This window comes from uncultured Psychrobacillus sp. (assembly GCF_938022135.1).
Taxonomy (GTDB): Bacteria; Bacillota; Bacilli; order Bacillales_A; family Planococcaceae; genus Psychrobacillus.
This window is the reverse complement of record NZ_CALIED010000007.1, coordinates 1-95,890: the sequence shown is the minus strand read 5'-3', so window position 1 is coordinate 95,890 and position 95,890 is coordinate 1. Positions and strand designations below refer to the sequence as shown.

81 protein-coding genes and 1 pseudogene are annotated in these 95,890 nt (G+C 36.8%); 22 read left to right on the top strand and 60 right to left on the bottom strand.

Translation table 11 applies throughout. From position 1 onward, the window contains the following. Positions 1–571 precede the first annotated feature (571 nt). Both Q0371_RS01000 and Q0371_RS00995 read right to left on the bottom strand, forming a co-directional pair. Positions 572–1,246 (bottom strand): response regulator transcription factor, encoded by a 675-nt coding sequence (locus Q0371_RS01000; protein ID WP_251552765.1) that lies wholly within the window; start codon positions 1,244–1,246, stop codon positions 572–574. A 37-nt stretch (positions 1,247–1,283) separates the two neighbouring features. Next, positions 1,284–2,429, bottom strand: a complete 1,146-nt coding sequence (locus tag Q0371_RS00995; RefSeq protein ID WP_169358809.1) for a sensor histidine kinase — start codon at positions 2,427–2,429, stop codon at positions 1,284–1,286. Between the two features lie 139 nt (positions 2,430–2,568). On the opposite strand from Q0371_RS00995, the gene Q0371_RS00990 reads away from it, so the two are divergent. The 3 genes from Q0371_RS00990 (at position 2,569) to Q0371_RS00980 (ending at position 4,897) form a co-directional block, all read left to right on the top strand. Further along, a complete protein-coding gene (locus Q0371_RS00990; protein WP_298467127.1) occupies positions 2,569–3,204 on the top strand; it encodes a YigZ family protein in 636 nt (211 codons plus the stop codon). Between the two features lie 32 nt (positions 3,205–3,236). Next, on the top strand, positions 3,237–4,406 hold the full coding sequence (locus Q0371_RS00985; protein WP_298467124.1) for a CAP domain-containing protein: 1,170 nt from the start codon (positions 3,237–3,239) through the stop codon (positions 4,404–4,406). 86 nt (positions 4,407–4,492) lie between these two features. Continuing rightward, the gene (locus Q0371_RS00980; protein ID WP_298467122.1) at positions 4,493–4,897 is read left to right on the top strand and encodes a histidine kinase; all 405 of its coding nucleotides are present in this window, start codon (positions 4,493–4,495) and stop codon (positions 4,895–4,897) included. Between the two features lie 483 nt (positions 4,898–5,380). Here the strand turns inward: Q0371_RS00980 and Q0371_RS00975 are convergent, their stop codons facing one another. The 20 genes from Q0371_RS00975 to Q0371_RS00880 all read right to left on the bottom strand — a co-directional run bounded on the left by Q0371_RS00975 (position 5,381) and on the right by Q0371_RS00880 (position 32,414). Beyond that, positions 5,381–6,919 (bottom strand): SpoIID/LytB domain-containing protein, encoded by a 1,539-nt coding sequence (locus tag Q0371_RS00975; protein ID WP_298467119.1) that lies wholly within the window; start codon positions 6,917–6,919, stop codon positions 5,381–5,383. Next, the gene (locus Q0371_RS00970) at positions 6,920–7,627 is read right to left on the bottom strand and encodes an SH3 domain-containing protein (protein ID WP_298467116.1); all 708 of its coding nucleotides are present in this window, start codon (positions 7,625–7,627) and stop codon (positions 6,920–6,922) included. 158 nt (positions 7,628–7,785) lie between these two features. Next, complete coding sequence (locus Q0371_RS00965) at positions 7,786–10,320, bottom strand: SH3 domain-containing protein (RefSeq protein ID WP_298467112.1); 2,535 nt, start codon at positions 10,318–10,320, stop codon at positions 7,786–7,788. 144 nt (positions 10,321–10,464) lie between these two features. Beyond that, entirely contained in the window at positions 10,465–11,508 is a 1,044-nt protein-coding gene (locus tag Q0371_RS00960) for an LCP family protein (RefSeq protein ID WP_169358803.1), read from the bottom strand. A gap of 79 nt (positions 11,509–11,587) precedes the next feature. Then, on the bottom strand, positions 11,588–12,808 hold the full coding sequence (locus Q0371_RS00955) for a glycosyltransferase family 4 protein (RefSeq protein ID WP_251552756.1): 1,221 nt from the start codon (positions 12,806–12,808) through the stop codon (positions 11,588–11,590). A gap of 12 nt (positions 12,809–12,820) precedes the next feature. Continuing rightward, positions 12,821–13,684 (bottom strand): UTP--glucose-1-phosphate uridylyltransferase GalU, encoded by an 864-nt coding sequence (galU, locus tag Q0371_RS00950; RefSeq protein WP_169358801.1) that lies wholly within the window; start codon positions 13,682–13,684, stop codon positions 12,821–12,823. Between the two features lie 39 nt (positions 13,685–13,723). Next, positions 13,724–14,794 carry a glycosyltransferase gene (locus Q0371_RS00945; RefSeq protein WP_169358800.1) on the bottom strand — a complete coding sequence of 357 codons (1,071 nt, stop codon included), beginning with the start codon at positions 14,792–14,794 and terminating at the stop codon, positions 13,724–13,726. Continuing rightward, on the bottom strand, positions 14,791–15,909 hold the full coding sequence (locus Q0371_RS00940) for a glycosyltransferase (RefSeq protein WP_298467103.1): 1,119 nt from the start codon (positions 15,907–15,909) through the stop codon (positions 14,791–14,793). The genes Q0371_RS00945 and Q0371_RS00940 overlap by 4 nt, the downstream gene beginning before the upstream one ends. After that, positions 15,906–17,294: an O-antigen polymerase gene (locus Q0371_RS00935; RefSeq protein ID WP_298467100.1), complete on the bottom strand. Its 1,389-nt coding sequence runs from the start codon at positions 17,292–17,294 to the stop codon at positions 15,906–15,908. The genes Q0371_RS00940 and Q0371_RS00935 overlap by 4 nt, the downstream gene beginning before the upstream one ends. Positions 17,295–17,308: 14 nt before the next feature. Next, on the bottom strand, positions 17,309–18,376 hold the full coding sequence (wecB, locus tag Q0371_RS00930) for a UDP-N-acetylglucosamine 2-epimerase (non-hydrolyzing) (protein ID WP_298467097.1): 1,068 nt from the start codon (positions 18,374–18,376) through the stop codon (positions 17,309–17,311). Continuing rightward, the gene (locus tag Q0371_RS00925) at positions 18,373–19,971 is read right to left on the bottom strand and encodes an asparagine synthase C-terminal domain-containing protein (protein WP_298467094.1); all 1,599 of its coding nucleotides are present in this window, start codon (positions 19,969–19,971) and stop codon (positions 18,373–18,375) included. Before Q0371_RS00925 ends, wecB begins: the two co-directional genes overlap by 4 nt. 12 nt (positions 19,972–19,983) lie before the next feature. Further along, positions 19,984–21,399, bottom strand: a complete 1,416-nt coding sequence (locus Q0371_RS00920; protein WP_298467091.1) for an oligosaccharide flippase family protein — start codon at positions 21,397–21,399, stop codon at positions 19,984–19,986. Next, positions 21,400–22,131, bottom strand: a complete 732-nt coding sequence (locus tag Q0371_RS00915; RefSeq protein WP_169358794.1) for an acyltransferase — start codon at positions 22,129–22,131, stop codon at positions 21,400–21,402. It lies immediately after the preceding gene. A gap of 14 nt (positions 22,132–22,145) precedes the next feature. Continuing rightward, positions 22,146–23,462: a nucleotide sugar dehydrogenase gene (locus Q0371_RS00910; protein ID WP_169358793.1), complete on the bottom strand. Its 1,317-nt coding sequence runs from the start codon at positions 23,460–23,462 to the stop codon at positions 22,146–22,148. Positions 23,463–23,761: 299 nt separating this feature from the next. Beyond that, positions 23,762–24,502 carry a hypothetical protein gene (locus Q0371_RS00905; protein WP_298467087.1) on the bottom strand — a complete coding sequence of 247 codons (741 nt, stop codon included), beginning with the start codon at positions 24,500–24,502 and terminating at the stop codon, positions 23,762–23,764. A gap of 76 nt (positions 24,503–24,578) precedes the next feature. Beyond that, on the bottom strand, positions 24,579–25,694 hold the full coding sequence (locus Q0371_RS00900; protein ID WP_298467084.1) for a DegT/DnrJ/EryC1/StrS family aminotransferase: 1,116 nt from the start codon (positions 25,692–25,694) through the stop codon (positions 24,579–24,581). 96 nt (positions 25,695–25,790) lie between these two features. Next, a complete protein-coding gene (locus Q0371_RS00895; RefSeq protein ID WP_169358790.1) occupies positions 25,791–26,855 on the bottom strand; it encodes an MraY family glycosyltransferase in 1,065 nt (354 codons plus the stop codon). A 220-nt stretch (positions 26,856–27,075) separates the two neighbouring features. Next, positions 27,076–27,471 carry a hypothetical protein gene (locus Q0371_RS00890; RefSeq protein WP_298467074.1) on the bottom strand — a complete coding sequence of 132 codons (396 nt, stop codon included), beginning with the start codon at positions 27,469–27,471 and terminating at the stop codon, positions 27,076–27,078. Positions 27,472–27,560: 89 nt separating this feature from the next. Beyond that, entirely contained in the window at positions 27,561–30,071 is a 2,511-nt protein-coding gene (locus Q0371_RS00885; protein ID WP_298467071.1) for a phosphodiester glycosidase family protein, read from the bottom strand. A gap of 15 nt (positions 30,072–30,086) precedes the next feature. Continuing rightward, a complete protein-coding gene (locus tag Q0371_RS00880; RefSeq protein WP_298467068.1) occupies positions 30,087–32,414 on the bottom strand; it encodes a hypothetical protein in 2,328 nt (775 codons plus the stop codon). Positions 32,415–32,576: 162 nt separating this feature from the next. Between Q0371_RS00880 and secA the strand changes: the two genes are divergently transcribed. Then, complete coding sequence (secA, locus tag Q0371_RS00875) at positions 32,577–34,937, top strand: preprotein translocase subunit SecA (protein WP_298467064.1); 2,361 nt, start codon at positions 32,577–32,579, stop codon at positions 34,935–34,937. A gap of 220 nt (positions 34,938–35,157) precedes the next feature. Here secA and Q0371_RS00870 read toward each other — a convergent pair whose 3' ends face one another. Next, the gene (locus tag Q0371_RS00870) at positions 35,158–36,891 is read right to left on the bottom strand and encodes a cache domain-containing protein (RefSeq protein ID WP_298467061.1); all 1,734 of its coding nucleotides are present in this window, start codon (positions 36,889–36,891) and stop codon (positions 35,158–35,160) included. Positions 36,892–37,035: 144 nt separating this feature from the next. On the opposite strand from Q0371_RS00870, the pseudogene Q0371_RS19180 reads away from it, so the two are divergent. Both Q0371_RS19180 and Q0371_RS00865 read left to right on the top strand, forming a co-directional pair. Continuing rightward, positions 37,036–37,278, top strand: a pseudogene (locus tag Q0371_RS19180) (LCP family protein); the annotation flags it as partial. A 34-nt stretch (positions 37,279–37,312) separates the two neighbouring features. Continuing rightward, a complete protein-coding gene (locus Q0371_RS00865; RefSeq protein WP_298467058.1) occupies positions 37,313–37,438 on the top strand; it encodes a hypothetical protein in 126 nt (41 codons plus the stop codon). Between the two features lie 127 nt (positions 37,439–37,565). Here Q0371_RS00865 and Q0371_RS00860 read toward each other — a convergent pair whose 3' ends face one another. The 10 genes from Q0371_RS00860 to Q0371_RS00815 form a co-directional block, all read right to left on the bottom strand. Next, entirely contained in the window at positions 37,566–38,426 is an 861-nt protein-coding gene (locus Q0371_RS00860) for a biotin-dependent carboxyltransferase family protein (protein WP_298467055.1), read from the bottom strand. Next, positions 38,423–39,187 carry a 5-oxoprolinase subunit PxpA gene (locus Q0371_RS00855; RefSeq protein ID WP_298467141.1) on the bottom strand — a complete coding sequence of 255 codons (765 nt, stop codon included), beginning with the start codon at positions 39,185–39,187 and terminating at the stop codon, positions 38,423–38,425. The genes Q0371_RS00860 and Q0371_RS00855 overlap by 4 nt, the downstream gene beginning before the upstream one ends. Further along, entirely contained in the window at positions 39,187–39,930 is a 744-nt protein-coding gene (pxpB, locus tag Q0371_RS00850; protein WP_298467052.1) for a 5-oxoprolinase subunit PxpB, read from the bottom strand. Before pxpB ends, Q0371_RS00855 begins: the two co-directional genes overlap by 1 nt. Then, complete coding sequence (locus Q0371_RS00845; protein WP_298467049.1) at positions 39,920–40,534, bottom strand: pyroglutamyl-peptidase I; 615 nt, start codon at positions 40,532–40,534, stop codon at positions 39,920–39,922. Before Q0371_RS00845 ends, pxpB begins: the two co-directional genes overlap by 11 nt. 120 nt (positions 40,535–40,654) lie before the next feature. Further along, entirely contained in the window at positions 40,655–41,722 is a 1,068-nt protein-coding gene (locus Q0371_RS00840; protein WP_298467046.1) for a hypothetical protein, read from the bottom strand. A 30-nt stretch (positions 41,723–41,752) separates the two neighbouring features. Further along, positions 41,753–42,916 carry an aminotransferase class I/II-fold pyridoxal phosphate-dependent enzyme gene (locus Q0371_RS00835; protein ID WP_298467044.1) on the bottom strand — a complete coding sequence of 388 codons (1,164 nt, stop codon included), beginning with the start codon at positions 42,914–42,916 and terminating at the stop codon, positions 41,753–41,755. Between the two features lie 21 nt (positions 42,917–42,937). Beyond that, the gene (locus Q0371_RS00830; protein ID WP_298467041.1) at positions 42,938–44,227 is read right to left on the bottom strand and encodes a TRAP transporter large permease; all 1,290 of its coding nucleotides are present in this window, start codon (positions 44,225–44,227) and stop codon (positions 42,938–42,940) included. Then, complete coding sequence (locus Q0371_RS00825; protein ID WP_251552732.1) at positions 44,224–44,718, bottom strand: TRAP transporter small permease; 495 nt, start codon at positions 44,716–44,718, stop codon at positions 44,224–44,226. Before Q0371_RS00825 ends, Q0371_RS00830 begins: the two co-directional genes overlap by 4 nt. Before the next feature lie 21 nt (positions 44,719–44,739). After that, positions 44,740–45,765 (bottom strand): DctP family TRAP transporter solute-binding subunit, encoded by a 1,026-nt coding sequence (locus Q0371_RS00820; protein WP_251552731.1) that lies wholly within the window; start codon positions 45,763–45,765, stop codon positions 44,740–44,742. Continuing rightward, positions 45,762–46,430 (bottom strand): GntR family transcriptional regulator, encoded by a 669-nt coding sequence (locus Q0371_RS00815; protein ID WP_251552730.1) that lies wholly within the window; start codon positions 46,428–46,430, stop codon positions 45,762–45,764. The genes Q0371_RS00820 and Q0371_RS00815 overlap by 4 nt, the downstream gene beginning before the upstream one ends. Positions 46,431–46,535: 105 nt before the next feature. On the opposite strand from Q0371_RS00815, the gene Q0371_RS00810 reads away from it, so the two are divergent. Next, entirely contained in the window at positions 46,536–47,900 is a 1,365-nt protein-coding gene (locus Q0371_RS00810; RefSeq protein WP_298467030.1) for an FAD-linked oxidase C-terminal domain-containing protein, read from the top strand. A gap of 118 nt (positions 47,901–48,018) precedes the next feature. On the opposite strand, the gene guaC is transcribed toward Q0371_RS00810, so the two are convergent. Further along, positions 48,019–49,002 (bottom strand): GMP reductase, encoded by a 984-nt coding sequence (gene guaC / locus Q0371_RS00805; RefSeq protein WP_298467027.1) that lies wholly within the window; start codon positions 49,000–49,002, stop codon positions 48,019–48,021. Between the two features lie 322 nt (positions 49,003–49,324). On the opposite strand from guaC, the gene Q0371_RS00800 reads away from it, so the two are divergent. Next, the gene (locus Q0371_RS00800; RefSeq protein WP_169358773.1) at positions 49,325–49,501 is read left to right on the top strand and encodes a hypothetical protein; all 177 of its coding nucleotides are present in this window, start codon (positions 49,325–49,327) and stop codon (positions 49,499–49,501) included. Between the two features lie 262 nt (positions 49,502–49,763). Beyond that, positions 49,764–51,755: a thioredoxin domain-containing protein gene (locus Q0371_RS00795; protein ID WP_298467024.1), complete on the top strand. Its 1,992-nt coding sequence runs from the start codon at positions 49,764–49,766 to the stop codon at positions 51,753–51,755. 21 nt (positions 51,756–51,776) lie between these two features. Here Q0371_RS00795 and Q0371_RS00790 read toward each other — a convergent pair whose 3' ends face one another. Further along, positions 51,777–51,974 carry a hypothetical protein gene (locus Q0371_RS00790; RefSeq protein WP_169358771.1) on the bottom strand — a complete coding sequence of 66 codons (198 nt, stop codon included), beginning with the start codon at positions 51,972–51,974 and terminating at the stop codon, positions 51,777–51,779. Between the two features lie 210 nt (positions 51,975–52,184). On the opposite strand from Q0371_RS00790, the gene Q0371_RS00785 reads away from it, so the two are divergent. The 4 genes from Q0371_RS00785 to menC all read left to right on the top strand — a co-directional run bounded on the left by Q0371_RS00785 (position 52,185) and on the right by menC (position 55,029). After that, positions 52,185–52,334, top strand: a complete 150-nt coding sequence (locus Q0371_RS00785; protein ID WP_169358770.1) for a hypothetical protein — start codon at positions 52,185–52,187, stop codon at positions 52,332–52,334. A gap of 336 nt (positions 52,335–52,670) precedes the next feature. Next, positions 52,671–53,531 carry a MurR/RpiR family transcriptional regulator gene (locus tag Q0371_RS00780; RefSeq protein ID WP_298467020.1) on the top strand — a complete coding sequence of 287 codons (861 nt, stop codon included), beginning with the start codon at positions 52,671–52,673 and terminating at the stop codon, positions 53,529–53,531. A 71-nt stretch (positions 53,532–53,602) separates the two neighbouring features. Then, the gene (locus tag Q0371_RS00775; protein WP_298467017.1) at positions 53,603–53,893 is read left to right on the top strand and encodes a hypothetical protein; all 291 of its coding nucleotides are present in this window, start codon (positions 53,603–53,605) and stop codon (positions 53,891–53,893) included. A gap of 26 nt (positions 53,894–53,919) precedes the next feature. After that, on the top strand, positions 53,920–55,029 hold the full coding sequence (menC, locus tag Q0371_RS00770) for an o-succinylbenzoate synthase (RefSeq protein ID WP_298467014.1): 1,110 nt from the start codon (positions 53,920–53,922) through the stop codon (positions 55,027–55,029). Positions 55,030–55,502: 473 nt separating this feature from the next. On the opposite strand, the gene Q0371_RS00765 is transcribed toward menC, so the two are convergent. Continuing rightward, entirely contained in the window at positions 55,503–57,818 is a 2,316-nt protein-coding gene (locus tag Q0371_RS00765; RefSeq protein ID WP_298467011.1) for a 5'-nucleotidase C-terminal domain-containing protein, read from the bottom strand. Positions 57,819–58,046: 228 nt separating this feature from the next. On the opposite strand from Q0371_RS00765, the gene Q0371_RS00760 reads away from it, so the two are divergent. After that, entirely contained in the window at positions 58,047–59,021 is a 975-nt protein-coding gene (locus tag Q0371_RS00760; protein ID WP_298467138.1) for a proline dehydrogenase family protein, read from the top strand. Positions 59,022–59,120: 99 nt separating this feature from the next. After that, positions 59,121–59,282, top strand: coding sequence for a hypothetical protein (locus Q0371_RS00755; RefSeq protein WP_298467009.1), 162 nt, complete (start codon positions 59,121–59,123; stop codon positions 59,280–59,282). Positions 59,283–59,459: 177 nt separating this feature from the next. On the opposite strand, the gene Q0371_RS00750 is transcribed toward Q0371_RS00755, so the two are convergent. The 4 genes from Q0371_RS00750 to Q0371_RS00735 all read right to left on the bottom strand — a co-directional run bounded on the left by Q0371_RS00750 (position 59,460) and on the right by Q0371_RS00735 (position 64,107). After that, a complete protein-coding gene (locus tag Q0371_RS00750) occupies positions 59,460–60,428 on the bottom strand; it encodes a carbohydrate kinase (protein ID WP_298467006.1) in 969 nt (322 codons plus the stop codon). A 373-nt stretch (positions 60,429–60,801) separates the two neighbouring features. Next, positions 60,802–62,001 (bottom strand): PepSY domain-containing protein, encoded by a 1,200-nt coding sequence (locus Q0371_RS00745; RefSeq protein ID WP_298467004.1) that lies wholly within the window; start codon positions 61,999–62,001, stop codon positions 60,802–60,804. Between the two features lie 41 nt (positions 62,002–62,042). Further along, the gene (locus Q0371_RS00740) at positions 62,043–63,404 is read right to left on the bottom strand and encodes a HAMP domain-containing sensor histidine kinase (RefSeq protein WP_298467002.1); all 1,362 of its coding nucleotides are present in this window, start codon (positions 63,402–63,404) and stop codon (positions 62,043–62,045) included. Continuing rightward, positions 63,394–64,107, bottom strand: a complete 714-nt coding sequence (locus Q0371_RS00735) for a response regulator transcription factor (protein ID WP_298467000.1) — start codon at positions 64,105–64,107, stop codon at positions 63,394–63,396. The genes Q0371_RS00740 and Q0371_RS00735 overlap by 11 nt, the downstream gene beginning before the upstream one ends. A 270-nt stretch (positions 64,108–64,377) precedes the next feature. On the opposite strand from Q0371_RS00735, the gene Q0371_RS00730 reads away from it, so the two are divergent. Next, entirely contained in the window at positions 64,378–64,977 is a 600-nt protein-coding gene (locus Q0371_RS00730; protein WP_298466998.1) for a transposase, read from the top strand. Positions 64,978–65,164: 187 nt separating this feature from the next. Here Q0371_RS00730 and Q0371_RS00725 read toward each other — a convergent pair whose 3' ends face one another. After that, the gene (locus Q0371_RS00725) at positions 65,165–66,238 is read right to left on the bottom strand and encodes a branched-chain amino acid aminotransferase (RefSeq protein WP_298466996.1); all 1,074 of its coding nucleotides are present in this window, start codon (positions 66,236–66,238) and stop codon (positions 65,165–65,167) included. A gap of 248 nt (positions 66,239–66,486) precedes the next feature. On the opposite strand from Q0371_RS00725, the gene Q0371_RS00720 reads away from it, so the two are divergent. After that, positions 66,487–68,124 (top strand): hypothetical protein, encoded by a 1,638-nt coding sequence (locus Q0371_RS00720; protein WP_298466993.1) that lies wholly within the window; start codon positions 66,487–66,489, stop codon positions 68,122–68,124. Between the two features lie 62 nt (positions 68,125–68,186). Next, positions 68,187–69,641 (top strand): S-layer homology domain-containing protein, encoded by a 1,455-nt coding sequence (locus tag Q0371_RS00715; protein ID WP_298466991.1) that lies wholly within the window; start codon positions 68,187–68,189, stop codon positions 69,639–69,641. A 126-nt stretch (positions 69,642–69,767) separates the two neighbouring features. Here the strand turns inward: Q0371_RS00715 and Q0371_RS00710 are convergent, their stop codons facing one another. Both Q0371_RS00710 and Q0371_RS00705 read right to left on the bottom strand, forming a co-directional pair. Then, complete coding sequence (locus Q0371_RS00710; protein ID WP_298466988.1) at positions 69,768–71,111, bottom strand: GntP family permease; 1,344 nt, start codon at positions 71,109–71,111, stop codon at positions 69,768–69,770. A gap of 4 nt (positions 71,112–71,115) precedes the next feature. Continuing rightward, on the bottom strand, positions 71,116–72,252 hold the full coding sequence (locus tag Q0371_RS00705; RefSeq protein ID WP_298466984.1) for a glycerate kinase: 1,137 nt from the start codon (positions 72,250–72,252) through the stop codon (positions 71,116–71,118). Positions 72,253–72,378: 126 nt separating this feature from the next. On the opposite strand from Q0371_RS00705, the gene Q0371_RS00700 reads away from it, so the two are divergent. After that, a complete protein-coding gene (locus Q0371_RS00700; RefSeq protein WP_298466981.1) occupies positions 72,379–73,455 on the top strand; it encodes a sugar diacid recognition domain-containing protein in 1,077 nt (358 codons plus the stop codon). Between the two features lie 67 nt (positions 73,456–73,522). Here Q0371_RS00700 and Q0371_RS00695 read toward each other — a convergent pair whose 3' ends face one another. After that, a complete protein-coding gene (locus Q0371_RS00695) occupies positions 73,523–74,008 on the bottom strand; it encodes a C40 family peptidase (RefSeq protein ID WP_298466978.1) in 486 nt (161 codons plus the stop codon). A gap of 308 nt (positions 74,009–74,316) precedes the next feature. Here Q0371_RS00695 and Q0371_RS00690 point away from each other — a divergent pair, with 308 nt between their 5' ends. Further along, a complete protein-coding gene (locus tag Q0371_RS00690) occupies positions 74,317–76,029 on the top strand; it encodes a HAMP domain-containing methyl-accepting chemotaxis protein (protein WP_298466975.1) in 1,713 nt (570 codons plus the stop codon). 94 nt (positions 76,030–76,123) lie between these two features. Here the strand turns inward: Q0371_RS00690 and Q0371_RS00685 are convergent, their stop codons facing one another. Then, entirely contained in the window at positions 76,124–77,725 is a 1,602-nt protein-coding gene (locus Q0371_RS00685) for a M20/M25/M40 family metallo-hydrolase (RefSeq protein ID WP_298466972.1), read from the bottom strand. A gap of 135 nt (positions 77,726–77,860) precedes the next feature. Beyond that, positions 77,861–78,286 (bottom strand): HEAT repeat domain-containing protein, encoded by a 426-nt coding sequence (locus tag Q0371_RS00680; protein ID WP_169358752.1) that lies wholly within the window; start codon positions 78,284–78,286, stop codon positions 77,861–77,863. Positions 78,287–78,473: 187 nt separating this feature from the next. Between Q0371_RS00680 and Q0371_RS00675 the strand changes: the two genes are divergently transcribed. Beyond that, complete coding sequence (locus Q0371_RS00675; protein ID WP_169358751.1) at positions 78,474–78,674, top strand: hypothetical protein; 201 nt, start codon at positions 78,474–78,476, stop codon at positions 78,672–78,674. Positions 78,675–78,837: 163 nt separating this feature from the next. Here Q0371_RS00675 and Q0371_RS00670 read toward each other — a convergent pair whose 3' ends face one another. The 14 genes from Q0371_RS00670 to Q0371_RS00605 all read right to left on the bottom strand — a co-directional run bounded on the left by Q0371_RS00670 (position 78,838) and on the right by Q0371_RS00605 (position 94,455). Further along, positions 78,838–79,266 (bottom strand): hypothetical protein, encoded by a 429-nt coding sequence (locus Q0371_RS00670; RefSeq protein WP_298466968.1) that lies wholly within the window; start codon positions 79,264–79,266, stop codon positions 78,838–78,840. 262 nt (positions 79,267–79,528) lie between these two features. Beyond that, complete coding sequence (locus Q0371_RS00665) at positions 79,529–80,326, bottom strand: hypothetical protein (RefSeq protein ID WP_298466965.1); 798 nt, start codon at positions 80,324–80,326, stop codon at positions 79,529–79,531. Positions 80,327–80,603: 277 nt separating this feature from the next. Further along, positions 80,604–81,053 (bottom strand): DUF5085 family protein, encoded by a 450-nt coding sequence (locus Q0371_RS00660; RefSeq protein WP_298466962.1) that lies wholly within the window; start codon positions 81,051–81,053, stop codon positions 80,604–80,606. Further along, positions 81,050–81,508: a DUF5085 family protein gene (locus tag Q0371_RS00655; protein ID WP_298466959.1), complete on the bottom strand. Its 459-nt coding sequence runs from the start codon at positions 81,506–81,508 to the stop codon at positions 81,050–81,052. Before Q0371_RS00655 ends, Q0371_RS00660 begins: the two co-directional genes overlap by 4 nt. A 14-nt stretch (positions 81,509–81,522) precedes the next feature. Continuing rightward, complete coding sequence (locus tag Q0371_RS00650) at positions 81,523–82,293, bottom strand: hypothetical protein (protein WP_298466956.1); 771 nt, start codon at positions 82,291–82,293, stop codon at positions 81,523–81,525. Between the two features lie 16 nt (positions 82,294–82,309). Continuing rightward, positions 82,310–83,794 (bottom strand): LXG domain-containing protein, encoded by a 1,485-nt coding sequence (locus Q0371_RS00645; RefSeq protein ID WP_298466953.1) that lies wholly within the window; start codon positions 83,792–83,794, stop codon positions 82,310–82,312. After that, positions 83,791–84,090: a YwqI/YxiC family protein gene (locus Q0371_RS00640; RefSeq protein ID WP_298466950.1), complete on the bottom strand. Its 300-nt coding sequence runs from the start codon at positions 84,088–84,090 to the stop codon at positions 83,791–83,793. The genes Q0371_RS00645 and Q0371_RS00640 overlap by 4 nt, the downstream gene beginning before the upstream one ends. An 18-nt stretch (positions 84,091–84,108) precedes the next feature. Beyond that, the gene (locus Q0371_RS00635) at positions 84,109–84,453 is read right to left on the bottom strand and encodes a DUF5082 family protein (RefSeq protein WP_298467135.1); all 345 of its coding nucleotides are present in this window, start codon (positions 84,451–84,453) and stop codon (positions 84,109–84,111) included. A 2-nt stretch (positions 84,454–84,455) separates the two neighbouring features. After that, on the bottom strand, positions 84,456–84,998 hold the full coding sequence (gene essA / locus Q0371_RS00630) for a type VII secretion protein EssA (RefSeq protein WP_298466947.1): 543 nt from the start codon (positions 84,996–84,998) through the stop codon (positions 84,456–84,458). Beyond that, the gene (gene esaA / locus Q0371_RS00625) at positions 84,988–87,834 is read right to left on the bottom strand and encodes a type VII secretion protein EsaA (RefSeq protein ID WP_298466945.1); all 2,847 of its coding nucleotides are present in this window, start codon (positions 87,832–87,834) and stop codon (positions 84,988–84,990) included. Before esaA ends, essA begins: the two co-directional genes overlap by 11 nt. After that, on the bottom strand, positions 87,831–92,309 hold the full coding sequence (essC, locus tag Q0371_RS00620; RefSeq protein ID WP_298466943.1) for a type VII secretion protein EssC: 4,479 nt from the start codon (positions 92,307–92,309) through the stop codon (positions 87,831–87,833). The genes esaA and essC overlap by 4 nt, the downstream gene beginning before the upstream one ends. A gap of 70 nt (positions 92,310–92,379) precedes the next feature. Further along, positions 92,380–93,792, bottom strand: a complete 1,413-nt coding sequence (essB, locus tag Q0371_RS00615) for a type VII secretion protein EssB (protein WP_298466940.1) — start codon at positions 93,790–93,792, stop codon at positions 92,380–92,382. Positions 93,793–93,805: 13 nt separating this feature from the next. Beyond that, the gene (locus Q0371_RS00610; RefSeq protein ID WP_169358738.1) at positions 93,806–94,045 is read right to left on the bottom strand and encodes an EsaB/YukD family protein; all 240 of its coding nucleotides are present in this window, start codon (positions 94,043–94,045) and stop codon (positions 93,806–93,808) included. A gap of 116 nt (positions 94,046–94,161) precedes the next feature. Further along, on the bottom strand, positions 94,162–94,455 hold the full coding sequence (locus Q0371_RS00605) for a WXG100 family type VII secretion target (protein WP_169358737.1): 294 nt from the start codon (positions 94,453–94,455) through the stop codon (positions 94,162–94,164). An 888-nt stretch (positions 94,456–95,343) separates the two neighbouring features. Here Q0371_RS00605 and Q0371_RS00600 point away from each other — a divergent pair. Further along, on the top strand, positions 95,344–95,817 hold the full coding sequence (locus Q0371_RS00600; RefSeq protein WP_298466933.1) for a DinB family protein: 474 nt from the start codon (positions 95,344–95,346) through the stop codon (positions 95,815–95,817). Positions 95,818–95,890 lie beyond the last annotated feature (73 nt).

Genomic DNA, 95,890 nt, shown 5'->3' with positions numbered 1-95,890 from the left:
TTCGTTTGTGCAAGGTTTGTGCTCGTCTCCGCAAGGGTTGACTCCATCTCTGCAAGGTTCTATCTCGTTTCTGCAAGGTTCTAACCCGTCTCCGCAAGATTTTTTCGTTTGTGCAAGGTTTGTGCTCGTCTCCGCAAGGGTTGACTCCATCTCTGCAAGGTTCTATCTCGTTTCTGCAAGGTTCTAACCCGTCTCCGCAAGATTTTTTCGTTTGTGCAAGGTTTGTGCTCGTCTCCGCAAGGGTTGACTCCATCTCTGCAAAGTTCTATCTCGTTTCTGCAAGGTTCTAACCCGTCTTCGCAAGGTTTTTTCGTTTGTGCAAGGTTTGTGCTCGTCTCCGCAAGGTTTGACTCCATCTCTGCAAAGTTCTATCTCGTTTCTGCAAGGTTCTAGCCGATTTCTGCAAGGTTTTTTCATTTGTGCAAGGTTTGTAATCGTCTCTGCAAGGTTCTCACTCATCTCCGCAGGGTTCTAGCCCGTTTCCGCAAGGTTCTCCCAAAACCAAAAACCCCTCCAGCAAAAAAATCTGGAGGGGCATACATATTGGGCACTATATTAATCTATTATAGTATTATCGAACTTCAACCCAACCGTTTTTAATGCCGGTTACTACGGCTTGGGTACGGTCGTTTACGTTCATTTTTTGAAGAATGCTGGATACATGGTTTTTAACTGTTTTTTCGGAGATGAATAGTGTTTCTCCAATTGTACGGTTGCTTTGTCCGTCAGTTAGTAATTGTAGTACTTCGCATTCGCGCTTCGTTAATAAGTGGAATGGGCGACGGATTTCCGTTTGGTGGAAGTTTCCTTTGTTTTCGCGTTCACTTAGACGACGGAATTCTGATACTAGATTACGAGTTACTTTTGGATGTAAGTAAGAGCCGCCTTTAGCTACTACTTTGATCGCTGAAACGATTGCCACAGCATCCATTTCTTTTAACATATAGCCTAATGCACCAGTTTTCAATGCGTGAGATACGTAAGATTCATCATCATGGATAGAAAGCATGATTACTTTTGCTTCAGGGAATTTTTCGATTAGTTCTTCTGTAGCGTCTACGCCGTTTTTGGTTGGCATGTTGATGTCCATTAACACTACGTCTGGTAAGTTTTGCTCATATAAGCGTAGAACGTCGTTGCCGTCGCTACCTTCTGCTACTACTTCAAATGAATCTTCAAAGTCTAGTATTCTCTTTACTCCCTCACGGAAAAGTTGGTGATCATCTATAATGATAATTTTTGTCATTGGTCATTTCCTCCTATTAAAAAAACAGCTATAGTTTCTATTCCTCATTTATTGGAATACTAAACAAAATAGTAGTTCCATTTCCTGGGGTCGATAAAATTTTCATCGAACCCTCTAGTAAATCGACTCTCTCTTGCATACCGATCAAGCCGAATGATTTTTCTTTTACTACTTTTGGATCAAAACCGATTCCATTATCCTTTACGATAATGTTCATCTTATGTTTCACCCATTCTACCTTCACCCATGCTTCGGAAAACTGACCGTGTTTTAGCCCGTTCGTCAGACATTCTTGGATTAAACGGAAAATGGCTACTTCAAATTTAGGCTGAATTCGTATTTCTTCTCCATATGTTTGAAAATGTATTTTCTTTGTGGGATTGTATTCTCCCGTAGTGGCAATGTATTTTCGGAGCGTCGGGATTAAACCTAGGTCATCTAGGGCCATTGGGCGTAAGTCATAAATAATGCGACGTACCTCCGAAAGTGCTTCGCGCACAGTGCTCTTCAATTCGATAATTTCCTTCATGGCCTCTTCTCCACCACGCTGCTGATACGTAAGATTGATTAAATCAGTTCTTAGTAACACGTTTGCTAGCATTTGGGCAGGACCATCATGGATTTCTCTTGAAAGGCGTTTTCTTTCTTCTTCTTGTGCTTCAATAATTTTCAGTGTAAAATCCTGTTTAATTTTTGCGTTTTCAAGTGCTTCTCCCACTTCCTTTAAATCTGAAGTAAGATAGTTGATGACAATGTTGACTTGATTGACAAGCTGGTCTGCACGTTCTATCATTTCTAATAGTCCTTGCAACCTTCTTTCTAGTTCATCTCTACGCTGTCTCAGTTGTTTTTCTTCATTACGTTTGATTAAAAGATTAATTTGAAGCTCATTTGCATTTTCGTAAGCGCTACGTACTTGCGGTTCATCGTATGAGTTAAAATTCTTCGAAACCTCTGCTAATCTATTACGAGCAAGTCTCGACTTTGCCTCAAGCGAGTCTCCTTCCAGAATGACAGCCTCAATGCTTCCGCGAATTATTTCTAACTCAACTTTCATTTCCTCGAAGCTTTGACGACTTTGTTCGCTTATAATAAATATATCCTTTTTCGAATGATCCATTACTTCGACCATTCGATCGAAAATAACATCTAACGATTGCAATTCAAGATTCTTGTTCGTCATCTGTTTTTTCTCCTTTAGACATTTAACATGAGTCTTCATTCATTTTTACTGACAAATTCTATTATAGCACTAATTAACTAAAATTAAATTAAAATTAGTTTACAAGTATGTTTCAAAGCATTTAGGAGGGAAATTTATTATGAGAAACAATTATCAAACAATTAAGGGATACGCACAAAGTGAAATTATTATTCAAAAGTCCCGATTTATAACTTATATACAACGAGCTGAGACAGAAGATGAAGCACAAGATTTTATTAATAGTATCAAACAAAAGCATAAAGATGCTAATCATAACTGTTCTGCATACATAATTGGCGAGCATGATCATATTCAAAAAGCGAATGATGATGGGGAACCAAGTGGTACTGCTGGGGTTCCGATGCTTGAAGTCCTTAAGAAAAGAGCACTTAAAGATACTGTCGTAGTAGTTACACGGTACTTTGGAGGCATTAAGCTTGGGGGTGGGGGCCTTATTCGGGCTTATAGTAAAGCGACTACGGAAGGCATCGAGGCAGCAGGAGAAGTAGAATGTCAGCTCCATCATTTAATGAAAATTTCCATAGATTATACATGGCTAGGAAAAGTTGAAAATGAAATTAGAAATTCAGTCTATCCTCTAAAGGATATCGCTTACGCAGATTTAGTGGAAATATATGTATACACCAAGGCCGAAGATGAGTTAAAATTTTTAGAGTGGGTAACAGAAATAACAAACGGTCAAGCAAAAATCGACATTGTCGAAAAAGTATTTTTGGAGTTTGATGTCGTTTGATTTATAATTAGGTAGAGGAGTGATGGAAAAAGATGAAAAAATTCTCAATTTTACTTATGTTACTATTCGGCTTAAGTATTGCTCCTGCAATTACTTTTGCAGCTGATTGTCCAGATAAAGTTACTTGGGATGGCGTTGAGCTGAAAAAAGGACAGATTGGTAGAGTGCTTATCCAACAGCCGACAACGATTTATAAAAACAATAATGGCAACTTTGAAACATTCCGAACAGTAAAGCCTGGAGATAATTATCGAGTCTATGCTAACAAGTCAACATATTATCACCTTGGTGGCGGATTAGTTATTAAGGACGATACATCGATTATTTATCAAACACCATCTAAATCTAAACTTAGCCAATTAAATTGCACACCTGCTCCGACAACTTCTTTTATGATTGGCGATTCCATTTCAACAGTCACTAATAAGCTCGGTGCTGCGAAGAAAACAGTCGCTAACGAGTTTGGAGCAATTACTGGGATTTACCATAACAATTACGACAAATTTTATGCGATCAGTACACTTAGCAATAAAATATCTTCTTTATATACAAAGGATAAAAGCTTTCAAGTTAACGGAATTTCCGTTTCCAATACAATCAGTCAGCTCGAGAACAAATTTGGTAAAAGCTATGAAACAAGTGGAAATACGTACCCAGTAGAGATTATTACTTACTCTACACCAAAATATGAAGCAAACTTCTTCATAGACGTCCATAACGACAATAAAATCTCAGCTATTTACTTAGTAGACTACCAACTAATAAACAATAATCCAAATTTATATCCCAAAAAGTCTACAACACTAGAAACAGGCTACGAGAATCTTTTATTTGATTTAATCAATGCAGAAAGAAAAGCTCATGGCGTTCAAGTTTTACAATCGGCTCCAAAGGCAGCGGATGTAGCGCGCAAGCATAGTGCGGATATGGGCAAGAACGATTATTTTAATCATAATAACCTTAAAGGTGAGTCACCTTTTGACCGTTTAGAAAAAGGCGGCGTACAATTTAGAAATGCCGGAGAAAATATTGCGATGGGATACACGGATCCATATTTTGCTCATGAAGCATTAATGAATTCACTAGGTCATCGAAAAAATGTAATAAACACTGCCTACACCCATGTAGGAGTGGGTGTCTACTTTGTGAAATGGACACATGGCTCCATTCCTTATTACACTCAAAATTTTATAAAACCTTAATAGCTAGTAGAGTGTAGACAAAGTCTCGTATTTTGGCTTTGTCTACACTCTTTTTAAATGACATCACGAATAACGAGGGAAATTATATGAAAAAAAATTTAGGAACTGCATTTGGTATATTAATAGTAATAGTTGGTATTCTTGGCACACTTATTGTCTCCATGGCAGCAGAAATTGGAGTCCTATTGCTAGTTGGCATTGAATATGATCATTGGTCGAATCTAATTTGGTTGATTATCATTTATGGAGTTATTGAGTTCGTCATAATTATGTTTGTGGATGCTTTGATTGAAGGTAAATCGGAAAATCATCAGAAGTTCCATAAATTTTTTAGTTATATGATTGTATCATTTATACTCATTATGGCCGTTTCGTTTTTCCTAGATTCCATCTACTTACCCGTAACGGGAGCTGTAATTTTCGCTATTGCTACAGCTGCAATATATTTATTGTTTAGCATGTGGGATAAAAAAGATATAAGCGAAGACTAGTAAAACTCTCTTCATATGTCTTTGCCGAAGTACTGAAAATGAATAATACCTCACGACGCTAAAAAATGCTTATACATTGGTATTACTCCCCCTGGCGGGAAGTTGTTGTCTCAACATCATGTTTTCAATGATTATCTTTAATTATGAGGCATAATGCTAATGATTGATTTTATAAGTTACTTATGAAAAAGCAACTTTTTACTTGCTTCTTTAACGCAAAAGGATCCCACTTTAAGGTCCTACTTTCCCTGTGATTGTAGCGGCAGGCGGCGACTCCAACGGGATGAGTGAGACAGATAAGACATCACAACCACGCGCGAAAGCGATGGGTGATGGCTTATCGCTCACCCCGTGGAAAGCGTCCGCCTAAAGCGTAAATCGGCGATTTTCTATTCATCTATATTCCATTAAGCGATAAGTAATTATTTATATATAAAAAAGCAAGAACGTTGATTCCTCAACGTTCTTGCTTTTTTCGTTTTATTAATATTTTTCAATCGTTACACCCTGATAGTAATGCTTGAGTATGCGATCGTATGTCCAGCCAGCTTCTGCTCGAGCTTTGGCACCATATTGACTCATACCGATACGATGTCCGTAGCCTTTCCCGTTTACTGTCACAGACTGTATACCAGTTTGAACAGTATCTGTGTTCACAACACCGGTACTAGTTTGGATGCTTACCGATCCTTCTGGAATCGTTACAATACCGTTAGCCGTTTGAACAGAAACACCAGTTAGCGAATCTACAGGAGTTGTTCCATTAGCCTGTTGCACAGTAATATCATTTACTCCTCCACCAGTTGGTTTTGTAAATGCAACGTCAAACCAGCTTGACTTCAAGGATTTGTTGCTTGCATCTAAGAAAACATTACGCATTACTGTTTCATTTCCTGTAATAGTTTTCTCTCCTGCAGTGGTTACAGCTGTTACGGCTGTTACTTCACCATTTGCTCCACCTTTTGTCAGCTTAATATCCAATAGCTGATCAGTCGGGCTAAAACCAAACTTCGTCAAAATATTAGATACCGGAATTTGTACAGACCAGTTCTTGTAAGGAGATTGTTCAATCGAATCATCGACTGATACAAATTGTGGTACCTGTGTAGAATTCCAGACATCACCAATATTCGCTGTTCTTCCACCACTAGTAGAATAATAGTAAGCCTGTACAAGTTTACCTTTATATTTAACTACTAAATCACTCGTAGCATCTACTGCTGCATTTGAGTTTTTGTGCTCGGATGAATAGCCTTTATACATTTGATCCTTAGTCGTGCTACTTAAGATACCAGCTTTGCTTAGCGTGTAGCTACGAGCTGCTACCGTTTGAGCTTTTAGCGCTTCTAAATGCCACGAGGCAGGAGACTCATTTGGGATAACTCCCTTTAAGTAGTTTTCTAAATCCAGTCTATTCACAATTTGTACATTGGATCCAGATTTCACTACATTGAAGCTTCCTCTATATTGCGTGCCGTTTGGTGTCTTACCAAGTGGCTGAGAGACGACAGATGATAAAGTTGCGTCTTTAGCAGGGACCCAAGAGGATACCCCTTGTTCGTCCGTAATGGAGTACCAAAGCTCTCCATTCCCATTAGTAAACTCCGTTACATATTTTGCCCCTTGGAACGGTTGATAGGATTTTACAACCGCATAATCAGCGGTTGCACCCTTCCTTCCTTCTACAGGAGCTCTAAACACAACTATTTTTTCACTTCCTGTCACAGCATGTAAGGCATAGCCTTGGGAGGAGTACATAGTTGCCCCCATTTGATAAATGGAAACCTCTCCATTGACTTGGGAAAATGTTATAGGTGTATTGGGCATTGCAAAGAACATTTCTTTAGTTGTAAGATTTTCTAACTTATAAACTCCATTTAAAGTCAAAGAAGTTGTAAAGGTATTATGTACCTCTACTTGTATTTGCTTCGAATAGGTCTCTTGCTTGTATGCAAGTGCTGTATTAGCTGACGCAAAGCTCAAAGAAACAGCCGCCAATACTGCTACAAATTTTTTATTCAATTATCTCACCTCAGTTAACGTACTTAGTACCCAACCTTTGTTTCCTTTTGGGGATTGAACATTGTACCATGTTTCACCTTTTGCATTTTTAAAAGAACTTATGTATTTTAAAGAAGTTCCTTTTACTACTAGTTCGATAGAAGCATAGCTAGTTGTAGCGCCTTTACGAATGTTTACTGCTTCTTTTGTAATGACAGAGCTTGGTGTTACATTACTTGGCTTTGTTGTTGTAACGTCTCCAGAATGTACCCACCCTTTTACAGTTGAAGAGACTTCTACTCGGTACCATAGGTTTGCTCCCGTACCGTGCTGATCAATTACATTTAATGATTTGTTAGCTGTTAATGTTGCAAGCACCTTGTAGTTACGTGTAGCTCCGCTATGAACCTTCACGCTGCCAGTATTTGTGTATACAACTGAAGGTAAAGTCCCAGGTGTAGGTGTGTCAGGTGTTGATGGAATAGGCGGAATTACTGTGCCACCCTCTGAAACTGCTTTTTGCAGTTGCTTAATCATAGCGTCCTGCTCAGCAACCTTCTTTTCTAAAGTTGTTACTTTTGAATTTAACGGATTCAATTGAGATTGTACCCAATCAACTGAAGCTAATAGTAGATTAGAATTTGCCTTTGTAGAGGCTGGTGTATTAATTGCAATTAGAAAGCTTAAGCCTAATACAACACCAATCGTTGTTAGTATTTTCTTTTTCATTTTTTTCTTCCTTCCTATCTTTTATTGTTTTGTCGCTAGAAATGACTAATGACTAATGACCCAATATTTCGACAAAGAATTTATTCAAAAAAATGGCCGATATGTCCTAGGAATCACTCCTAGGATATTTATCGGCATAATTTCCTATTACTTAACAATTATTGATTAAAGAAGTCTTGTAATCCTTTACGAATACCTACTGCTGCTTTTTTACGGAAAGCATCGGAAGCTAATAATGCCTCTTCCGAAGGGTTAGAGATAAAAGCTAGCTCCACTAACACGGAAGGAATCTCATTCATTCGGTTAACATAGAATGTTTGTTGTTTTACTCCTCGATTATATGTTCCAACTTCTTTCACTAGATTTGCTTGGACGCTCTTCGCTAGTGTAAAACTCTTTGGACCGTTAAAGTTAACTGACGTATTGTAATAAGTAGTAGTTCCTTTAGATGTAGATGAGAATGAATCCGAATGGATACTGATAAATGCATCATAATCTGAAGCATTAGCAATATCAGTTCTTTCTTTTAGCTCTAAAAATACATCCGTACTACGTGTTAAAGTTACTATTGCTCCAGCAGCCTCTAGCTCTGCCTTCAAGAATTTAGCTGTACCAAGGTTAACATCCTTCTCGCGAGTACCTTTAGGACCCACTGCTCCCGGGTCTTTCGCTCCGTGACCAGCATCAATAATTATTTTCTTCCCAGCTAAGCCCTTTGCAACTACCTTAATCGTTAACTCTTTATCGTAATCTCTTATTGTATAAGTATAGTTAGGATCAAAGGTAACAGTTAATACAGAGGTACCGCCAGATACTTGATCTACCTTCATACTTTTTACTCCCTTTAATCCGGAAGCAATTGTATTAATACTAGATAGATTACCGTTAATTTTTAATACATTTGCAGATGGCATTGTATAAGTTATCTTAAAATTAGTAGGTTTAGTCCATACTAAATAATTTTGTCCGTTACGTACTTCAGTTCTTCCATTAATAAGGGATACTGGTGATGCATCGGATACTAAAGATGCTTGAATCCAACCACGTTTACCACTTTGTGTTTCAACGTTCAACCAGCTATTTAAAGAACGTAAAATTCTTAAAGGCGAGCTTGCTGTGACAGACTCTACCTTTTTAGACGTTGCACTTGCACTGCTGAATACAGTAGACGCTTTTGTTGCGTATTTTGTAGGAATATTATCACTTACCTCAAAGTCAGGAATCCAACCCTCTACTGCTCCTGCTTTAATATGTAACCAATTAGTCCCATCTGTACCGTTCACTTTATTTAGCACAGTAAAAGCTGTATTTATAGGGAGCCCCTTTAATACCGCGGAATTGAACTTACTGTCTGCATAAACTAAAGCATTAAATCGTTTAATAGTTCCAGTTTCTCCATTGCCAGGAGTGACTACTGGGGGCTCTATCGTGCTATCTACAACGTTTACTACAGATTCATGAAGCCAAGCTTCCCCACTAGTTGTGCCAACCTTGTACCACTTTTCATTGTTTGTATCTAATGCATAATGGGTAGAGATAAAAGAGTCGTTTAATCTAGATTGAGTAACAACGTCATAAGACATATTAGGGCCTGAACGCATATTTGCTACAGAAACAGAAACTACTAGATTCGTGTTTTGTTCTATAACTTGTCCATTGCCCGGTGTTTCAGATGGCGGTGCTTCTGGTGAAGTAGAAACACTATCGAATGCTGCCCCAGATATCCAGCCTTTTTTGCCCGTTGCATAAGTTACTTGATACCATTTTTCTTTTGCAGCATTTGTAAATTCCTGATGGACTGCTAGCTTTGTTCCTACGTTAATAGTTGCCACAACTTTATAACTTTTAGTTGCCCCTGAATGTACAGTAGAAGCTTTCACAACTGTCTTAGAGTCACTTGTTGCTTCTTCAAAAGCAGTAGCTTGGATCCAACCTTTTTTCCCTGTTGCATAAGTTACTTGCATCCATTTTTCTTTGGCGGCATTTGTAAACTCTTGATGAACAGTTAATGTAGTGCCTGCTATGACAGTAGCAACTGTGGCATAGCTTTTAGTTGCCCCTTTATGGACTGTCGATTGATTTACTACCTTCATAGAGGTACCAGTTTCTCCGTTAGTGGCACTAAGTAAAAATAATTCCGAAAGAACCCAGCCCTTTTTCCCTTGATATTCTACGTTAAACCAAACCTCTTTTTGAGCATTTGTAAAGCTGCCCAAAATTTTCAAAGAAGTACCAGTTGGAATAGTAGATAATAGTTTATAGGAAGTAGTGGCTCCACTTCTCATATTAGCTGCGGATTTCCCTATTTTTTGTGTAGAACCGACATAAGAATTTCCATTAACAGTCGAATTCCCCCCTACTGCACTTGAAACCTCTTTTACATAATCACTAATAACCCAACCGGTCATAGAATCGGCTTTCACTTTATACCATAATTCACCGCTAGCATTTGTAAAGCGGTCAATTATAGTAACTAGCTGTCCATTTTGGACTTTTCCAATGCTATTGTAGCTAGTTGTAGCACCTTTTCTTATATTGACGTTGTTGTTTGTAATTAAAGCTTTCGTAGATTGTTGAGTAGACGCAATTGCTGTGTTCGAGGCAGCATACGTATGAACTGTATCACTTGTCAGAAGATTAATGGGCAAAAGGACAGAAGTTGCTAAAACAGATGATGCGATTACTTTTTTCATTTTTTCCTCCCTGAAAACGTGTATTTTCTACATTTTAATCCAGAAAATGATAGAAAACAATCCAACAAATGTATTAATAGATGTGAAATTTCCTCTGGGAATAGAAAAAAGAGTAAAATGAGGAGTCCATATGGACTCCTCATTTTACTCTCCAATTGTTAAATCAGTTACTTTAGTTGATTTTTTTGAATCAGTTTGGGCATTATTACCGAAATCTTTTAAGTTTAGTTTTAGTTGCTCACTAAGTTCCTCTAAACCTTCTTCATCTGGAATGAAATAATAGACGCCTCTACGTGTATCATCTACCCCTTTAAGCTGAAGCTGCTCGATTGGTGAAGACTTAATCTTTTGGTATGTCTTAATTAGACCGAGATATTCGGAAGAAGGAATATTAGTTTTCACGTTATTTCCTATATCTTCAATCATATCATCTATTTTAGTAATGTTTGATATGCTCGTGCCTCTATCAATTATTTCTTTAATTACTTGCTTTTGTCTATTATTACGACCAATGTCACCTTGCGGATCACTTTTTCTCATACGTACATAAGCAAGAGCTTCGTTACCGTTAAGTTCCATAGGACCTTCTGTGTATGTTTTCCACTTTAAGCTACCTGTTAACTGTGCTTTAAATGTAAACGGCACCTCTACGTCGATTCCGCCTACCGTATCAACGATATCTTCAAAGCCTTGGAAGTCTGTGGAAACATAGTAATCTATCGGAATATCTAACATTTCTTCAATTGTATTGATCGTATAGTTAATACCACCATTCGCGTAAGAATGGTTAATCTTATCGTTATACCCTAGGTCAGGAATATAAACTCTTGTATCACGTGGAATACTTACCATGGATATCTTATTTGTCTTAGGATTTACTGTTGCAACTAAAAGCACATCTGAACGGCCGTATTTAGCTTTTTCTTCATTCTCAATACCGGCCAATAAAATAGTAAACGCTGAATCTTCTGCCTTCGCATTGTCGAACTTCTCTATTGCCTCGTTTTGTTCTTCCTTTTCACGATCTAGTGGCTCATAGATTTTGTTAACAGCGTTCTTTGTCTGAAACGACAAATTAGTAGCAAATACGATAACTCCAGACAATAACACCATCGCAACGATCAGTACAGTATATAAAATTTTTCTTCTCGTCTTGTTTTTTCTCTTGTTTTGACGTGAAGTAGTCATAATAATTCCCTACTTTACTTTTAAATTTTATCTTACCAATTATACATAATTTAACGGATGGTGTATATCGTAAAGAATATTACTTTTGAGTAATATTTTGTAACAAGTCATTTACAATTGTAGTCCAGCTATATTCGTCTTCTGCTAATCGTCTACCGTTTTCTTCCATAGCTTTTCTATCATTTACCTTCATTTCTACAAATTCAAACATTTTTTCAGACATTGAGTCAACATTTTCTGGTTGAGCTACTAATCCTATATTATTTTCAGTAATGATTTTTGCACTTTCCCCTTTACCACAATATAGCACTGGTACTCCAGATGCTGCTGCAGGGAAAATTTTCGATGGACGTGCGCCCTCAAATAATTGTATGTCACGAAGTGGAACTATACTTACATCTGTTACTGAAAATAATTTTGGCATTTCCTTCAAAGGAAGATGTCCTAAAAATGTAGTGTTTTGTAAACCAAGCTCCTCTTTTAGCTTATGAAGCTTTTCTTCTTCTGGTCCTGCTCCTGCAATAAGAAAGTGAGCATGTGGAACAGTTTCCTGCATTTTTTTCGCTGCATACAATATAAACTCAAGCCCTTGAGCGTATCCAAGGTTTCCTCCGTAGGCAAAAACAAACTTACCCTGTAGGCCAAACTTTTCTACATACTCTTCATTCTTTTCCTGAGGATAGAAGAATTTTGTATTAACCCCATTAGGTAATACAAATACTTTTTCCTCTGGCTGAGAGTGGTTAATGATGTACGATTTAATACCATCCGTGGCAGTTGCGATTTTCCAGGAATGCTTATAAAGAAAGGATTCAAGAATTTCTGCAAGCTTAATAAACATTTTATTTTTTACAAGCCCAAGCTTAACAGCCGACTCTGGCCAAACATCCGCTACGTTGAAAACGAACTTGGCTCCTTTTAGTTTTGCCCCAATTAACCCAGTCAATCCTAGAAAGATCGGAGGAGAATTGACAATAATAACGTCCACTTTACCTGTTTTCATTAACCCAAAGAACGAACTAAAGGTAAATGAAAAATAGGAAATAAGGCGTTTCCAAAACGAGCCCTTTTTAGATGGATAAATCCAAGTTCGGTGAACCGGGATGTCATCCCACTTTTCAAATTCATATTTTTTCCCTTTGTATTCATCTGGAATAATTCCATGTGGATGATGAGGAAACGCGGTTACTACCTGAATATCATGTCCTTGAGCAAGTAATTCCTTACTTACTTCATACACACGAATTTGAGGTGCACCTGTTTCTGGTGGAAAATGTTGACATAAATATACAATACGCATCGCAATCACCGTTTAATCTTTCAATTTATTCTTCAAGTAAGCAAGTAATGGTTCTTTTAAATCGTCACGCTTTAATGCAAAGTCAAATGTTGCTTGCAAAAATCCAAACTTGTCTCCAACATCGTAACGCTTGCCTTCGAACATATAAGAATAGATGGATTCTTTTTTCAGTAAGGCATCAATAGCATCTGTAAGCTGAATTTCACCTTTTGCATCCGGCTGTACTTTTTCAAGTTCTTCAAATATGCCAGGAGTTAAGATATAGCGACCAACTATAGCCTGATTGGAAGGAGCATCTTCAACAGCAGGCTTCTCTACTAGTCGTTTAACTGAGTATAAGTTGTTTTCCGCTGCACTATAATCGACAATTCCATATTTGTTTACATCTTCACTTGGAACTTCATTTACGCCTAAAATACTGCTATGTACTTCCTCATACTTGGCAATCATTTGTTGAAGCGCTGGAACTTCTGAGTCGATGATGTCATCTGGAAGCAATACTGCGAATGGCTCGTTACCAATAAACTTTTTAGTACAAAGAATCGCATGTCCTAGTCCAAGTGGCTCTTTTTGTCTCATGTAATGAATATCCACTAAGTTAGAGATGTTTTCTACTTGTTCTAATAACTCAAGCTTGCCTGTATTTTTAAGCAATAGCTCCAACTCAATAGATTTATCAAAATGGTCTTCCATAGATTTTTTGTTTCGTCCAGTGACGATAATTATATCCTCAATACCAGAAGCAATAGCCTCTTCGATTATATATTGTAAATTTGGTTTGTCTACAATAGGAAGCATTTCTTTTGGCAATGCTTTTGTAGCTGGTAAAAACCGTGTACCAAAGCCCGCTGCAGGAATGACTGCTTTCTTAATCATATAATTCACCTTTTCTTCTATTAGAGGCAATTTAAACTTTTAAGCCTCTGTATATTTTTCGTACAATGATAGCATGTAGTTGGCGTTATCAACCCAGCTGTAATTCTCTTTCACATGAGCTACTCCTGCTTTTCCCATACCCATTCGCAAATCATTGTTTTGAGCTAGTTTGATAAACGCAGCTGCCAGCTGATCTGGACTTTCCTTATCAGTGACAATCCCAGTAACGTCCTTTACAACTACTTCCGGTAATCCTCCAACATTCGACACGACAACCGGCACGCCACAAGCCATAGCTTCTACTGCAGCTACTCCAAAGCTTTCGCTATCCTCCGTGGAAGGAACTGCAAAAATAGACATGCTACGAATAATAGCAGGAACCTCTGTATTTGGTACCTTTCCAGTAAATGTAGTGACATTAGAAATACCTAGCTGTACTGCTAACTCTTCATATTCTTTTCTTTGAGGGCCATCCCCAGTAATGAGTAGCTCTGAATTTGGATACTCTTTATGAAACATAGCGAAGCCTTTTACCAAATCAGCGATTCCATACTTGTCCTCTAATGCTTTTACCGTTCCAACAATGATTTTGTCATTACTTTCATTCGTTTCTATCGGATAGAATTTCTCCAAATCCACTCCAAACGGTGTCACATACACAGGACGATTCGTATAAAGATTCGTTTCCTTAGCCATGATATGACTTGTTGAACAGATAGCCGTTGCTTTACTTAACGTAAATCTCACAAGCTTCTCATTTAGCTTGTTCTTCTTTGGAAAATCAAAGATATCCTTGCCCCATACGGAAACAAAATGTACTTTATAATCCACAATCGCACCTAGCAATCCATAGCTGGAGATAAAATGAGAATGCAAAATGTCTGGATTCCACTCTTTTAGCATTTTCTTTAAAGCAGGCGCTGCTGCAATATAAGATGCTTTACCAGGTAACACTTTTGGTAATATTTCCGTAGGTACTTGATTTGCATTATCTTCAGAATAATGGTCCTTAAATGTAAAAACCTTCACATCTATACCTTTTGATTGGTAAAATAATGCCCATTTATGTGTATGAATAGACTTACTTGGAGCTAATACAGCTATTTTCATTTTTTATTACCTCCTATAAGTGCTTGTGCAGCCTGCTCGGCACGTGCATTCCAAGAATGTTGCTGTAAAAAGCTTTTATTAATATTTTGTTTGAACTGTAAATATTCAGGTTCAATAGCTAGCATACCTTTCACAAGTCCCTCAGCATCATCCTCGGCTATTACGCCGTATGGTCCCGACAATATAAAGTCTTCTTGTGCAGAGCAATTCGTTGCAACAATAGGCAAGCTCGCCGTTAAGTATTCTACTAATTTAATCGGAACTGCAAAGTCGTTGTAGGTGGATCTTTTACGAGGGATAAAAGCAAAGTCCACTTCCTCGTATAATGACTGAAGCTCAGCTCCACTCACATGCTTTAGCTCAATATATGGCTGTTTAATCTTATCTTTTTCCTCGTTACTAAGCTGAGTATACTCTTCTTCTCGACATACAATAACTAATTTACCTAGCACCTCGTTTTTATTTAGCAGGGCATAAGCATCCACGAGTGTCGGCAAGCCGTAGTCCTCGTTATTAATGCCTCCTACATAAATACCTTTAAACGGTTTTTGCATTTCCCGGTTGTTGTCATTCAACTCGGTAAAGCGACCTCCCGGTGGAAGAGCCATTTTGTTAGTTTTGATAGCTACATATTTACCCATAGCATCACTTGGAAGAAACAGTGTATGAACATACTTCTCATAGAATCTTTCTTCCATCCTATAAATAGTCTTCATAACCGTTTTTTTGATACCCTTCAAAGGATATAACTCATCGAATTTCCAATACACATCGCGGTAAAAAACACCTATCGGTACTTGAAGTCTCTTTAATGTTTTAAAAACATCCTTATCAATAATCCAGTCTTTTGGAATATGTCCCGGATCTGTTAACCATAGAGGAATCGTTTGATTTTCTGAATAACAAAACAATGTTTGCTCTTGTTTCTTTTCAGCAAGCATCTTATTCCATAATTGACGTCTCTCAGTAGAGGTACCAGAAATAACAATAATTTCTAAATTATTTTCAGTTGCATATTTTTCTATTGCCTTAATCATTTCAACGGGGCGAATTGCTGAACCACTCTTCGGATTAGTAGCAAGAGTAAAAGGATAATAAATTAAAATATTTTTCATTGTGGTGCTCCTTTTTTTCGTACTTTGCTTAATAGGAACGTCCATATAATATGGAAGTACTGTTCCAGAATAAACAATCCACCCAATACTACCGTCATTAATATCCACACTGGGTTAAAGAAAAAGTCAGCTACTCCTCCAACAAGTGTTCTTGGAAGATTAATCGTAAAGTAAACAAACAATGCTATAACCACTGGTGTTTTCGGTAAGCGTAAAAAGATGATATATAACACCTGTATAACGACTGCAATATAAATAATAGATATAATAACACCTAGATACCCAAACGAAGCAAAGGCTTCACCAAGGAAAATGGTATTAAGAACACCACCAGTACCCTTATCTACGTTTTCAGGAAACACATTCTCCATTACCATTCGTGCTGATCGTACTTGCTCGATATCGAAAATTCCAGCAATAAAGGAAGGCAAGCCTTTTGCTTCTAAGAAGCTTAGAGAATGTGAGTACGTATCCAAATGTAAAAAGAATGGTGAAATTTGCGCCAGTATAATCCTGCCAATTGGGCCAGAGTTATGAGACAAGAAGCTTTCAATCTCTGTAACCCCTTGAATAGCCACATACATAACGATTAACAAGGCACTTCCCGCCAAAATATAACCGCTGATTCTCTTCCAATTGAGCTTTAACTTTTGTGTATATACACCAGCTAGAAGCAGCATGATGATATAAAAGAAAATTGGAGACTTAGCTAAGTCATAGGTAGAGATTAAAACAGATGAAATGAATAAAACAAAGAACAATACTTTCCAATATAATGCTCTCGATTTCGTAGTATATACAAATGCAATAATAGAAAGGACTGGAGTCAATGCGATACCGAATATATTCCGAATATACACATTCCCGCTGAAGCCTCTACTCGCATCAATTCTAAGCTTTGCAAGCTCTGATGTATTCCCCTTTAAAAGCTCCAATAAAGGAACATTCGCTGTCTTCAATAAGGTATAAGCAACTGCTAAAACAGATATAGCGGATAAAGCACCAAAAGCCAATCTAAAGATACGCTCATTCTTATCTACACTTGTACGAACGGGTTTTTGTAGATAGTTATTAAATTCTAGCTCCCCATTAAACCCAAAAATTCTACCTACAACTAACTGAGTTAGTGGGAATAAAATCATTAATAGCGTCAATAAAATAAAACCAATTATTCGATATTCCTCATGGTCCATTCTTTTGATCATATAATAATCATCTATTCCTAAAGCTATTAACAATCCGCCAATATAACTGGAGATAAGGAAAGAATAATAATAAACAATAGAAATCATATTTGGCTTTACAAGAGAAAGGCTTCCAGAAACCTTTTTAAAAAGGTATGTGGAAGCCACCACAGTAAAGAGCCATATGCTAAATATTAACAATGCTCACACCTACTTTATTTACTTGAATATTCCTTTAGTAAAGCTAACACTTTTTCCGATGTTTTTCCATCACCGAAAACAGGAGTATAAGAAGGAGTTACTTCTTTTTTAACTGCGTCTACGATTTTGTTTGTATCTGTGCCAGTTAAGATATTTGCATCCTCTATTAATGTCTCTACCCATTCCGTTTGATCGCGAACAGTGACACAGGGTACTTCTGCAAAGTATGCTTCTTTTTGAACGCCACCAGAATCTGTTACGATTTTTCTTGCGTTTGTTTCTAAGGAAAGCATATCCAAATAACCAACTGGATCTATAACTTGTAAATTAGGAATTTCATCTAGCTTAAAGCCGTAATCCTCTAATTTTTTCTTAGTTCTTGGATGGATTGGCCAAACCTTTTTATCTTCGATTTGACGGAATGCATCTAAAATGGACTTCATACGGTCCACATCATCTGTATTTTCCGCACGGTGAATCGTAATTAGTAAGTAATCCTTTGGAACGAGCTTTTCAGTTTCTAAAATCGTAGATGTAGACTTCGCTAATTCTTTATTGTATAGAACTGCATCATACATTACGTCTCCAATATTATACACGCCTGCGCTAATATTTTCGTTCGTTAAATTCTGGATAGCTGTCTCCGTTGGACATAGTAACAACGTGGAAACATGGTCCGTTAAAATACGGTTAACTTCTTCAGGCATTCTCATATTGAAGCTGCGAAGACCTGCTTCGATATGAACAATAGGAATATGCAGTTTAGCAGCTGCAAGTGCTCCTGCTAATGTTGAGTTTGTATCACCATACACTAATAAGAAATCAGGATTTTCTTTTAAAATTATTTCTTCGATCTTAGCTAGCATTTCACCAGTTTGTTTACCATGGTTTCCTGAACCGATTCCTAAATGATAGTCAGGCTTTGGAATGTTTAATTCCTCGAAAAATATATCAGACATATTGGCATCATAATGCTGTCCAGTATGAACGATAAGCTCTGTTACTTCTTCACGAATTACACGTGAAACTGCTGCTGCTTTAATAAACTGAGGTCTTGCTCCTAAAATAGTTAGAACCTTCATTTTGTAATCTCCTTCATCATTTCAATCATGTCTTTTACGATAAACGAATTGATATTGTACGGATGCTCATACTTTTGTCCATTTCTTTTAAAAGTAAGAGACTGTACATACTGCTTGTAAGTCGGATAGATTCCGTACCACTCCATTGGCTCATCAAAATATTTACGATATAGATTTTTCTTTCTATATATTTTGCGTAATAAAGGATAGAGAATACCATATTTATTTTTAAGTGAATTTTCTGGTCCTGGCTTTTGAGGCAATGGATAGAATTCCGGATACATTTGATGCAATGTATAATCATATAAATATTTTTTATATTTTAAATCCGCAGGGATTTTACTGAAAAAGTGGATTAAACGATCATCCCATAACGGAATGGACCAGCCTTGTCCAAAATATTCGTATACACGAACAGAATTAATGATAAATTTCGCTTGTCGTTCACGCCAGTTCCATTCGTCAATCAAAGAAGTAACGCGTTCGTTTGTATAGTCGGAATACGATTCAATATCCTGATACAACCCTTTGCCGATGTCTGTTTCTGCATAGCTGTCTTTACCAGCTAGCTCCCATAATCGAAAATGCTTGTTCATTATAAAGGTTTGAATTTCACTCTTTTCAAATTGCTTGTCAACTATAGACTCATAAGGTAAATGTCCACCTGCCAGATAATCTAAGGAATGACCTGGTAAAAATACTGCGTCTTGTAACCCTTCTTGCTCAACCAGCAACTTGGTGCTTGGGAAATCTTGAAGATGTGCTACCGAAACAGCATTACTAGAATACACGACATAGTCCTTCCATTCGTCAGACTTGTACATATCCTCCCACATCTTTTTATCATAGGCAAAGTATTTCCATTTTAAGCCCAGCTTATCAGCAATCTGTTTACTAACAGTTGACTCTCCGTTCCCTGGTCTTCCGTATGTAAATGCAATAATATTATCCTTTAACCCACGCTCCACCAATGCTAATGCGATTAATCGAGAGTCATACCCACCACTAAGTGGAATGACGATTTGACGATCCTTTAAACGACTTGCAAGATCATCAAATAAGTCATGAAATACTTTCTTTAACTCGGCTGCAAATGTATCGATTGGCTCTGTTTCTTTTGGAAGAACATACGAATAGTAGTAGGCCTGGACAGCCTTTTCCTGCAATGTAACATAAGAAACTGCAGGAACCTGGCTCCATTCCTTAAATAAGGTCTTCTCTCTAAAAACAAATCCTGTGATTAGGAACTCTTCCTCTGCCTCTGGATTCATATTTAAGCCTTCCTGAGGCTGTATATAATCTTGGATAAGCCAGTTGCCTGACTGATCCTCCATATAAAATAATGGAATAGAACGCTTCATATCAGTTACCAGTTTTGTTTCTACTGGAGTTGTATAGATTAACGCATATTCCCCATTCCATTTGGCAAAGTCATTAGATGTTAAAATTTCTTCATTTATAATGCTAGCGAAGTTTTCATGGGTGACATATTGATTTTCATAATAGAAGTATCCTCTGAAAAACCCTTCATACCCGACACCTTTTATAGTATGAAAATCTTTATGCCTAAGGTTTGTTATACATTTTTTTGACATGCCTATCCCCCATTACTTTCTTTTTACAAAATACTTATCCATACGAACTAGTAGGACTAGAAGAATGAAAACAATCCATACTCCTAAGATTAGCCAGCTATTTAAATCGTGTAATTGAATATATACAATTCCAAGAGTTGCAGCTATTAGCCATAAGATTGTCCAACCCATTTTTATACCTGAGAAGGGTACATAATATAGCTTTTGACTTTTACGGAATACCATAAATAAAGCGATACAATAGGCTGCTATATACGAAATAACAGTTCCCCATATATTGAGGTACGGCACAAAAACAAAATTCAATGCAACTGATACAATTGCAGCTATCCCAAATGCTATAGAAATATGTTTTGTTTGTTTAGAATAAAATATTCCAGTAGAAACAATCATATAGTAAAAGCTTAAAAATGTTGCGATTGAAATGGGTGCAACATATTGAAATGCAATTCTAAAGTTATCTGGCATTACTAAAATAATCCATGGCATAAATGTCGCTAAAGCTAAAACTCCAAAGCTGCCAATGATTAAAAATGCCGCATATAATGTGGCAAATAATTGGGGACTATCTTTTTTGTCCTTTAAAGACATAGAGAATGGTCTCCACGCTAGTTGTATACCGCTCGTCAATAGAGTTATAAAGGTTGCAAACTTAATAGCGGTCCCATAAATACCTACATCATCTAATGTCCCATATGCCCGTATAAAAAAGTTATTGGCATTCGCTATGATCCAAAAAGCTAAAGAGGCAGGCACTAGGGGAGCAGCGTAAACTAAGATTTTCTTTAAAATAGCTTTATCGTACAGTGGTTTCAAATAAACCCGAACAGGCTTTATTAACACTAAGACGATAATAGCCACGCTGACTAAGCGAGCTACTAGTATCCCTTCTAATGAAGTCCATACAAACATTAAGAAAAGGACAGAAACTACTGCTATTAATAGCATTTTACCTATCGTCGTAAAGACTACTCTCTTCGTATGGAACTCATATCTTAAAATAGTTAAAACTAGTGTAATAATGGTATCTAAGCATAACGTACCTAATGCAATATAAAATAGTTGAGAATAGCCCGCTGATTCTAATATAAGAGCAGACAGCCAATCTCCCCCGATTAAAAATACTGCAAATAACAAGACAACTATTGATAAACGGAACGTCATAACCGAGCGAACGTACTTTTCCCGTGTGTCTTTATCTTTATACTCAAAGTAATAATAAGCTAACGCGGAGTCAGTACCAAATATTACGAGGAAAGTAAGCATAGATACCGTAGTATCTACCATCTGTAGCATTCCCACTAGCGATTCTTTTTCAAGATAATGTGCATATAAAGGGAATAGTATAAATGCGATTAGTTTAGTACCTACGTTCATAAATGCATAAAGGAGCGAATCCGCTCCTAAACGTTTTAACTGAGAGAACACTTAAAGAAGCTCCTCCTCAGGTACATTTTTCAAGAATTTTGCTGGGAAACCTTTTATAACAGTTTTCTCTTCTGTATCCTTTGTTACTATTGCTCCAGCTGCTACAAATGTTTCTTCTGCTATTGTTATACCAGGTAGAATAATAGACGCTCCACCTACACGAGCTCCACGTTTAACAATAGCTCCTTTAATCTTGTCGAAGCGTGCTTCCGTTCTTCCCATATAGTTATCATTTGTAGTTGTCACACATGGTGCGATAAATACATGATCTTCTAGAGTAGAATGAGCGGTGATATATGAATTCGATTGGATTTTAGTACGGTTACCGATCGTTACAAAGTTCTCAACTGTAACATTGCGACCAATGATAACAAAAGAACCAATTTCAACATCTTCTCGAACCGTTGCTAAATCAGCAATTAACGTACTCTCTCCGACTTTTGCTCCTCTATACACAATTGTATTAGCTCCAATTGTACATTCCTTGCCAAGCTCTAAAGGAGGAATTTCTTTCGTAATTTGCATTGTGCTTGTTTTGGCAGGCTTAGGCTGTTTGCCTACTACGGCACCATCATCGATGGTGGTACCATCACCAATGATGGTACCAGCGTGAATTGTTACACGATTGCCTATGCGAACGTTATCGCCAATCTTTGCTCCTTCTTCTATAACAGAAAAGTGTCCAACTGTCGTATTCTCGCCTAACTCAGCAGTTTCATGTATAAAATTCATCTTGTATCCCGCCCTTATAATTTAATATAGCGATTTGGAGTGTCAATTCCTTTAAACGCGTTACGAGTATCAAAAATAACTTTTGATTTTTGTGCAATATGAGCATAGTCAAAGCCAGTATGATCAGTAGCTAGGATAACTAGGTCAGCTGAATCTAACAACTCGTCTGTTAATTCCACAGTTTCATGTGTTTCTCCAGCAACTCTAAATGTAGTTACATGAGGATCAACTGTTTTGAAGTTAGCCCCTTGTTGTATTAATAGTTCTACTAATTTTAAAGATGGAGATTCGCGCATATCATCGATATCTTTTTTGTAAGCTACACCTAAAAGTACAACATTTGCATTTCTTAACGCTTTACCTTCATCATTTAAAATTTGCATTGCACGAGTAATTACATACTCAGGCATCGTATTGTTAATCTCACCAGCAAGCTCGATTAAGCGAGTGTGGTAATTGTATTCTCTAGCTTTCCAAGTTAAGTAGAATGGGTCGATTGGAATACAGTGACCGCCTAATCCTGGGCCTGGGTAGAATGCCATAAAGCCGTATGGTTTTGTTTTAGCAGCATCGATTACTTCCCACACGTCAATTCCCATTTTCTCACAAAGAATAGCCATTTCGTTAGCTAGAGCGATGTTAATGTGACGGAATGTGTTTTCGAAAATTTTCTCCATCTCAGCGATAGCCGGACTAGAAACCTTATGCACGTCACCCTCTAATACATTGCTGTACATTGCAGCAGCTACTGTTGTACATTTTTCCGTAATACCACCAACTACCTTTGGTGTATTTTTTGTATTGAAGCTTTTATTACCTGGATCAATTCGTTCTGGTGAGTAAGCGATGAAAATATCTTCTCCTGTTACAAATCCTTTATCTTCTAATGCTTTTTTAATAATTTCTTCTGTTGTACCTGGATAAGTTGTTGACTCAAGAACTACTAGTGTACCTTTTTTAGCATATTTAGCAATTTCATTTACTGAGCTTTCAACATAAGAAGTATCAGGCTGTTGATAAATGTCTAATGGAGTCGGTACACAGATAGCAACTGCATCTACTGCACTAATTGAACCATAATCTGTAGAAGCAGTTAAATGACCTGATTCAACCATTTGTTTTAAGTCAACATCTACTACGTCACCAATATAGTTAATTCCTTCATTTACTTGTTGAACTTTAGATTCTTGTACATCAAATCCAATTACTTTATAGCCAGCTTTAGCTTTTTCAACCGCAAGTGGTAAACCAACATAACCTAAACCAACTACCCCAATAACTGCAGTGTGGTTTTCAATTTTCGCTAATAATTCTTCATAATATGTAGACATTTTATACTCTCCTTTTAATTGGTGCTGTTTTACTCTAGTAAAGACACCATCTTATCAATAAATGTTTCATGTTTTGGTACTTCAATTTTCTTTCACCCGAGCGCAAATGGGACAAGCAGTATCTGAGGAGCTGCCTCCTCGCTTTTCTCCATTTGCCTGTCGGGGCAGACATAGGTGCTTACGCTTTTCTTGTCCAGCTCCTGCACCTTGCCCCTCGGGTCAAATGGATAAAAGCTCCGGTGGCTGAAGGACTGCCTCCTCACTTTTCTCCATTTGCCTGTCGGGGCAGAGATAGGTGCTTACGCTTTTCTATAGTTTCTTGCATCGATTAGATACTTCCACATAGATAGCGAAAGGATTGCTAATAGAATTCCGAGGATAAACCCTGCAATAGCACCTTGTGTTCCATATGTTTCTGTTTGTCCTACTCTGGTTTCTCCAGCAATGCTTGGTTTTTCATAAGCAATGACGTCATTTCTTACTCTTTGTTCCGTAGCTAAAGCATTTGTTAAATCCATTTCAGCTGCAGATAATAAGGTAGTAAAGTTGTTAATTACCGTTACATTATCAGATTCAATTAATAATTTTTTATAATCTTCTATTGTGGTTTTTAATGTTTCAATACGCTCTGCTTGAATGCTTGCATATTTTTCAGTACCACCGATTACTTTGTCATGTTGGTTCATTAATCCAGCTAATAATTGCTCATTAAACTGATTTAATTCGTTCTTTACTTGTTCTTCAGTATCTCCATAGGTCTCTGTTTTTATGTAACTTCTAGTTGGGACAAAGACTTCTGTTTTTCCAGTAAAATGTTTACCATACTGAGTCATGATATGATCAGGATTAGTTAATGCCTCTAACTTTACAGATCCAGTGAAGACTGTACTTTTTCCTACATACTTACCGTTGGATGGTACTAGGAAAGACGCACCGTAGCCTATTAATGCAGCGATGACTGGTATGATGATGAACCAAATCTTTTTCCTCCAGAAAAATTCTAGAGAATCATATAATCGAAACGATTTATTTTCTGACATATCTATTCTCCTTTAAACCCATTCATAAGGTAGTTAAAGGGAAACGTAAAAACGTCTCCCTTTACTTTTTACATCATTATTTTCCAGAAAAGAAAGCAGCAATCTTTTCAACAACAAATCGCTGTTGCTCTTCTTTTAATTCAGGGAACATTGGTAAAGAAAGTGCCTCGTTTGCAGCTTTTTCTGCATTCGGGAAATCTCCTAGTTTATACCCTAAGCTTTCAAATACCGGTTGGATATGTAATGGTAGTGGATAATAAATCATTGTATCTACTCCATTTTCTTTTAAATAAGCTTGAAGCTCATCTCGACGCTCTGTCAAAATAGTATATTGGTGGAATACATGATGGAAACCTTCTACCTTTACAGGTGTCTTAATGTATTCTCCAACCTTTTCATTCAACAATTGAGTGTAAAAATCTGCATGAGCTCTACGTTGCTCACTCCAAGTGTCTAAATGAGGGAACTTAACATTTAATACTGCTGCTTGAAGCTCGTCCAGACGGCTATTATAACCAAGCACAGCATGATAATATTTCGGTTTACTACCGTGTACACGAATAACACGAGATTTCTCTGCAATATCATCATTATTGGTAACAACCATACCGCCATCACCGTAAGCTCCAAGGTTTTTAGTCGGGAAGAAGCTATAAGTTGCTGCATCTCCTAATTCACCAACAGTAAAGTCACCTTGTTTAGCTCCAATTGCTTGTGCAGCATCCTCAATCACAATTAGGTTATGCTTGTCTGCAATTTTACGAATGCTCACCATATCAGCCATTTGACCATATAAGTGAACCGGAATAATAGCCTTCGTTTTGTCCGTAATATGCTTTTCTATCTCAGCTGGATCTATATTGAAAGAAACAGGGTCGATATCACAATAAACAGGTGTTGCACCGGCTCTGACGATTGCTCCACCAGTAGCAAAGAATGTAAATGGAGTTGTAATTACTTCATCTCCAGCACCTATACCTGCTGCTTGTAATGCAATATGAATTGCATCACTACCATTCCCACAACCAATCCCATGTGCCACATGGCTATATTCGGCAATATCCGCTTCTAGTTTTTTAACATTGCTTCCTAGAATGAAAACAGAGCTACTCATAACTCCGTCTAACGCTTCTAAAACTTCTGTTTTTAGCGATGCATATTGTTCCGATAAATCTAACATTGGTACTTTCATTTGTTTACACCAACCCTATATGAATTATTTAATATATGAAAAGCGCAACCCACCTTTTAAAGTGGTCTAGATAGTTTTTATCTACCTACTAGAGGGCTAATTACGCTTATACCCAACAACTTTTTGAAAAACTGAAATAATTGGTCGATATTCATCATTCACTAACCCAATTTTCTCTGCAACAATTTCAAATGCAATTAATATAAATAAAATAATAAAAATTGCCCAACGTAAAGTTAGTGTCTCAAATGTAATCGCTGATATACTAAATATCAAACCGAAACCATATATTACTAATACGGTATCACGATGAGACAAGCCAAGTGCAAGCAATCTATGATGCAAATGAGACTTATCTGCCACCGATATCGGCTTACGATTAACTAACCGTCGAATTATAGCGAAGGAAGTATCAAAAATTGGTACTCCTAAGATTAAAATAGGAACAACAAAACTAAATAATGTAACGCTTTTGAAAAGTCCTAATAACGAAAGGACAGCAATAGCGTATCCAAGGAACATGGACCCTGTATCACCCATAAAGATTTTTGCTGGGTGGAAATTATGAAATAAAAACCCAAGCGTACTCCCTAGTAAGATAAGAGACAATGTAAGTATTAACATTTTATCAGCAGAAAATGCTAAAAATGCGATACTTGCAAATACGATTGATGATATTCCAGCTGATAAGCCATCTAATCCATCAATTAAGTTGATAGCGTTCGTAATAGCTAGAATCCAAAACAGTGTTACTATATAAGAGAAAATACCAAGTTCAAATACACCTAAAAAAGGAATATTTAAAACTTCAATTGTTAACCCACTACCCATAACAGCGCAAGCTGCTAATATTTGACCTAATAACTTAATTTTTGCAGAGATCTCATATTTATCGTCTATAATACCAAGCACGATAATAATCAGAGCACCTACAATAATTCCAGTAATCTTTGCTTCATACAATCCCGCAACGAAATAACCAACTGTTACTGCTATAAAAATTGCAAGTCCGCCTAAGCGAGGCATCACTTTTTGATGAACTTTTCTTTCAGAAGGTTTATCCACAGCCCCAATTATATGTGCAAACTTAATTACTAAAGGGGTAACTGCGATTGCCGTGGCCATAGATATGATAAAAGCAAGAAGTAATTTTATATCCAAAAATATCATCCTTGTTTTTTTATTTTCTTTTTAGCCGCTAGGTTCTACAAAATAGACGAACTAACGACATGAAAGTTTCTTCAATTAATGATTATACTATAAAACTAGCTTTGTAACCAAATTTAATATAAAGAAAGAAAAGACTGACTTTTCGCTTTAGTATGAGCAAAAATCAGTCCTTTCTATTCTTGTAAAAAGCTTTATTTTTTCTAGTACTATATTACGAGAACTCAGGCCAGTTTACTTGTAAACTGTCTCCCTCAATCTTTTCTAAAGTACGGTACTTAAAGGGAAGCATTTCTTGCATCTCTGGTTCCTCTAACAAGATCTCTAAAGGTAATAGACTAAAGCTATCTTCTTCCTCTTGAATCATATAAGCCCCTACTACCTTACCATTTTCCTTCATGTTAATTCGCATAAAAGCTGGAAAATATAAATTGTTATTTGATTGAATTATAGAGGATGCTAGTACAATATCTTTGCCGTCTTGAACTATGGAATCCTGTTCAATTTTCTCAAAAACCTTTGCTGCCCAAGCTTGTCTCTTATAAAACCCTATTACTTTCTGAGCATTTCCTACAATATTGTTCTCTTTCCCTTTTTCCTCTGCAGCCATGTACTTCCCTCCAAAGTTTACCAAAATCCATACTTAATACGTTATCACACATTAAAATGCTTCGCAACACCTACTACTATATACTCATTTTAGTCTTTATATATAGCTTGAATGTCATCAATGATGATTTCACCATTTGCTTTTTTAGCATTTTCTGTTTGCATATAACGGACAGGAAGATCCATTTTCAATGGATAAGAAAGTCCAGCAGGAACATTCGCTGTAACAAATCTCCAATCGGTCCAAGTTACATTTTTATCAAAGTCCAATTGAACCGTTTTACCAGTAGCATCAACTACTTGAGATCTTAACCAGTTACCTTTACCGTCACCTTTAACCCACATTCCTATTTTCTTTAACGGTGTGCTAATTGTAAGGTTCGTTTTAGCATTAATATAAGCTCCTGAAGTACCAGTCGTGTCTTTAAAATCATAGGTTAACTTGATAGCCTTTGACCCATCTCTATCATTAGCAACGGACGTCACGGAAACACTTTTAGCTTTGTCACTAGTAGCCTCATAGTTAAAGATACCTTTGTTAAATGACTCTAAAATAGTTGGTGCGACCTCACCTACAATGACAGGAATAGTTAAAGACTTATTTCCGTATTTTACATTAATCGTTCCAATTCCATCTTTGTTTGGTGCTGTGTACTTACCATTCGCTTGAACAGTACCTACAGTACTACTAAATGTAAATGCACTAGCATCCGTTAAAACTGCTTGTCCATTTTTAATCCCACTTACGGAAAGCTGAACGGCTTGCCCTTTCGCTAATTGCAAATAATTTTCAGATGCTTTAATACTGTCTATCGTGTTTGTTACTCTCAACTGTATATTAGTAGTCTTACCTTCATAAGTAACCATTCCTGCATAAGTCCCTGGTTTTGCATTGACAACCTGCTTACCATTTACAGTAGACAATATAGTAGAAGTAACTTTTCCATTTCCTGAAATTGCAACTGGGTTCATATACTGGTCAATCCCTTTTACAGGAACTGATAGATTCGTATAGGTCGCCCCTTGAAATACTTCAAGTACGTTAGATGCTGGAGAAATAGTTACCGCAGGACCTGTTTTATACGTACTCACAAAGAGTAGTGAGTTGGCTACCGAGCGCTCGTATCCATCGGAAGGAGTATTGGCTACCGTCACTTTTGTGTTACCAAGCTCTCTTACTACTACCGTAGAGGAACCACCACCATCAAAGGTCATCGCATAGTTAGCTCCAAGATCTTTCATCAGCTTTGCAGTATTTTGTAAGGAAAGCCCCTTACTTTGAGTAGTTCTTCCATCAATTACAGCAGTGAATAGACTACCATCTTTTCGAACTCCAACAGCTGTTCTTGGTGCAACACCTGCTACTTTAATCGTTTGTAGTACTCCGTTTTTTACTAAATGATATCTACCACTTACAGCCTCTCGAACATCATTCCATTCGGCTGGAGTAAATTTAGTAGATATTTCAATTTGGTCACCTACATTAATTCCCTTTAGGAAATCGCTAGCAAAATGATGACCTGACAAAATAATTTCATTCGTATTTAAAGCAGCATTTCCAACACCAGATATCACTTCGGTAACCGTACCAGCAAGTGTTTCACCACCGTTTAGCTTACCTGAGTCGATTTTCACACGTACTTCTGTGCCAAGCTCGTTAGTGCTTGTTGTTGGAGCAAAGTCTCTAGTATAGACAACTAGATGATCTGCTAATCTTTTTCTATTAACCGAATTAATAGGATAGGATGTCCCATTTACAGAAAGGTTCATAGAAACTTGAGGTGCACCAATGATAGCTTTCTTATTAGAAGTAATCCCAAGTACAGCTAAGTCGCTTAACGCAGTTTGCGGTGTAGCTACAATAGATCCATCAATCATCATTAAATCTACTGGCTGACCTGTTTTATCAAAATAATCGCCGTTAACGCCTGCTACGACATGATAAGAATCATTTTGCGGAACACTATTTGCTTGTGAGGAAGTTGTTTCAAACCCAACTACTTGATCCTTCGCAAGCTCTGCCTTCATTTGAATATTGGAAGTTTTTCCATCATAGTCAATGACAAAAAGCTTTTGAGCCCCTAGTGCCCCATCAATGTCTATCAGTTTTTTTCTTACTCCGGGAGCAATTTGAGTAATAGCCTGAGCAGCTACTTTACCAATGGATAGAGTAGGGATAGCTTCTTTTGGAAATAAGTTAGAAGCAGGAGTACCTACAGGGGGGGTAACTGTTGACCCACCCTGAGCATTCTCCAATTCTCGAAGCTTAGCTTTAGACGGTGTTTTATAATCGACATACCCCGCCATTTTAGTAATATACATTCCGCCACCAAGCCCATATTGTCCACCATAAAGATTGTCATAGCGATAGACACGGTATTGCTCTCCTGGTTTTAGAATTCTCTCAAATACTAAACCATCTGATGTTCGTTTCCATAGGTTGATCGGTTTTACTACTTTAATTTTTCCCACTTGACCTGGAACCATTAAAATACCGTCCCAATACACTTTCGTTGCTTGCGCTTCTACTTGACTTGGTTGGAATAGTGAACTCGTGACCACTGCAAAAACGACAACAAGGTATAGCAATTTTCGTTTCATTTAATTAAATCTCCTTCATTTCCCAGCTGATTCAGCTTGTTTTCCACGATTTTTCTCAATCGTGTATCTCCATAGATTACTTCCATCGTAGTAATAGAGGTTACCGTTTAAGTCCTGTTCTAGTCCATAAACACCTTTATCCTTTAACCATTCAACTTTTAAACTATCTTTTGTTACACGGAACAACTTACCTTCAACACTTCCATAAATGTAACCATCTACACCCTCTAATATTTGTGCATTACGGAATCGACCTGATATTAATGGTAATAACTCAACTGTCTCGATATCAGTCCATTCATCCTTGTATTTAAAGAGCTTTCCATCAGCCATTCCCCACACATAATTCTCTTTATCTACTATTAAACTAGTAATCATACTTGAACTAAATGGTAGATGAATATATTTTTTTGCCTCTGGATTAAAACGATCAAAATAGAACAGTCTTGCTCCTCTAGGATTTACTTGTTGGTTGGCATGAATCGATGTACCACCGAATACTTGAGTTCCTCTGCTTACTAAAGAAACAATGCTTTGGTTATAAATATAATCCTCATAAATCTCTGTTTTTTTAGTAGAAGTATCATAAAAAACTAATGCCCCTCCACCAACGCTAGTATCAGGTAGAGTACCAAGAATAATCTCTTTTCCTTTATTATAAGGCGCAACTGCTGTAGAACGTTCTTGCCCATGTGAGCTCATTCTAATTACTTCAGCAGGATTTCCAACTCCCCACGGAATCGAACGATCATATACTAATAATCTAGCTAGAGGATAGGCTCCAATATAAAGCTTGTTATTTATCTCAAACATAGACTCCACTTGGCTTATGTTACGATATAATTCCTTGTTCCCCGTTGCTACGTTGTATACGCCAAGGCCACCTGACATATACCCATTTGCATAAATATGTTTACCATCTGAGCTAGATGCTAAAGTGTAAAGCTCAACTGGCTGCTCCGGCAAGTTAAAGTTATGATATTGTAACTCTCCTGTTTGTGGATTGTATTCAAAAATTTGACCTAGGTTATCAACCATACCTGATAAAATCCATTCCTTTGGCTCCTCCAAAGTTTCTTCTGATGGATCATTACCATTAGGATTTTCTTTCAAAGGCGGTACTATTATTGGCAAGGCAGGGTTTGGAACGATAATCTCTGTATTTTTTACACCAGATTCTACTTTAGGTGCAGTAACTGCGCCTGGAACAGTATTTTCACTTTCATCCCCTGTACCTTCCTCGTTCGGAAGCTTAGGATTCTTTACGATAAAGTCTAGATTAATAGCTTCCGTTCCTTTAGGCAGATAAACACCAAGTTCTGAATGCATCTTTGTCTCGAACTCATATTTAATCAATTGTTGCCCTTTTGTATAGTAGATGCCCTCTCCATTTGGAGAAACTGCTGATACAGTTTTAGAGCTCAATTCGAATTCATCCACTATTTTAAGTGTTTTACGGTCAAAAATAACAGCCATATTTGAAGGATGTAATCTAGCAATAATATAATTATCCGTTAAAACTAAGTCCTGTGCATATTTTTCAGACATGTATTTTGCTGGCAAAAATGAAGTGAAATTTTTTGTGTTCGGCTTTTTTACTAATAAATCCATTGGAGAACCAATAGAAACGTAAATTTCATCTTTATCTTCATCAGCAACGATAGCTTTCACGAATTCTTTTCGTTTTCGAATTTGACCAAATTCCTCTATTTCTTTTGTTTCTGTATCAAATGCTACTAACGAACCACCATAAGCCGAACCTGCATACACTTTATTGCCGGATACGATTAAATCTTGAATAGATGTATCACTCTTATTGGAAAAAATCGCTCCATGCTTTTCAAATACTTCCTCGTTCGGATCATAGCTATAAAGTACGCTCGATACTGATCCACCAACCCATAGCTTCCCATTTTCATCTACATCCAAGCCCCATGCACTTTTCGAATCTTCTAACGTAAACGTATGTAAGATTTCTTTAGACGTATAATCCACGACAACAAGTGCCGCTGGAGAGCCATGCATGATGTAGTAAATAAAATAGTCGCCCTCGTTATTTGCTGCAATTTTAGAGGATACTGCGGAAGCTTTAAAAATCATTGGTCCTAAATTTTCGTAGCCTTCCTCAATTACTTCTTCTACTGGCTTTTCTTCTATTATATCGTCCAGCCATTCCTCCGAGTTATCGACCTCTAGATTTTCTTCGACAACATCTTTAATACCTTCTATTCCTTGTTGCTCTTTTACTTCTACCATTGGCTTTTTGACTATCTCTTCTGCGTGAACACTACTCATCGGCGCTGCTAAAACCATAGCAAGCATTGCTGTACTAATTTTTTTCAACATTCTAACCCCTTTCATATCTATACTAACTTTAACATGATATGGAAACTTTTTAAATATAATCATGTAACTAAATTGTAATCATAGCTATTTATATAGTAAATGCTACCACTTATGATTCATGATATAATAGTATTGGAAATAAAAGATAGGAGATTAGACATGTTACAATCTATTAAAAAAATGATTTCAGGAGAAGTCATAGAGCTAAACCAGCTAAAAAAAATTGTAAATAAAATAAATGCCCTAGAAGATTCATTCACTCAAAAAAATGATGCAGAGCTACAAGCATATACAAATACTTTTCGTGAGAAGCTTAACGAGGGAATATCACCAGAGGAGTTAATTATTGAAGCATTTGCTGTTGTTCGAGAAGCCTCTAAACGTGTGCTTGGAATGAGACATTATGATTCTCAGCTGATGGGAGGGGCTGTTCTAACACAATCTCAAATTGCACAAATGCAAACGGGAGAAGGTAAAACGTTAGTGGCTACCCTACCAGCTTACGTGATGGCTGCTTACGGAAAAGGAACACATATCATTACCGCGAACGAATACTTGGCTACTCGAGATTATGAACAAATGAAGCCCCTTTTTGAATTTCTTGGTCTTTCCGTTGGACTTAATGTAGCTGGACTAGAAAAAGAGGAAAAGCAAGCAGCTTACAATTGTGATATTACATACGGAACAGGGACAGAGTTTGGTTTCGACTATTTAAGAGACCATATGATCCAACGAGAAGATGAGCTCGTACAAAGACCGCTTTTCTACGCATTAATCGATGAAGTAGATAGCATTTTAATAGACGAAGCAAGGACACCTTTAATCATTGCAGGTAAGTCTAACGCAAGCTTAAATCTCTTCCCTGTGATGCAGATGGTTGTAGGATCGTTTGAGGACAAAAGAGAATACGATTATTACCCAGAAACAAAACAAATTGTATTGTTAGATGAAGGTGCAGATCGTCTAGAAGAGGCCTTTGGAATCGACAATGTATATGATCGCGAACATAGAGAGTTTCTTCATATAGCAATGCAGACGCTTCGCGCAAAAGTAGTTATGAGAAAAGATGTTGACTATATTGTGAAGGACGATAAAATACAAATCGTTGACCAGTATACAGGACGTATAATGGAAGGCAGAACATATAGCGATGGCCTTCATCAAGCAATAGAAGCTAAAGAGAAGGTTTCGATCAAAGAAGAGAACAATACACAGGCTTCTGTTACCATTCAACATTATTTCCGTTTGTATAGTCATATCTCTGGAATGACTGGCAGTGCTATGCCTTCACGCGATGAATTTTGGGAGACTTATAATTTAAGAGTCACAGAGATTCCTACGAACAAACCAAACAAGCGAATTGATATGGAGACTGTTGTCTATTTATCTTCTGAAGATAAAATGAAGAAAATTGTTGCTGAAACTAAAAAGCACCACGAAGTTGGGCGTCCTGTTTTAATTGGGACAACCTCTATAGAGCAATCAGAGAAGCTATCCAATTTCTTTAAAGAGGAAGGCTTGAAACACAATATTTTAAATGCTAAAACAGAGGAAGATGAAGCAGAGCTTATTTCTAATGCAGGTCAAATGCATAAAATTATGCTAGCTACTAATATGGCAGGCCGAGGAACGGATATCCTTTTAGGCGAAGGTGTAGCAGAGCTTGGTGGTTTGCATATTATCGGGACCGAGCTTCACAGTAGTGCTCGTATTGATATGCAATTACGGGGACGTAGTGGTCGCCAAGGTGACCCAGGCAGCACACAGTTTATCGTCTCCTTAGACGATGAACTATTCTACTACTATGATGAAGAAGAATTCGCTAAGTATAAAAAGAAAGTAAAAACAGATGAGAGTGGTTTAATAATTTCCCCTAACCCAACTAAATTTGTTTACAATGTACAAAAGGTTATTGAAGGAATGCATTTCTCAAGTAGATCACACTTATTAAAATTAGATGATGTAAACAATGATCAACAAAAAGTGATTTATAATTATCGTGAAAAAGCATTGAAACTGGAAAACATGCAATCACTCATTCAAATTGCTATACAGGAACGCTTAAATTACTTCTTAAAGGATATGTTAGAAATGGATGCTGCGGGGGAAGCTGCTTTGCACCAGGAAGTGATTGATGAAATTAAAATAATCGGCACGCTTACTACCACGGAGCCAATCGATTACTCTAACTTCACTGCGGAAAGTAAGGAACAATTACAAAAGGAACTAAATGTTGTTTACCGAATGGCACTAGATGAACTAGAGAATGATGTAGATGAAGATACTTGGAAGGACATCCAAAGCATTTACATTGAAACGCTAGATAGATACTGGATTTCTCATTTAGGAAACTTACACCACTTGAGAGAAGGTATTTCCGTTCGCGGCTACGGACAAGAAGATCCTTATAGACTATATTCATTTGATGCATTAGACATGTTCAATAACATGCTTAACGCCTTTTTCCGAGATATCAGCCGCTACTTTCTACAGGTTAATAGCTCTAAAGCGGAAGAATAATAAAGACAGATTTCAACTAAAGACTGCAGCTATTGCTCAAGTTATTTCCCCTGAGCTTGCTGCAGTTTTTTTATTATTCTTCTATCCCAACATTTACCTAGTAATAAAACTAGAAAAAGATAAAGGTGTTATTCCCGCTTTCTTACGATAAAAAACAAGGGTAACAGGTACTGTTATCCTTGTTTATTTTGAATAAATACTATTCGAACACATTTATCTCTTATTTGAACCTCGATACCAAGTCATGCATGTTTTCAGCTTCCTGTTGAAGTTGAAGGGCTGAATTCATAATAGAATTAATAGCATTGTTCTGCTCTTCAATTGAGGCATTCATTTGCTCTGTTGCTGCTGCAGACTCCTCTGCAACGGCTGCAATATTAGATATCGCCCCTACAACCACTTCTCTATTAGAATACATGATATTCATCTCTTCATTTAAATAAATAAGTTCTTCTTTTATTTGTTGAATGGATTTAGTCAACTCCATGAATGATTGTTTAGTATATTCAACTGAATCCATTTGTTCATTTGAAATCGATTGAGTTTCCGTCATTTGAATTTCTGCTAAACGTGTGTCCTGCTCAATTTGCTTTAAAAGATTACGTACACTATCTGTAGCTACCTGAGTACCTTCTGATAGCTTCCTTACCTCCTCTGCTACTACCGCAAATCCTTTTCCATGCTCTCCTGCCCTTGCAGCTTCGATACTTGCATTTAAAGCAAGTAAGTTGGTTTGGGCAGATATATCATTAATGGTCTGAACAATTTGAGATATCTGTCCCATTCGATTAGTAAGTTGAGTAAAAGTAGCCTGTAGGACATCCATCACTGCTTGCAATCTATCAGTATTTGTAGTTAAGGTATTTATGTTAGATAAACCATTTTCTTGTACGCTTGTCATTTGACTAACCCCTACAATAATTTCATTATATTGCTTAAGTGTTTTCTCAATAACTGTAGACAAATCATTTACTTTATCAGAAGCTACCTCTGCTTCCTCTGCTTGTATAACTGCACCTTTAGAGATTTCTGTAATAACATGTGAAATTTCATCAGCAGCTGCCGTAGTTTCTTCTATTACAGCACTCAGCACCTCGGAGGAGCCTCTCATATGGTCTGAAGATACTTTTGTTTGACTCACCATTTCCTCTAAACTATTCTTCATAGTATTCACATTTAATGCAAGCTGACCTAACTCATCCCTTGTTTCTATTGGTATCTCATTTCCACTAAGCTTTCCATCTGCTATATCCGAGGTTAAAACCATAATCTTCTTTAAATAAGATGTCATTTTTCTAGCAAAGTACCAAAACAGTACTAATCCTAACAGGAGCGCTATTAAAATCGTCACAATGGTTGTAAATAACATAGTATGTGCGCCTTTATTAAAGTCCCTTTCGTATGTAGCTGCTACAATTATCCACCCCCAATTGGGATCCTCTATACTATATGCAATTTTTGGTTCCACTTGAGCTTCGTCACTAGGAAGTGGCCAGTTATAAGACACGTACCCCCCACCATTTAATGCTTTTTCTATACTATCTCTTATAAAATACTGACCATCCTCCGACTGATTATCATATAAGTTTTCCCCTTCTAGACTAGGGTGTACTAATAAGTTGCCTTTATCATCCATAACATAATAATAGAAATTCTTCCCGTAAGATGCCGGATTAGTGATTGAACGTTTATTGTCCTCCTTTAAAGGACCGATAATTTTATCTGCAACTCGTGCTTTTGCTTCTTCAATTGTTATAACGCCTTTTTCTACCTCTTTATTCAATTCATCAATTAAATCCAATATTGCATAGGTACCATTTTGAATCCCCATTTTCCCTAATTCATCTAATTCTTTTTTAGCTAACAAATAATTATTTAGGCCTAGTATTGATAAAGGTAGTAATATAACGATTAAAGCCAGAACTAAAAGTTTACTTTTTAAAGAACCACGCATATAAATAACACTCCCTTTTTGATTAATTATACCTACAATATTTGTACAAAAATGTGATAATTATCACATTTAAGCATATAAATATCATTAATAATTTATAAAATAATAAAAAGGGAATGAACAAAGTCTTATTTCGTAGACTTTGTAGGTGGAGTAAATGTTGTAAAAGAAACGACCTTTGAAGTGTTTGGCTATACCTTTCTTGAGGAAAAAATTAGATTACAGGGACAGCAGGCGCTAGATTATGTAAGAATGCGCAAAGATGATCCACTAGGAGATTTTGGAAGACAACATCGTCAAAAACAAGTAATTCAATCTCTACTTAAAAAGGGAGCAAACTTCAATCTACTCCTGAGGAAAAGGAACGGAACTACTTCTAATTATTGAAGAAAACCTACAAACAAATATGACCTTCGAGCAGATGCTAGATATACAAAAAGATTATAAAAAAAGTATAAATACGATTGAAACTCTGACCTTTGAAGAAGGTGCTGGAGAATTAAAGGATGGAATTTGGTATTATATGATGAACGAGAATGAATTTTAAAAAATTTCCGAGGAAATAAAGCTACATTTAGAAAAGCATTAAAAATTCTATAAACAACATATATGCATGCTCAAAAAGGATTGTCATAAAACACACAACTGCTAGGTGTATTTTATGACAATCCTTATCACTCTCTCCATTGAAAACGAATCTTTCCACCACTCCTCAATTGGGAGATCTTCCATAAATCTTCGTCTACTATTTTCCCCATGGTAGCATATCCACCAACCGTATGTGCATCTGCCATTAAAACAACTGGCTGACCATTATTAGTAATTTGAATAGTACCAAACTGGGTTGCCTCCGATAGAATATCGCCCCTAGAGACGAACTTTAGCTCAGGGCCATCTAAATAATATCCCATCCGATTCCCAGCCTTATATGTATAAATCGAATTAAAAAAAGTATCAATACTGCTCGTTTCAAATAAAGCCACATGTGGACTTCCCCAAACATTAACAGTTACATCATTTTCATAAGTAGGAATAAGAGACGGTATTAATCGAGAGCGTTTGTTTGTATACGAAGTATCCCTCCCATATAAAATCATGTTTGGCTTCAGAACATATCCAATATCTGCTCTTGGATATGCTGAACTACTGTTCATCACCTCGTCCGCAAAAAATCCTCCTTGTGGAATTATGTAAGCAATACTTCCTTTACTTGGACTATTAAAGGATAGGATTTGACCTTTGATGACTAGAAATGATGTCCATAGCTCCACGGGGTTTCCATCGAGCGTAGCTTCCAGATCCGCCCCACTGATAACTAATTTATGAGTATCTAAAACTTCCAGTGATAAGCCACCTAAAAATAGTTCTAATGCTAAGGAGTTTGGAGAGTTGGATACAATTTTATTCCCCATTTGAAAAGCATATTTATCCATCGGTCCAGCAACAGGCATCCCAAATTTCCGATACCCTGGTCTGCCCGAGTCCTGATAGGATGCGTAAACCCCCTCTTTTATAACTTTAAAAAGCGCCTTCATATTCCCAGCTCCAAAGGTGCAATCCTCACATTGTTTTCCTCTAGGACTTTTCTAACTTTCCTAACGACTGCCGAGACATTTTTGCCATCGCCATGAAAGCACAAGGTATTAGCATGGATTCTTATACTATCCCCAGACTTGGTCTTTACTTGTCGATCTTTTACGATTCGTAAAACCTGCGTAACGATATCTTCATCAGTAGTCAAAATAGCATTTGGCTCTGTTCGGTTAACTAGCTGCCCATCCTCATCATAAAGGCGATCGGCAAAAGCCTCCTGTGCAATTTGAAGACCTATCATTTTTCCCGCCTCTATTAGTTCACTGTTGCATAACCCATATAAAATCAAGTCTGGTTCCATATCAAACGTCGCCTGCGCAATTGCTTTAGCAACAGAGGACTCTTTTGCAGCCATATTGTAAAGAGCACCATGTGGCTTTACATGCCTAAGTCGTACATGATGAAGCTGACAGAAAGCCTTTAAGGCCCCAACTTGATAGATAACCATCTCATAGATTTCTTCGGGTGACATTATCATATTCCTACGTCCAAATCCTTGCAGGTCTGGAAAGCCTGGGTGAGCACCAATGGATAAATTATTTTTCTTAGCTTCCTTTACTGTTCGGTTCATTACCGAAAAATCTCCCGCGTGGAATCCACAAGCAATATTAGCTGAAGTAATCACTTTAAATAATTCCTGGTCTTCCCCTACGCTAAAGGCTCCAAAGCTTTCCCCTACATCCGCATTTATATCAATTGTTATCATTTAGACAACTCCTCTACAAAACGTTTCATAGCAAGAGAATCTTGTTTTAACTCACTAGCTATCTCTTCATATTCATGTATTGAAATGGGAAAAAATCTAATTAAATCTCTTGCTCTTAATAGAAAATGGTCATTTCTAAAAGCCGAATAGAGCTCCAAAGGTGTTCTTCCAATAATGTTCCATCCTCCTGGTGATTCTAAGGGATAAATGCCTGTTTGATTTCCTCCAATTCCAACAGAGCCTTTTGGTACTATATTTCTAGGCTTGTCTAGGCGAGAGATAGATAGATTTTTATTTAACTCGCCCAAATAAGGGAAGCCAGGTAAAAATCCTATCATATAAACTGTGTACAAAGGTTGTGTGTGAAGCTGAATAATCTGTTTGGAAGAAAGACCATTTAAAGAAGCTATTCTATCCATATCTAACGAATACGGCTCCTCATAACAGACAGGAATATGTACTAATCTAGACGGTATTTTTTCTGAAGCTAAATTTTTATGCTGCCATTTGAATAAGAATCCCTTAATATCAACTTTGTCTAATGCCGACGAATCAATAAAAAACACCGTAATTGTATGATAGCTTGGCACCACCTCCTCTATAAGATGATTCCATTCTAATGAAACCATTTCAGCAAAGAAATGTACCTGACTCCATACTTCTTGACTTATAGTCTCTTCAAAACTAAAACGTAAAGTCCTCTCCCCTGTTCTAAAAAAAGTTGGCATTTCAATTGTCATGATGTTCTAGCACACCAATACAAGTGATAATACTATTTTTCAAGTCCTCATGAGACCAGCTCGGAATCTTCCCGTGTGCAATCGCTAGTTCATGAGATGCCGGAATATGGATGAATCCCGAAATCAGTTTGTTATTGGACTTCTGTGCATAATGTAGTGCTTCATACATGACATTATTACAAAGGTAGGTTCCTGCTGTATTAGAAATTTCAGCAGGAAAACCATTTTGGATTAGCTTTTCCACCATTTTTCGAATTGGCAACGTAGAGAAATAACCTGGTTCTCCGTTTGCCTGGATCACTTCATCAACAGGCCTATTTCCTTTGTTATCTGCATCCCCATCTTGTACATTGATAGCAACTCTCTCGGGAGTAATTTTATACCTGCCAGCTGCTAAGCCTAAAGATATGTGTACTTCTGGCTTTTCTACTTCCAGTAATTGAAGTAGCTCCTTACCAGACGCACGAAAATCTACCGGTAGGATTTTACCAACAATCCTATGACCATTAATCTCTAAACCATTTAACTGTTCCACAATTTTCATAGTTGGATTGACAGTAAGCTGTAAAAACGGTTCAAATCCTGTTAATAATAATGTTTTCATTCTATTCCTCCTATTGATTCTATTTATTTATTTGAATTTTCATATCATTCATTTTAACATTCTTGGAATATAAAATAACAACCAACAAGTTTTCTCTCGTTGGTTGTTTGAATAAAATAGTTAGTAAGGAGTAAAAATATCGACAATTTTCCATTCCTTATTTTCTTTTTTCAATAGATATACGTTTAAAATAGTTTCCTTTTTGTTTCCTGTAGTAGCAAGGTCCTCTACTTCCACATAGGCATAGCCACTAATGATGGAGTAGACATAAACGTTTACCAGTTCGAACTTTGTATCATTTTCATTGAAGGAAGTTTGAATATCCTCTTTTAAAAATTCATAGTCAGGAAAATCCTTACCGTATAACGAGAAAACTCCCGTTACATCTTTTTTATTGATCAGTTGGTTCATTTGACCAAAATAAATGTTGAAGTCTTTTTCTTGTGCAACAAAATTTATGTCCTTTCGCATGACCTTGCTGTATTCTTCAAATAGTCGATAATACATCGTATCATCTTTTATGGATTCTAAAGTTAAAAACAATTCGTTTAGAATGGAGTCTTGCTTGGTTTTCTTTTGGATAGCCTGGTCCAGCTTAGTTATTAAGCCTTTCGCTAGCTTTGCAGATTTTACATTAAGTAGCATCTGTTCGGCAGGACTCTTATATTGAGTAATAAAAGCGTCGCGTGTTGACTTACCATAAACTCTATATAAAAGCTTTCCTTGCTTTCTAATTTCCTCGGATAAAGCATGATAAGCAGTTTCCGTAAGCTTAGAGCTTGGATCCTTTCTATACTCTTGTTGAAGAGTGTTAGCCAGCTTTTGAATTTTATTGCCAGACGTAATAGCATCCACATATCCCATGGAGCGTTTATAATGAATCCCGGCTGTTTCCTCTAATTTTTTTTCTAATTCTGCCCTTTTAGCTGGATCACTTATCGAGGAAATCTCTTTTTGTGCCGTTAGATAAGCAGATTTAGTCGAATTGAATACCTTCATATCTGGAGTTTTAATAGACTGGGTATGTTCAATAGAAATTTGCCATTTTAAAGCCGTTGCTTCTTTCTCCGCTCTCTGAACTAGTGCTTCCGCTTTTGTTAATGACGCTGCCTGTACATTCGCTACGGGAGCGAGTATAACACTACTAAAAATTCCAAGTGCAAGTGAATACGTAATTACTTTTTTCATTGTATTCTCCATTTCGTCATGTAATAGAATTCATTGGGACTGAATTTTTTCTATAAAACGTTCTAAACGATTTAAACCCTCTTCTAATACGGCCATGGAATAAGCATAGGAAATTCGAATATAGCCCTCTCCATAAGGTGTAAAGGTACTGCCAGGAACTACTGCTACTCCACCTTCATGTAGTAGCTTCGTTGCAAAATCAAAAGACTTCATACCTAAACGTTCTATGGAAGGAAAAATATAAAATGCACCATTCGGCTTAATGACAGGAAGACCCATCTTTAACAAGCGATCATATACATAGTCACGTCTTGTTACATACTCCATATTCATTGCGCTTGGGATGTCCTTGGAATTGGTTAATGCCTCTAGTGCACCGTACTGTGATGGCAAAGAAGCACAAATAGAATTGTAAAGATGTACTTTTAACACATGCTCCATAATTTTCTCAGGACCTAATATAAATCCAATCCTCCAGCCAGTCATCGAATGCGACTTAGAAACCCCATGGATATAAAATAATTTGTCTCGCAGCTCCGGATAGGAAGCAAACGAAACATGCTCTCCTAAAAAGGTATTCTCACTATAAATTTCATCAGAGACAATATAAACCTCTTTATCCGTTAACATTTCCACTAGCTGATCCATTACCTGCTTTTCGATAACCATGCCAGTAGGGTTTGAAGGATTATTAAACAAAATAGCCTTCGTTTTATCTGTAATAAGCTTCTCTAATTCAGCTGCTGAAGGCTGTAGACCAGTATTAGTTGTATCTAAATAAACGATCTTAGCGCCACAAAATTTAATAACAGGTTCATAGCCCGAGTATATCGGAGCCGGCAATATAACCTCGTCGCCTTCTTCTAAAATAGTTCGAAAAACTGTATCGATAGCTTCACTCGCACCGTTTGTGATGACAATTTCTTTAGTTGGGTTGTAGGAAAAACCATATTTATCTGTAAAAAAATTATTAACAGCTTCTCTTAACTCTATTAACCCAGCATTGTGAGAATAACCAGTTAAATCATTTTGAATAGCGTGTATTCCCGCATCCTTCACCGCCTGCGGAGTAGGGAAATCTGGTTGTCCTATTGTTAGATTAACTGCATTCGGGAAATTAACGAGCTGATTCGAGAACTGACGAATACCAGGTTGTTCAAGTGCTATCGCACGTGGGTTAAGTTGTAAAGACATATAATTATCCTTCTTTCACAATTATTTATTGCTTAGAATACTTGGAAGCCATAAAGATAAACTCGGTAAGAATGTGATGAGGATTAAGCAAACAATCATGCTGAACAAAAATGGGATAATGGCTATTATGATTCTTTCAAACTTCACATTACCAACACTAGAAGCTACAAATAGGTTTACTCCAAGAGGTGGTGTGATAAAACCAATTGCTAAGTTAGTAACTAATATTACCCCAAAATGAATGGGATCGACACCGACTGCAATAACAATCGGCAAAAGAATCGGTGTTAGAATGACTAACGCAGATATTGTATCGATAAACATTCCTACTATTAATAGTATGACATTAATAGCTAGTAAAATGACAATTGGATTGGTAGATAATTCAGTCAAGAAAGAAGAAATATCATTGGGCACCTGTTCTAAAGTCATGAAATATGCAAAAGAAACGGAAAGACCGATAATAATCATCGTAGTAGCATTAATAACAACCGCTTCGCGGAAGCATTCAAATACGGATTTCCATGTAAGCTCCTTATAAACAAACAAGCCGATAATTAAAGCATAGACCACTGCTACGACAGCAGCTTCCGTTGGCGAAAAGAAGCCTCCATAAATCCCACCCAAAATAATAACTGGGATAAGCAATGCCCACTTGGCATCGTATGTAGCTTTTAACACATCCTTAAATGAAAAGCGGGCAGTTCCCTCGGACTTATAGCCTCGTTTTTTAGCAATAAAATACGCGGTGATCATCAGACCAATACCAATGATAATACCTGGTAATATCCCTGCTAGGAACATGCTTCCTACAGATACGCTTCCTATTACCCCATACAACACAAATGGAATACTAGGTGGAATAATTACGCCTATAGATCCTGCTGAAGCGGATACAGCCGCTGCATATCCTCCGTCATACTTTTTGTTTTTCATTTCTGGAATCATAAAACCGCCAATTGCAGCTACAGTTGCAGGTCCTGATCCCGAAATAGCCGCAAAAAACATGGATGCTACTATGGTTACTAGAGACAATCCCCCTACTATCCAACCTACTAAAGCAGTAGCTACGTCCAGCAATCTTTTAGAAACTCCGCCTTTACTCATTAGTACTCCAGCCAGCATAAAGAAAGGAATTGCTAATAGCGGGAATGAATCCAAGGATGTAAATGCTTTTTGGGCTATAATACCCAGTGGAAGATTAGAACCAAAATAAATGGCAACTAGTGCGGAAACACCTAAAGAGATAGCAATAGGAACTCCAATTAAAAGGCAAATAAACAGTGTACCGAACAAAAGAGCTACTGTCATAGCATAATCTCCTCTTCCTTAGGTTTTTCGTAATTGCCACGTATCACTTCTTTTACTTGAATGACTAACCGAATAGCCATCCCAATCCCACCAAGTGGTATAGCTAAATACGGAATCCAAATTGGTATTTGCATAGCTGGAGCCAGTTGTCCATGATTAATACTACTTAAAACAAGCTCTGTACCAAACACAGCTAAAAACAGTGCCATTACAAACCAAATTACTATGGATAAAATCTCAAGCACCTGACGAAACACCCCGTGGAAGCGGGTGATAAATGCTTCCACGCGAATGTGCTGTCTTAATTTAACTGCATAGCTTGCCCCAATCCATACTTGGAAAATATGAATATATCTCGCCATTTCCTCTGTCCAGCTTGGTGCAGAGGAAAAAACATATCTGCCTATTACTTGACCAAAAATAAGTGCAACCATTAAACCAAGGGAAAGTACTAGCAATATCTCTTCGAACCTTGCAAATTTCTTTAGCATATACGTTTCACCCCTGCTCTATTATTGATTGTTTGCTTCTTCTGCCATATTAACTAAATCTTCTCCTATTTCAGCCACGTATTTGTCATATACGGATTGAGTTGCGGCCTTGAACTCGTCCCGTTGCTCATCAGTCAGCTCATTTACTTGCATGCCCTCTTCTTTTAATTTCTCAAGAAATTCTACATCTTGCTTTTGAGCAATTTCACGTTGCTCTGTTCGATACTCTTCAGATGCAGTTTGCACTAACTCCTGCAAATCGTCTGGTAAACTATTAAAGAAGTCATTGTTCATCAACAAAATAGTTGCAGCATAGACGTGGCTAGTTAAAGTTAGATATTCCTGAACCTCGTAAAACTTGTTTGTATAATATAAAGAAATGGGTGATTCCATTGCTTCATATGTATTTTGTTGCAGTGCCGTGTATAATTCCCCAAAAGCAAAAGGTGAGGCATTGGCACCAAAAGCTTTAAATGTGTCTGTATGTACTGGGTTTTCTAATGTTCGATATTTTAAGCCCTTTAAATCTTCTATTCCCTCTATTGGTCCCTCGTTATTAGACATATGACGGAATCCATTCTCCGCAAAAACAAGTCCCTTCATATCATTGCTCTCTAACTCTGCAAGAAGTTTATCACCTAATTCACCATCAAGTGCTCGATAAGCTGCATCATGGTCATTAAACAAAAACGGTAAGTCAAAAACCATAAACTTTTTATTGAAAGAAGCTAATGGTGCTACTGCTGGAATAGTCATTTCAATATTACCTAACTGTACCGCTTCAATTCCTTCACGATCGGATGCATATAATTGTCCATTTGGATATAGTTCAACTTTTAAACGTCCATCCGATTCTTCCTCTAACTTTTCTTTAAAAGACTTAGCTGCTAGATGAGTAGATTGCTCTTCAGATACTAAGTATGCAATTCGAAGTGTATATTGCTCTTGTTCCTCCCCTGAGCTAGATGTTGACGTACTTGTTGATGGCCTTCCACATGCGCTTAACGTAAGTAGGGTGATCAGTAGTATAGCTAATAATTTTTTCATTTCTTTTCCTCCTCATTGAAATATAATAAAAATCTTCTTTCTACATTATCTAGGTGAATTGCCATAAGTTGTTTAGCCAAATCGTTATCTTGTACCCGCAGGGCCCGTACTATCTCTTCATGCTCATAATAAGCCTCCTCTGCGCTGACCTCTAATGTATTGGAAAGAATCAGAAAAGCACGATTACTTCCAGCGTTAGCATCATTTATCAGTTCACCCAGCTTTCTGTTGGGTCCTATACTTCCAATCAGCAAATGAAACTGTTGATCTAAGTCGTTAAATGTGTTGTATCTTTCCTCTTTAATGGAAGTTAATTGCTCCACAAGATTTTCTTCTAATGCACACAATACTTCCCCGGAAATATAATTTGCATTTTGGTCAATATTATATATTTCTAATAATCTACGTATTTCCATATAATGTAGCCCGTCTTCTTTTGTAAAGGTTGCTACAATTGCCGGTTTAGCCTTATTTACTTCAACTAGGCCCTCAGCCGCTAATCTTTTTAAAGCTTCACGCAAGGGAGTTCGACTAATCCCTAAATCTAACGCTAACTTTTCTTCCGGTAATTCTTCCTGCTGTGCTAGTTTTCCACTAATGATAGCGTCCTTTAAAGCATTAAATGCTTGATCAGCTAAAGATTCTTTTGGAGAAAGCTTTTTCAAAATAATTTCTCCTTCCTGTATACTGTATACATGAATAATATATTATGTTAATATTATTGTAAATAAATATTTTGAATTTTTAGATATACAGGAGGATTGTCATTTATGGAAGCACATCTATTTGACCAATTTGAAGAGGTACTAGGAAAAGAGAAAATAAGTAAAAGTGAATCAGAATTATATAGACATAGTCGAGATGAATCCTCCCACCCTTTTGTGGAGCCAGATTTTGTATTCTTCCCAGATAGTGTAGAGGACATTGTTAGCGTTCTTAAAATAGCTAATGAACATAAAGTACCTGTTACTCCATATGGCGCTGGTTCTGGCCTTGAAGGTCAAGCTATTCCAATTCACAAGGGGATTTCTATTAGTTTTGATAATATGAAAAAAATAATAGAATTTAATCCTGAGGATATGATGGTTACTGTGGAGCCAGGTATCACTCGTCTACAGCTAAACCATTTTGTTAATAAGCACGGTCTATACTTTCCAATTGATCCTGGTGCTGATGCCTCCATTGGAGGAATGGTCGCAAATAATGCAAGTGGAACGACTGCTGTACGATACGGCTCAATGAGAGATCAAATTTTAGATTTAGAAGTTGTTTTAGCAAACGGTACCGTTATCCATACAGGATCCAAGGCAAAAAAATCTTCCTCGGGCTATAACTTGAATGGAATTATGGCTGGATCAGAAGGAACGTTAGGAGTAATTACAAAGGTTACTTTAAAGCTTCACGGCATTCCAGAAAAAGTGATAGCTGCTCGTTGTACGTTTGAGTCACCTGGAGAATGTGCTGAAGCTGCTCAAGCAGTTTTATCGTGTGGGATTCCGGTACTTAGAATGGAATTAGTAGATGCTGAAAGTATAAAACAAGTAAATGTATATGGGGATTATGGATTCCCAGAAGAGCACTCTCTATTCTTTGAATTTGCAGGTACTCCCAATATCGTGGAAGAGGAAGCAACCGTGGTAGAAGAATTAATGAAGGATGTAGACTGCAACAATTGGGAGCGCGCCAATTCTCCAAAAGACCGAGCTGACATTTGGAAGGCTCGTCATGAACTTTCTTATGCCTATAAGCATATTAAAGGAAAAGATAACACTGGGGCCGATGCTTGTGTACCTATTTCCAAGTTAGCAGAAATGGTCGTATTTGGTCGCATGCTAATAGAGGAAAGTGGTCTTCTAGGTGGCGTGTTCGGACATGTGGGTGATGGTAATTTCCATACGATGGTCATGTACGACCCTAACGATCCAACAGAAGTAGCAAAAGCCAAGTATACAAATGACCAGATTGCTTTAAAAGCTATCGACTTGGGTGGCAGTTGTACAGGGGAGCACGGAGTTGGAGTCGGTAAAATGAAATACCAACTTAAGGAACATGGTGAGGCAGTGGAACTAATGAAGTCTATTAAATTATTATTTGATCCAAATGGAATTTTAAACCCTGGGAAAATATTTATTTAACTATTCATATTTTTATGTAATAACACGAATAATTAGTAGAAAGTAGTAATATATACGCTTTCGTGTAAATTCAAAAGGACTGCGCAGTTTAATTCACTGTGCAGTCCTTTTTTTAAAATTAATATACCTTATCTCCATTGAAAATAGAGTTTTTCACAACGACATAATCTACATTACGAATAGCGTCCAATTTGTTTCCGCCTGCATACGAAATGGAAGATTGTAAATCCTGCTCCATTTCTCTTAAAGTATCCTCAAGATGTCCTTTATGCTCGACGAACATTTTTTTACCTTCGACGTTTTTCTTCTCGCCTTTTTGAAATTCAGAAGCAGATCCGAAGTATTCTTTAAAACGTTTTCCATCTTTTTCAATCGTAACTCCAGGAGATTCCTCATGACCAGCAAAAAGTGAACCGACCATTACCATGGATGCACCAAATCGAACAGACTTAGCTATATCGCCATGTGTACGAATACCGCCATCCGCTATGATTGGTTTACTAGCAGCTTTTGCACACCAGCGTAACGCAGCTAACTGCCATCCACCAGTTCCAAAGCCTGTTTTAATCTTTGTAATACAAACCTTCCCTGGTCCAATCCCAACTTTAGTAGCGTCTGCTCCTGCATTTTCTAACTCCCGTACAGCCTCTGGAGTTCCTACATTTCCTGCAATCACAAAGCTTTTTGGCAAATAACTTTTAATATGCTTAATCATATTAATCACGGCATTAGAATGACCATGTGCAATATCTATTGTAATAAATTCAGGTACTAATGACTTGTTCGCTAATTCCTCTATGAAATGATATTCTTCCTCTTTGACACCAACACTTATCGAAGCAATCAAGCCTTTAGATTGCATATCCTTAATAAAATCTATACGCTTTTCTGGCTGAAATCGGTGCATGATATAAAAATATCCTTTTTCAGCTAAATACAAAGCTATTTTTTCATCTATAATTGTTTGCATGTTTGCAGGGACTACCGGTAATTTAAATTTATACCCACCTAACGAAACTGTCGTATCACATTCCGAACGACTGTTAACCACACATTTCGCAGGAATTAATTGAATATCCTCATAATCAAATACGTTTTCCACGCCTCAACACTCCCAAACACGAATATTTATATTAAAAACAAAGGTAATTGTTCGCCCATTTGATAATTTACATGATTTCTCCACTCTTGTCAAAGACTTTTAGAGAAAAACATGAATATTAGGAACGAAGACATAGAAGCATTTGTATGAAAGGGCATGAAAATAACGTGAAGGAGCGATATATATTAAATAAAAAGGTTTATAACTAACCTTAAATAAAATAGTGCCTACTCGTGTGAATTAAGAAATTATTTTGTAGACAGGCACGAGCGGAATCCATTACTAATCTATTTCATATGTTAAGAGAGAGGAGGTTTTTATTATGTTGCCAGCTATACTATTACAGTTTGCTTACCTATTTATTTTTATATGGTCAGTAGCTATGCTAGTACAAGACTTTCAAGGGACACAAAAAAACTGGTTAACGGTTTTATTGCACATCTCTGTAGCAATCGTTTCCCTCAACTATTTACTTGTGTCACTCGGCGTAAGTATTTAGCAATTGTAAAGATCCTGTTTACCTAAGCGTAAACAGGATTCTTTTTTTCTTCATCAATAAAACTTAGCTCCTGTGTGTTATTAAAAGAACTTTAGTCATTTTATTTTCTATTAAAGTTTCGCTTTATTTACATAGAAAAATCATGAAATTGATGCCACTAAAATTCAGCTATACTAGAGATATTTTCAAGAAATAAAGAGTAACTAATTAGCAGTAAGGGTAAAGTATTTAATAACATTTAAAGACAGAAAGTGGGATGTTCATGTCGTCACAATGTCACAATAGATTATCCAAAGAAAAATCTCCCTATTTACTTCAGCATGCCAATAATCCTGTTGATTGGTTTCCATGGGGAGAGGAAGCTTTTGAAAAAGCACACAAGGAAAACAAACCTCTGTTTGTAAGCATTGGCTATAGTACATGCCACTGGTGTCACGTAATGGAAAGAGAATCGTTCGAGGATCAAGAGGTCGCTAACATATTAAATAAGCATTTCATATCGATTAAAGTAGATCGTGAAGAAAGACCGGATATTGACTCGATATATATGACTATTTGTCAAATGCTAACTGGAGAAAGCGGCTGGCCACTCCATGTTTTTCTAACGCCTGACCAAAAACCTTTTTACGCGGGAACCTATTTTCCAAAGGAACAAAAATATGGGAAACCTGGACTGTTAGATTTATTGCCTCGCTTACATAAAGCATATGAAAATGAATTTGATCAACTAGAAGAAGTAAGTGAAAAATTAATAGAAGCCTTTCAAGTAACTACTACAACTAACAACCATACAGCTATAGAGCCAAATATAATAGAAACTGCCTTTCATCAGTTAGCTGGTATGTTCGATTCTCAGCACGGAGGCTTCGGTAAAGAACCTAAGTTTCCCTCCCCTCTACAGTTGCTCTTTTTAATGAGGTATTATCATGAAACTAATGAGGATGATGCCCTTCATATGGTTGAAATTACATTAGACGGTATTGCTCGTGGTGGAATTTCAGATCATCTTGGTGGTGGATTTGCTAGATACTCAACGGATGAAATGTGGCTTACTCCACATTTTGAGAAAATGCTCTATGACCAGGCATTACTTTTAATGGCATATACGGAGGCTTATCAAATTACTAGAATCCCTCAGTATGAAGAAGTTGTATACAACACTGTTAAATTTGTTGAACGAGAAATGACTCATCCCGAAGGTCCATTCTATTCAGCAATTGATGCGGACAGTGAAGGTGAAGAAGGAACTTATTATGTTTGGTCTTTTCAGGAAGTAATACAAGTCTTGGGTGAGGATGAGGGTACACTTTTTGCAAGATCCTATGATATTACAGAAGAAGGTAATTTTGATGGAAGAAATATACCTAATTTAATCTATACTGATATTGCTTCTATTCTAGAGGAATTTAATATATCGGAGGATGAATTGGAAGAACGATTAGATGCTTCTAAAGCTATTCTATTAGAGCATCGTCAGAATAGGGCTTACCCACATATTGACGACAAAATAATTACCTCATGGAATGCTTTAATGATTGCCGCTCTTGCCAAAGCTGGAGCCGCTTTTACGAATCCTCACTTTATAAGCTCTGCAAAAAGAGCTGTGCAATTTATTGAAAATCATCTTATTAAGGAAAATGTTTTATACGCAACTTATAGAGATGGTGAAGCGAAGAACGTTGCTTATTTGGATGATTATGCAAATTTGTTGTGGGCATTTGTTGAGCTTTATGAAGCAACGGATGAGGAAGAGTATTTAGAGAAGGCAAAACAGATAGCCTCAGAGATCATGGACAACTTTAAAGATGAAGTAAATGGTGGATTTTATTTTACGAGTACACGTGGAGAAAAACTAATTGTTCGAGAAAAAATAATTATGGATCAAATTATTCCTGCTGGGAACGGGACAATCGCTTGGCAGTTTTGGAGGTTAGCTAAAATTACCGACAATCCAGATATGCTTCAACTAGCTGAAAATACTATTTCCACTTTTGCTGAGGAAATTACACTTTATCCTACCTCTCTATTGTCTTCGCTAATGGCATTCCAATCGTTAAATAGCAAAGGAAGAGAAATTAAGTTAATTGGTAACCCAATAAGCGATATCTTAAAGGTGCTTCAGACAACATATAGACCGTTTGATATTTGGTCAACCACAGCGCCTTTAGAAGCCTTGTCGGTAGAAATTTGTCAAAATAATAGTTGCCATGCACCACTTAAAGATATAGAAAAAGTCATTAAAGAAATAACTTAAATAAATTCCATGGAGAAGACATCAAGAGTGGTCTTCTTTTTTTGGTATGTGAATATACATCTCAATCAGCTTTACTTTTTCACTCAATTCAATTAAAGCTCGCATTATTTGTTGCTGGTCGATTTTTGTCATGCTAGTTTGATGCACCATTTGTTCTACTGACTTTTCCACATGAATTATACTTTTATTCATTCCATCTACAAAATGTTGAACCGACATTAATAGACCTCCTTCTTTTTTATTATTTTACTCTATCTACTTTTTTCTGCAATTTTCAGAATTAAATATATATCGTGATTATGACATAATGCGATGATATACGCATAAATAATAGAATTTTAGCCTCAATTTACAGAACGAAATTTTTTTTTTGGACTTTTTTCTTTTCCGCTAGAATATATTGAAGTAAAAGTTGAGAGGGGATATTGGTTGAGCTCAAATTCAAATCCTGTTGATTCTAATGAAATGAAAAGAAGGCAAGATCTAGATGAAATTGCCTCCCTTAATATGATTGGAGAAGGCTGTCCATTTTTTGACGAAGAAGAAAAAATAGTTCAGGAGAAAAAAGAGAATAAATAACTATCCCCCACCATACGTGGGGTTTTTTATTGGGTTGCTCGAAAATGCAGTTATGAAATTTTTATGAACTTGATTGGATTAGCTAAAACCGTTGACCTAAAACATAAATCAATTAACTTTCACCTATAAATAAGAACATTCTGTACCTTATTGTTTGTGTCCTTTATAAAAAAAGGATTTTATATATATACATTGATATATACTATTTAAAACCCCTATCTAAAAAAAGTAATTGTAATGAATGGAATATTATGATAAATTAAGCATTATCAGAAATTGAAGCTTAACCTTCAAACGACATAAAAAATAACGCCTTAACTTCAAAAGGAGAACCCCGTGCAATTACAAAATCTTATTCGTGAAAATTTTGTTACTATGTCTAAAAGCCAAAAAAAAATGGCTACTTATGTATTAGATCATCCTCGGGATATAGCGCTTTGTTCAGCTGCCGAATTAGGAGGAAGAATAGGAATTAGTGAATCCACTGTTATTCGATTTTCCTATACACTTGGCTTTTCCGGCTATGTAGAACTTCAAAAGCTTATGCGTGAACATTATTTTATCAACGAATCCTCAACAAGTCCTTACCAATACACAGAAATTGAATTATCTAAGGAAGAAAGCTTTCATAGACAAGTCATGGAAAAAGATATTCAATCTATTCAAGCTACTATGGATCAAATCGATGCCGCATCTTATTACGCAGCCGTACAAAGACTTTCAAAGGCAAAATCAATATATGTATTAGGCCTTCGTACCTCCTACCCTGCCGCCAATTGGCTTTCCTTTTCAATTGGTTTAGTAAAAGAAAATGTTCACTTTATAAGACCGGACACAGAAGATGTGATTAGGACCATTGCTAGCATGAATTCAAATTCGGTAGTAATTATTATATCGTTTCACCGTTATTTGAAAGAAACGCTTCAAATTGCAGAATTAGTTAGAAAACAAAAGGCTTATATTATTGGCATAAGTGATTCTATGCTTGCCCCTATACATGAATATAGCGACGTGTTATTCCCTGTATCTACACAAAACAAGTCAACCTTTGATGCCGTTGCACCTTTGTTTTCTTTTATGAATGCCATTGTTTCAGGGTTAATAGTGGAACAAAAGGATGCCTTTAAAAATAGACAGCTGATGTATCAAAGTATCCCAAGTCATTTTCTTTTTGAAGGTGCCGATGAAAATTCTTAATTTTAGTAGGATATCAATGAAATTAAGTATAAAAAGTGGTAGATTAAGAGTAAGAAAGCGGAGGATAATCGATGCCGGAGAATACAAAGTTTACACAGCCTTTTCACATTGACTTTACAGAAAATAATTATCCTGTCTTAATCGAGCCACGCATATTTGTACCGACTGAGGAAGCTTATGAAGTGCCAATTCCTCAACTGATTCAAGAAATGCGGGTCACAGAGCCTGATCTAGCATTAAAATGGGACCTTCAGATTAGAAAAATCATACAAACTCTATTCATTGAAAATTATTCCATAATTGCTGTTCGTAAAACTAAGGAACCGGTGAATTATTATCAGTTTATAAAAAAGATGAAATAACCTCCCAATTAAGGAGCTCTATAAAAATGATTATTAAAAAAGTAAAATTACATCATCTAAATATGACGATGAAAAATTCGTTTGTAACAAGCTTTGGCAGTGTACAGGAGAAGCCTTTTTTATTAGTCGAAGTTATGGACGAAAGTGGAAATACCGGCTGGGGTGAGTCTACCGCCTTTCATGCCCCTTGGTATAACGAGGAAACCTTTCAAACTAATTTACATATTATAAAGGATTTCTTAATCCCGTTACTATTAAATAGGAATATAAATCACCCAGATGAAGTGTCTGCTATATTTTCCCCTATTCGTAAAAACAATATGGCTAAGGCTGCGATAGAAGGTGCTGTTTGGGATCTTTACGCAAAAAGAAATAGTCTTCCTTTATCTCAAGCACTTGGTGGGACCTTCAAAAATATCGAAGTGGGAGTCAGCATTGGCTTACAAAAGAGTTCTGATGAACTTATAAGTGTCGTAAAGAATTACGTACAGGAAGGGTATAAACGTATTAAAGTGAAAATCAAACCCGGTAGCGATATTTCTTTAATCTCTGCTCTAAGAGAAACGTTTCCCGAATTACCTTTAATGGCAGATGCTAATTCAGCCTATACCTTAGATGACATAGAAATATTTAGGCAGCTTGATCAATATAATCTTTTAATGATTGAGCAGCCTTTAGGTTACGATGATATAGTTGACCACTCAAAACTTCAACGAGAAATTAAAACACCTATTTGCTTAGATGAAAGTATCCTGTCACTTGAAGATGTAAAAAAAGCCATAGAATTAGGTAGCGCTAAAGTTATTAATATAAAAATAAGTCGCGTCGGGGGACTTACAGTAGCAAAAAAAATTCATGACTATTGCTTAGAAAAAAATATACCAGTTTGGTGTGGTGGAATGCTGGAAGCTGGTATTGGTCGTGCACATAATATTGCACTTGCCTCGTTACCTAACTTTACGTTTCCGGGAGACACATCAAGTTCATCCCGATATTGGGAGGAGGATATTATTACTCCTGAAGTCGTTGCCAAGGATGGATATATTACAGTGCCGACAGGCTATGGGATAGGCTATGAGCCGAATTTAGAATCAATTAAAAAATTCACGGAGAATCTGTGGGAATTTAAAGCCTAGAAAATATCTTCATTTAAAAAAGGGCTGTAAGTGCAAACTACACTTACAGCCCTATTGTCATGTGTCAATCCTTTTTAAAGAATATTACGTATACTTGTTCCCTCCTACTTATTCTCATCTAAAAAGAGGGTGGGACAAAACTCTACTCAAAAATAAAAAGCCTCGAAAATTTTACGACCTTGTAAATTTTTCGAGGCTTCTATTCAAATATACCTGTAGTTGTTTTCCGTTACAGTGGACGCTTTCCGGGGGCACGGCTTCAATCTCCTCGTCGCTTCGCTCCTGCAGGGCTTTCAGCTCGTGCTGTTCCCCCAGGAGTCGCCACCTCCACTTCAAACAACTAAAATTGAAAGGTTTCTTACAAGAAATTGTGCGGACCTTTAAAATGAAGTAAAAACATGAAATCGAGTTTCCGTTTCATGTTTTTTAATTTATAGACTAGTTACGTCCCAGCCTCCTGAAAAAAGTTAAGACTATTTTTTTACATCTACAATTCTACCTTCTATTTCTGTAGGTATTTTATCAAGGGATTCAAACTGTTCTCTTAAATTCTCCCAATCAGAAAGACCTAAGTCAGTTACTTTACCAGCTTTATAAATTTTCTCGAAAACATCGTAGCTGTCTCCACCCTTAGCTGTAAACGCATTGGTAGCAATTACATAAGTCTCTGTATCCTTCACGTCTACTAATTTACCATCAGCACCAAAGTATTTAATAGAAACAACTCTTTCACCCGCTGGCTTCGATGAGTCAAATTCTACCTTACCTCCAGCAACGTGTAAGAATCCTCCATTTTCCTTTGGATATGATTTAAAGCTAATCTCAAATGCAGCCTTCAGGTCAGCACCACTGATTTCCATTGTCGCTAATGTATTACCGAAAGGAAGTACCGTAATTACGTCACCAACCGTGATTGGTCCTGCTTTAATATCTGAACGAATTCCTCCACCATTTTGAAGTGCCATGATTACTTTGGCATCATACTTTTTAGCTTTTGCTAACATTCCATCTGTAATTATATTGCCGAGGATCGTTTCATTTTTACGTACGCTTGACTGTGAATCATCACCACTTAGGCGAGGATTTTCTAAATCTTTATCTGTAGTTACTCCAATTTCTTTTGATTCAACTTCTTTAACTTTCGTGGAGTACTTTTCGATAAGCTTAAGGGCTTCCTCATCATCTTTTTGATCTTTTATCGGTATTAAAGCACCTTCATGAGCTATTACTTTACCATCTTTATCGAAGTCTACCTCTAAAGTGCCTAGGAATTCGCTATATTGATATGCTTGCACAATCACGGTAGGATCTTTCTCAACACCCTTACTGTCTTTATTAACAATCACAGGCTTGTCCAGCTGTGTATGACTGTGTCCACCAACAATTACATCGATTCCTGTGACAGCGGCTGCTAGCATCAAATCATTATCTACTGCGGGGTTGTCATCGTAACCAATATGAGTAACTGCCATTACTTTGTTAATTCCTTGTTTTTCAAACTCATCTACCATCGTTTGAGCTGCTTTAATGTAGTCTGTAAATTTCACTTTTTCTGGACTTGAAATTCCTTCTGTTTCAGCAGTCGTTAAACCAAAGATACCAACTTTTTGACCGTTAATTTCCTTTACGATACCGCTGTAGATTTGTCCATTTTTAGGGTCCGATGATACTTTTACATTAAATAGCCCATTGAATAAATCATCTTGAGAGAAGTCTACGTTGGAGCTAACAAATGGGAAATTGGATTTCTCGATAAACTCTTTTAAAGCTTTATGTCCCTCAGGAGAAGACCCTAAATCAAATTCGTGGTTACCAAACGTCATCACATCATAGTTCATGAGATTCATCATTTCTACGTCTGCTTGTCCCTTGAATTCGTTAAAATATAGTGTACCAGTCAATACATCTCCTGCATCTACAAGTAGCGCATCTGGATGCAACGTTCTATATTCTTTCACTGCCGTGACACGTTTTGGCCCTTTTTCTACGTGGCCATGTGTATCATTGACATGCATAACAGATAGAGTGAAGTCTGCATCTACATGATCAGCTAATGCATGAACCATCTCTAAAAGCTGTTTAACTGCAGGAAGGTCCTTGTCACTTGGTAGTCTGTCAAGAAGTGGCTGGATTGTTTCAATTACTTTATTTGCTTCCTCTGTTTTATCTGCAGTCAGTAATGCCTGCGCTTGCTTGACCTTCATATAAACGGTCACCGGAACCATCAATTCGTTTCTTACTTCATTAGCTGGATCCTTGTATTGAGTTAGCAATAGATGACGAGCATCTCTTCCAGTAAAACGATATAGAATTGCAGTTCTTGTTTTTAATTGGGCAGAAAGCTTGTGATAGCCTTTCTCAATTTTTTCCCAGTCGTTACCCGCTTCAGCAGCTTCAATTTCTTTCATAATTGGTGTTAAATATTTGTCTGCATAGTTATAAGCATCGATATAGGGAATAAGTCCTTTTGTCACTCGTTCAGCATATAATTCATCTAAGCTTTTTAAAAGAGCAGATTTATTTTTTACATTAGATTTATTAATTTCATTTCTTGCTTTTTGATAATTGGCTTTAGCTTTGTTTAAAATAGGATATAGTTCTTGGCTCGTTGCCAGTTTTCCAGCTTGAGCAGGTGTATTATAAGAATAGGATGCTTGTTTGATGTCTTTTCTGGCATTATCTACTACCTGTTGAAAAGATGTACTTGCGAAGGAAATGCTTGAAGCTGAGAATAATGATGTAGCCACGATTGCTGCTACAGCAGTCTGTTTAATTTTTTTGTTTCTCATGTCTTACCTCCTAATATGATATGTATAAATGCTCTGCTCCTACTAATAGATTCATATACTACTAAAAGTTATCTCAATTCGACTATTTACGCAAGACATTTTCTAATTATTTTAAAAAAGGTAAAAATAGTGATTATTTGCATTTGGAGTATGAGGTTATTTGTCCTACTTGCACGAAAAAAGGTGTTATATGCTATAATTAATTATCACAATAGAGATAGGAGTATCATCATGTTAAAAGATATTTTTATGACATTATCAGAAAACCAAGTATTAAATGGGGCCGCTAAAAAGTATGGTTTAAAAATGGGTGCCCAACATGTTGTAGCTGGGACTAATATCGAAGAAACGATGGAAAGTATTAAAAAGCTTAATGCTCAAGGTATCTCTTGTACGGTAGATAATTTAGGCGAATTTGTCTTTGAAAAAGAAGAGGCTTTAGAAGCAAAAGCTCAAATTATCGCAGTGATCGAAGCAATAGAGGAACATCAAGTTGATGCTCATATCTCATTAAAACCATCCCAATTAGGATTGGATATAGATTATGATTTTGCTTTACAAAATTTAAAAGATATTATTGCAGTCGCAAAAAAATATAATACATTCATTAATATCGATATGGAATCTAACAAACATTTACAGCCTTCCTTTGACATATTGGACGAGCTATCTAAGGAATACGACCAAGTTGGAACAGTTATCCAAGCATACTTCTTTAGAGCAGCTGAAGATATTCAAAAGTATAAAAACTTCCGTCTACGTATTGTAAAAGGAGCTTACAAAGAACCTGCAGACGTAGCTTATCAAACAAAAGAGGAAATTGACCAAAATTATATAGAGCTAATTGAATGGCACTTATTAAATGGTAAATTTACTTCTATCGCAACACATGATCATAATGTCATCAATCATATCAAGCAATTTATAATTGATCATAATATTTCACATGATAAATTTGAGTTCCAAATGCTATATGGTTTCCGTACAGATATGCAGTTACAGCTAGCAAAAGAAGGCTTTAACTTCTGCACATATGTACCATTCGGAAAAGACTGGTACGGTTACTTCATGAGACGTCTTGCTGAACGCCCTGCAAACATGAATCTTGTCGTAAAACAAGTGTTTAACAAAAAAACGAACACTATGATCGGTCTTGCAGCAGGTGCATTTGCCCTAGGAAGATTGACAAAAAGAAAGAAATAATACTGCATAAGGCATACTATTCAATAAATAAAAGCTTTGTTGTAGTGACTGTAAACATAAACAAAGGAACTTTCGAATGGCTATTAAGAACATAAATAGATGACGAAATTGGGTTGGTGTCATTTTTTAGCTTTGTTTATGCGAGTAAATGTTTTTAATGCTTTATCGATGCTAAAGCTGTTCCATTTATTGATTGGAGCACCAGACGGCGACTCCTACGGGATGAGTGAGACAGATAAGACATCACAACCACGCGCGTAAGCGATGGGTGATGGCTTATCGCTCACCCCGAGGAAAGCGTCCGGCTGGGGCGGAAATCAATTCCACTCTCTTGAAGATTTCTTTGCATCATAACTCAACCCTACACTTTAACATAGCCTAAATAATAAACCGTGAAATCAGTAACTTGATTTCACGGTTTTTTATTCATAGCCACTATTAGACTTCGTTACGGCTGTCCTCCTGCAATTGACAAATATCCTTTAATGTAGGAAGAGCAGGTATTCCGCCTCTTTTTGTAGCAGCTAATGCTCCTGCCGCATTAGCAAAGAGCACACTAGATTTTAGCTTGTCTATATTCAAATTCTCCATATTAGACTCTGCTAAAATTTTGTATAGTAAAGCCCCACAGAAAGCATCTCCTGATCCGGTTGTATCAATTGCTTCTACTACATATGGTGGAATCATTTCTGTTTTATCCTTATATCTAAAAAAGCATCCTTTCTCGCCCAAAGTCACCAAAATCAATGGAATTCCATAGTTTCTACTTAATAGTTCAGTTCCATTTTCATAGTCCATTGTGTCAGTTAAAAAGTGAAGCTCTTCTTCAGATACCTTTAGTATGTCTGCAAAGTGCATGCTATCAGAGATGACTTTCTTCGCTTCACTTAGATCGTCCCATAGACTTTCACGCAAATTTGGGTCGAAAGAAATAAGCAAGCCCTTTTCTTTAGCATATTTCAGTGCACTAATAGTAGCTTGTCTCGAAGGTTCACTAGTCATGGAAACGGAGCCAAAATGAAATAACTTTGCTTTGTCAATTAATTCATAGTTCACTTCTTTTTCCTCTAAAGTAATATCAGCACCTGGTTTACGGTAAAAACTAAAAGAACGGTCTCCATCCGGATGGAGATGAATAAAGGCCAAGGTCGTGTTGACTTGTCCAGTTGTCACTACACCAGTCGTATCTACATGATTAGATATTAAAGTTTCCTTAAGAAACGTCCCAAAGTCATCTGCCCCTATTTTACCGATAAAGGATGTTTTCATCCCTAGTTTACTAAGCATAACCAATAGGTTAGCAGGGGCTCCACCCGGATTTCTTTCAAATAATGTATTTTTATTGTCGGATTGCCCATATGGTGTAAAGTCGATTAATATCTCACCTAATGCTACCACGTCATACATATGTGTAATCACCTCTATCAGAGTATTGTAAACTATGAAATATAGCTCTGTTTCATCGATTAAATAAAGGATATACTATTTTCCAAAAAAGTTAAAATGTAAATAAAAACACCTCATTCTACGGGGATGGTAGAATGAGGTGTTTTTTCCTTGTTATCGCTCAAGGTATATTTAATACGCCGTAAGTTTTTTGCCTTCGTACTTCCACATCGTTTTATCGCTCGTGTGTTAGATATCCCCGATTATACTAAGTTGGAGAAAGAGCTCCTTCAAAACTCATTCAACAACATTAAAGATAATTTTTCTATATATTCATCATATCTGAACTAAATGAGAATACACAGAGAGTTTTATTAGAAATTGATGAGAATTTTTATTCCCATGTTACTGATAATATTTTTCCAGAGATTGCATGTACCTGGATCGTCGCTTTTGTTTTTTTATCCTTACTATCCTTCGAGTTACCATCTGCGGTTTGCATCACTATTAAATAGTAGCCACCTTCATTTGTTTTTATAAAGGAATTGCTATCTACGGTTCCCTTGTATTGTTGCTGGGCTATTTTAGTTGCTTGCTCCGGAGTAATTAACACGGTAGCAGTACTTTCCTGCTTCGCTTCTTCAGGTTTTTTGGTTTCAGTTTGTGTTTTATTGGTACTAGTAGAGCTAGCGTCTGGCTCTTCCTTTTTAGCTTCCTCTTTTTTCGGTTCTTCTGTCTTGCTAGTCTCTACCTTAGTAGATTCTACCTTTACAGGCTCCACTTTGGAGGTTTCATTTTTAGTAGTTTCCGTCTTGCTTATATCTGTTTTGGTTGGTTCTGTTTTAGAAGAGTCTGTTTTAATACCTTCTATAGAATCAGTTGCAGCCTCTGCCTTAGAATCAGCCTTGCCCTCATCAGACTTGGCAACCTCCACTTTGACTGGTTCCTTTTTAACTTCCTCTGTTTTCACAGGCTCAGTTTTCAGGACATCCTTTATTGCATTTTTAATTACTTCTGTAATTGGCTTGTCTACTTTAGAATCACTTAACTTTTCTTGGATTGAAGAAGTGGCTGAAATACTAGACTTAATCAACTTCATTTCAGTCGCTTGAGCGGTTTCTACTTTATTAACCATGCTCATTGTATCCTCTTTTACCTGTATTTGCGTAATGGGACTCATTTCTACTACAATGTTATTGTTAGTTTCTTTTTTACGTATATTACTAGTTAATGGATATTCTCTAACTTCAAAAGTATCACTATATGTGGCGAATTCCGATTGCTCAACAGGCTGAGAAATACCTGTTAACATATATTCATTCGTCTGCTCCATTGTGTAGATATCTCCATTTGTAGAGTTAACCTCTACTAAATAAACAGAGCCACCTTTTGTAATAACAGCCTTATATACATTTTCTTTTAACGTTATATCAGTTACCTCTGCATCATACAATTGCTCTAGCTGGGAACGAATATCATTCTCTGACATAAATTGCCTGTTCGTTTGGGTAACATTAAACAAAAACCCAGTGCCTACAATGACGATCACTGACACAAAAATCAATGTATATTTTTTGATTTTAGTAAATTTCATTCATGCTTCCCTCCCCCCAATTCTATTTTAAAAGATAAACATTAAAAATTGATGAGAATTGGAGTTTTTGGAATAAAAATATAAATAGTAGTACCAAACCCAATTGTGCTATCTATTTCCAATTCAAGAGATAAACGGTTGGCAATCTCTTTTGCAATGGACAATCCAAGACCAGTTCCACCTGTTTTCCTATTTCGATCCTCGTCGACACGATAAAATCGGTCAAAGATATAATCAAGATCTTTTTTAGGAATACCGTTCCCATAGTCTAAAATTGCGACCACTGTATGATTTTCTTCCTCGGTAATCGTTGTCTTAATTTCTTTTTCGCTGTATTTCCTCGCATTATCTAGAATAATAAAAAGAAGCTGTGTTAGCTGCTCCATATCCGTGTTCACGTAGACAGGGCCATCACCTTTTAATATAAATTTACGATTATAAGCAGTGCGCATAGATTGCAAGGTATTTTCCACCAGCTCATACAAATCAATTGTTTCCGACTTTTGAGTATGTTGTCCATTCCCTTTAGCTAGTAACAACATTTGAGAAATCATCTCTTTCATTCTTGCCGTCTCATGAATGATTGCATTTACTGATTCCTCTGCAATTGCTTTATCTTTGAAGCCATGACGAGACAATAGCTTTGCATAGCTTTCGATGACAGTGAGTGGCGTTTTTAATTCATGTGAAGCATCAGAAACAAACTGCTCCTGCTTATTGTAGTTTTCCTCTAGCTGCTCCATCATTTCATTAAACGCTATTCCCATCTGAGTCATTTCGTCCTTACGATTTTTACTTAACTCTATTTTTTGATATTTTCCTGACATCCTGCTTTGGGACATGGTTTTAATTAATTTATTTATAGGTTTAGTAATGATATTACCTAAAGTGACACTTGAAATTGTCATAAGGAGCATCCCTATTATAGTTACCCCTATTAAGGTCCAACGAAGGAATTTTAAATTTTTATCTACCTCCACAAGCTGTTTAAGCGTATGGATTTCAACAACTTCGCCATTTTGCCATATGACTGGCTTTGTTATAGTTAGGACGGGGACACCTCGAAAATAACCTGAGGTATATCGCTCTCCATTCTCTAATTCTGGTTTATAATCTTTCATCTCTTCGATTGACTCTACAAAGACGATAGATTCACCCTTGGCGTTGATCACTCTAATTCCTCCATTAGGAGGGATAAAAGCACGTAAAATAGTAGCTGGATCGTCATCCGCTCCCATTTTACTGAGAGCGCCAACCAGGTCATCCACTTCATTATTCAACTGATTATACTCGGTATCGAAAGCCATTGACTCAAATATAAAATAGATACCTATATTCATTAACCCTAAAATTACTAGCGTTAAAAATGTAGAGAAAAGATGAATTTTTGCTTTAAGCTTCATTTTTTAGCTCCTTCAAAACATATCCAACGCCTCTTACGGTTTGAATGAAAGAAGAACAATTTTTCTCCTCTAATTTTTTTCGTACATATCTTATGTAAACGTCCACAATATTTGTATCTCCATAATAATCAAAGCCCCACACAGCGTCTAAAAGTTGTTCCCTTGATAACACTTGGTTAGGATGCTTTATTAAGTAAAGTAGTAAATCATACTCTCGTGGCGTCAAATTGACTTGTTCCCCATCATTAGTAATCTCTCTCGTTTGCTCATTTAAAGTAATAGAATGGAAAACATGAACATGAATATTGTCTACTTGATCTGGTGAAGAAGCAGAGGATTTATTGAAACGAATGGCTGAACGTACACGAGCAAGAAGCTCTTCAATTTCAAACGGCTTCGTCACATAATCGTTTGCCCCTAAATCCAAACCCTTCACCTTATCCTCCAGCCCGCTCTTTGCAGTCAATAAAATAACTGGAGTTTTAGCCTCTGTTGCTCTAATTCTCCTTAATACATCTAACCCATTTAATCCTGGCAGCATCAAATCTAGCAGCACCAGATCCCAGGGCTTTTCTCTATATTTAATAAGGCCATCTGTACCTGTATAAGCAATCTCGACAGAATACCCCTCGAATTCCAGCTCTAATTGTAGAACACGAGCAATATTTTCCTCATCCTCTATAATTAATATCTGCTCTTTCATACGGAATCCCCCTCTTTATGGCTATTTTAACACAATATACCGACCAAATTATACACATTACAGAATCATTACAGGTGCCTGGCACCTGTAATGAACCGATAACAAAGCGCTATAATTTTATTTCCGATACGATTTTAAGCGATAAAACAAGAATTTAATCGAATATTATCTATAAAAATCAAATTATTGTGAATATTGCATAATTTCCATTATTGTACATTTTATAGGTTTATAGTATGTTTGTTAAAAGAATAGATGGAGGTTAGAAAAATGGGGAGAATGCGGAGGATTTGGCAGCCAGAGATTTATTATCACGTGACAATGAGAGGCAATAATCGACAGAATATTTTCTTGAACGAGGGAGATGTTTCTCTCTTTTTCCGTGCTTTACAACGTACATATAAAAAATCGAATTTCATAATTATTGCTTACTGTATTATGAATAATCATTACCACCTTTTGATCCGCTCCCCTGAGACACCACTTTCGGAAGTGATGTTATCCATCAACAAGACTTACTCAGAATACTTCAAACGAAAATATAATTATTTTGGACAACTCTATGAAACCAGATTTTTTTCCAGTATGGTTTCCGACCCTATAGGCTTATTAAATGTCAGTAGTTACATTCATCAAAACCCTTTAACGACTTCCAAGGCTATGACCAATAAGATGGAATACTATCCTTATAGTTCGTTTCAATATTACTTTTTCGATAAAAAGTGTGACTATCCTTTTGTAAACACCGAGCTGCTTCCCAATTTAATAAAAAGCTACCCTGATATTAAAGAAAGAACCTACGTAGCTTATTGTGAAAATTTCCGGATTAAACAAGATTTACATTTTGACTACGAGATTCCTACTAATTAAATTAATTGGATGTACAACGTGTGAATAATGGAGACAGTGGTACCAACCTGCAAAGACATCCTTTCCTACCAGAACCATCTCATGTCCTTCATTAAACGAGCTGTAAATTGCAACAAATTTATAACATCAGTTCATTTTTCAAAGAAAAGAATCGCTCCTATTCTTAACCTAGGAGCGATTCACACTTTTATTTTAGTTCTGTAACCCAGCCAAAAGGATCTTCCACTGTGCCACTTTGGATGCCAGTCAATGTATCATATAATTTCTTAGATAACTCACCAGTTTCTCCGTTATTTACATATAATAGCTCGCCTTTCCAGCGAAGCTCACCAATTGGAGAAATAACTGCAGCAGTTCCTGTTCCGAACGCTTCTTCTAGCTTACCGTTTAAATAAGCTTCTCTAACTTCCTCCATTGACACCTTGCGTTCCGCTACCGGCACACCCCAATATTTTAATAGCTCGATAATAGATTTTCTAGTAATGCCATCTAGAATAGAACCGTTTAAGGCTGGAGTAACAACCTCTCCATCTATTTTAAAGAAAACATTCATGCTTCCTACTTCTTCAATATACTTTCGTTCAATTCCATCTAGCCATAATACTTGCGAGTAACCCTCTCTATCAGCCACTTCCTGTGCCTTTAAGCTAGAAGCATAATTACCAGCTGTTTTAGCCATTCCTGTGCCACCAGCCACTGCTCGAACGTATTCACTTTCTACTAATATTTTCACAGGATGGATACCTTCTTTATAATAAGAGCCAACGGGCGACATAATAATCATAAAGCTGTAAGTCTTAGATGGAGAAACACCTAAATGTGCTTCAGTCCCAATCATAAATGGTCGGATATATAGAGATGTTCCTGGTTCATTTGGAATCCATTCCTTATCAATCTCCAGCAGCTCTTTCAATGCTTCCATAGCAAACTCTTCATCTATTTGAGGCATACTAAGTCGATCGCAGGAAATATTCATACGTTTCATGTTTTGTTCTGGTCTAAATAAACGAACTACACCATCCTTAGACAAATACGCTTTCATGCCTTCAAATACCGTTTGCCCATAATGTAATATAGTTGCAGAAGGGTCTAACGTAATCGGTTGATAAGGGACAATCCGATGATCATGCCATCCAATGCCTGTTGTATAGTCTGCAATAAACATATGATCTGTAAATTTAGTACCAAAGTCAAGTTGGCCGGCAGGTGTTTTCTCATTTTTTATTTCATTTTCTGTAAACTTGATTTTTACACTGTTCATGTTGTATTACCCCTATCAATTTAATTATTTAGTAAATTGCAACTTTTATAACTGTGCAATATATTATATGCAATTATACTCCTTTTCTCAAAATTGAAAACACCTTTTTTAGAAAATTTTCTAAAAATTTTGTGTATTTTTAACTCTACTTTTCATTTTTGTAAATTTAAAGGAATTATATCTTAATATCCCTTTAAATAAACCGATAAATAAGTATAGTAAAATACCAAAAGATAGGAGGTATATATGTGTTTAGAAACACTCTATACATATTAAGCTTATTACTAATCATAAGCACCATTTTTTCTTCTGTTCCTGCGAATGCTTCTTCCACGGTTAACGGACTTTTCTTAAAAACCATATATGAAGAAGTAACCCTTGAGGACAAGACAACCGAGAAAAGACTCTCACAAGTAATATTAATCAATGAACAAGGAAAAGAAGTAAGGCTAACCATTGATAAATATACCCCTTTGTACATCAACTCGACGCCTACTACAATTGGTGCATTTAAGGAAGGTTTGTGGGTGGAAGCGATTGTGGATGGCCAATCAGTTCAAGAGCTTAACGGATTCACATACATCGATCAAGGATCTCTTGAGAACAATAAATCTGAAGCAATCGGACAAAGCCTTACAGGAACTGTCAATGAAATTGATAAAGGTGCTAAGTATATCGCTATCAATCTCAAAGACAAAAAATCAACGAGATTTTATTTAGACGAGGGCACAGAAATATATAAAGATAATAAAATCGTAGACTTAAGCGTTTTATATGTGGGAGATCGCATAAAACTGAAAACATCTGAGCATGACACGAATACTTTGTCCTCCATAGAAATAACTACAGACGGTATCAAAGTAGAAAATATATACAAAGGTGTTATTCAGCAAATCGATTCAAAACAAAATAAGTTAGTTATTAAAAATGAAAAGGCATTTATTAATTGGAACTGGAGAAACATAACTAATACTGCCATGAATTCCAAGAGCTTTACAGATAAAACACCTATTTTCCTCGGCACTAAAAAGATTGACAAAAGTCAGCTTCGTAATTATCGAAACAACGAGATTTACTACGTAACGGTAAAACAGTCTGGAAAAGAAATCATTCAGAAAATGATTATAAAAAAGACAAATGAACGGACGCTACATGAAAGCCTATACGGTCTAGATACAAAGAATAAAAATATCAAATTAACTAATTACGGAACCATTCCATATCATAGCGGAACCATTATTATTAGAAATGGACGATTAGTAGATCCGACAGCACTTCAGCAGAGCGGAAAAGCATTTGTTATTGCGAACGGTGTTTCGTCTAACCAATATGCAAATGTCATCCATATTACTAACGATGGATTCCAAAGCACTAACTTAGCAGATTATCAATTATACTTCGGGCAAATAAATTACACGAATCAGTATCAACTTTCATTATCCAATCCTCAGGTTTTGGCTAATAACTACTGGTACTCCACTGGGAATACTAGCTTCAGTTTTAGCAATGATACGGTAGTTACAGAGGATTATAATAACTTAACAAAGAATTTCACTTATAGTAATGGAAAATATGGTTACTTCTATGTAAAAGGTAACCACATAATTGCGTCTAAAATTGTCGGCTATTCCACACCAGATTATTCTGTTTCCATCGGTCGATATAATCCAATCCATTGGAATCCTAATAGATTAAGTATTAAAGACGTTAGTGAGCACTATAACAGCGACTGGCTTGCAGCTTATCAGCGTAACTATACAGATTTATCGAATACAATGCTCATCAAAGAAGGAAGAATAATTAAATCCGTCGATTTGAAGAAGAACGATCGTCTCTACATGATTCATAATGGTTACTATCAAGCAAAAATAATTTTAGTAGATTAACTGCTCAGGGTATGTACATGCATACCCTCCATTACATAGAGAAAGAGGTAAATAGAATACATATGAAAAATCAACTTATAAAAAAGACGATTGTTACCCTGATGGCTTTATTCCTTATACTAAGCTTAGGGACAAATGAAGCTAGCGCGAAGGTTCCAGATTTTAATGGTGGCATTTTAGACGAGTATTCTTATGAAGAGGTATTTTTTCTAAACGGCTCTCCAATTACATTTACAGGGAAAGCAACCGTCTCTGAAAAAGAAAGTAAAAACCAATTAACTTCTACTTATAAATTCAATTTAAGTAATCAATATGGAGATAAATTAACAAGAAGCGTCGTCTACGTTACTAATTTAACTACTCATGTTAAGAAAAATCAAACTACGGCTAACACTACAGTTAAAAGCTACTCCGAAAAAGTAACTTTAGCTGATAAAACGACATTTACCTTAGATGATTATCAGTTTTCTCAAGGTTCGGTTATCGATAACCGCCCAGCAACTGATTATTATTCTGGGAATATAATTGCAAGAAAGATTTATAAGCGTAGTCAAAAAATCGGAAGAGAAACAATTAATGATTTAATTACTGTTTATATGGAAGGAAATAATGTTGGCTACAAAAATTTCTGGGGCTCCACTGACACTCAGTTGATTGACTATGAAATAGATTCCCCACAAGGGACTTCATTTGTATCTAGCAAGGTTTCTGACAGTAAATCTAGAGTATTAGAATACGAGAAGCATATTCCCTCTCTATCAAGCTTTGTAGGTGGACACTCAGTTGTAAGCAAGTCAAACATGGTAGCAGAATATCATTATCAGATTCCGTTTAATCCATACAACACAACAGGGACTGCATACATTAATAAAGACAAAACACCAACCATTGAAAGACTTATCGTCCCTAAGTTTCGTGATATTGAAAAGCATTGGTCCAAGCCAAATATTGAAAAGCTATATTCTTTAGGTATTTTTGATGAAACAAGTAACTTCTTCTCTCCTGATGCAGCAATGAAAAAAGACCTTTTCACTGTAGCTGTGGCTAAAGCTGTAGACTTGCGTGTATTAGAAGAAAAACCAAAAAACAAGAAAAATATACGAAAAGCATTATTTTCAGATTTAGATATTAATGATCCGAACTATGTGTATATTGAAAGCGCACTAAATAAAGAAATTGTAACTCCAGTGAATGCTGACATATTTGGAGCAAATAAATCTATCACTAGAGCAGAGGCAGTAACTATTATTATTCGCTCTCTTGGATTAGAGGGACGTGCACCAACTCCTGGTTACACAACGAAGTTTATTGACGACAACAAAATACCAAAATCAGCTAAGGATAGTATCTATGTCGCAAGTGAACTAGGCTTAATCGATCCAGATAGAAAAAATCGCATCAACCCTAACGAAGTCCTTACACGAGGAAAAGCATCACAGCTACTTGTTAGATATATGAACTTCCTTGAATCTGACCTAAAACAAAACTATCGCGATGATATGATTAATTTCAACTAAACTCAAAACCCCATCTAAACACCGGCGAATGCACCGGTTCTAGATGGGGTTTTTCACTTGATTGCAGATAATGTTACAGGTGCCTGGCACCTGTAACATAGGTGATCTAGACATACCTGTAACATATTAAACAAATATAAACCAAAGGATTGCTGTAACGATGATTGTTGTAATACCTTGGAGTAGAGTTGCCATTGTTTGTGCTTTGTACGCGTCTGTAACCTTCATGCCGCTAAATTGGGTCACTACCCAGAAATAGCTGTCATTTACATGGCTCACTGTCATCGCTCCTGCTCCTACCGCCATAACAACTAGCGCTAACGGTAATGCACCCTCTATACCTAAAGTTGGTAACATTGGTGCTACTAGTGATGAAGTAATAACTAGAGCAGCTGTTGAGGAGCCTTGTGCTGTTTTAAGAGCTGCCGCAATAAGGAATGGCACTAGTAAGAATAATGCTCCATTAGCCAATACCCCTAAGTCCATTTCCTGTAGAAGCTCTGCTACTCCAGAGTTTTTAATAACTGTACCAAACGCTCCTCCTGCACCGGTGATTAATAAAATTGGTGCTGCTTCCTTAAGGCTTTCACCAATCCAACCAGACAACGTTTTTTCACTAATTTCAGGTAGCAATAAGAAGGAAGCTAATACACCGAACAATAGTGCCACAGTTGGAGAACCAAGGAATCTTAAGAAATTCGTTAATCCTGATTCATCGCCAACTAATGCAGCTACCGAACCTATACCGATCAATAAGATTGGTAGTACGATTGGTAAAAAAGCTTTAAAGGTGGATGGCATTTTTCCAAAGGATTTAATAACCTCTTCGTAATCCAGTGCATCTTCCTGATCCGCTGGCACGTCTATTTTTGTCCCAACCTTCACGGCCCATAAATAACCTACGATAGTTGCAGGAATTGCTACAAACAAACCGACCAAAATTATAGTACCAAGATAATCTGTTGCCCCAATATTCCCTGCTGCTGCGATTGGTCCAGGAGTTGGAGGCACTAATGTGTGCGTTGCATAAAGTCCTGTAGACAAAGCTACAGCCATAGAAGCTACCTTGACCTTCGCACGCTTTGCTAATGATTTTTGTAAACTTGATAAAATAATAAATCCAGAATCACAAAATACAGGTATTGATACGATAAAACCTATAATGGACATAGCTAACTGCGGTCTTTTTTCACCTAGAATACGAAGGACAACCTCTGCCATTCGATAAGCTGCACCAGACTTCTCAAGAATAACCCCAATGATAGTTCCCGCTACAATTACAATCCCGATACTCGTCATTAAACCGCCAAAACCAGAGTTAACATTCTCTACAACAGTAAGCAACGGCATACCAGAAGCAATACCTACAAAGAAGGCACTGATTAATAGAGCCAAAAAGGGATGTAGCTTGAACACTGCAGTTGCCACTACAACAAAAACAACTCCTAACAAAATAACTAAAAACAACATGACCTTACACCTCTTCCTTTAGAATGGCTTGCATTGTTTCCTTAGTCCTTACAGTTAAATAATGAACCGGGTCTTTCAAGGATTCTTCCATACTCACTGAATGATCTACTATACTAACAAGCTTAGAGAAATAGGTAGACAAGTCTACTTTACTTTCTTTCTCTATAAAGCCAGAGAGCAATATAACGGGAATCCCTCTTTTATTTGCAGCAACAGCAACTCCCATCGGAGCCTTACCAGAGAGAGTTTGTCTGTCCGTTTTACCTTCTCCTGTAATGACAAGGTCTGCATCCTCTAAGCTTTTTTCAAATTGAATGGCCTCCATGACAACTTCTATACCTGGCTTTAATTGGACAGGAAATAAAGCAAGAAAAGCACCTCCAAGTCCTCCAGCTGCACCCGCACCTGGCATCTGATGCACCCTAATACCTTTCACTTCTGCTATTTTATTTGCAAGGTTCTTTAAACCATTCTCTAGCTGGTCCTCCATTTGTGGAGTTACTCCTTTTTGTGGACCAAACACAGCCGTAGCTCCATTTTTGCCTAATAAAGGATTATCCACATCACAAGCTAGTATGAACTGTGAACTTTGAATTCGCTTATCCATTCGACTAATATCTATCTCTTCCAGATTTACAAGAGAGCCTCCCCCAGCTTGTATTTCTTCTTTTACTTTATTCCTAAATTCAACCCCTAATGCACGTAGCATCCCTGCCCCGCCATCATTCGTTGCACTCCCCCCTATTCCAACAATAAACTTCCGGAATCCTTGATCGAGCGCGTGACGAATCAGTTCACCTGTTCCAAACGTTGATGTCTTTAGCGGATTTCTTTCATCTTGCGACAATAGAGTCAAACCAGAAGCTCTCGCCATCTCAATGACACAAGTCTCTTTGTCTCCTAACACCCCATAAACCGCCTCTATTTGTTTTCCTAATGGGTCTTGAACGGTTGCAGTTACAAATGTTCCACCAGTTGCAATGACAAGGGGTTCCAGCGTTCCTTCCCCACCATCTGCTACAGGTAGTAATACAGTTTCAATAGATGGATCAACCTCATGAATCGCGTTGGAAACAGCCCTAGCAACCTCAGTTGCTGACAATGAACCCTTGTAAGAGTCAGGACTAATAACAATTTTCATATATTCTCTCCTCCGATTAAAGCGCTTACAAAGATTATATTGCAAAGAAAAAACGATTACATTATACTTAATGTATAATTCATCTGTATTATAACAGTTAGTTTTTTATACATTGAGGTGATTCAATTGATAACCAAGCAATTAGCCGAACAAATAGTACAGCAAACTATGCTTCGTCTTCATCGAAATATTAACGTTATGCAGACAAACGGAGTCATACTTGCCTCTGGCGATGAGCTAAGAGTAAATCATATACATGAAGGTGCTATTGAAGTAGCTAAAACTAAGTCCCCACTAAGGATTACAAAGGATAATAATCATCTTTTTCCCCGAACAAAGTGTGGCATTAATTTACCTATATTCTATCAAAATGAAATAGTCGGAATCATTGGAGTAACGGGAGAACCAGCCGACTTGGAGGAGATAGCAACACTTCTCCAGTTAACAACTGAAATGATGGTCCATCAAGCATTAATAGTCTCCGAGAGAGAATGGAAGCGGAAAATACAAGAGCTCGTCTTCGAAGAATTAATGAGTGGACAGCCAATCCAGAAATATTTACAGGAAAGGCTCAACAAAATAGGCTTTCAAAACAAAGCCCCATTTTATGCAATGATGCTTGAGGTAGATCCAGAGTCTTCCTCTTATCAAAATATTATTCAGGAAATAGAATACTATCTAGAAACAGATTCTATATTAGTCGGTCATTACCAAGCGAGCGAGCATTTTATTTTAATTTCTGGCTTGGATAAAACAACATTCACTCGCAAAGTTACCTTATTAGCAGAAAAACTAAAGAAATATTATTCTCTTTCCCTTGGGCTAGGGAGAGAAGTGCAATTATTAGAGCAAGTCCATTATGCCTACCGAACAGCCAAGCTCGCGCTTCAATACGGGAATCCTAACAAGCCAGTCATTTCCTTCGAGGAGGTAGAAATTTACTCTCTTTTTAAAAACAAAGAATCCTTTGAGGTTCAAACCTATACAAAAAAAATACTAGAGCCACTGGATATTAAACTACAAACTACCTTGCAGAAATATTTTGATTGCAGTCTTCAGCTCTCTATTTGTGCTGAGGAACTTGAGATTCATCGCCATACCCTCACCTACCGTTTAAACAAAATAGCACAAGTAACAGGTTATAATCCTACTAACTTTCAGGATGCCTTAGCACTTCAGTTAGCTTTGTTATTAAAAAACTAGAAATTTACATTTCAACGAAAAAACCGTTTCAGCTCTTTAGCCGAAACGGTTATATTATTTATTTGTATTATTTTTTAGCAACTTGAACGTTAGCAACTTTTTTAGCGCCTACGTATTTTTTACCCCAGTAATAAGGATCATTAATTTTATCGATTCTTACACCTTTTGATGATGAAGCATGAATGAATTGGCCATTCCCGATAAACATTCCAACATGTGAAACACCTTTACCAGTCGTATTGAAGAATACTAAATCCCCAACTGCTAGTTTAGCTTTAGTTACTGGCGTTCCTTTACTGTACATTCCGGCAGCAGTTCTCGGAAGAGAGACACCTTTACCTTTGTACACGTACCCAATAAATCCAGAGCAATCAAATCCTGCCTTCGTTGTGCCACCATAACGATATTTAGTTCCTATTAGACTTTTCGCACTTGATACTATTTCGTTGGATTTTACAGAGCTAGCTGCTTCTGTATTTCCCGCAAATGTTCCCATGGCTAAAACTAGAGTTAGTGTTAAGATCGTGATAAGTTTTTTAAACAAAGAAGTCAATTTTGATGTTCCCCCAAAGAAGTATTGAAAAATTTCTCTATTTTTTCTCGTTAAAAATTTCTCTATACCCATACTAACACGGTTTAAACATTAGTGATTTTACAGTTGTGTAACAATAAGATTACAAGCCGAAAAATATACTAAGACTCTCCTCCCGTTTTAAATTTGAACAAATAAGTACAATATGCCTAATTTATTAGCATGAATTATAATATTCTTATTATTTTCCTCTATCTATCCATAGGATATATGTGTTATAAATAGATGGTTAACTATTATTTGCCAAAAAAGAATAGGAGATTACTATTGTGAAACTGAAATGGAAAAATACACTTACTCTACATCTCGGAACAATTATCGTCGGGGTAATGATCGTTATGCTTACGATTACTTCTGTAGCTACTTATAAAACTGCCTATGGCGAACTTTACAAAGCAGCTGGGATTGAAGCATATGGTTGTGCTAATATTACTACTGGTTTAATTACACCTGAAGATATTAATAAAATACTTGCTGGAGACACTGCTGCCGTTAAAAGCGTAGGTGAGCAGCTAAACTGGACTACTGCTCATAAAGATATTTTTGAGACTCAATATATAATTGACTTAGAAGGAAACCTATTAGCTACTGATGATAACTTAAAAGAAACTGGGTTTAATGCAGGAGATCAATTTTACATAGATCAAGAAGCGATTGATATGCTTGTCAAGATGGGACACCCTACCTACTCAGAAAGCTATGAGTACGCCGGGATGAATCGTTTGTCTGGCTATGCTCCAATTTTCGAGGATCATGACCCCTCGAAAAAAATTGTTGCTATTAGTGTAATAGACTTTAATGCGGACATCGTCTCTGAAAGAACATGGGATGTAGTTAGTAAAGGCTTACTATTAAGTATTATCCCTTTATTGTTAGCGTCTCTAGTTACTCTTCTTTTAATTAGAAGAAAAACAAAGCCTTTATCTGTTTTGATTGCTCATGCTGAAGAGATTGCTAAAGGAAACTTATCAGTTAAAGACACAAATTTTTCAAGCAAGGATGAGGTTGGAAACTTAAGTAGGACGCTTGATACACTTGCTGGTAACTTACGTACGATGATTGGAACGATTCAAAACACTTCCTCCCAATTAATGAAAAATGCAGAAGAAACTACAGCCTCTTTGATTGAAATGAAGGAAGCAGCGCATCAAATTGCCAATAATATGAGCGAAAATGTTGCATCTATATCAACGGGTACTGCATCTGCTGAAAGTTCAACCGTTATCTTAAATAATTTAGCGACCGGCCTACAGCATTCAAAGGAAACTGCGGACCAGTGCTCGGTACAATCGATGACCACTATGCAGATTGCTCAAGAAGGCCTCAAGAAAGCCGAAGAAACTAGTCGAGACATGAACAAAATAAGAAATGCTTCCATTGAAACTAGCGCAATGATTGTGAAGCTCGATGAAGCAACTAATAAAATACAGCAAATTACTGGGTCCATCGCGGGCATAGCCGCTCAAACAAATCTACTAGCACTTAATGCCTCTATAGAAGCAGCTCGTGCTGGTGAGCATGGAAAAGGATTTGCAGTTGTAGCAGAAGAAGTTCGCAAGCTAGCAGAACAGTCTAACCTAGAGGTTAAACAAGTAGAAGAAATCGTAAAAGAGATAACGGAAAACATCTCACACGTAGTAACCTCTACGGACACCAGCACCAAACTAATCGAAACTGGAAATGCAACCGTTCAGCAAACTTCTCATTCCTTACAGAATATCTCTACAGCTGTCGGTAAGACAGTAGAGGAAATCTCAAGGATATCTAAGATGACAACCGAGGAAGCTGCTAACTCGAAGCAAGTAGTAGATCTTATCGAAAATCTAACTGAATCTATAAGAGAAATCGAACAAGTGACTACAACCATTTCAGCCGTAACAGAAGAAACCTCTGCCTCTATAGACGAGATTTCACAGCATTCCGCTGAAACATCCGAAGTAGCACAACAACTTCACAACCTCATAAACAAATTTAAACTCTAACGATTATTTACATTATTACAAGTGCCTGGCACCTGTAATATATTTTCAGAAGACACAAAAATAGACGCCCACGTTACAGGGGGCGTCTATTTTTTTATTTGTATAAGCTTTTAATAAGGGTTTCTAGCATTACTGGCATTTCAACAAAAGCACTGTCTATATGTAGTCTTTCTGTTTTTTGATGAGCATCCTTGCCGAATGGTCCTACGTTCAGTACTGGTCCCTTTAATTTAGCCATATCATCAAATGGGATATCATAGGTATCTCCCCATACTGGTGTATTGCTTTCAAATGCTGTCCAGCCGTTTCCATCGTCTTCATAATTTACATAGCTCAAATCGCATATCCCATTAAAATAATGTATTTGTTTTACAGTATTATTAAAGGATTGTGCAGATTGCTTCATTAGCTCCACCGCTTCTATAATCAGTGGATCCTTGGATGTGTTAACCGCTGGATAATATGGTGGAGCAAAGAGCAACACGGTAGCTGGTGAAAGCTCCTGGCATTGAATCATGAGATTATCTACTATTCGAAGTGATTTTTCACGATCGTCCCATTCCTCTTCCGCAAGTACTTCTTGCTTAAGTCTGTGAACTTCCTCTATGCCTAATTTTTTATTGGCATACGCAAGCAGCTCGTCATATTTCAAAACTCTGACCTGTCCAATTCCTTGGACCTGCTCTCTATCACAAATTTGTTGATAGGTTTTATTCAAAGCGTCCATTGCCTCATTCGCAACCTGTTCAAACAGATCCATAATGTCAGAAGCAGTTCTTCTTAATAAAAACACGTTGTACAAAGCAACTGCTCGGTACGGTGTCTGCGTTGAATAAGACATTTTCAAATCCTTTTGCTGTAAAGAAACTGGCAACGGAGTACTTTCTCCAAGGTCATGCTCTGTAAATATAGGGTTATATTCCATTCGCTGTGTTAAGAAAGAAGCAATATAGTTAGCCGTCATCCCTTTCATCGGCTCTCCTACATGAGTTTCCTTTCCGTAAAACAGCGCAGCGGGCATAATTTTACCGATCGTACCAGAGTAGATATACTCGTCAATATCCTTTGGCACCTGTGAAAATGAAGGTTCACTATTTAAAAATAGCTTATATGATAAATCAAACTCTTCACGAATTCGAACTAGCTGAGTAACAGCCGCACGCATACCAGCAGAGTTTACCTCTTCATCAGGCACACTTGTGAGAATTAAATTAATTGGCCATTCTTCTACAGTAGCTTTTTCAATCAACTGCATATGTAAGGCTAATCCCATTTTCATATCCATCGTTCCACGGCCAAACAAATACTTGCCAGTTGCCAAATCTTCTTGAGCATCTTCCGGCAACTCACTAGGATTCTCCATTAACTTTCTAGTTAACTCCTCCGGAAAATAAGCTAAAGGCTCCAAAGTACCATATTCTTCTGTCTGCACAGTATCGAAATGACTAATAAGCACAACTGTTTCTGTTGCAGAAGGATGCTTATATAAAGCCGTCACTACCTGTCTTCCCAAGCCTGCATCATGAAGCTGGAGCTGACTCGGATGAGTTTGAAAATACTCAAGCTCTCGAATCTTTTCTATTAACTTAGGAGCAAACTCCCTCTCTCCATCCGTTAACGTAATACTATTCCAGCTCACAAGCTCACACAATAATTCACGCAGTCGATCTGGCGTATCCCATAAAAGCTTATTCATACTAATCCTCCTAACAAAATGTTTTTTATATTTATATAGTTTATTTTACATTATTTCAAGTGCCTGGCACCTGTAATATTTCATCCATAAATATACAAAAAAAGGTCAATGCAAATTGACCTTTTCCAGAATTTATTATAATTTTTTCCATTCTTCTTCTAGCCATTCTAAGCCTTTTTCACCTTCATACGCATCATATACATCGATACGCATTCTTTTTAGCTTAGTTAAGTAGTCGTCAATCGTATGATCTTTTGGTAAGCTCTTTTTCACACGAACAAATACTTTATTTGCTCCTTTTACCAATTCGAATTTTTTACGCTTTGGTAATACGACATCTTCCCCTAACTCAAGCAATGAGCGATATGCTTCTTCTTGAATTTGAAAAACTGGGTCATGGTCTAATCTTACTTTTAGTATATCAATCACTTGGCTTGTATTATAATTTCCCAACTCTTCAACAGCACTTAAACGAGTTCTCCAGCTTCCAGTACGGTTAGCTGCTTTTTTAAGATCCTCATAGTTTTCTGGTAACTCATTTTTTATAGACTTTTTACTCAATCAATTCATACTCCTTTAAATTTCATCTTAAACACATTATGTTTGTCCATTAATTATATACTATGTGCTCATTAAAACCTATTTTTTATATTTCCCTTAAAAAAGCAATTAAATAATACTGTATAATTCCCAATTATATTGTAATTAATACATATAAATGATACAATTTCCAAAAGGAGGTGATTGGTTGAAAAACGTCGATGAAATAAAAAAATATAAATTTTTATTGTCCTTTCACGATGGCCATCAACTATTATTTGAAACAAACACAGACATTCGAACAGCAGAGCGCGAATACATAAATGGTGGAATGTTCGTGGAAACTGAAAATAAATATACTATCAATTTAAACCAAGTAGCAAGAATTCAAGTCAAAAAACAACGATAATGAAGCACCGTTCCTCTGTCCTAATAATTAAGTTTTTAAAATCAACCCTCAAAATAAAATACATTTCCCTTAAAAAGCAAAACGCACCCCTTTTTAAAACGGATGCGTTTTTTATATGCTTTTTTATGATATATTACAAGTGCCAGGCACCTGTAACATAGTGTTATGCCTCTATCCTTGGTTTTCTTTTGCTCTCAGGTTTTTGTTCACCTATGGAGTAAAGGTAACCTCGGTCATTAAAGTTAAAGCTCTTATACTTACACTTACAATATAAAATGATTAGCTGCTCCGGTAAGACTGCTATCATTGCGTAAAATACAATCATGCCCAACACAAGGATACCCGGAGTACTGCTGTCATAGTAATTAGAGTTATGAGAAATCCACTTAGTTATAAGTATAAATATAGCTGCCCCAACTAATACGACTTTAGGAACAAACGACATATTTGCTAGTTCGTTTCTTTGATCTTCCTTTTCGGAGCCTTTTCGATAGTGCCCTTTTTTAAGCGAAATATAATAACGGACCATTATAGGTAAGTGCGTACTGTATCCTTTCACTTCTTTTATAAACAAACGGGATAGAATACACAATACTTAAACCTATTAAAACAACAGTAATCCAAAAATGTATGATAATTATTCCCTCTTTCAACGGAAAAAGAGAATAAGGTGCTGCTAAATAATAATTTATAGCAAACATCAATGCTTGTAAAAAAATACCTAGTATTAATACAACACTTATACTTTCCCTACTTTGGCGACCAGATTCTAGCGGTTCCCTCAGTACTGCAAAATCTTCCTCCCTTAATCTGCCCATTGTTTTTCTATTCAACTCCGTTCATTTATTAAACTCCTATCCCTCGTTTTGATCCTCACTAGAATACAAATAACCTCGCTCATTAAAATTGAAACTCTTGTATTTATACTTACAATATAAAATAACTAGCTGCTCTGGAAGGACAAACAGCATGACAAAGAATAGACTGATACCAATAGTACTAATTAAAATAGAATCTATGTTAAACTCGGGTATTATCCTCACAATATATCCGACAATGAACACTATCATTAACCCAAAGACAATAGCAGGAAAAATTAGAAGAGTAGTATTCTTTTCTAGTTGACCTCTAACCTGGTCTCTCTCGCTTCCCTTTCTATAATGTCCTTTTTTCAATAAAATAAAGAATCTTACACATGTAGCAATGAATATCACTAAACCACAACTAAGGATAATATATGTAACCTTGAGCAATTTCTCGGCACTTACTACTTCCCCCCCTGTAACCTCTCCAATTAAGAACAAAGAACAGATAAACAAGGAGATGGAAAATAAATTTTGAGAAACTAAAATAGAGATTAAATACTGAATTCTATTAAACTTCCTATAAACCATTGGTATAGCAAAAACAAGCGACAGTATAATCAAAGCAACTGTAAAATATAAATGAATCTCTATAATTTTATCTTTATAAGGAAATACTGTATTCGGACCAACCATGAAATACTCTAATGAAAATACTAAGGCTTGTAGAAAAACTGATATAAATAATATTGGCCCTAAACCTGATGGACTTTGTCGACCAGATTCTAGTGGTCCTTTTAAAACTGCATAATCTTCCTCATTTAGCCTTCCCATTATTCTCCTAGTCATCTCCCATTTATTTATTAAACTTCTATCCCTCGTTTTTCTTAGATTCCCAGTAACACTTTCATATTTATAAACATTCTGCCATCATTAACGATATATAAAATATATAAATATTCCAAATCGTTAAAAATGTACATTTTAAATTTACAATATAAGATGACAAAAAAAGAACGATACATAGGCTTCAATAATTTAATTTAAACAACCTATACCCCCAAATTGCACCAAGCCCATACCAATGATGGCATAGGCTAAGTTTTTGATTGTCATTATTTATAAATTACAAAACACCTATACTCATTTCCACATAAGAAGAATCGTTTGTATGCATTTTTTTGATTTGAATAAAGAGTGGGGTTTTCTGAATATAGTTTTTCTGCTCCATATAGGTAGATAATTCTTGATATTTTTCTTGAGATTTCATGTCAAAATCACCCTGCACTCGAGTCATAAGTAAATGATCTACACAAAAATAGCTCGTAAACTTCACTGCTTCCTCACGAGGTATAGCTATAGAAGTTTCACTTATTTGTATAAATATCTCAGCTGTCATAACCCCTTCTGAGGACTCACCAATAACCGAATAAAATACCACTCCTGTAGGTGTATAATTATATTCAGATAATATCTGCGCGAAATCTTGGAATGCTAATTCAATTTCTTCAGGGACAAAATTGTAAAGTTTAGAAGCTACATGACGATAAGCAATTTGATGATTTTCGACGATCATTCTTCATCACCCTGACTTTTTAATGGAGCATATAAATCGACTATATATTCTCCATACACATTTAAAAGAATACAATAAAAGTAATCTTCAATCTCTAAATTATTTTCATTAGAAAATGCTTGTACTTCAGCAAATGCAATATTGATATCAAGCTTTTCGTCAGCCTGCCTTAATAATAACGCTCGATTTAGTTTAAAATCCTTTTGGAAAGTAAAGTCAGAGTCCTCTGTTACCTCTACTGGACTACTTATTGGCAAATAATATGTAAATTCCCCTAATGTTTGATCCGTGTCGTTCCCTTTGTAAGAGAAAAATAGAGGTCCATTTCTATATACATCTTTACTTAAAGCAATATCGTCCAAATAATAAATACCTTCCTGCCAGCTTTCTTTTTTACCCTCAGTTTTATAAACTAGCAAGTTTTCGAACATTAGTGCACATAATTCAATTCCCATCAGTTTCACCTTCTCTATTCAGATTCCAAACTATTCAAGTAACCACTTTCATTAAAATTAAAGCTTTTAAACCGCATTTTACAATATAAGATTACTAGCTGCTCCGGTAAAATAAATAGCATGACATAAAAAAGGGTTATGCCAATAAGAATTACTCCGTACATATTGAAATCGTTAATAGCAGAATTTCTAATAATATATTGAAGAACCAATACTAATCCAATTCCAACTATTATAGCTGTAGGTAACAACGATTTTTTTTCAAATTTTATCCGAAGGAGCTCCTTACTAGAACCTTTTCTATATTGTCCTTTTCGTAACAAAGTATAAAATCGAACAAATGTTAAGAGAAAAACAAGTAAACCAATAAATAATAAAATATATGTAAAATTTAGAAGAGACTCAGGAGTTGCCTTCATCCCTTCTCCTTCTTTTCCTATAAAAAATAACGCACAAATAAATAAAGGAAAAGTAAAAAGATTTTGAGAGACTAATATGGTCAATAAATATTGGACTTTTTGGCTTCTACGATATATGAATGGAATAGCATAAATAATTGAGAGAATAACTAATACACTAGTAAACCAAAAGTGCACCTCTAAAATTTTCTCTTTATACGGGAAAATAGAATCGTAAGCTGCCACGTAGTATTCTAATGCATAAATCATAGGCATGAATATTGCCCCTAATATTAAGGCGGTTGCCAATTGTGATGGGCCTTGTCTTCCAGACTCTAAAGGTATTCTTAAAACCTCAAAGTCTTCTTCCTTCAACTTACTTACCAAATGTCTCTCCTCTTTCTTACCGGAACAAACCTTTTAATTTATCCATTACGGATTCGTCGTCTTTACCTTTTGCATTTAGTAACATATTGACACCTACGCCTGCGGCTGCCCCTAAAAATGTCCCTAGTCCTGGTATTGGTATTAACGCAGTGCCAGCTGCAGTTAAGCCTACTTGAATGGCACTACCGATTGCCACATCGGCAGCAGTTTCTCCAACTGCTCTTACATGTGCTGCTCCATCACTCGATCCATTCTCCTTGGCAGTACTATAATTATCATAGTAGCTTAATCCAGCAGTGATCGGTGCAACAGCTTTAGTGGCTCCTCTTACTAACCCATTTTGTGCAATTCCTCTTAAATCGAAGACATCCTTAAAACCTTCTCCTGCACCTCTCAGAGTGGCGGAACCAATAGTTTTACCCTTTTCCCCTAAAGTAGTATTCTCTCCCCAATATCTAAGATGAGGATGTTTCTCTAACACCATTTCTCCTTGCGGTGACCAACCAGACTGCCCTGGCTTCCTTCCAGCATATTTTAACATCCCACCACTCTCGTTTGGAAAGCCCAATACTCCCATGGCTAGTGGACTAGCATAAATTCGATAAGAAGTGCTTCCTTTTTGAGGAACATAAAATCTTAGATCAGAAGATAGTTCCCCATTCCTAGTAGCCATCCACATAAGAAACCCTGATTTAGCATCCTTCGCGATAGTATTAGCATTACCATAGTAACCGAGAGAGTCATTAAATTTATCAAAATCACTATCTTCTGAGACTTTACCAGCTTCACCAGAAGCATCTTTATCCGCTACAGAGCCTGGATCATTTACACTCGTAGACATATCACTAAGAATCTGATCAGTAGCAGTATACTGAGCCCATTCCTCAGCTGGAAAATTTATATCGGAAAGACCTGACTTCATCAGTCCTTCCATTTCATGTAGCCACGTATCAAGTGTTTTCAAGTTAGACTCTACAGAAGAAAGTGATGAGGTTTGAGTCGAATCAAACTCATGTAAGTTTTCAACAGTAAGATCCTTCTTTTTACGAGAGTCCGTTACACCTTGCTGTACTTCACTATCATCTAAATGAGGCAATGCCACTATATCAGCAACCCCATCCATTATGGCGTTTGACTCCTCAGTTAAATTACTAGTAGTGTTAGATATTACGACCAGTCCTTCTTCAACCTCTCCTTCCAGAAAGCTCTCTTGAATATGACCAGCGTAATCGGGCTCCAACGAATCCAGAGCAGATTTTATTTGGTTTAGCTTTGTTTTGAAATCTTGATTAAAATCTAAAAAGAATTTATGGAAAGGGAGATGGCAATCGTTGTAAAATAATCGGATAGCCGCTCCCCCCTCCCCGGTTAATGAGTGATCCAACTCCACTAAACCAGTTATAGAAGTTTCAATTACCTTCATTTCTTCCTCTAAACGCGTCAACATATCCACGTTATTTTTTATTCCTGTCTGAAGTAAATCTACATCCAATACCTTCATTGAGCCATCATCCTATGGCCACCTGACCCATTTATACCTGTTGAAATGTTTTCATCTGTCTCTTTCATAAATGCAACTGAATCTTTAGTTGTAAGGATATTTTCTCCTAATAGCTGTTGATATTTAATTAACAAAGTTTCTAGATTTATGGAGAGCTCATTTAACTTATTAGCCACGTCTAGCACATTTCCTTCAATTGGCGCCTCTTTTGTAGGATTTAACGCTTCATTGGAGGCTGTCATTTGCTCTAATTGGTTCTCTACATCGGCATAAACAATTTTTATTTCCTCTGACATATACATACACCCCCGCTATTATTTCATATTGTTAGCCGCTTCCTCCGCTAAAAGCCGATCAATAGTCGCTTGGATACTAACTATCTCTGCTTGAAGCTCCTCAATTTTTGCGGCAATTGCATCAAATACAGCACTAAATTGAGTTCCTATAATTTCTAAATAAGGTTGATGTATTCCTGATTCACGAATCTCATCAAATGCTGTCGCTAGTGTTCCATACCAAGTAGTTGGAGTAAGCTCCGGTTCCATACATTTAGGCTCATTGGACTGAAATTCTCCCTGCTTCCCTGTGAGAGAAGCTTGACACGCATTTAACCTAGCTATCTTCGCTTTAACTTCTGCTAGCTTCATATACCAATACATAATCAAATTAATTCACCCTCCCTTATACCCTTCTTCTTTTTTGGAGTACCGTTTGACGTTTGTGCAAGCTTTGGCAAAAATACAACAAAGAGAATAATAATTCCACTGGCTATAATCAATAGGAAAACAAGAGTCAGAAGGTTCCCATTTGAACTACCTTCTTGCTGTTGCTGTGAGAGGTTCCCTTGCGTTTTCGTCTCCAACTCCCCAGAAGTGAAAAGCTTTAATTCTAAGGAGCGTGCTGCCACCGTACTATTCTCACCTCTTTCATCACTCTGAAAAAGGAAGGATGAGTCAGTACGATTAGGCAGCTTCTTCCTACCGTCAAAATAAATATCAAACTGCTTAATAGGAATCGTGTTTTTCATTTCTGTTTTCTTCACATCATGTAGATAATCGGTATTTTTCTTAAATTCTAGCTTTTCATATAACAAAGGCTCTAATTCATCGATTGTTTTATTTTCATCTGCTAGCACTACTCCACTTTTAGGAAAACAGAGTAGCGCTGTACAGAGGACAACTAAAATGACCTTTTTAGCCTTCATACGCTTCATCTACTGTCGTAGCGTTTTGGCCATTGTTTTTGCTTACAAAATAGGATACTACTAGCATTATGATTGCTATAACGCCTGTAATGATTACTCCTATCGTAAAGTTTGTCTCCGCCTCATATTTTATTGAAAGATACACGTTGGATAAAATATCAGGTACGTTCACATCTGGCACCGCTAAAATCAGCAATGGAATAATGTAAATACACATAAGTACTATTCCAGCTAGCCACCCGGCTGCCTGCCCAAACTCTAATGCCGCGCGAACAATGGATGCACTTGCTAATAGTAATAGCACCGTAAATATCGTCCATTGAATGGCACGATCGTCATTTAAGATGTACATATTAATACTGTATAGGCTAATAATAATCCCAACTAAAAGAGATAAGATGATTGTCATTGCTATACGAAGTCCAACTGCCCCATCCTTTAATTGATACGTAAAGTAACCTATTAGTAGACTACTAATCAGTAGAACGATAAATAAGATAACTGGTGGAACCTTTTGTCCTTCCTCTGAGACAGCAGCTGCTCCTTTTACTCCTAGTGGATTCACAAAATGGTTAAATGCATAACCATTTTCCTGTCCATCTACATAAGTGTTTGCTAGGAAGCTTTGTATGTCTCCATCAAAATCAGACATAGCATCCACGTTTGTCTCCCATTTGTTACTAAACTCATCAGATGTAGTTTTAATGTTATCTGCTTTTGCGTGCAATTCATTTGCGTAATTTACCAAGTTATTCTGACGGTCCGATAACGTATTCATCATTTGACTAAGAGAAACTAGCTGATTACTTACATTTTGTTGACTGGATGCAACTTCTCCCTCACCTACTGTTTGCTGAGGTTCTGCACCTAACATAGTAGCTGGGTTTTGAATTTGCTGCAGCAATACATTCGCCTGCTTATCAATCGTATCTAAGTCATTTAGTAAGGATAAATGCTGCCCTTCCACTGTTTCTCTTTGACCGGACATAATAGCAGCAAAGGTTGTACTCAAATCGGTCATTCCTAATTGAGTTTCCGGTATACTTTCTTCTACTGCAGTCCAGCCTTCTAATTCTAATTCATTAACATCAACTACATTTTTAAGTAAGGCTGTTAAAATTTCGTCTTCTAGCAGGGCATCCTTGTTGGTGCTTTCCCCTCCTTCATTCAACGTATACTCAAACTGCTCTAAAGTTGCATAATAGGACAATAAAGAGCTTAGCTCTGTATTGGTAACTCTTTTACTAAACAATTCTTGTAATCTAGTTTTCTGTTCGGCTGTTAGATTAGCATGAGTCAATAATGATTCTTCTTTTTGACTAATCTCTAACCCTATCCTTACCGTATCAGCCGGGTAGGTGTCTATAATTTGTTGCACGGATTGATATTCCCTGTAAACGGCCTGATAATCTGTTAAAAGACTTGTATATTCCTTAGCAGCAGTAGCATAATCATTTGTTCCTTCTTGATTGGAACTGCTCCACACGTTTTCTTTTTGAGAAATAAGCGCGGTGACATTTGTCAATTCACCTTGTAGCTGATCCAAATCAGTTAACAATGTAGACTCTGGATCTGTTTCAGCTATTTTTGTTTTTAAAGACTGTAGAGCTGTAAGGATTTCATTAACCTTTGTACGCTCCTCCTCTAAAGTAGGAAGAAGTGTCCCTGTTTTTGCTGCAGCCTTTTGTTCCATTTCTGTACCGATTGGAACTAGTTGCTGTGGATCAGTTCCAACATCCATTATCCCTAGTACAGCAGTACCGTTCTTTCTTGCCTCAATTCCTTTTTCTAAGCTTGCAAGCACCGAGTAGTTGTAGCGATCGATTGCAGTTTTTTGAACGACAAGTAAGTCATTAAGCTGGCGATCTACCTCACTTTTTCGGAGCTCAGACAATGCATTGAACTTCTCCTGGTTGGCATCTATAATGTTGTTCACTTTGTAAATTTCATCATTTAACTTTTCGTTGCTATCTTCTAGCTGCTGAACGGTTTTATTGAAATGCTCTGCTTGAGAAGCGGCAGCAACCTTTATCTTTGCAAGACTGTCATCTTGGACTTGTCTTAAAATTTCTTTTTGACTATCCTGGAACGTTTTATATTGCTGGACGTAGCTGATAAATCCAGTCATTTGGTTTCCGAAAGTTTCCGCATTTTCAATCCTTGCAGCGTGAGAATTATTAGCTGAACTCATTGTTGAAAGTAATCCAGCCATCTGTTCCTTTTGTCGTTTCATTTCTTCAGCAAGTGTTTCAGATTCCGGCTTATAGTAAGCTGACATCGTCGATAGAAACTCAGTTTCCTTACCTAATATATTCGCAAATTCCTTTTTAATATGATCCATTTCCTGTGCTACGTATGTCCAATAAAGAGTAGACACCTTTTCATTTACACGATTGGTAGCTGACTCGATCTCATGCAGCACTCTCTCTTTTCGTAGCCCAGCCTTTTGTGAATGCACCTTATAAGAGAATTCTGCTCTTTCCGGATTTTGCTGATCATAAGACATTACATTGGAAGAAAAGTTAGAAGGGATATAAACGATTGCCTCATACTGATTTGACTTCAACCCATTTTCAGCTGCCCCTCGGCCGACTACCTTCCATTCATATGGTGAATCGGTAGCTAGTATCGTCACTACCTCTACCCCCATGTCAATACTTTCCTGACCTTTTGTAATCCCTTGATCCTCATTAACAATGGCAATAACTCTTTTATTTGGATTATCTAAATCTAATATGCTGACCCCCATCAGCTGAAAGAACAAAATAGGGAGAGCTAATATTAGAACAATCCCAGCAACTATTTTCCATAATCCCGTTCCCTTTAAATTTTTCATTGGGTGATCTTCCTCTCCATCTTACATAACGGAATTAACACCTTTGTGGCGTTTCCATTGAATACGTAATGCGCATAGCCTAAAGGCAGTTCTGCCTCTTTTCTTTCATAAGGTACTGTATAAAGCGTTTGCTCTGATTTTTTCATAAATACTAATCCTTGTCTTACGAGCTTCAATTCATTCGTAAATGCATCGAAGCCTTTTGTAATTTCTGAGTTGTTAGCCGATATAATCACATTAAAGCCTAGATGAGTATATTTTTTCATTAGCTTAGATAGACGATCCTGAATGCCTACATCTGCGAGCTGTAAAAATCTCGTATAGCCATCAATGATGAAATAGGCAGGGACGATTGTTGGTGATTGTCCGTTTTGCAAGCTTTCTAGATAGCTACTTTCCACTTCTACATAATGTTGCTCCACGTTGGTAATCCAATCTACCAATCGATCTTTCGTTTCTAAGTAGTCTACTTTTGGTTCGTCTGAGAATGCTGCAAGACCTCGATCAAATGAATCAAAGATAGCAATAAAGCCATTCTCCATTTCTAATAATTGATGTAATAACCACTTAATCGTATTCGTTTTACCTCTTTGAACCGGACCAATCAGCATTAGATGACGATTTTTATTAAAGTTAATCGGAATCGTTCTAACTGTTTCTTCATCTAAGCCAAGCTGTACTATTCCAGGCATTACGTCATCCTCTAAATAGTTTTGGAAGTTGTCGCTGTTTAACTCAAGCGGCAGCATTGGAATTGGCTTTGGTGCAGGCATATCTGCATAAGCACTCTTCAATGCTTGCACTTTTGACTTAATAGATTCTAAAATTTCGAAATCGTCTACTCCATGTGCTGGGAGGAATAATTGTGCAAACTTTGCTTCTTCTTTTTTAATAATCGCTCTTCCTGGGAAAGGCTCTAAGTCAAATGGAACTCTTCCAATGACGCCATACGACTCTGTGCTATCCATTAAATAATGGACTATTTTAGTTTTTAAATTGTTCATGAGTGATTGTCTAATGGACTGTACTCTTGTTGCAGATACAAGCAGATGAATACCTAATGATTGTCCATCTCGACCAAACTGGATGAGCTGTGCCTCTAGCTCTTCCATTTCCTCACGCACAATATCATAGTTATCCACTACTATGTAAATAAGAGGTAATGGAGATTCTGATACTTTATTGTACATATGGATATTACTCACTTCTGCCAATTGGAAGGCTATCTTTCTGTTGGATATCTCATCCTTTATTAGCTTTATAAGCTTATCTCGTTTTAACTCCTCATCCATCGTAAAGTAATCAGCTGTATGTGGCAGCTGCCTCATAGGAAGAAGAGATCCATTTCCATAATCTAAAATGTAAAGGTGGGCCTCGGCAGGGCTGAGATTGTCTGCTATACCTAGTAAGAGTCTTAATAATGTATAAGATTTCCCATAACCTGAGGAACCAAAGATCCCTACATTCCCGTCCTTCTTCCATTCGTAATAAATTGGATTTTGCGCCTGTTTTTCTGGTTCATCTATCATTCCAAGTAAGAAGGCATCCTCCATTTCTTCTATATGCTTGGACTGAGTAATCCTTAAAGCCAAAGGTGGCAGCCATGGACTTTGGAGCTTTTGGATAGCCATTTCTTCTTGGGTTTGAGCAATTTTAGCAGTCACTGCCTCAATTTCTGTCATTTTACTCTTTTTCTTACTTACCTTCGTTTCAATGCCCGTTAGTGGAACTAGCCCTAAATCAGTGACAATTGCAATGTCCTCTTCTCCTTCTAGCGTTTCTTCCATATACGGCGCACCACTCCAAGCAGATTGGAACAGCTCGTAGACCTCATTATTTCCTACCTGCAAATATCCTCTACCTGTCACGGTAATGGAAGCTGCATCACTATTTTTCAGGATTTCCTTACTATCGTTCGCATCCTGAACCTTCAGCGCTACTCGGAAGCGAGCATTACTCCATATTTGTTCATCGATGATTCCGCCAGGTTTTTGAGTAGCAAGGATTAGATGTACTCCTAAGCTACGTCCAATACGAGCAGTACTTACTAGCTCCCGTATAAATTCTGGCTCCTCGCTCTTTAGCTCTGCGAACTCATCAGAGATAAGAAAAAGATGTGGAAGTGGTTCAAGAGAAAGACCGTTTTTATACAGCGTTGTATAGTCATCGATATGAGCAACCTCATACCGATCAAATAAGCGCTGTCTACGTTTAAGCTCGCTATTGATAGATGTTAAGGCACGCATACTAAAGTTTTTACTGCCTTCAATATTCGTTATTGTTCCTAACAGATGAGGGATTTTCTTGAACGGCTGTGCCATTCCCCCTCCTTTATAATCGATAAGTAAAAACGCAACCTCATGCGGATGAAAATGAACCGCAAGTGATAAAATATATGTTTGGAGAAATTCACTTTTCCCCGATCCAGTTGTACCAGCCAGTAATCCATGCGGGCCATGTGCTTTTTCATGTAGATTTAAATGAACAAGCTCTTTTTTCCCTTTGAGCCCTATCGGAACTGCAAGAGATTTAGCGGATTCATTTGTTTTCCAATATTGTTGAATTGGAACATCTTCCACATCTTTTACCTCAAACATTTCTAAAAAGCTAACTGAATTCGGAATCGAATTTTTCATACCTATTTGGTGATTCAATGTTCGCAACATCCGAGAGAATCGCTCATTAGTTGTAGCGTCGTAGTCATCCAAATAGAAGGGCCTGTTTACAGCCTTACCTTCCTCTATTAAAATATCTCCTTCACGATCATTTACATATCGAACGAGTGTATGAACGTTCTCCGTCATCCGTTCCTCAGCCGATTCAGCAAAAATTACCGAGAATCCTAATTCTTTTGTATTCTTTTTCTCTAAGTATTCCATGATGACGTGCTCTGCTATTAAAGATGTATCCGAAATGATAAATACTAGATGAGGGGCAAATCTTACTTTCCCTTTCATCTCATCCACATCTCTTTCCCGAATTATTTCGTAAAGTGAGGACAATAATTGATCACGAGTTTCCTCATTGTGGATTAAGCCTTTCGCATGCATGTTTGGAAGTGTGGAGTGAGGGAGCCACTTCATCCATTCATAATCCTTGTATTCTTTGTGATTAAAAATATTAATCACACGAATATCATGATAGCTATGAGCAAAGGCTAGCTGTCCAATTATTTGTTGAAGCTCCCGTTTGACCACATTTTCCTTACCGATCAATCCTAAAATACCTTGATGTAAATCGGTTGTTATTGGTGCAGATTGGATGGTTTGATATACCTTTTCCATTCTTTGCGCTTCTTCAAGTAGGTCGTCCACTTCTCTGTTTGCTAAATCCCCAGAGCTAAGCTTTATTTCATAGCTTGATGGGACATCCCCAATGCCTAATCTAAATTGCAGAAAGTCATGGCTTTCTAAACTTTTCTCCCAAATTCGTCCCGATAACTCCTCTGTCATTATCTTCATTTTTTCAAAGGATGGATAATGATACTCGAGCACAAACTTTTGCTTTTCCGATAAGCCATCCAGCTCTTCTCGTAAATTTGCCATATAGGCCGCATAAACTCTTCTTCGCTTCGCTTCGTTTTCTTTTCTCTTTTTACGTTCCTTAAAGAAATTAATCGTAGATGTAACAAGGACAGCCATGAACATCGTGATCGATATGATGACAAATACCCCTCGTGGAACAAAAATGGTAATCGTTCCAATAGCGATTAGCATGACAAGCGGTAGTGCAATCGTCATCAATAATCCTCGACCTGCTGCATCACTTTCCTGAGCAGGAAAGGAGATAGATACTTTATCCTCTGGTAAGTCATAAATCATCCGAGGTGTTCTTCTATATTCAGGGTACATAGCATATCTTTCCGTTTTAGGTAATTCTATTTCAGGTAGCGTGCTTATATATTCCTTATTTGTCACTATTTCGATTAAATCTCTTTGAACCAGTTTAATCTCCATAAATGCCCATTGTAGTACATCGCCGAGCTGAATAATTTGGTTAGTACCGCAACGTTTTCCGTTTAGATATAAAGGACATGCAAAATCCTTTTTGATAATCCAGCCATCATTGATTTTATTGAAAGAGAAATGACCAGTCTCCACTTCAGGGAACATAATATTCGTACGATGAAAGGTTGCTTGTTCCTCATGACAGTCGAATGACACTTCGTTTGTATAATCGATAAAATAAGTTTTTGTCTGAACCGGTAAAGAAGATACGAACACTTTTAAGATCTTATCTCTCTGCTCAATTGCAAGACCACTTTCTTCTGTCAACACTCCCAATTCCTGTGCCCCGTCGTGAAGGACTAATTGATTTTCCTTATTTTCAATCCTTATTTCTCCAAAAAGAAAAGGGAAACTTTGGACGGTCACATCATGCTCTATAGCAGGGCCAATGGTTAGTGTTGTAAACTCTCTTTGTTTTATCTCTAATCGTTGATAATCTTCTCCATAAAATACCCATAGCTGTAACAACCTGAACACCCTCTTTCGTACCCTGATAGTTTATTAAAATAGCCAAATAATAAGTGAGTAGTTTCTAACATTAATTAGCTGCGTTTTCTTCAGCTGCTGGTGTTTCTGGTGCAGCTGGTGGTGCTTCGGTTGCAGCTGGTGTTTCCGGAGTCGCTGGTGCTGGTGTTTCTGCTGGTGCGGTTTCTGGTACTGGTGCTGCCTCCGGTTCTGCTGTTTCATTTTTTGCTTCTTTTTCTTTTTCTATTTTCTGTGCTTCTTCCTCTGCCTCTTTTTCAGCTTCCTCAGCTTCTAGCATTAGCTTTTCAAATTCCTCTACCTCTTGGTCAATTTCATTCAGAAGAATTTGCATTTCTTCGCCAGTAAGGTCTTTGTCTGCTTTAACTTCCTCGCGTCTTTTTAGTAACCCAAAGGTAATTAGCTCTCCGTCCTCCATCGCTCTTGCAATGTCAACAGCATCTTCTGCCTCACCTCGACCTAGGTGAATCCAATATTTCAAGTACTCTGCATCTGTTTGAAGGGTTATATTAGATAACACATTTTTCTTTTGTTCTTCGTCTAATCTTTCATTAGTCACCGATGCGTACGCTAACTCATACAGAACAATGTAGGGCATCCCTTTTACAGAATAAGGTTCTAATAAGGTCACTACCTGACTATAATTTTGTCCTAGAAAGTATTCATGGCTAAGTGTATAAGCTTCGTTCTTTGGCTTTTCATGTACAAAATAAATGATAGTAAATATGATTGCAGGAAGAATTAGAATGCCAAGTCCGATTGCTAAGTATTTAGTCCACTTCCATTTCTTTCTTGGTAGCTTGATATTGCCCATTTCTACGATTTCAAGCTGTTCCATTTTTTCTGTAATATAGTCCAATAGAGCTTGACTATCCTTCATACCCATGATGGTAGCTCCAACTTCCTTGAGCTCTAATATTTCGGAGTACTTTAAGTACTCTTCAAAGGTGAATGAATTGTCTATGGCTGCTGCTACCACTGCTTTTGTTTCAAGCCAGAGCCTATCTTCATCTGTTTCATACGGAGGTAAACTTCCTAATACACCATAGTAAAGAAACATTGGATCCAAAGCCTTGCTAAAGATTATATTTTCCGGGCATACTATTAGGTTTAGTCGGGGATAAGGGTGAGAGCAAACCTTTTCTACTAGCTGATAACCTAGCATCCACCTAGATTTTTCTTCTTCTCGATGAATGTCTCTAAAACGCATATGGTCTTTTGGAATCTCGGCTTGAACAATTAATTCGTCGTCAGTAATAACAATCTCCTTAGAGATCTTTGGGTTAACTTCTTTTAGGAAGATTATTTCCTCGGTACGCTTAAAAGCAACTCTTTCCTTTTGAAATACAAAGGTGGTTTTATTGGCTTCCTCATTAATTTCCGCACCCGTACGATTTTTCAAATATGTATATGGTCTATCTTTAAGTTTGGTTTTTGTTTTGCTCATATCATTCTGTTTAGGGGCCATGTCCATTTCTCCTTCAAATGATTTCAATTCGATCGCCGGTCGTAATGCCGCATTCAGACATTGTTAAATGCCCAGGGAATAATTTATCCTTGTTTACCACGCGTATCCAATGACCCTCACGCTTTGGGTTGGAAATGGAAGCAGCCTGCCACGCAATATCAATCATCTTTTTCATCGTGTAGTAATCAGATAGTCGGAGGTCAATAACTTTCCCGTTATACTTTGAAAGGTCAACTGTAATTTCTATATACAAAATGTAACACCTCTCCTAAAGAGTGTAAGCTTGCTTAAAATAGTTGAAAATGAAGGAAAAGCGCCTTCCAATATGGAATGACGCTCTATATATTACATCCTGAACAATACTCCAAGTTACCCTCTGATTTGGCTTGCAATTTGTTGATCTGCATCTTGTAGAGCTTGACCAGTGCGGCTTAACTGTACGCTAACTTCGCTTAATAGCTCACGCATATCATTGAAATGTGGCTTAAGTCTTTCATATTGTTCAGCAAAGGCTGCACTAGAAGCACCTTCCCACATAGATTGCAATTCACCGATCATACCGTCCAAACGACCGATTTGAGAAGCAACCTCACTTGACTCATGACTGTAACGTGATGCCATTGCATCCAACTCAGCTGGTGTTACGCGAATAATTCCTGACATTTCATACATCTCCCTTTTGTTTAGTATTTTGATGAATTTATAAAATAACTGTGAGAGCTAACTACAAGATGAACTTGCCGTTCCTTCACAGATACTTCCAATACACTTTACTTCTTTTACCAAATACATTACAAATATTTTACAGAAAATATTTGTTAATGGATATTTTTTACTTTTAATATACTTCTAACTATTTAATTTACTAAAAAAACCATTTACTATAGCCATATCCCCCTATTTGGTAATCTCTAAACCTCTTACCTTATATTTTTTTTAGAGATTAAAAGGAGTTTAAGTCCATTGCCTAATATAATAAATAACATTCTCAAACTAAGTAGTCAAAGCATCCAAAAAAATCAAAAAATAACCTTAGAACTAAACGCTCATAGACTTTTGTCCCGTTAATTTAATATTTTAAATTTAATAATATATTTTTACTCTAGATAATTTATTATTCAAACTAAAATATCAATAATTTATCACTTTTAACATAAACCAATTATTTTGACCCATCTTTTGTAACATTGCATCTGTCAAATATCTTAGTTCGAAGATACTTGAACTCATAATAACTTTCATCAAAATTTTCTTCCAACTCTCCATTCCATTACAAAAACATTACAGAAAAGATTCAAAACACCATTATAAATACCATTTTTATTTATTCAGATGCTTGCCAAGTATGTTACAGGTGCCAGGCACCTGTAACATACAAACTTAGTATCCGAAACATTTTTGCGCACAAAAAAATATAAAAATTACAACCAAAATAAGTAAGATATAACAAGGTGTAATGATCCAGAAGGAATAATATAATTTTTTGTTGAATACATTGTTATCCGACAATACGCGAGTAGAAAGTTTTTTTTCACAAAAGGGGAATACGGTATGAACGTTTACTGTAAAGGTGTTTTTAGTGAGATGGATTTGGCGGTTAACTCTATTATCAAGTTGATAGAGACTTTAAGCGATGAAGATTTGAATATTAAGCCAACCGAAGGAAAATGGTCGATTGGAGAGCTACTATCGCATATGTCAGTTATATGTAAAGCTGACTATCTGATTGGAGCGGGAGCTTCGGAGGAGGAGATGGACCGTTTCTATGAGGAAGCGGAGCCGGAAATGAATCGGAAGGCAATAGCTGATGCTCTAATTAACAATTACAATTATCTAGTAAACGGCATAGCAGGATTACGAGAAGAGGAGCTCCTACAGGAAACGGCTTCATTTTTTGGAGTAGTTCATTCACGTTATGAATGGCTATTAGACACTCAAGCTCACCTGTTTCATCACCGTGGGCAGTTGCACGCAATGATTGTTCATGTTCTAAAGAAAGAACCGAACATCCAATTGTTTGAGTAAGCTCAAAATAGGTATTTTATGGTTTGGCGCATGGACCGTATACCAAAGGTATATTGGATAAAAGTCATCTTGA

Bases quoted from the DNA above. Each gene is read 5' to 3' on its own strand.
- Q0371_RS01000 (WP_251552765.1), bottom strand. From the start codon at position 1,246: ATGACAAAAATTATCATTATAGATGATCACCAACTTTTCCGTGAGGGA.
- Q0371_RS00995 (WP_169358809.1), bottom strand. From the start codon at position 2,429: ATGACGAACAAGAATCTTGAATTGCAATCGTTAGATGTTATTTTCGAT.
- Q0371_RS00990 (WP_298467127.1), top strand. From the start codon at position 2,569: ATGAGAAACAATTATCAAACAATTAAGGGATACGCACAAAGTGAAATT.
- Q0371_RS00985 (WP_298467124.1), top strand. From the start codon at position 3,237: ATGAAAAAATTCTCAATTTTACTTATGTTACTATTCGGCTTAAGTATT.
- Q0371_RS00980 (WP_298467122.1), top strand. From the start codon at position 4,493: ATGAAAAAAAATTTAGGAACTGCATTTGGTATATTAATAGTAATAGTT.
- Q0371_RS00970 (WP_298467116.1), bottom strand. From the start codon at position 7,627: ATGAAAAAGAAAATACTAACAACGATTGGTGTTGTATTAGGCTTAAGC.
- Q0371_RS00965 (WP_298467112.1), bottom strand. From the start codon at position 10,320: ATGAAAAAAGTAATCGCATCATCTGTTTTAGCAACTTCTGTCCTTTTG.
- Q0371_RS00960 (WP_169358803.1), bottom strand. From the start codon at position 11,508: ATGACTACTTCACGTCAAAACAAGAGAAAAAACAAGACGAGAAGAAAA.
- Q0371_RS00955 (WP_251552756.1), bottom strand. From the start codon at position 12,808: ATGCGTATTGTATATTTATGTCAACATTTTCCACCAGAAACAGGTGCA.
- galU (WP_169358801.1), bottom strand. From the start codon at position 13,684: ATGATTAAGAAAGCAGTCATTCCTGCAGCGGGCTTTGGTACACGGTTT.
- Q0371_RS00945 (WP_169358800.1), bottom strand. From the start codon at position 14,794: ATGAAAATAGCTGTATTAGCTCCAAGTAAGTCTATTCATACACATAAA.
- Q0371_RS00940 (WP_298467103.1), bottom strand. From the start codon at position 15,909: ATGAAAAATATTTTAATTTATTATCCTTTTACTCTTGCTACTAATCCG.
- wecB (WP_298467097.1), bottom strand. From the start codon at position 18,376: ATGAAGGTTCTAACTATTTTAGGAGCAAGACCTCAGTTTATTAAAGCA.
- Q0371_RS00925 (WP_298467094.1), bottom strand. From the start codon at position 19,971: ATGTCAAAAAAATGTATAACAAACCTTAGGCATAAAGATTTTCATACT.
- Q0371_RS00915 (WP_169358794.1), bottom strand. From the start codon at position 22,131: ATGAATTTTATACATGAAACTGCTGAGTTAGGCGAGAATACGACAGTT.
- Q0371_RS00910 (WP_169358793.1), bottom strand. From the start codon at position 23,462: ATGTCTACATATTATGAAGAATTATTAGCGAAAATTGAAAACCACACT.
- Q0371_RS00905 (WP_298467087.1), bottom strand. From the start codon at position 24,502: ATGTCAGAAAATAAATCGTTTCGATTATATGATTCTCTAGAATTTTTC.
- Q0371_RS00900 (WP_298467084.1), bottom strand. From the start codon at position 25,694: ATGAAAGTACCAATGTTAGATTTATCGGAACAATATGCATCGCTAAAA.
- Q0371_RS00890 (WP_298467074.1), bottom strand. From the start codon at position 27,471: ATGGCTGCAGAGGAAAAAGGGAAAGAGAACAATATTGTAGGAAATGCT.
- Q0371_RS00885 (WP_298467071.1), bottom strand. From the start codon at position 30,071: ATGAAACGAAAATTGCTATACCTTGTTGTCGTTTTTGCAGTGGTCACG.
- secA (WP_298467064.1), top strand. From the start codon at position 32,577: ATGTTACAATCTATTAAAAAAATGATTTCAGGAGAAGTCATAGAGCTA.
- Q0371_RS00870 (WP_298467061.1), bottom strand. From the start codon at position 36,891: ATGCGTGGTTCTTTAAAAAGTAAACTTTTAGTTCTGGCTTTAATCGTT.
- Q0371_RS00865 (WP_298467058.1), top strand. From the start codon at position 37,313: ATGCTAGATATACAAAAAGATTATAAAAAAAGTATAAATACGATTGAA.
- Q0371_RS00860 (WP_298467055.1), bottom strand. From the start codon at position 38,426: ATGAAGGCGCTTTTTAAAGTTATAAAAGAGGGGGTTTACGCATCCTAT.
- pxpB (WP_298467052.1), bottom strand. From the start codon at position 39,930: ATGACAATTGAAATGCCAACTTTTTTTAGAACAGGGGAGAGGACTTTA.
- Q0371_RS00845 (WP_298467049.1), bottom strand. From the start codon at position 40,534: ATGAAAACATTATTATTAACAGGATTTGAACCGTTTTTACAGCTTACT.
- Q0371_RS00840 (WP_298467046.1), bottom strand. From the start codon at position 41,722: ATGAAAAAAGTAATTACGTATTCACTTGCACTTGGAATTTTTAGTAGT.
- Q0371_RS00835 (WP_298467044.1), bottom strand. From the start codon at position 42,916: ATGTCTTTACAACTTAACCCACGTGCGATAGCACTTGAACAACCTGGT.
- Q0371_RS00830 (WP_298467041.1), bottom strand. From the start codon at position 44,227: ATGACAGTAGCTCTTTTGTTCGGTACACTGTTTATTTGCCTTTTAATT.
- Q0371_RS00825 (WP_251552732.1), bottom strand. From the start codon at position 44,718: ATGCTAAAGAAATTTGCAAGGTTCGAAGAGATATTGCTAGTACTTTCC.
- Q0371_RS00820 (WP_251552731.1), bottom strand. From the start codon at position 45,765: ATGAAAAAATTATTAGCTATACTACTGATCACCCTACTTACGTTAAGC.
- Q0371_RS00810 (WP_298467030.1), top strand. From the start codon at position 46,536: ATGGAAGCACATCTATTTGACCAATTTGAAGAGGTACTAGGAAAAGAG.
- Q0371_RS00800 (WP_169358773.1), top strand. From the start codon at position 49,325: ATGTTGCCAGCTATACTATTACAGTTTGCTTACCTATTTATTTTTATA.
- Q0371_RS00795 (WP_298467024.1), top strand. From the start codon at position 49,764: ATGTCGTCACAATGTCACAATAGATTATCCAAAGAAAAATCTCCCTAT.
- Q0371_RS00790 (WP_169358771.1), bottom strand. From the start codon at position 51,974: ATGTCGGTTCAACATTTTGTAGATGGAATGAATAAAAGTATAATTCAT.
- Q0371_RS00775 (WP_298467017.1), top strand. From the start codon at position 53,603: ATGCCGGAGAATACAAAGTTTACACAGCCTTTTCACATTGACTTTACA.
- menC (WP_298467014.1), top strand. From the start codon at position 53,920: ATGATTATTAAAAAAGTAAAATTACATCATCTAAATATGACGATGAAA.
- Q0371_RS00765 (WP_298467011.1), bottom strand. From the start codon at position 57,818: ATGAGAAACAAAAAAATTAAACAGACTGCTGTAGCAGCAATCGTGGCT.
- Q0371_RS00755 (WP_298467009.1), top strand. From the start codon at position 59,121: ATGACGAAATTGGGTTGGTGTCATTTTTTAGCTTTGTTTATGCGAGTA.
- Q0371_RS00750 (WP_298467006.1), bottom strand. From the start codon at position 60,428: ATGTATGACGTGGTAGCATTAGGTGAGATATTAATCGACTTTACACCA.
- Q0371_RS00745 (WP_298467004.1), bottom strand. From the start codon at position 62,001: ATGAAATTTACTAAAATCAAAAAATATACATTGATTTTTGTGTCAGTG.
- Q0371_RS00740 (WP_298467002.1), bottom strand. From the start codon at position 63,404: ATGAAGCTTAAAGCAAAAATTCATCTTTTCTCTACATTTTTAACGCTA.
- Q0371_RS00735 (WP_298467000.1), bottom strand. From the start codon at position 64,107: ATGAAAGAGCAGATATTAATTATAGAGGATGAGGAAAATATTGCTCGT.
- Q0371_RS00730 (WP_298466998.1), top strand. From the start codon at position 64,378: ATGGGGAGAATGCGGAGGATTTGGCAGCCAGAGATTTATTATCACGTG.
- Q0371_RS00725 (WP_298466996.1), bottom strand. From the start codon at position 66,238: ATGAACAGTGTAAAAATCAAGTTTACAGAAAATGAAATAAAAAATGAG.
- Q0371_RS00715 (WP_298466991.1), top strand. From the start codon at position 68,187: ATGAAAAATCAACTTATAAAAAAGACGATTGTTACCCTGATGGCTTTA.
- Q0371_RS00710 (WP_298466988.1), bottom strand. From the start codon at position 71,111: ATGTTGTTTTTAGTTATTTTGTTAGGAGTTGTTTTTGTTGTAGTGGCA.
- Q0371_RS00705 (WP_298466984.1), bottom strand. From the start codon at position 72,252: ATGAAAATTGTTATTAGTCCTGACTCTTACAAGGGTTCATTGTCAGCA.
- Q0371_RS00685 (WP_298466972.1), bottom strand. From the start codon at position 77,725: ATGAATAAGCTTTTATGGGATACGCCAGATCGACTGCGTGAATTATTG.
- Q0371_RS00665 (WP_298466965.1), bottom strand. From the start codon at position 80,326: ATGACTAGGAGAATAATGGGAAGGCTAAATGAGGAAGATTATGCAGTT.
- Q0371_RS00660 (WP_298466962.1), bottom strand. From the start codon at position 81,053: ATGATCGTCGAAAATCATCAAATTGCTTATCGTCATGTAGCTTCTAAA.
- Q0371_RS00655 (WP_298466959.1), bottom strand. From the start codon at position 81,508: ATGGGAATTGAATTATGTGCACTAATGTTCGAAAACTTGCTAGTTTAT.
- Q0371_RS00645 (WP_298466953.1), bottom strand. From the start codon at position 83,794: ATGAAGGTATTGGATGTAGATTTACTTCAGACAGGAATAAAAAATAAC.
- Q0371_RS00640 (WP_298466950.1), bottom strand. From the start codon at position 84,090: ATGTCAGAGGAAATAAAAATTGTTTATGCCGATGTAGAGAACCAATTA.
- Q0371_RS00635 (WP_298467135.1), bottom strand. From the start codon at position 84,453: ATGTATTGGTATATGAAGCTAGCAGAAGTTAAAGCGAAGATAGCTAGG.
- essA (WP_298466947.1), bottom strand. From the start codon at position 84,998: ATGAAGGCTAAAAAGGTCATTTTAGTTGTCCTCTGTACAGCGCTACTC.
- esaA (WP_298466945.1), bottom strand. From the start codon at position 87,834: ATGAAAAATTTAAAGGGAACGGGATTATGGAAAATAGTTGCTGGGATT.
- essB (WP_298466940.1), bottom strand. From the start codon at position 93,792: ATGGCCCCTAAACAGAATGATATGAGCAAAACAAAAACCAAACTTAAA.
- Q0371_RS00605 (WP_169358737.1), bottom strand. From the start codon at position 94,455: ATGTCAGGAATTATTCGCGTAACACCAGCTGAGTTGGATGCAATGGCA.
- Q0371_RS00600 (WP_298466933.1), top strand. From the start codon at position 95,344: ATGAACGTTTACTGTAAAGGTGTTTTTAGTGAGATGGATTTGGCGGTT.